The sequence below is a fragment of the Microbacterium trichothecenolyticum genome (assembly GCF_041938625.1).
GTDB classification, from domain to species: Bacteria; Actinomycetota; Actinomycetes; order Actinomycetales; family Microbacteriaceae; genus Microbacterium; species Microbacterium trichothecenolyticum_D.
In genome coordinates, this window is sequence record NZ_CP169427.1 from 1,199,549 (window position 1) to 1,312,955 (window position 113,407).

At 70.6% G+C, this 113,407-nt stretch carries 102 protein-coding genes and 1 riboswitch (2 of these 103 cut by a window edge); of the genes, 60 read left to right on the top strand and 42 right to left on the bottom strand.

What is annotated here, in order from left to right:
* On the top strand, positions 1-905 hold the 3' portion of the coding sequence (locus ACEYYH_RS05380) for an aspartate ammonia-lyase (protein ID WP_374977231.1). Its footprint begins 475 nt before the window's first position; the window shows 905 of its 1,380 coding nt (coding positions 476-1,380); the start codon falls outside the window, past its left edge; it ends in the stop codon at positions 903-905.
* A 31-nt stretch (positions 906-936) separates the two neighbouring features.
* Here ACEYYH_RS05380 and ACEYYH_RS05385 read toward each other — a convergent pair whose 3' ends face one another.
* Positions 937-1,380: an Lrp/AsnC family transcriptional regulator gene (locus tag ACEYYH_RS05385; RefSeq protein ID WP_374977232.1), complete on the bottom strand. Its 444-nt coding sequence runs from the start codon at positions 1,378-1,380 to the stop codon at positions 937-939.
* 123 nt (positions 1,381-1,503) lie between these two features.
* Between ACEYYH_RS05385 and ACEYYH_RS05390 the strand changes: the two genes are divergently transcribed.
* The 4 genes from ACEYYH_RS05390 to ACEYYH_RS05405 all read left to right on the top strand — a co-directional run bounded on the left by ACEYYH_RS05390 (position 1,504) and on the right by ACEYYH_RS05405 (position 5,685).
* Positions 1,504-2,769 carry a trans-sulfuration enzyme family protein gene (locus tag ACEYYH_RS05390; protein WP_374977233.1) on the top strand — a complete coding sequence of 422 codons (1,266 nt, stop codon included), beginning with the start codon at positions 1,504-1,506 and terminating at the stop codon, positions 2,767-2,769.
* Positions 2,769-3,665, top strand: a complete 897-nt coding sequence (gene mmuM, locus ACEYYH_RS05395) for a homocysteine S-methyltransferase (RefSeq protein WP_374977234.1) — start codon at positions 2,769-2,771, stop codon at positions 3,663-3,665. Before ACEYYH_RS05390 ends, mmuM begins: the two co-directional genes overlap by 1 nt.
* Positions 3,666-3,756: 91 nt before the next feature.
* On the top strand, positions 3,757-4,674 hold the full coding sequence (locus ACEYYH_RS05400; protein ID WP_374977235.1) for a DMT family transporter: 918 nt from the start codon (positions 3,757-3,759) through the stop codon (positions 4,672-4,674).
* Between the two features lie 117 nt (positions 4,675-4,791).
* The gene (locus ACEYYH_RS05405) at positions 4,792-5,685 is read left to right on the top strand and encodes an aldo/keto reductase (protein WP_374977236.1); all 894 of its coding nucleotides are present in this window, start codon (positions 4,792-4,794) and stop codon (positions 5,683-5,685) included.
* Position 5,686: 1 nt separating this feature from the next.
* Here ACEYYH_RS05405 and ACEYYH_RS05410 read toward each other — a convergent pair whose 3' ends face one another.
* From ACEYYH_RS05410 to ACEYYH_RS05420, 3 genes are all read right to left on the bottom strand, one after another.
* Positions 5,687-6,217, bottom strand: coding sequence for a DUF1697 domain-containing protein (locus ACEYYH_RS05410; RefSeq protein ID WP_374977237.1), 531 nt, complete (start codon positions 6,215-6,217; stop codon positions 5,687-5,689).
* 45 nt (positions 6,218-6,262) lie between these two features.
* Complete coding sequence (locus ACEYYH_RS05415) at positions 6,263-7,108, bottom strand: helix-turn-helix transcriptional regulator (RefSeq protein WP_374977238.1); 846 nt, start codon at positions 7,106-7,108, stop codon at positions 6,263-6,265.
* Between the two features lie 67 nt (positions 7,109-7,175).
* The gene (locus ACEYYH_RS05420) at positions 7,176-8,123 is read right to left on the bottom strand and encodes an SDR family oxidoreductase (RefSeq protein WP_374977239.1); all 948 of its coding nucleotides are present in this window, start codon (positions 8,121-8,123) and stop codon (positions 7,176-7,178) included.
* A 280-nt stretch (positions 8,124-8,403) separates the two neighbouring features.
* Between ACEYYH_RS05420 and ACEYYH_RS05425 the strand changes: the two genes are divergently transcribed.
* On the top strand, positions 8,404-8,727 hold the full coding sequence (locus ACEYYH_RS05425; protein WP_374977240.1) for a YdeI/OmpD-associated family protein: 324 nt from the start codon (positions 8,404-8,406) through the stop codon (positions 8,725-8,727).
* Between the two features lie 16 nt (positions 8,728-8,743).
* On the opposite strand, the gene ACEYYH_RS05430 is transcribed toward ACEYYH_RS05425, so the two are convergent.
* Both ACEYYH_RS05430 and ACEYYH_RS05435 read right to left on the bottom strand, forming a co-directional pair.
* Positions 8,744-9,235 carry a heme-degrading domain-containing protein gene (locus tag ACEYYH_RS05430; RefSeq protein ID WP_374977241.1) on the bottom strand — a complete coding sequence of 164 codons (492 nt, stop codon included), beginning with the start codon at positions 9,233-9,235 and terminating at the stop codon, positions 8,744-8,746.
* 157 nt (positions 9,236-9,392) lie between these two features.
* The gene (locus tag ACEYYH_RS05435; protein WP_374977242.1) at positions 9,393-10,415 is read right to left on the bottom strand and encodes a helix-turn-helix transcriptional regulator; all 1,023 of its coding nucleotides are present in this window, start codon (positions 10,413-10,415) and stop codon (positions 9,393-9,395) included.
* 61 nt (positions 10,416-10,476) lie between these two features.
* Between ACEYYH_RS05435 and ACEYYH_RS05440 the strand changes: the two genes are divergently transcribed.
* Both ACEYYH_RS05440 and ACEYYH_RS05445 read left to right on the top strand, forming a co-directional pair.
* Positions 10,477-11,538, top strand: a complete 1,062-nt coding sequence (locus ACEYYH_RS05440) for an ATP-binding cassette domain-containing protein (protein WP_374977243.1) — start codon at positions 10,477-10,479, stop codon at positions 11,536-11,538.
* Positions 11,535-12,329: an ABC transporter permease gene (locus ACEYYH_RS05445; protein WP_374977244.1), complete on the top strand. Its 795-nt coding sequence runs from the start codon at positions 11,535-11,537 to the stop codon at positions 12,327-12,329. The genes ACEYYH_RS05440 and ACEYYH_RS05445 overlap by 4 nt, the downstream gene beginning before the upstream one ends.
* 179 nt (positions 12,330-12,508) lie before the next feature.
* Here the strand turns inward: ACEYYH_RS05445 and ACEYYH_RS05450 are convergent, their stop codons facing one another.
* Entirely contained in the window at positions 12,509-13,852 is a 1,344-nt protein-coding gene (locus ACEYYH_RS05450) for a diguanylate cyclase (protein ID WP_374977245.1), read from the bottom strand.
* Positions 13,853-14,085: 233 nt separating this feature from the next.
* On the opposite strand from ACEYYH_RS05450, the gene ACEYYH_RS05455 reads away from it, so the two are divergent.
* On the top strand, positions 14,086-14,526 hold the full coding sequence (locus ACEYYH_RS05455; protein WP_374977246.1) for a MarR family winged helix-turn-helix transcriptional regulator: 441 nt from the start codon (positions 14,086-14,088) through the stop codon (positions 14,524-14,526).
* A 28-nt stretch (positions 14,527-14,554) separates the two neighbouring features.
* Here ACEYYH_RS05455 and ACEYYH_RS05460 read toward each other — a convergent pair whose 3' ends face one another.
* On the bottom strand, positions 14,555-14,899 hold the full coding sequence (locus tag ACEYYH_RS05460; RefSeq protein WP_374977247.1) for a hypothetical protein: 345 nt from the start codon (positions 14,897-14,899) through the stop codon (positions 14,555-14,557).
* Between the two features lie 158 nt (positions 14,900-15,057).
* Between ACEYYH_RS05460 and ACEYYH_RS05465 the strand changes: the two genes are divergently transcribed.
* The 3 genes from ACEYYH_RS05465 (at position 15,058) to ACEYYH_RS05475 (ending at position 19,473) form a co-directional block, all read left to right on the top strand.
* Positions 15,058-15,804 carry an EAL domain-containing protein gene (locus tag ACEYYH_RS05465; RefSeq protein WP_374977248.1) on the top strand — a complete coding sequence of 249 codons (747 nt, stop codon included), beginning with the start codon at positions 15,058-15,060 and terminating at the stop codon, positions 15,802-15,804.
* A 25-nt stretch (positions 15,805-15,829) separates the two neighbouring features.
* Positions 15,830-18,862: a hypothetical protein gene (locus ACEYYH_RS05470; RefSeq protein ID WP_374977249.1), complete on the top strand. Its 3,033-nt coding sequence runs from the start codon at positions 15,830-15,832 to the stop codon at positions 18,860-18,862.
* 92 nt (positions 18,863-18,954) lie between these two features.
* A complete protein-coding gene (locus tag ACEYYH_RS05475; protein WP_374977250.1) occupies positions 18,955-19,473 on the top strand; it encodes a hypothetical protein in 519 nt (172 codons plus the stop codon).
* 193 nt (positions 19,474-19,666) lie between these two features.
* On the opposite strand, the gene ACEYYH_RS05480 is transcribed toward ACEYYH_RS05475, so the two are convergent.
* A complete protein-coding gene (locus ACEYYH_RS05480; RefSeq protein ID WP_374977251.1) occupies positions 19,667-20,344 on the bottom strand; it encodes a GntR family transcriptional regulator in 678 nt (225 codons plus the stop codon).
* Between the two features lie 8 nt (positions 20,345-20,352).
* Complete coding sequence (locus tag ACEYYH_RS05485; RefSeq protein WP_374977252.1) at positions 20,353-20,742, bottom strand: YccF domain-containing protein; 390 nt, start codon at positions 20,740-20,742, stop codon at positions 20,353-20,355.
* Positions 20,743-20,832: 90 nt separating this feature from the next.
* Between ACEYYH_RS05485 and ACEYYH_RS05490 the strand changes: the two genes are divergently transcribed.
* Positions 20,833-21,714 (top strand): CHAD domain-containing protein, encoded by an 882-nt coding sequence (locus ACEYYH_RS05490; RefSeq protein ID WP_374977253.1) that lies wholly within the window; start codon positions 20,833-20,835, stop codon positions 21,712-21,714.
* A gap of 79 nt (positions 21,715-21,793) precedes the next feature.
* Positions 21,794-24,253 carry an ATP-dependent helicase gene (locus ACEYYH_RS05495; protein WP_374977254.1) on the top strand — a complete coding sequence of 820 codons (2,460 nt, stop codon included), beginning with the start codon at positions 21,794-21,796 and terminating at the stop codon, positions 24,251-24,253.
* 148 nt (positions 24,254-24,401) lie between these two features.
* Here the strand turns inward: ACEYYH_RS05495 and ACEYYH_RS05500 are convergent, their stop codons facing one another.
* Positions 24,402-25,010 (bottom strand): MerR family transcriptional regulator, encoded by a 609-nt coding sequence (locus ACEYYH_RS05500; RefSeq protein ID WP_374977255.1) that lies wholly within the window; start codon positions 25,008-25,010, stop codon positions 24,402-24,404.
* A gap of 76 nt (positions 25,011-25,086) precedes the next feature.
* Between ACEYYH_RS05500 and ACEYYH_RS05505 the strand changes: the two genes are divergently transcribed.
* Both ACEYYH_RS05505 and ACEYYH_RS05510 read left to right on the top strand, forming a co-directional pair.
* Positions 25,087-25,503 carry a hypothetical protein gene (locus tag ACEYYH_RS05505; RefSeq protein WP_374977256.1) on the top strand — a complete coding sequence of 139 codons (417 nt, stop codon included), beginning with the start codon at positions 25,087-25,089 and terminating at the stop codon, positions 25,501-25,503.
* A gap of 23 nt (positions 25,504-25,526) precedes the next feature.
* Complete coding sequence (locus ACEYYH_RS05510; RefSeq protein WP_374977257.1) at positions 25,527-26,723, top strand: SseB family protein; 1,197 nt, start codon at positions 25,527-25,529, stop codon at positions 26,721-26,723.
* 182 nt (positions 26,724-26,905) lie between these two features.
* Here the strand turns inward: ACEYYH_RS05510 and ACEYYH_RS05515 are convergent, their stop codons facing one another.
* From ACEYYH_RS05515 to ACEYYH_RS05525, 3 genes are read right to left on the bottom strand one after another with little or no spacing between them, the layout of a single operon-like run.
* A complete protein-coding gene (locus ACEYYH_RS05515; protein WP_374977258.1) occupies positions 26,906-27,394 on the bottom strand; it encodes an IS3 family transposase in 489 nt (162 codons plus the stop codon).
* On the bottom strand, positions 27,313-27,777 hold the full coding sequence (locus ACEYYH_RS05520; RefSeq protein ID WP_374977259.1) for an IS3 family transposase: 465 nt from the start codon (positions 27,775-27,777) through the stop codon (positions 27,313-27,315). The genes ACEYYH_RS05515 and ACEYYH_RS05520 overlap by 82 nt, the downstream gene beginning before the upstream one ends.
* Positions 27,774-28,109: a transposase gene (locus tag ACEYYH_RS05525; RefSeq protein WP_374978152.1), complete on the bottom strand. Its 336-nt coding sequence runs from the start codon at positions 28,107-28,109 to the stop codon at positions 27,774-27,776. The genes ACEYYH_RS05520 and ACEYYH_RS05525 overlap by 4 nt, the downstream gene beginning before the upstream one ends.
* A 177-nt stretch (positions 28,110-28,286) precedes the next feature.
* Here ACEYYH_RS05525 and ACEYYH_RS05530 point away from each other — a divergent pair, with 177 nt between their 5' ends.
* Genes ACEYYH_RS05530 through ligD form a run of 4 tightly spaced genes read left to right on the top strand, consistent with a single transcriptional unit; the run spans position 28,287 to position 30,817 of the window.
* Positions 28,287-28,661, top strand: coding sequence for an ArsR/SmtB family transcription factor (locus ACEYYH_RS05530; protein WP_374977260.1), 375 nt, complete (start codon positions 28,287-28,289; stop codon positions 28,659-28,661).
* Entirely contained in the window at positions 28,658-29,134 is a 477-nt protein-coding gene (locus tag ACEYYH_RS05535) for an SRPBCC family protein (protein WP_374977261.1), read from the top strand. The genes ACEYYH_RS05530 and ACEYYH_RS05535 overlap by 4 nt, the downstream gene beginning before the upstream one ends.
* Positions 29,135-29,164: 30 nt before the next feature.
* Entirely contained in the window at positions 29,165-29,734 is a 570-nt protein-coding gene (locus ACEYYH_RS05540) for a dihydrofolate reductase family protein (RefSeq protein WP_374978165.1), read from the top strand.
* A gap of 39 nt (positions 29,735-29,773) precedes the next feature.
* Entirely contained in the window at positions 29,774-30,817 is a 1,044-nt protein-coding gene (gene ligD, locus ACEYYH_RS05545; RefSeq protein WP_374977262.1) for a non-homologous end-joining DNA ligase, read from the top strand.
* Between the two features lie 42 nt (positions 30,818-30,859).
* On the opposite strand, the gene ACEYYH_RS05550 is transcribed toward ligD, so the two are convergent.
* From ACEYYH_RS05550 to ACEYYH_RS05580, 7 genes are all read right to left on the bottom strand, one after another.
* A complete protein-coding gene (locus ACEYYH_RS05550) occupies positions 30,860-32,032 on the bottom strand; it encodes a serine hydrolase domain-containing protein (RefSeq protein WP_374977263.1) in 1,173 nt (390 codons plus the stop codon).
* A gap of 120 nt (positions 32,033-32,152) precedes the next feature.
* Positions 32,153-33,199: an ATP-dependent DNA ligase gene (locus ACEYYH_RS05555; protein ID WP_374977264.1), complete on the bottom strand. Its 1,047-nt coding sequence runs from the start codon at positions 33,197-33,199 to the stop codon at positions 32,153-32,155.
* 53 nt (positions 33,200-33,252) lie between these two features.
* Entirely contained in the window at positions 33,253-36,192 is a 2,940-nt protein-coding gene (locus tag ACEYYH_RS05560) for an AAA family ATPase (protein WP_374977265.1), read from the bottom strand.
* A gap of 31 nt (positions 36,193-36,223) precedes the next feature.
* Positions 36,224-36,439, bottom strand: a complete 216-nt coding sequence (locus ACEYYH_RS05565) for a hypothetical protein (RefSeq protein ID WP_374977266.1) — start codon at positions 36,437-36,439, stop codon at positions 36,224-36,226.
* Positions 36,440-36,675: 236 nt separating this feature from the next.
* On the bottom strand, positions 36,676-36,870 hold the full coding sequence (locus ACEYYH_RS05570) for a hypothetical protein (RefSeq protein ID WP_374977267.1): 195 nt from the start codon (positions 36,868-36,870) through the stop codon (positions 36,676-36,678).
* A gap of 167 nt (positions 36,871-37,037) precedes the next feature.
* Positions 37,038-38,201, bottom strand: coding sequence for an AI-2E family transporter (locus tag ACEYYH_RS05575; protein ID WP_374977268.1), 1,164 nt, complete (start codon positions 38,199-38,201; stop codon positions 37,038-37,040).
* Between the two features lie 62 nt (positions 38,202-38,263).
* Positions 38,264-39,502, bottom strand: coding sequence for an acyl-CoA dehydrogenase family protein (locus ACEYYH_RS05580; protein WP_374977269.1), 1,239 nt, complete (start codon positions 39,500-39,502; stop codon positions 38,264-38,266).
* A 144-nt stretch (positions 39,503-39,646) separates the two neighbouring features.
* On the opposite strand from ACEYYH_RS05580, the gene ACEYYH_RS05585 reads away from it, so the two are divergent.
* Together ACEYYH_RS05585 and ACEYYH_RS05590 are read left to right on the top strand one after the other, a co-directional pair.
* Positions 39,647-40,591 carry a hypothetical protein gene (locus ACEYYH_RS05585; RefSeq protein WP_374977270.1) on the top strand — a complete coding sequence of 315 codons (945 nt, stop codon included), beginning with the start codon at positions 39,647-39,649 and terminating at the stop codon, positions 40,589-40,591.
* Positions 40,581-42,305, top strand: coding sequence for a Dyp-type peroxidase (locus ACEYYH_RS05590; protein ID WP_374977271.1), 1,725 nt, complete (start codon positions 40,581-40,583; stop codon positions 42,303-42,305). Before ACEYYH_RS05585 ends, ACEYYH_RS05590 begins: the two co-directional genes overlap by 11 nt.
* A 19-nt stretch (positions 42,306-42,324) precedes the next feature.
* Here ACEYYH_RS05590 and ACEYYH_RS05595 read toward each other — a convergent pair whose 3' ends face one another.
* Positions 42,325-42,666 carry a YciI family protein gene (locus tag ACEYYH_RS05595; protein WP_374977272.1) on the bottom strand — a complete coding sequence of 114 codons (342 nt, stop codon included), beginning with the start codon at positions 42,664-42,666 and terminating at the stop codon, positions 42,325-42,327.
* 76 nt (positions 42,667-42,742) lie between these two features.
* On the opposite strand from ACEYYH_RS05595, the gene ACEYYH_RS05600 reads away from it, so the two are divergent.
* Complete coding sequence (locus tag ACEYYH_RS05600; protein ID WP_374977273.1) at positions 42,743-43,165, top strand: DUF1801 domain-containing protein; 423 nt, start codon at positions 42,743-42,745, stop codon at positions 43,163-43,165.
* On the opposite strand, the gene ACEYYH_RS05605 is transcribed toward ACEYYH_RS05600, so the two are convergent.
* From ACEYYH_RS05605 to ACEYYH_RS05620, 4 genes are all read right to left on the bottom strand, one after another.
* The gene (locus ACEYYH_RS05605) at positions 43,162-43,551 is read right to left on the bottom strand and encodes an MmcQ/YjbR family DNA-binding protein (RefSeq protein ID WP_374977274.1); all 390 of its coding nucleotides are present in this window, start codon (positions 43,549-43,551) and stop codon (positions 43,162-43,164) included. The genes ACEYYH_RS05600 and ACEYYH_RS05605 overlap by 4 nt on opposite strands.
* Positions 43,552-43,602: 51 nt before the next feature.
* Positions 43,603-44,715, bottom strand: coding sequence for an alcohol dehydrogenase catalytic domain-containing protein (locus ACEYYH_RS05610; RefSeq protein ID WP_374977275.1), 1,113 nt, complete (start codon positions 44,713-44,715; stop codon positions 43,603-43,605).
* Positions 44,716-44,798: 83 nt separating this feature from the next.
* Complete coding sequence (locus ACEYYH_RS05615; RefSeq protein ID WP_374977276.1) at positions 44,799-47,519, bottom strand: cation-translocating P-type ATPase; 2,721 nt, start codon at positions 47,517-47,519, stop codon at positions 44,799-44,801.
* 63 nt (positions 47,520-47,582) lie between these two features.
* On the bottom strand, positions 47,583-48,272 hold the full coding sequence (locus tag ACEYYH_RS05620; RefSeq protein ID WP_374977277.1) for a TetR family transcriptional regulator: 690 nt from the start codon (positions 48,270-48,272) through the stop codon (positions 47,583-47,585).
* 122 nt (positions 48,273-48,394) lie between these two features.
* Between ACEYYH_RS05620 and ACEYYH_RS05625 the strand changes: the two genes are divergently transcribed.
* The 3 genes from ACEYYH_RS05625 to sucD all read left to right on the top strand — a co-directional run bounded on the left by ACEYYH_RS05625 (position 48,395) and on the right by sucD (position 52,253).
* On the top strand, positions 48,395-49,978 hold the full coding sequence (locus ACEYYH_RS05625) for an FAD-dependent oxidoreductase (protein ID WP_374977278.1): 1,584 nt from the start codon (positions 48,395-48,397) through the stop codon (positions 49,976-49,978).
* A gap of 174 nt (positions 49,979-50,152) precedes the next feature.
* Positions 50,153-51,316, top strand: a complete 1,164-nt coding sequence (gene sucC, locus ACEYYH_RS05630) for an ADP-forming succinate--CoA ligase subunit beta (protein WP_374977279.1) — start codon at positions 50,153-50,155, stop codon at positions 51,314-51,316.
* Positions 51,317-51,350: 34 nt separating this feature from the next.
* Positions 51,351-52,253: a succinate--CoA ligase subunit alpha gene (sucD, locus tag ACEYYH_RS05635; RefSeq protein WP_374977280.1), complete on the top strand. Its 903-nt coding sequence runs from the start codon at positions 51,351-51,353 to the stop codon at positions 52,251-52,253.
* A 60-nt stretch (positions 52,254-52,313) separates the two neighbouring features.
* Here sucD and ACEYYH_RS05640 read toward each other — a convergent pair whose 3' ends face one another.
* Positions 52,314-52,547, bottom strand: coding sequence for a 4-oxalocrotonate tautomerase family protein (locus tag ACEYYH_RS05640; protein WP_374977281.1), 234 nt, complete (start codon positions 52,545-52,547; stop codon positions 52,314-52,316).
* Between the two features lie 58 nt (positions 52,548-52,605).
* Between ACEYYH_RS05640 and ACEYYH_RS05645 the strand changes: the two genes are divergently transcribed.
* The 3 genes from ACEYYH_RS05645 to ACEYYH_RS05655 all read left to right on the top strand — a co-directional run bounded on the left by ACEYYH_RS05645 (position 52,606) and on the right by ACEYYH_RS05655 (position 55,217).
* Complete coding sequence (locus ACEYYH_RS05645) at positions 52,606-53,046, top strand: nitroreductase family deazaflavin-dependent oxidoreductase (RefSeq protein ID WP_374977282.1); 441 nt, start codon at positions 52,606-52,608, stop codon at positions 53,044-53,046.
* A gap of 75 nt (positions 53,047-53,121) precedes the next feature.
* Entirely contained in the window at positions 53,122-53,652 is a 531-nt protein-coding gene (locus ACEYYH_RS05650; protein ID WP_374977283.1) for a hypothetical protein, read from the top strand.
* Positions 53,649-55,217, top strand: coding sequence for a polysaccharide deacetylase family protein (locus tag ACEYYH_RS05655; protein ID WP_374977284.1), 1,569 nt, complete (start codon positions 53,649-53,651; stop codon positions 55,215-55,217). Before ACEYYH_RS05650 ends, ACEYYH_RS05655 begins: the two co-directional genes overlap by 4 nt.
* A 163-nt stretch (positions 55,218-55,380) precedes the next feature.
* Here ACEYYH_RS05655 and ACEYYH_RS05660 read toward each other — a convergent pair whose 3' ends face one another.
* Entirely contained in the window at positions 55,381-56,865 is a 1,485-nt protein-coding gene (locus ACEYYH_RS05660; RefSeq protein WP_374977285.1) for an NCS2 family permease, read from the bottom strand.
* A gap of 128 nt (positions 56,866-56,993) precedes the next feature.
* Between ACEYYH_RS05660 and ACEYYH_RS05665 the strand changes: the two genes are divergently transcribed.
* The 20 genes from ACEYYH_RS05665 (at position 56,994) to ACEYYH_RS05760 (ending at position 80,467) form a co-directional block, all read left to right on the top strand.
* On the top strand, positions 56,994-58,481 hold the full coding sequence (locus tag ACEYYH_RS05665) for a DUF6350 family protein (protein ID WP_374977286.1): 1,488 nt from the start codon (positions 56,994-56,996) through the stop codon (positions 58,479-58,481).
* Positions 58,482-58,586: 105 nt separating this feature from the next.
* Positions 58,587-59,189 carry a phosphoribosylglycinamide formyltransferase gene (gene purN, locus ACEYYH_RS05670; RefSeq protein ID WP_116194200.1) on the top strand — a complete coding sequence of 201 codons (603 nt, stop codon included), beginning with the start codon at positions 58,587-58,589 and terminating at the stop codon, positions 59,187-59,189.
* A gap of 27 nt (positions 59,190-59,216) precedes the next feature.
* On the top strand, positions 59,217-60,821 hold the full coding sequence (gene purH / locus ACEYYH_RS05675) for a bifunctional phosphoribosylaminoimidazolecarboxamide formyltransferase/IMP cyclohydrolase (RefSeq protein ID WP_374977287.1): 1,605 nt from the start codon (positions 59,217-59,219) through the stop codon (positions 60,819-60,821).
* A gap of 131 nt (positions 60,822-60,952) precedes the next feature.
* The gene (locus ACEYYH_RS05680; protein WP_374977288.1) at positions 60,953-62,302 is read left to right on the top strand and encodes an RDD family protein; all 1,350 of its coding nucleotides are present in this window, start codon (positions 60,953-60,955) and stop codon (positions 62,300-62,302) included.
* A 20-nt stretch (positions 62,303-62,322) separates the two neighbouring features.
* Positions 62,323-66,852 (top strand): FtsK/SpoIIIE domain-containing protein, encoded by a 4,530-nt coding sequence (locus tag ACEYYH_RS05685; RefSeq protein WP_374977289.1) that lies wholly within the window; start codon positions 62,323-62,325, stop codon positions 66,850-66,852.
* Between the two features lie 126 nt (positions 66,853-66,978).
* Positions 66,979-67,266, top strand: coding sequence for a WXG100 family type VII secretion target (locus tag ACEYYH_RS05690; protein WP_116194191.1), 288 nt, complete (start codon positions 66,979-66,981; stop codon positions 67,264-67,266).
* Positions 67,267-67,356: 90 nt separating this feature from the next.
* Positions 67,357-67,650 carry a hypothetical protein gene (locus ACEYYH_RS05695; RefSeq protein ID WP_374977290.1) on the top strand — a complete coding sequence of 98 codons (294 nt, stop codon included), beginning with the start codon at positions 67,357-67,359 and terminating at the stop codon, positions 67,648-67,650.
* Positions 67,651-67,657: 7 nt separating this feature from the next.
* The gene (locus ACEYYH_RS05700; protein WP_374977291.1) at positions 67,658-68,872 is read left to right on the top strand and encodes a hypothetical protein; all 1,215 of its coding nucleotides are present in this window, start codon (positions 67,658-67,660) and stop codon (positions 68,870-68,872) included.
* A gap of 60 nt (positions 68,873-68,932) precedes the next feature.
* Positions 68,933-69,550 (top strand): hypothetical protein, encoded by a 618-nt coding sequence (locus tag ACEYYH_RS05705; protein WP_374977292.1) that lies wholly within the window; start codon positions 68,933-68,935, stop codon positions 69,548-69,550.
* Between the two features lies 1 nt (position 69,551).
* The gene (locus tag ACEYYH_RS05710) at positions 69,552-70,169 is read left to right on the top strand and encodes a hypothetical protein (RefSeq protein WP_374977293.1); all 618 of its coding nucleotides are present in this window, start codon (positions 69,552-69,554) and stop codon (positions 70,167-70,169) included.
* Positions 70,166-70,942: a hypothetical protein gene (locus tag ACEYYH_RS05715; protein WP_374977294.1), complete on the top strand. Its 777-nt coding sequence runs from the start codon at positions 70,166-70,168 to the stop codon at positions 70,940-70,942. The genes ACEYYH_RS05710 and ACEYYH_RS05715 overlap by 4 nt, the downstream gene beginning before the upstream one ends.
* Before the next feature lie 158 nt (positions 70,943-71,100).
* Positions 71,101-71,388 (top strand): WXG100 family type VII secretion target, encoded by a 288-nt coding sequence (locus tag ACEYYH_RS05720; RefSeq protein ID WP_116194191.1) that lies wholly within the window; start codon positions 71,101-71,103, stop codon positions 71,386-71,388.
* Between the two features lie 84 nt (positions 71,389-71,472).
* A complete protein-coding gene (locus tag ACEYYH_RS05725) occupies positions 71,473-71,775 on the top strand; it encodes a hypothetical protein (RefSeq protein ID WP_374977295.1) in 303 nt (100 codons plus the stop codon).
* Positions 71,772-72,899: a hypothetical protein gene (locus tag ACEYYH_RS05730; protein WP_374977296.1), complete on the top strand. Its 1,128-nt coding sequence runs from the start codon at positions 71,772-71,774 to the stop codon at positions 72,897-72,899. Before ACEYYH_RS05725 ends, ACEYYH_RS05730 begins: the two co-directional genes overlap by 4 nt.
* 1 nt (position 72,900) lies before the next feature.
* Complete coding sequence (locus ACEYYH_RS05735; protein ID WP_374977297.1) at positions 72,901-73,542, top strand: hypothetical protein; 642 nt, start codon at positions 72,901-72,903, stop codon at positions 73,540-73,542.
* A gap of 4 nt (positions 73,543-73,546) precedes the next feature.
* Complete coding sequence (locus ACEYYH_RS05740; RefSeq protein WP_374977298.1) at positions 73,547-74,218, top strand: hypothetical protein; 672 nt, start codon at positions 73,547-73,549, stop codon at positions 74,216-74,218.
* 89 nt (positions 74,219-74,307) lie between these two features.
* Positions 74,308-75,888: a DNA-3-methyladenine glycosylase 2 family protein gene (locus ACEYYH_RS05745; protein ID WP_374977299.1), complete on the top strand. Its 1,581-nt coding sequence runs from the start codon at positions 74,308-74,310 to the stop codon at positions 75,886-75,888.
* The gene (locus ACEYYH_RS05750) at positions 75,885-76,394 is read left to right on the top strand and encodes a methylated-DNA--[protein]-cysteine S-methyltransferase (RefSeq protein ID WP_374977300.1); all 510 of its coding nucleotides are present in this window, start codon (positions 75,885-75,887) and stop codon (positions 76,392-76,394) included. The genes ACEYYH_RS05745 and ACEYYH_RS05750 overlap by 4 nt, the downstream gene beginning before the upstream one ends.
* Before the next feature lie 402 nt (positions 76,395-76,796).
* Entirely contained in the window at positions 76,797-78,656 is a 1,860-nt protein-coding gene (locus ACEYYH_RS05755) for an ABC transporter ATP-binding protein (RefSeq protein ID WP_374977301.1), read from the top strand.
* Positions 78,638-80,467, top strand: a complete 1,830-nt coding sequence (locus tag ACEYYH_RS05760; protein WP_374977302.1) for an ABC transporter ATP-binding protein — start codon at positions 78,638-78,640, stop codon at positions 80,465-80,467. Before ACEYYH_RS05755 ends, ACEYYH_RS05760 begins: the two co-directional genes overlap by 19 nt.
* 209 nt (positions 80,468-80,676) lie before the next feature.
* Here the strand turns inward: ACEYYH_RS05760 and ACEYYH_RS05765 are convergent, their stop codons facing one another.
* Genes ACEYYH_RS05765 through ACEYYH_RS05790 form a run of 6 tightly spaced genes read right to left on the bottom strand, consistent with a single transcriptional unit; the run spans position 80,677 to position 88,291 of the window.
* On the bottom strand, positions 80,677-81,591 hold the full coding sequence (locus tag ACEYYH_RS05765) for an N-acetylglucosamine kinase (protein WP_374977303.1): 915 nt from the start codon (positions 81,589-81,591) through the stop codon (positions 80,677-80,679).
* Entirely contained in the window at positions 81,588-82,514 is a 927-nt protein-coding gene (locus ACEYYH_RS05770; RefSeq protein WP_374978166.1) for a 1,4-beta-xylanase, read from the bottom strand. Before ACEYYH_RS05770 ends, ACEYYH_RS05765 begins: the two co-directional genes overlap by 4 nt.
* Before the next feature lie 41 nt (positions 82,515-82,555).
* Positions 82,556-85,069, bottom strand: coding sequence for a glycoside hydrolase family 2 protein (locus ACEYYH_RS05775; protein WP_374977304.1), 2,514 nt, complete (start codon positions 85,067-85,069; stop codon positions 82,556-82,558).
* On the bottom strand, positions 85,066-85,968 hold the full coding sequence (locus tag ACEYYH_RS05780; RefSeq protein WP_374977305.1) for a carbohydrate ABC transporter permease: 903 nt from the start codon (positions 85,966-85,968) through the stop codon (positions 85,066-85,068). Before ACEYYH_RS05780 ends, ACEYYH_RS05775 begins: the two co-directional genes overlap by 4 nt.
* Positions 85,965-86,957, bottom strand: a complete 993-nt coding sequence (locus tag ACEYYH_RS05785; protein WP_374977306.1) for a carbohydrate ABC transporter permease — start codon at positions 86,955-86,957, stop codon at positions 85,965-85,967. The genes ACEYYH_RS05780 and ACEYYH_RS05785 overlap by 4 nt, the downstream gene beginning before the upstream one ends.
* A gap of 20 nt (positions 86,958-86,977) precedes the next feature.
* Entirely contained in the window at positions 86,978-88,291 is a 1,314-nt protein-coding gene (locus ACEYYH_RS05790) for an ABC transporter substrate-binding protein (protein WP_374977307.1), read from the bottom strand.
* Positions 88,292-88,582: 291 nt separating this feature from the next.
* On the opposite strand from ACEYYH_RS05790, the gene ACEYYH_RS05795 reads away from it, so the two are divergent.
* Positions 88,583-89,605, top strand: a complete 1,023-nt coding sequence (locus ACEYYH_RS05795) for a LacI family DNA-binding transcriptional regulator (protein ID WP_374977308.1) — start codon at positions 88,583-88,585, stop codon at positions 89,603-89,605.
* The gene (locus ACEYYH_RS05800) at positions 89,602-91,737 is read left to right on the top strand and encodes an alpha-galactosidase (RefSeq protein WP_374977309.1); all 2,136 of its coding nucleotides are present in this window, start codon (positions 89,602-89,604) and stop codon (positions 91,735-91,737) included. Before ACEYYH_RS05795 ends, ACEYYH_RS05800 begins: the two co-directional genes overlap by 4 nt.
* Positions 91,738-91,750: 13 nt before the next feature.
* Here the strand turns inward: ACEYYH_RS05800 and ACEYYH_RS05805 are convergent, their stop codons facing one another.
* Positions 91,751-92,719: an acetylxylan esterase gene (locus ACEYYH_RS05805; RefSeq protein ID WP_374977310.1), complete on the bottom strand. Its 969-nt coding sequence runs from the start codon at positions 92,717-92,719 to the stop codon at positions 91,751-91,753.
* A 161-nt stretch (positions 92,720-92,880) separates the two neighbouring features.
* Positions 92,881-93,333 carry a GNAT family N-acetyltransferase gene (locus ACEYYH_RS05810; protein ID WP_116194175.1) on the bottom strand — a complete coding sequence of 151 codons (453 nt, stop codon included), beginning with the start codon at positions 93,331-93,333 and terminating at the stop codon, positions 92,881-92,883.
* A gap of 146 nt (positions 93,334-93,479) precedes the next feature.
* Here ACEYYH_RS05810 and ACEYYH_RS05815 point away from each other — a divergent pair, with 146 nt between their 5' ends.
* Entirely contained in the window at positions 93,480-95,708 is a 2,229-nt protein-coding gene (locus ACEYYH_RS05815; protein ID WP_374977311.1) for an NADP-dependent isocitrate dehydrogenase, read from the top strand.
* 143 nt (positions 95,709-95,851) lie between these two features.
* On the opposite strand, the gene ACEYYH_RS05820 is transcribed toward ACEYYH_RS05815, so the two are convergent.
* On the bottom strand, positions 95,852-97,789 hold the full coding sequence (locus ACEYYH_RS05820; protein ID WP_374977312.1) for a L,D-transpeptidase family protein: 1,938 nt from the start codon (positions 97,787-97,789) through the stop codon (positions 95,852-95,854).
* A 222-nt stretch (positions 97,790-98,011) separates the two neighbouring features.
* Here ACEYYH_RS05820 and ACEYYH_RS05825 point away from each other — a divergent pair, with 222 nt between their 5' ends.
* From ACEYYH_RS05825 to ACEYYH_RS05850, 6 genes are all read left to right on the top strand, one after another.
* Positions 98,012-99,211, top strand: coding sequence for an ROK family protein (locus tag ACEYYH_RS05825; protein ID WP_374977313.1), 1,200 nt, complete (start codon positions 98,012-98,014; stop codon positions 99,209-99,211).
* Between the two features lie 131 nt (positions 99,212-99,342).
* Complete coding sequence (locus tag ACEYYH_RS05830) at positions 99,343-100,617, top strand: extracellular solute-binding protein (RefSeq protein ID WP_374977314.1); 1,275 nt, start codon at positions 99,343-99,345, stop codon at positions 100,615-100,617.
* A gap of 87 nt (positions 100,618-100,704) precedes the next feature.
* Positions 100,705-101,670, top strand: coding sequence for a carbohydrate ABC transporter permease (locus ACEYYH_RS05835; protein ID WP_374977315.1), 966 nt, complete (start codon positions 100,705-100,707; stop codon positions 101,668-101,670).
* Positions 101,667-102,509 carry a carbohydrate ABC transporter permease gene (locus tag ACEYYH_RS05840; RefSeq protein WP_374977316.1) on the top strand — a complete coding sequence of 281 codons (843 nt, stop codon included), beginning with the start codon at positions 101,667-101,669 and terminating at the stop codon, positions 102,507-102,509. The genes ACEYYH_RS05835 and ACEYYH_RS05840 overlap by 4 nt, the downstream gene beginning before the upstream one ends.
* 43 nt (positions 102,510-102,552) lie before the next feature.
* Positions 102,553-103,506 carry an ROK family protein gene (locus ACEYYH_RS05845; RefSeq protein ID WP_374977317.1) on the top strand — a complete coding sequence of 318 codons (954 nt, stop codon included), beginning with the start codon at positions 102,553-102,555 and terminating at the stop codon, positions 103,504-103,506.
* 8 nt (positions 103,507-103,514) lie between these two features.
* Positions 103,515-104,294, top strand: a complete 780-nt coding sequence (locus tag ACEYYH_RS05850; protein WP_374977318.1) for a glucosamine-6-phosphate deaminase — start codon at positions 103,515-103,517, stop codon at positions 104,292-104,294.
* Positions 104,295-104,315: 21 nt separating this feature from the next.
* Here the strand turns inward: ACEYYH_RS05850 and ACEYYH_RS05855 are convergent, their stop codons facing one another.
* From ACEYYH_RS05855 to ACEYYH_RS05875, 5 genes are all read right to left on the bottom strand, one after another.
* The gene (locus tag ACEYYH_RS05855) at positions 104,316-105,707 is read right to left on the bottom strand and encodes an FAD-binding oxidoreductase (RefSeq protein ID WP_374977319.1); all 1,392 of its coding nucleotides are present in this window, start codon (positions 105,705-105,707) and stop codon (positions 104,316-104,318) included.
* Positions 105,704-106,165: a YrdB family protein gene (locus ACEYYH_RS05860; RefSeq protein ID WP_374977320.1), complete on the bottom strand. Its 462-nt coding sequence runs from the start codon at positions 106,163-106,165 to the stop codon at positions 105,704-105,706. The genes ACEYYH_RS05855 and ACEYYH_RS05860 overlap by 4 nt, the downstream gene beginning before the upstream one ends.
* A gap of 56 nt (positions 106,166-106,221) precedes the next feature.
* Complete coding sequence (locus tag ACEYYH_RS05865; protein ID WP_374977321.1) at positions 106,222-108,153, bottom strand: RNA polymerase sigma factor; 1,932 nt, start codon at positions 108,151-108,153, stop codon at positions 106,222-106,224.
* 253 nt (positions 108,154-108,406) lie between these two features.
* Positions 108,407-109,543, bottom strand: coding sequence for an N-acetylglucosamine-6-phosphate deacetylase (gene nagA / locus ACEYYH_RS05870; protein WP_374977322.1), 1,137 nt, complete (start codon positions 109,541-109,543; stop codon positions 108,407-108,409).
* Positions 109,544-109,570: 27 nt separating this feature from the next.
* A complete protein-coding gene (locus ACEYYH_RS05875) occupies positions 109,571-111,085 on the bottom strand; it encodes a beta-N-acetylhexosaminidase (protein WP_374978167.1) in 1,515 nt (504 codons plus the stop codon).
* A gap of 151 nt (positions 111,086-111,236) precedes the next feature.
* Positions 111,237-111,321, top strand: a riboswitch (ZMP/ZTP riboswitch).
* Positions 111,322-111,359: 38 nt separating this feature from the next.
* Here ACEYYH_RS05875 and glyA point away from each other — a divergent pair.
* A complete protein-coding gene (gene glyA, locus ACEYYH_RS05880) occupies positions 111,360-112,634 on the top strand; it encodes a serine hydroxymethyltransferase (protein ID WP_374977323.1) in 1,275 nt (424 codons plus the stop codon).
* A gap of 217 nt (positions 112,635-112,851) precedes the next feature.
* Positions 112,852-113,407: the 5' portion of a bifunctional methylenetetrahydrofolate dehydrogenase/methenyltetrahydrofolate cyclohydrolase gene (locus tag ACEYYH_RS05885; RefSeq protein WP_374977324.1), read on the top strand. Its footprint extends 326 nt past the window's final position; only the first 556 of its 882 coding nucleotides appear in the window; its start codon is at positions 112,852-112,854; the stop codon falls past the right edge of the window.

Here is a 113,407-nt window from a genome sequence, read left to right on the forward strand (position 1 = left end):
GGCTTCTGCGGCTCGTGCCGGCCCTGGAGGAGCTCGCCCGTGCGTTCGAGGAGCGAGGCGCCGCGTTCCGCTCCATCGTCAAGATCGGCCGGACCCAACTGCAGGACGCCGTGCCCATGACGCTCGGCGACGAGTTCGCCGCGTTCGCCGTCGCCATCCGCGAGGACGTGGTGCGCATCGGCGACACCGTGCCGCTGTTGCTGGAATGCAGCCTCGGTGGCACCGCCGTCGGCACCGGCGTGACCGCTCCGGCCGGATACCGGGATATCGCTCTGGAACGGCTCCGCGAGCGCTCCCGCCTTCCGATGACCCCGGCGGCGCACCTGTTCGAAGCCAACTGGGACGTCAGCGCCCTCCTGCAGTCCTCGGCCGTGCTCCGCCGCACCGCGATCAAACTCTCGAAGATCAGCAACGATCTCCGGCTGCTCGCCAGCGGTCCGCAGGCAGGTCTCGGCGAGATCCGCCTGCCGGCCCGCCAAGCCGGATCCTCGATCATGCCGGGCAAGGTGAACCCGGTCATCCCCGAAGTGATGAACCAGATCGCTTTCGCAGTCATGGGCGCCGACGTGACGATCGGCGTCGCGGCCGAGAGTGGTCAGCTGCAGCTGAACGCGTTCGAGCCGATCATGGCGCACTCGCTCCTGCAGTCGATCTCCTGGGTGACTAACGGTGTCTCGGCCTTGCGACGGTTCTGCGTCGAGGGCATCGAAGCCGACGACACCGTTCTCGCACGGTATGCGGCATCGTCCGTCGGCGCCGTGACGGCCCTCGTGCCGTCGATCGGCTACGAGGCGGCCGCCCATGCGGCCCAGTACGCTCTCCGGACCGGCATGCCCATCGCCGACGCGGTGGCGCAGCACACCGCGTTGTCTCGGGAAGAGGTCGCCGAGCTCTTGGCTCAGTAGGCGCTGCCGCCCGGACTCCCGTGCGGCAGCGTCACCGCCGGTCGATCGCCGTCGACAGCGAGACCGCGGTGACGGTGTCGGCCACGCCCGGCAGCGCGGCGATCTGCTCCCAGATCTGGCCGACGCGATCCATCGAGTCGGCTTCCAGCGTCACGAAGAGGTCGTACGCACCCGACAGCACGTCGCAGCGAGCGACCTCCGGGATGCCGCGCAACGCGGCGATCACCCGATCGTCTCGCATCCGGTCGACGCGGTAGACCATCACCAACGCGGTCACGCGCGGCCGCGACGCGGTGCCCCTGACGACCGTGTAGCCGGCGATGACGCCATCGCGCTCCATGCGCTCGATGCGCTGCCGCACCGCATTGCGTGACAGATGCACCTTGCTTGCCAGCGCGACCATCGGCAGCCTCGCGTCCGCGGTCAACGCTGCGAGCAGCTGCTGGTCGATGTCGTCCAGGTGCGATGCGGTCATCATGTCTCCGTGCATGATTGGCAATTGCAAGTGTTAATGACACACAGTACCTTAGGTTCGGGGCGCCGTTTCGCGGCCGACGCCGAACAGCAACCCGTCTTCTCACAGGAAAGTAGGAACGCGATGTCGCCACGACCGGACCGCCGCCGGGTCGAGACCCTGTCAGACCTCAGCCTCGCCGTGCACGGCGGCAATCGCCTCGACTCCACGAAGGCGCTCCGCACACCGCTGGTGATGGCGAACTCCTACGAGCTTCCCGACGACCCGAGCGACATCAGCTGGTCCGCCACCGCGCCGGGGCTGTACACGCGCAACACGGGCGTCAATCAGGCCGGCCTGCAGGACAAGCTCGCAGCGCTCGACGGAGGCGAAGACGCCGTCGCGCTCGCGTCCGGTGTCGCCGCCCTGCACGCCGTCTTCTTCACGCACGTCCGCGTCGGCGACCACGTGATCGTCAGCGACATCACCTATGAGGCGACCTGGCGGCTGTGGAACGAACTCCTGCCGCAGCGATACGGCATCGAGGCGACGTTCGTCGACGTGGGCGACCTCGACGCCCTGCGCGCCGCGTTCCGCCCTCACACCCGGCTCGTCTGCATCGAGGCCATCGCGAACCCCACCACGAAAGTGGCGGACGTCGCCGCGATCGCGGAGATCACCCATGCCGCCGGTGCGATCTTGATGGTGGACTCGACCTTCACGCCGCCGCCGTTCTACCGCCCCCTCGACGACGGCGCCGATCTCGTCGTCCACTCCCTGACGAAGTACATCAACGGCCACGGTGACGCCATGGGCGGGGCCGTCATCGGCTCGCGCGAACTCATCGAGCCGATCAAGGCTGACGCCATGGTCGACGTCGGCGGAGTGATCTCACCCTTCAACGCCTGGCAGATCCACCGCGGCTCGGTGACCCTCCCGCTGCGGCTCAGGCAGCACCTGGCCTCGGCGCAGGCCGTCGCCGAGTTCCTCGAGAACGACTCACGGGTGGAGTACGTCTACTACCCGGGCCTCCCTTCCCATCCGGAACACGAACTGGCCACGCGGCAATTCGGGGGTCGCGGCTACGGCGGCATGATCGCCTTCGCCGTCGCCGGCGATCCCGACACGCAGAACCGGTTCGTCGCCAACCTCCGGCTCATCACGTCGGGCTTCTCGCTCGGGCACGACGACTCGCTGATCGTGCACACCGGGACCGAGGGCGGTCGCGTGGCCACCTACCCGCTGCCCTTCCGCACGTTCGGCCACCTCCGCCTTTCGGTCGGCATCGAGGAGACCTCCGACCTCCTCGCAGATCTCGAAGCCGCCCTCGACGCGACCTTTCCGTCGTCGACGTATCTCGTCGAGTCTCGGGCCGCGGACCCGACCCGATCCGAGATGATGTCCCGGTGATGACCCCGACGACATCTCCCGTGGTCGTGCTCGACGGTGGCCTGTCGAACGCGCTCGCCGAACGCGGCCACGATCTCACCGACGAACTGTGGACCGCCCGCCTGTTGCGGGACGCGCCCGGTGAGGTTGCTGCGGTGCATCGTGCCTACTTCGACGCGGGCGCGCAGGTCGCCACGACCGCCGGCTACCAGGCGAGTGTCGCCGGGTTCGAACGCAACGGCCTGACTCGTGCCGAAGCGGAGGACCTCATCACGCGGAGCGTGACGATCGCCCGCGAGGTGCGCGACGAGGTCGTCGAGTCAGCCGGTGACGACGTGGTGCGTCTGGTGGCGGCATCCGTCGGTCCGTATGGAGCCGTGCTCGCCGACGGATCGGAGTACCGCGGCCGGTACGGGCTGAGCCGCGCTGCGCTGCGCGACTTCCACGCCCCACGGATGGAACTGCTCGCGAGCGCGGGGCCCGATCTGCTCGCGTTCGAGACGATCCCGGATCTCGACGAGGTCGCGGTGCTGGTGGACCTCGCCGACGAGTTCGCGGTTCCCGCCTGGCTGTCGTGCACGGTCTCAGGCGACCGGCTGCGCGACGGCGCCCCCGCCGTCGAGGCCTTCGCGCTCGCCGCCGGCCATGATTCCATCGTGGCCGTGGGTGTGAACTGCTGCGCGCCCGGCGATGTGCTGCCGGCGGTGCGGTCCGCGACGGCCGCAAGCGGCAAGCCTGGGATCGCGTACCCCAATTCGGGCGAGACGTGGGATGGCACTGCACGCCGGTGGGTCGGCGACCCGGAGTTCGACCTGGCGCTCACGACGGCATGGGCCGAGGCGGGCGCACATTTCATCGGTGGATGCTGTCGCGTCGGCCCGGCAGCCATTGCCGCGATCGCGCGGGCGCTCGGCTGAGGAGATCACTCGCGGGCATCGGCACAGTTGCGCGAACCCGTCCTCCTGCGCGGCCGCTGTAGCGTGAGCACCACCGCCGAGAGGGGGACGGATGCCATCGACGATCACGTCGTTCCCCCTGCTCGGCATCGTCCTGGCCGTCGCGTCGGCGGGCGCGCTGGCGCTCGGCAACATGATGCAGGCGCGCGGCGTGCGACGGGGCGTCGTCGAATCCTTCGGGGCGAAGCAGTTCTTCGCTCTGCTGCGCAACGGTCCCTGGGTGATCGGCGCGCTGCTGATCGGGGCGGCGGTTCTGCTCCAGCTGGCGAGCCTCACATTCGCACCGCTCATCGTGGTGCAACCCGTCGGGGTCGTGGCACTCGTCTTCGCGTCACTGCTCACGGCCCGCGCGACGCACCGAAGGCCGTCCGCGAAAGAGATGCGTGCCATCGCGACCAGCGTCGTCGGGGTGGCGGCGTTCGTCACGGTCGCCGCGATGGTGAGCACCCAGCGCACGATCCAGGACCGCCAGCTCGTCGCCATCCTGGTGGCACTGGTCGTCGTGCTCTGCGTCGCGATGGTCCTGGCCATCGTGGCACGCGGACGCCCCGTGCCCGCGGTGCTGATCGTGGTCGCCGCCGGCGTGTTCTCGGGTTTCGTTGCGACGCTCGGCAAGACGGTGATCCTGCGGGTTCAGACGGTGCTCATCCACCAGGACTACCGCTTCGACTCCTCGAATCTGCTGACCCTGGCCTGCCTCATCGGGATCGCGATCTCGGGCGGCCTGTCGATCTACCTGGTCCAGCGGGCGCACACCGTCAATTCCCCTGAAGTCGTCGTCGGCGGGCTCACGGTCATCGATCCCTTCGTGGCGGTGGTGCTCGGCATCACGATCCTGGGCGAGGCGATGGGTGCGCCGGTGTGGTCGCTGCTGGTGCTGGCGGCGGCCGGCGCTGTGGCGGTGTGGGGTGTGATCGATCTCGCCCGGGCGCAGCAGGCGAACGCGAGCGACGTCTCGCTCGAGAGCTGAAGGGATGGGATGCTGCGACCCCGCCTTCCGCTCTATCCGCCCGTGCTGTTCGGTGTCCAGTCCCTGCCTGGTGTCGCACGATCCTGGCAGGCTGGGGTGATGCGAGAAGGAGATGCGATGAAGCAGCGCACGCTGGCGGGGCGACAGGTTTCGGCGATCGGGCTCGGCGCCATGCCGCTGTCGATGAACAACGACAAGGTGTACCCGTCGTTCGAGGATGCGGTGGCCACTGTGCACGCCGCGCTCGACGCCGGCGTGACGCTCATCGACACCGCCGACATCTACGCGCCGGCGTGGGACGAGGTCGGGCACAACGAACGCATCGTCGCGGAAGCCGTGCGCACCTGGGACGGCGACGCGTCGAGCATCTTCGTCGCGACGAAGGGCGGCATCACCCGCAGCGAAGGAGAGGTCTGGGGTCGCGACGGCTCGGAGGCGTACCTGCGTTCGGCGGTCGAGAAGTCGCTCGACATCCTCGGCGTCGACCAGATCGAGCTGTACCAGTACCACCGCCCCGACCGCTGGCTCGTCTACGGCGACATCATCGCGGGGCTGAAGGCACTGCAGGACGACGGCCTCATCCGCGCCGTCGGCATCTCGAACGCGAGTGTCGAAGAGATCCAGATCGCGATCGACGTGCTCGGCGAGGGCAACCTCGCCAGCGTGCAGAACGAGTTCTCGCCGAAGCACCCGGGCAGCATCGACGAGCTGCGCTTCTGCGGGGAGCGCGACATCGCATTCCTGCCGTGGAGCCCGCTCGGTGGCACCGGCGGAGGAGCGCGCCGAGTCGGCGACCGGTTCTCGGCGTTCCGCGAGGTCGGCGAGGCGCACGGTGTCAGCCCGCAGCAGGCCGTGCTCGCGTGGGAGCTGGCGCTGGGCTCGCACGTCATCCCGATCCCGGGAGCGCGGCGCGCAGCATCCATCATCGACTCGGCTCAGGCGGCGAACCTCGAGCTCAGCGCGGACGAGGTCACGCGGCTGTCGGAGTCGGTGGGGATCTTCGACGACTGACTCACGCGGACGGGGAGCCGAAGCGCGCGACCAGGCGGAGGAGCGTCGGGAGCCCGCGGGAGGTCGCCCGATCGCCGGTGAGGCGCTCGAGCACGGGGGTGGCGTTGCCCTGACCGTCGACGTCGTTGCGAACGACGGCCCAGCCGGGACCGGCGTCGACGATCGAGCAGCCGGCGCGCGTCATGAGGCTGATTGCATCCGGCGTCTCGGCGTCGACCGTTCCGCCGCGGTGGAGGGTGAACTCGTGCCGGCGCGGGTCGGGTGTCTCGCCGTGTTCGTCGACGACGGCCACGAGGTCGGCGAGCGAGATCCAGAGGATGTCGCGCTCGTGGCCGGATCGAGCGGCGATCGCCTCGGCTGCGCTCGCGATGACCTCGGCGGGTTCGTCGGAGTCGAACAGGATCGTGCCGTTGCTCTGGAAGGTCTGAACCTCGTGGCATCCGGCATCGGCGAAGCCGGCCACGATGTCGGCGGTGGAGGGATGGCCGCGCTGACCCTGGTTGACGTTTCGCATGAAGGCGACGCAGCGCATACGCCGAGAGTAGAGGAGCGGCGCTCTGGGCGTGGGCGTGGGCGGTCAGCGGCCGGCGGCGATCTCCTGCGTGCCGATGACCGAGAGCAGCTGCAGCCGCTCGGAGCTCGGTGTGCCGGGCGTCGCGGTGAGCACGAGGAGGGTCTGGCCCTGCTCGGGGTCGATGAGGAACTGGCACTGCATGTCCATCACGCCGACCTCGGGGTGCTGCAGGCGCTTCTCGCGGGCGTGGGTCGAGCGCACCTCGTGCTCGGCCCACAGCTCGGCGAACTCCGGGCTCTCCTGCAGAAGCGCCGCGACCATCGCGCCGGCACGCGAATCCGCGCCGAACTTCGCGTAGGCGGTACGGATGTCGGCGGTGAACGCGCGCGAGAGGTCCGGATGGTCTTCGGCGGGGTACACGTTGCGGGCCGACGGGTCGACGAACCAGCGGTAGCCGACGCTGCGCATGAAGCCCTCGAAGCGCGTCTCGTCGCCGAACAGCGCGCGGGCTGCCGGTGTCTGGGCGAGCGTCTCGCCGAGTTCGGTCATGACCTGCGCGGGTGTGTCGGCGAGCCGGTCGAGGATGCGCATGAGGCCGGGCGAGACGTGCTCGCTGCGCAGGGCGCGGGCGGGCGCGGTGTGACCGGCGAGGCGGAACAGGTGGTCGCGCTCGTCGAGCGTGAGCCGGAGGCCGCGGGCGATCGCGGCGAGCATCTGCTCCGACGGCTGCGGACCGCGGGCCTGCTCGAGCCGGCTGTAGTAGTCGGTCGACATGTCGCAGAGCGCGGCGACCTCCTCGCGCCGAAGCCCGGCAGTGCGGCGCCGAGACCCGCGGCGCAATCCGACGTCCTCGGGCTGCAGCGCTTCGCGGCGGCGACGCAGGAAGTCGGCCAGCTGTGCTCTGTCCATCACCTGAGTCTGCGGCATCCGTCATTCCTCAACCAGGGCCCGGTGCGTTCCGACTCGCTTCGCCCGCTCACCGACCGAGAGGCGCGACCCGCACGCCGGTGAGCTGCTCGGAGAGCTCCCAGACGCGCCGGGCGTCGGTCTCGCTTTGCAGGCGTGAGTACATCGGCTGTTCGGCGGGGAGTCCGCTGAGGCGGCGGAAGCCCTTCGGGCCGTAGAGGTGGCCGCCGCGGGCGTCGGGGCTGGTCGCCGCGTAGACCGCCGAGAGCGCCGCCGACGCCGGAGTGCCGAATAGGAGGCCGCGCCGCGACATCGCCCGGATGAATGTGACCGCCGTGGTGTCGGTGGGCCGCCCCATGCCCGGCTGCGCGGCGAGCAGGTTCGTGGGCGTGACGCCCGGATGCGCGAGGGTGCTGCGGATGCCCCAGGACGCAGCATCCGATCTCCGCTGCAGCTGCATCGCGAACAGGCCGAACGCGATCTTCGACGAGCTGTACGCCTTCATCGGGTCGTAGCCGCGCTCCCAGTTGGGGTCGTCCCAGTTCACGGCGCCCTGATCGGCGGCGATGCTGACCTGGCTGGTGACGTGCGCCTTCGCCTCGACGAGCAGCGGGAGCAGCTGCGCGACGAGCGCGAAGTGACCGAGGTGGTTCGTCGCGAGCTGCAGCTCGAACCCGTCAGCGGAGAGTTGCCGGGTCGGCGGTGTCATCACGCCGGCGTTCGCGATGAGGAGGTCGATGGGGCGGCCCTCGTCGTTCAGTTGCGCGGTGAGGGTGGCGATCGACTCGAGCGAGGCGAGGTCGAGAGGGAGGACACGGATACTGCTCTCCGGCGTTCGCCGGCGGATCTCGGTTGCCGCCGCCTCGCCCTTCTGCGCGTTGCGGACGGGCATGAGGATGTCGGCGCCGGCGCGCGCGAGACGCGCGGCGATCTCGAGGCCGACGCCGTCGCTCGCGCCGGTGACGAGGGCGAGCTTGCCGGTGAGGTCGGGAACGGGGATGTCGAGAGGCTTGGGCATGAACGGCTCCTGGGTCGGTGGGTCTTCTGCTCATGCTGGGCGCGGGCGCGAAACTGATTCAGGGCGCGGTTATCCGGGGACTGAGGATCCGTGGCTGTGTGGCTTCTCGATCGCGGGTCTGCGTGCGAGGCTTCGGGCGTGAGCACTCAGCGACGTTTCCGCACGGTGGTCGCGGTCGACCGACGCGGACGCACCATCGTGCCCATCCCGTTCGATCCGGACGAGGCGTGGGGGCGTGAAATCGCGCCACCCGGTGCGCGGCACGGTCGCAGGGTGTTCGATGCGGGGCAATGTCGAAAAGCACGACGACGGGCCCGCCATTGCGCTCGGGCCGACGTGGACCCGGATACCGCTGAAGGACGGCTCCGAGGTGGAGGTCGTGCTCGAACCTGAAGGACCGCAGCGGAGCGACCTGGCCCCCGACGTCGCGGCGGCGCTCGACGCTGCGCCGGATGCCGGGGCGTTCTTCGACTCCCTCGCGCAGTTCTACCGCAACGCGTGGCTGAAGTGGATCGACTCGACCAGGCGCAGTCCCGAGCAGCGTCCGCTGCGGATTGCCGAAATGGTGCGGAGCCTGCAGGAGGGGCGCAAGATGCGGCCTTAGGCGTGCAGACTGGGCGTCAGGCGTCGGCGCGCGAGGTGTCGGCGAGCCAAGCCCGCAGGTGCTCGACCACGAACGCATGGTCCTCGGCCTGCGGGAGGCCCGAGACGCCGACGGTTCCGACGACGCCGACGCCCTCGATCGTGATCGGGAACACTCCACCGTGCGCCGCGTACTGGGTGGTGTCGAGGCGGCCGTCGGTGTCGAAGTCGCCGCCGGCCGCGCGGAACGCCAGGCCCACGCCGAACGACGAACGGCCGTACCGGCGCGCGACGCGGGTCTTGCGGTCGAGCCAGCCGTCGTTGTCGGCGCTCGAACCCGGGAGCGCCGTGTGGAACACCCGGGCTTCGCCGAGGGTGATGCCGATCACGATCGGCAATCCGAGAGCCGCCGCCTCCTCGCGCATGCGGGAGCCCAGAGCCCAGGCATCGGTCACATCGAAGCGGGGGAGCACCACTTCCGCCTCGTCGGCTTCGACGCGGGCGAGCAGGGCGGCGGTGTCGTCGGTCATGGGACGAACGTACTCGCTGGCCGACAAAGGCCGACCTCCCGGTCCCTTTCGGCGCCGCGGTTCCTCCCCACGCAGCGCCGGCTCCTCCTGAACGAACTCAGACGCGCCAGGACCGCATAGACACTCCTGCGGGCGCTGCCGCTCTTGACGAGCTGGGTCACGCCGGCAGCTGGCGCTCCCGCGCCGACGCCCGCTCGGGCGGCACGGGCGGGGCGGGGGCGTCGAGGGCACGCAGCATCCGTTCCAGCGTCTCGCGCAGCTCGTCCCGCGCCGGCGAGGCGAGGTCCGTCGTGTACTCGACGCCCGCGGGGATCCAGGTCAGGCCGTACATCGTCTCGCGGAAGTCCGAACCGCCCACCGGCCACCGCGTGTGCGTCGCATCCTCGGCCGTCGCGCCTTGGCCCCACTGGCCGAAGTACTCGCGCATCTCGTCGAACGGCAGCTCCATCACCGCGTCCGCCTCGACGGCCTGCCGCACCCACGACCGCGCGACGAAGATGAACTCCTCGACCTGCTCGGGGGTCAGCGGCCTTGGCTCGAAGAGCACACGCGTGTGCGCGACATCCGTCAATCTGTCCACCCGGAAGGTGCGCCAGTCGTCCCTCTCGAGGTCCCAGCAGAGCAGGTACCAGTGGCGGTCGGCGGGCGCGAGGGCGTGCGGCTCGACGCGGCGGTGCGTGACCTCGCCCGACGCCGCGGTGTACATGAAGCGCACGCGCTCGTGGTCGCGGGTCGCCAGCGCCAGCTCGCCGAGCACCTCGCCCGACACCGCGGCGCCCGCGTTGAGTCCCGCGGGCTGCACCGTCTCTGCCAGCGCGGCGACGCGGCGTCGCAGGGGAGCGGGCAGCACCTGCTCGAGCTTCGCGAGCGCGGTGAGGGTCGTCTCGGGACCACTCACGAGTCGCTGGGATGCTGCCACCCGCAGCCCGATCGCCATCGCCACCGCCTCTTCGTCGGTGAGCAGCAGCGGCGGCACGGCGCTGCCGGCCTCGAGACGGTAGCCGCCCGCCGCCCCGGGGATCGACTCGATCCGGTAGCCGAGGTCGCGCAGCCGCTCGACGTCGCGCCGCACCGTGCGCTCGGTGACGCCCAGCCGCTCGGCCAGCTCGGAACCCGGCCAATGACGGTGCGTCTGGAGCAGGTTGAGGAGCGAGAGGGCTCGGGTGGTGGTATCGGACATGCGACAAGAATCTCATGCATCGCGGACAGGATCTGTCCGCATCCACTCCTAGCTTGGGGGCATGGCGAACGAATCGATCATCCAAGCGCAGGGTTTGACCAAGCGCTTCACCGTGAAAGGCAAGACCGTCGAGGCCGTCACCGACCTCGCGTTCGAGGTGGCGCGCGGCGAGCTCGTCGCATTCCTCGGACCCAACGGCGCCGGCAAGTCGACCAGTCTGCGCATGCTCACCACCCTGATCCCGCCGACGTCGGGCACGGCGCGGGTCGTCGGGTTCGACATCCTGAAGCAGCCCGCCGAGGTGCGTGCCCGCATCGGGTACGTCGGACAGCTCACGAGCGGCAGCTTCTCGCAGCGCGCCCGCGACGAGCTGCTGAGCCAGGGCGCGTTCTACGGCATGTCGAAGGCGGCTGCCCGCGCCCGCGCCGACGAGCTGATCGAGTCGCTCGACCTCGCGGGTTTCGCGTCCCGGTCGGTGCAGCAGCTCTCGGGTGGGCAGAAGCGCCGGCTCGACGTCGCCCTCGGCCTCATGCACGCGCCGCCGCTCCTGTTCCTCGACGAGCCGTCGACCGGACTCGACCCGCAGAGCCGCGCCAACCTCTGGCAGCACATCATCGACCTGCGCGCGCAGTACGGCACGACGGTCTTCCTCACGACGCACTACCTCGAGGAGGCCGACCGCTACGCCGAACGGGTCATGGTGATGGACAGGGGGCGCGTGATCGCCGACGACACCGCGGCCCGGCTGAAGGCGGAGCTCGCGGGCGACGTGCTCACGTTCGGCTTCGCAGATGCGACGGATGCTGCCGCCGCCGTCGCCGTGGTTCAGCAGCTCACCGATCGCGAGGTGCGAAGGGAGGCGGCATCCGTCGTGCTCACGGTGCCGGAAGGCGACGCGCTGCTGCCCGCCGCGGTGCGCGCGCTCGACGCGGCCGGGCTCACGGTGCAAACCGCGACCGGTGTGCCGCCCACGCTCGACGACGTTTTCCTCGCACTCACCGGCCGCACGCTGCGCGAGGCCGGCGAAGGGGAGAGCGAACCCGAAGAGAACACGACGGACGCGGAGGGCGCAGCATCCGTCACCCCTGCACAGATGAGCGAGACGACAGGAGTCCAGCGATGAGCACTCAGATCGAGACCCGGCCCGACACCGCGGTGCGGGCGAACCCGGCGCGCGACACGTGGAACGTGCTGACCCGTGAGCTCAGGCCGGTGGTGCGCGATCCGTTCACGTTGATCTTCAGCCTCGTGCAGCCGCTGGTGTTCCTCGGGCTGTTCGCACCGCTGCTGGTCGGCTCGTCGGGTGCACCGGTGGGGGAGACGCTGCAGTGGTTCGTCCCCGGCGTGCTCGTGATGATCGTGCTGTTCGGCACCGGTGCGACGGGGTCGAACCTGCAGTACGAGATGATGACGGGCTCGCACGAGCGCACGCTGGTCGCGCCGCTGGCGCGCTCGTCGCTGCTGGTCGGACGCGCACTCAAGGAGATCGCGCCGATCGTCGTGCAGGCGCTCATCATCGTGCTCATCGCGTGGCCGTTCGGGTTCACGATCAACGTGCCGGGTCTCGTGATCGGGCTCGCGCTGCTTGCCGTGTTCGGCGTCGGCCTCGGGTCGCTGTCGTACACGCTGGCGCTCAAGACCAAAGACCGTGAGTGGCTCTTCTGGGGCGTGCAGCAGACGCTGATCTTCCCGCTGCTGATCCTCTCGGGGATGCTGCTGCCGTTGGATGAGGGGCCCGCGTGGATGCGCGCGGTGTCGACGGTGAACCCCGTGAACTGGGTCGTGCAGGCCGAGCGCGCGCTGTTCGCGGGCGACCTCGGTGCGGTCGAGGTGCTGTGGGGCTGGATCGCCGCGATCGTGCTTGCGGTGGTGGGGCTCGCGGTCGGGATTCGGGCGATGCGCAAGAGCAGCTGACGCTCCTCACTGCTCGATCGACTCGGCGTTTCGACTCGCAAGCTCGCTCAACGAGCGAGACTCAGGGGTCGGTCGTTGAGCGGAGGGCGCTCTGGCGCCCGCAGTCGAACCGCCTCGGGCTCGCGTTCTGCGCCGGGTCCGGGGCGTTTCGACTCGCAAGCTCGCTCAACGAGCGAGACTCAGGCTGCGGAGGCGGACACGTGATGGGCGACGGCGACGCGGTCGCCCCCGGCCATCTTCGCCTCGTACATTGCGTGGTCGGCGGCGCGGATGAGCTGGTCCATCACCGGGGCGCCGTCGTTGCCCACCGTGACCACGCCGACGCTCGCCGTGATGGTGAGCACGGGCGGCAGCTCGTCGTAGGGCTCCGCGATCGCGGCGCGGATGCGGTCGGCGAGCACCGCGGCGTCGCCGACGCTGTCCACCGCGGCGACCGCGATGAACTCGTCGCCGCCGAATCGTCCGAGCACGTCCGACTCGCGGATGACCCCGCGCAGCCGCTGCCCGATCTCATGGAGGAGCGCGTCTCCGGCGGCGTGACCGAGGAGATCGTTCACCGCCTTGAAGCCGTCGATATCGATGAAGATCACGGTCAGCGCAGAGTAATCCTGGAAAAGCGTTCGGGTGACGTCTTCTTCGATCAGTCGGCGGTTCGGGAGCCCGGTCACCTCATCGTGCATGGCCGCGCGCCGCAGCGTGTCTTCCAGACGGATCCGCGCGATCGCCTGGCCCGCCTGATTCGACAACGCCTCGGCGAGCGGAACGGCCTCTTCGTCGAACTCGCGTGGGTGATCGAAGAAGCACACCATCGAACCGACCGCGTCACCGTGGGAGCGCATCGGCGAGGCGATCGCCGCGTGAACTCCGCCTGCCCCGAAGATCTCGCGCATGTCGACCCCGGGCACGTAGGAGTTCGCGTCTTCGGGAGAGCGCACGATCAGCACCTTGCCGGCGAGCATGGTCACCGTTCCGGTGGGCCGCAGGCCCGCCGGCCAGTGTTCGGCGAGCGGGTTCACCCCGGCGATCTGGGTCAGTCCGTCGGGCCCGCTGATGTGCACGCTGACCGCGCTTGCGGCGAACGCCCGCTGCGCGACATCCACCAGGAGTTCGGCCGCGTCGACCTCGGTTCGGACGTTGCCGAAGCCGACTGCGGCATTGAGCAGGATCTGCAGGCGCTGCCGGCCGCGTTCGGTCTTGGCCTCGGCGCCCCGGAATCCCAGGTTGAACGCCGACCGCGCCGACACGTCGTAGACCACGATCCGGTCCACCCCCGACTCGTCTTCGCCGAGGGAGCCGACCACCACGGGGCGGACGACCCCTGAGACGCCGTGGAGAGTGGCATCGGTCGGGCGCTCGCCGTCGGCCTCCGCCAGTGGCATGCGCAGGGTGAGCAGGGCTTCGAGCGGCTTTCCGATGACGTCCACGCCGTCGGAGCCCAACCACTCCAGCACCTGCGCGTTCGCGTCGAGAATCGTCGACTGACGATCGACCGTGATGAGCCCGCAGCTTGCGAGACCTAGCATGGGAGCCTCATGGCACGCGCGGCCATCAGGATGCGGCATCCGATCAGGGCGATTTCGTGGGTCACGGTTGCCTCCTGGCCTTTGTATCGAGGCAGTGAGTGTGGGGCACGGCGGGTAGCGTCGTGTGTGCGGGTGAGTTGAGCCTAGTCGATGCTTCGCGGAATTAGGTAAATATCCTAAATTTTCGGGCACTGACTATTCTGTTATCGAAGCGATTGGGGGAGAATGGCGTCATGGCGGACGACACCCCGGCGCTGACCCTCGGAGTGGCGCTGCGCCGGTACCTCGACGCGCGCAACGCAGCGTTGGTGACGGCGCGCACCAGCCTCGGCATCACCGACACCGATGCGCGCGCCCTGTTGTTCGTCGTGGGCAATCCGGGAACCCGGCCGACGGCGCTCCGTGAATACCTCGGCATCACGTCGGCAGGCGTGACAACCCTGATCGATCGACTCGTCAGCCGCTCGCTCGTACGACGCGATGTCGACCCGTCCGACCGGCGGGTGAACCGCATCACCGCCACGATCGACATCGCCGAAGACCCGTGGTCGGCCCTCAACCGGTTCGACGACGACTTCGACGTCGCGGTCAACGCCGCCGATCCGGCCCTGGTCGAGAGCTCGACCGCGCTTCTCGAGGCCTTGACCGCGGCGACGGTGGGCGCACGGCGCTGACGCGCCGCCCCCGGCGACGAGCCGCCGGTCAGGCGATGTCGATGCCCTGATACGCCTGCGACTTCGCCTCGAGGAATGCGCACAGTTCGGAGACTGCGGCCAGCTCGGCAGACAGCTTCAGGCACCCGGCTGCGTCGAGCACGAGGTTCTCTTCGCGGGGCTCCATGGTCGCGACCCATCCGGTGGCGTCCTGCGTGACCGGTTGGATGAAGACGCCGGTCGGAGCATGGCCGAGCCGGAAGAACACCAGGCCGGTGTTCGCCCCGCCCTCGCCGTCCTGAACCATCACGCGTGCGGCGTCGGCCCCCGGCTTTCCTTGCGCACGATACTCGGCGAGCCAAGACTCCAACGTCTTCAGACTCCGAAACGCCATCGCGATCCTCCTGCTGCGTCTGCGACGAGAAAAGTATAGGGATCGGGGGATCCGTCCTTGAAGTGCGCACACGAGCGCGGCGAAGACGGACTGTACCCGATTGCGGCTCCTCGTGCGTCGGCTTGCGATGGGGGCCCTGCGCAAGGCTGACTGGAGAGATGCCCACCACTGGAGACCTCGCGGAGGATCTGGCCGCCGCTGTCGGCGATTCCGAGATCTTCGCCGTCTACCAGCCGCAGGTGTCGTTGGAGAGCGGATCGATCGTGGCCGCCGAGGCGCTGTGCCGATGGCGGCATCCGCGGTTCGGTGACATCGACCCCGCGACGATGATCGGCGTCGCCGAGCGCAGCGGCGTGATCCATGCGCTCGGGCGACGGATGCTCGACGAGTGCCTCGACACGCTCGACGACTGGCGTGGGACGGGCCGTGACTGGTCCGTCGCCGTCAACGTCTCGCCGCTGCAGTTCGAGGACGAATCGTTCGCCGAGCACGTCGAAGGCGAGTTCACTCGACGTGGGCTCGCGCGCGGTTCCCTCGTCTTCGAGCTTCCCCACGATCTGCGGCCGGTCCACGATGATGCGGTGCTGACGCAGCTGCACCTGCTTCGCGAGGTCGGGGTGGAGTTCTCGCTCGCGGGCTCCGGTGAGGCGTCTGCGTCGCCCGCCCTTCTCCGAAGCCTTCCGGTCGCCGAGGTGAAGCTGCCGGGCGAACTGGTGCGCGCCGCCGAGCGACCCGCGCCGGCGTCGTTGCGCGATCAGGTCGAGGTCGCGCACGCGCACGGTCTGCGCGTGGTCGCCGAGGGGATCGAGACCCTCACCCATCTCGACATCGCGGTGGAGCTGGGCTGCGATCGTGCGCAGGGCTTCCTCATCCGTCAGCCGCACCCAGAGATCGTCTTTCCGTAGGCCGCCGCGGACCTAGGATCAAGGGATGACGACGGCGCGACGGCGAGGCATCCTCGCTGTCGTCACCGCGATCATCCTGCTGGCGCTCGGCGCCGGGGTCGCGTTCGCCGTCGGTGACGCGCTCGGCATCCGCACCGAGCCGTCGACGCAGATGGAGCCCGAAGCCCCTGTCGTGCCGGCGGTCGCCGAGCCCGTCCTCCCGCCAACCTTCACGTTCGACGCACCCGGCACCGAGCGGGTGTCGGTCGCACTGGAGGAGTTGACGGATGCTGCGGCCGCAGCATCCGGAACCTCCGGCGAAGCCGTGCTCACGGTGCGGATCGACCCGACGCTCATCGCGACCGACGACGCGTACGCGCTCGAGGGGGACGCCACCGCGCTGCTCATCCGCGCCGGCAACGAAGACGGCGTCACGCGCGGCATCTACGACCTGGCGAACCAGATCCGAGCCGCCGCACCGATCACCGACCTCATCGGCGAGCACGAGGGGTCGCGCCTGCCGCTGCGCATGACCGACCTCGGCGCGGTCGGCGTGATCCCCGACCCGGCGGAGTGGGAGTCCGGCGACGACTATTCGCACGCGTCGAAGGCGTTCGCCGCGGTCATGCAGCCCGAGCCGCCGTACGTCGACGAGACCGCGCTCGCCGCCGCGTTCGAGGACTTCGACAGGTTCCTGCGACACTCGCTCGCCAACGGGTTCAACGCCGTCGCGTTCCCCGGGTTCGTCGAGTACGTCACGTTCGACGACGCGCCCGACGGGCCGGTGTACGCCGAGGGCGACGACCACCGCGACAAGGCGCTCGCCCTGCGCGACGCGTACGCGCCGTTCTGGGAGCGTGCCGACGAGCTCGGCATGAAGGTGTTCCTGCGCACCGACATGCTCGCCCTCACCGGCCCGCTCGAGCAGTACCTCACCGACGAGTTCGGGTCGCTCGACACCGAGAACCCCGAGCTCTGGAGCGTCTACACCGCCGGCCTCGATGAGCTCTACGACGCGGTGCCCGCGCTCGCCGGCGTGCTCATCCGCATCGGCGAGGCGGGGCCGGTCTACGACGTCGGCGGCTGGGACTACTACTCCGCGCTCGAGGTGACGTCGGTCGACGCGGTGCGCACGATGCTCGAGGCTTTCACGGGGCAGGCCGAGGCATCCGATCGCGAGGTGATCTTCCGCACGTGGTCGGTGGGCGTCGGCGCCGTCGGCGACATGCACACGAGCTCCGCGTCGTACGAGGCGGTGCTCGGCGGCATCGACTCGCCGGCTCTGATCGTGTCGACGAAGTACACGCTCGGCGACTTCTACACCTGGCTGCCTCTCAACGACACGCTCGAGCAGGGGTCGCAGCGGCGCATCGTCGAGTTCCAGAGCCGGCGCGAGTTCGAGAACTTCGGCGCGTTCCCCAACGACCTGGGCCCCCAGTACCAGTGGGCGCTGCAGCAGCTGCTCGCCGCGAACGATCAGGTCGAGGGGGTCTGGGTCTGGACCCAGGACGGCGGCCCGTGGCGTGCCGGGCCTATGAGCCTGTACCTGACGTCGGGGTTCTGGCAGCTCTACGAGCTCAACACGCAGCTCGCGGGGGCGCTGGCGCAGAACCCCGAGGCCGACATCGCCGATCTCACCGCGGCGTGGGCGCGCGAGTACTTCTCCGAGGACCCCGCCACGGTCGAGGCGATCGTCGAGGCGATGACGCACTCGCGCGATGCGATCGCCCAGGGCATGTATGTGCCGCAGTTCGCGGAGCAGCGGGTGTTCGCGATCGGGCTCGAGCCGCCACCCATGATGTGGATCTTCGAGTGGGACATTCTCACCGGCGACTCCGCCGTGCTCGACGTGCTGTACTCGATCGTCCGCGACAGCGCTGACGACGGCGTCGAGGCGGCCATCGCTTCCGGTGCCGACGCTGTGGAAGCGGTCGAGCAGATGCGCGATCTCGTTTCGGAGACGGATGCTGCCACCTGGCACTCCTCGGAGATCCGGGCCGCGTTCCTCGGCACGTTGGACTACGAGCTCGACACCCTCCGCCTGCTCGAGGCGTACCGCGCGATGATCCTGCACCAGGGACAGTGGCACGACACGCTCTCGGCCGAGGCGCACGCGCAATGGGATGCGGATCGCGTCGTGTACGAGGCGCGTGCCGGGGAGCACCTGGCGGCCTACGAGGGGAACATCGACTACCCCGCGTTCAACCTCACGGCCGCGCAGCTCGGCGTGGAGCGCGCGGAGCGCGACGAGTCCATGGCGTGGATCGCGCGCGTGCTGCTCGTGCTCGCGATCGCCTGGGTCGTGATCGGCATGCTCGCCGCACGCACGCGCCTGGTCGCCAAGCCCGGCGCCGCGGCGGCACGCGCCACGTGGATCGCGTCGACGCGTCCCTGGCGGGCGCGCGAGTCGACGCTCGGCATGCTCGAGCTCGACCGGTGGCTGCTGCTGATCGTGCCCGCAGGGCTGCTGATCGCGACGCGCGCGGTGCAGACGTCGCTCCTCTCGTGGACGCACCTCGCTGTCATCATCGGCGCCTGGGTGGTGTTCGCCCTCGTGCTGCGCCTCTTCGTCTGGGAGCGCTCGCCGTGGCCCGTCATCGCCGCGGTCGGCGGGGTCGTGATGCTGCGCTGCATCGTGACGCTCTTCGCCCTGTCGTTCACGGGGCCGGGCGGTTACTGGTTCGCGTTCTGGACCGACCCCGTGCTGCGCACGGTCTACATCACCGTCGCGTTCGCCCTGTTCGTGTGGGTGTTCGTCGCGGCCGGATGGGCACTGTCGGCGCAGGTGCGCGCGCGCCGCGCGACCGGGTACGTGCTCGCCGCGGTGGGTGCGGGACTGCTCGTGCCCGCGGTGGTCGTCGGGTTCGTCGGCCTCGAGACCGCGCTGACGGCCTGGAACGACGAGATGGGCCTGCTGCCGTGGGGCCTCGCGCGCATCCTCGGCATCACGACCTACCTCGAGATTCCCGCCGAGACTCCGTGGGCGGCCGCCGCGTTCGGTGGCGCGCTGCTCGTCGTCGGCCTGCTGCTGGCGGTGCCGTGGCGCAGGCGGCGGGGCGCAGCATCCGTCCCCTCCTGACGGAGGGTGTGCGCGGCTGAGCGTGGTCGGACCACACGAATCTGAGGGGTACGTTAGAAACATCCCCGAAACAATTCGAAGAGGTATTCACCATGCGCTCACGAAGCACAGCACTTCTGTCCATCGCCGCCGTTTCCGGCCTCCTGCTCGCCGGCTGCGCGTCGACCGCCGACTCCGAGCCCACGGCCACGTCGGCCGCCGACTCCGTCGTCGAGTCGTCGGTGACCGAGCCCGCCGCCGCCGGTGAGCGCGTCGGCGCCGACGGCAACGAGCTCGAGGTGTGGAGCAGCATCGTCCCCGACGAGAGCGCTGCCGCCACGCTCGACGAGCCCGCCGAGGGCACCCAGTGGGTCACCGTCAACGTCGCCCAGTGGGTGACCGACGAGGGCCAGTCCGACGTCGACGTCGCCCCCGTGCTGCGGTCGACCGACGACGAGTCCTTCTCGGCCGAGGCCGTCTCGCAGCGCGCCGTCGAGGTGCCGATGACGCCCGAGAAGTCCTACACGTTCGTGTGGAGCTTCCAGGTTCCCGAGGACCTCGTCGACGCCTCCACGCTCGTGCTGTGCGTCGGCGAGGGTGACGAGGGCTGCAGCAGCCTCGCCGCCGAGTGATCCCCGGCGTCGACCGCCCCACGGCCGGCGCCTGATCCACCGCGTTCGCGCCGTGTGCCTTCGGGCATGCGGCGCGTTCGCGTTGGTGGGCGGTGGGTTGCGAGACCGCGCGATAGCACCGCGGCTGTGACTGCGACGGTGCTGTTGTGAGGTCTCGTGTCCAACGGGACGAACGGCGTCGGTCGGGTGCGCTTCAGGCGCCGAACATGATCTCGTGGCAGAGGGCGCGGCTCGTGTCCACGTGGCGCTGCGCGACCTCCGCGGCCGCGTCGGCATCACGCTGCGCGAGGGCCTCGACCAGTTCCCAGTGCTCGGCGAGCAGGATCGCGGGGGAACGGTTCTGGCGGAGCACCCAGTGCAGCCGGCCCTCCAGCGGTTCGAGGGTCGAGGCCAGGATGCGGTTGTGCGCCATGCGCGGAAGGGTGTCGTGGAAGGCCTGATTGTGGTCGGCGACCGCCTCGAGGTCGCCCCGCGCGAGGGCGGCATCGGCCTCGTCGGCGATGCCCGCGAGCGCCTGGATCTCCGCATCCGTCGCCCGTGCGCTCGCGAGCCGCGCGCACTGCACGTCGAGGGCAACGCGCACGTCGAACAGGTCGTCGACGTCCTCCTTCGCCAGCACGGTGACGATGACCCCGCGACGCGGCACCTCCTGCACGAACCCCTCGCCCTTGAGGAGGGTGAGCGCTTCGCGCACGGGAACGCGCGAGACGCCCATCTCCTCGGCGAGCACGCGCTCCACGAGGCGGTCGCCGGGCACGAAGTCGCCGCGCACGATCCGATCGCGAAGAAGGTCGCGCACGCGCTCGCGCAGCGGCTGATGCGTCGCGCCGATCGTGGATGCGGCGGGGGTGGGACGCGGCTGTGCGGTCATGCGCGGGATCAGACCGGCTGCAGTGTGCGGCTGTCGACGATGACCTTGCCGAGGGGCATCAGGGAGATCGGGACGAGCTTGAAGCTCGCGATGCCGAGCGGGATGCCGATGATCGTGATGCACAGGGCGATGCCGGTGACGATGTGGCCGATCGCCAGCCACCAGCCGGCGAGGATCACCCAGACGACGTTCCCGAGGAACGATCCGACGCCCGATGTGGGCTTGTCGACGATCGTGCGGCCGAAGGGCCAGAGGGCGTACAGCCCGATGCGGAACGAGGCGATGCCCCACGGGATCGTGAGGATCAGAACGCAGAGCACCGCCCCCGCCAGCATGTAGCCGAGGAACATCCAGAAGCCCGACAGCACGAGCCAGATGATGTTGAGGAAGGTGCGCATGGGGTCCATCTTGCCGACTCCCGGCTGAAAGCTCTCCCCGGCCGGCCCCCGGATCTTCCCCGCCGGGCGGCGCCTCTCTAGGCTCGGGGGATGCGCAGGTCGCGGAAGGACTCCACCGTCGGGGAGGTGGTCGGCGAGATCGTGCGCCGTGCCGCTGTCGAGGTCGAAGACACCGCCGCTGCCGCCCTGGCGGACGAGCCCGACGGTGTGCATCAGCACCGCGTGCGGGTCCGGCGTCTGCGCAGCGTGCTCGGCGGCTTCCGCGGGGTGCTCGACACGCGGTCGGCCGAGCGCCTGCGGGTCGCGTACGCGGAGTGGGGGCGCGAACTCGGCGTCGTGCGTGACATCGAGGTGCGCGCCGACGTCGCGGAACAGCTGCTGGAACGCGCCGAGATCGATGACCCGGCGATCGTGCAGCGGCTCGTCGACAGCGAGCGGGAAGCGTATCCCACGGCGCACGAGCGGCTCCTGGAGCTCGCGCGCTCGCCGCGGGCTGAGGAGCGCGCGCGGCTGCTGCGGGAGTTCGTCGAAGCGGCGGGCGTCGTCGAGCCGGACCGGCCGGCAGCCGACGTGCTCGCGGCGGTGTTGGTGAAGCAGGCCCGCCGTGTGGAGAAGGCGGAGGGCCGCCTCGACGGCTCTGACGAGGCGCACCACGAGCTGCGCAAGGCCGCGCGCCGCACGCGGTACGTCGCCGAGGCGATCGCCGACGTCGCCCCGGAGCTGTACCCGAAGCAGGTCGAGGCCATCGCGGAGGCCGGCGACGACCTGCACGACGCGCTCGGCGCTCACCGCGACGCGATGCTCCTCGCGAACCGGGTGGCGCACGAGGGCGCGCTCGCGGGCCGGGCGGGCGAACTGTCCGATGCGTACGCGACGATCGCCGACCTGCTGCGCGACGAGGCGGAGGAGCGGCTCGAGGAGGTTCCTTCCGCGCTGCGGAGGCTGAAGGACGCCGCCTCGCGATTGCCGTGAGACGCAGCATCCGTCCGCTCTGGAAGGGCGGGAGACGGGCAGCGTCGGTGTCGGCGCGCGCGCCTAGACTTGACGGGCAATGACGGACGCCAGCACCCCCATCATCGTCGGCAGAGACATCGGCCCTCAGGCCCCCGGCGCACGCCCCGACGACGACCTGCTCGAAGGGCTCAACCCGCAGCAGCGGGAGGCCGTGACGTATCGCGGGCAGGCGTTGCTGATCGTGGCCGGCGCGGGCTCCGGCAAGACCAGCGTGCTGACGCGGCGCATCGCGTCGCTGTTGCGCAACCGGGAGGCGTGGCCGAGCCAGATCCTGGCGATCACGTTCACCAACAAGGCCGCCGGCGAGATGCGCGAGCGCGTCGAGCACCTCGTGGGCGACTCGTCGCGCGGCATGTGGATCTCGACGTTCCACTCGGCGTGCGTGCGCATCCTGAGGCGTGAGGCCGAGCAGTTCGGCTTCACCAAGTCCTTCACGATCTACGACTCGGGCGACTCGCGCGCCCTCATCAAGCGCCTCGTCAAAGAGCACGAGGCCGACGCCTTCGGGCTCACGCCGGCGGCGACGCAGTCGAAGATCTCGCGTTTGAAGAATGAGCTGGCGGATGCGGAGTCCTACGCCCGCTCCGCCAACATGTCGGACCCTGCCGAGCGCGTGTTCGTCGAGTTGTTCGGCGCCTACCAGCGGGAGCTGCAGAAGGCCAACGCGTTCGACTTCGACGACCTCATCGGGCAGACGGTGTTCCTGTTCCGCGCGTTCCCGCAGGTCGCCGATGTGTATCGCCGGCGGTTCCGGCACGTGCTGGTCGACGAATACCAGGACACCAACCACGCGCAGTACGCCCTGATCCACGAGCTGACGCGGCCGCCCGGATCGGATGCCGCGCCTCTCGCCGCGTCCGGCGGCATGATGATCTTCGAGCCCGAGCCGGCCGCCGAGGACGGCGCGTCGCTCACCGTCGTCGGCGACTCCGACCAGTCGATCTACGCGTTCCGCGGCGCCGACATCCGCAATATCAGCGAGTTCGAGAAGGACTACCCGGGCGCCAAGGTCGTGCTGCTCGAGCAGAACTATCGCTCGACGCAGAACATCCTGTCTGCCGCGAATGCGGTCATCAGCCACAACTTCGACCGCAAAGACAAGAAGCTGTGGACCGACGTCGGCGAGGGCGAGCAGATCGTCGGCTTCACCGGCTACTCGCAGCACGACGAGGCGCAATTCGTCGCCGACGAGATCGAGGCGCTGCGTCGCGGCGGCGTCGACTACTCGCAGATGGCCGTGTTCTACCGCACCAACTCGCAGTCGCGTGCGCTGGAAGAGATCTTCATCCGCTCCGCGCTGCCCTACAAGATCATGGGCGGCACGAAGTTCTACGAGCGCGCCGAGATCAAGGACGCCCTCGCGTACCTCGTCGCGGTCGCGAATCCGGCCGACGAGATGGCGATGCGCCGCATCATCAACCGCCCGCGGCGCGGCATCGGCGACGTGACGATCGAGACGATCTCGCGCTACGCAGCCGACCAGCAGATCACGTTCCGCGACGCGCTCGCCAACTCGTCGGCGCTGGGCGTCGGACCCAAGATCCAGGCGGCCATCGCGCATCTCGACGCGGTGTTGGCCGAGGCATCCGAGATCATGCTTCCCGCATCGGGCGAGCTCGCCCCGCCGACCGCGGTCGCCGAGGGCCTCACGCTGCTGCTGAACAAGAGCGGCTACTACGACGCACTGCGCGCCAGCAAGGACGCGCAGGACGAGGCCCGCATCGAGAACCTCGACGAGATGGTGGCCGTCGCCCGCGAGTTCGCGCGCAACAACCCCGAGGGCACGCTGCTGGACTTCCTCACCGAGGTCGCTCTCGTGTCGGATGCCGACGACCTCGAAGACGCCTCGGGCTCGGTGTCGCTCATGACCCTGCATACGGCGAAGGGCCTCGAGTACGACGCCGTGTTCGTCACGGGTGTCGAGGAGGACCTCATCCCGCACCGTATCTCGGCGGGGGAGCCCGGTGGGCCACAGGAGGAGCGGCGGCTGTTCTACGTCGGCATCACGCGTGCCCGCAAGCGGCTGTACCTGTCGCTCGCCATGACCCGCGCGCAGTTCGGCGAGGTGACGGTCGCGATGCCGAGCCGGTTCCTGCAGGAGATCCCGCACGAGCTGTTGCACTGGCGCCAGTCGCCGGGCGATGTGAACTCGCGCGGCGGCACGCAGTCCCGGGCGCTGAACGCGCGCCGGGGTTCGGGGTCGGGCTCCGGGTTCGGTGGTTCCGGCATCCGGCGCTACGGGGATGACCTGGTGCCGCTCGCGCGCCGCGAACCGTCGGGCAGTCTCGAGCGCTTCGCGAACAAGATCCCCGCGAAGGTGCGCGACAACGGCGACCTCGAGCTGGCGCCGGGCGACCGCATCCGCCACGACGACTTCGGCGAGGGCCGCGTCGACGCCGTCACCGGCGAGGGCGCCAAGCGCGTCGCCCACGTGCGGTTCGACTCGGCCGGCCCGAAGAAGCTGCTGATCAAGATCGCCCCGATCACGAAGCTCTGAATGCGGCGGGCCCGGCGTTCGTCCCCAGTTCGGGGCGTCTCGACTCGCAAGCTCGCTCAACGAGCGGATACCGGTCGTTGAGCGAAGGGCGCTCTGGCGCCCGAAGTCGAAACGCGATGGGTCGGCGAACGGGCCTGGGCCGGTCTGCTCAGCGGGCTTGGCCCTCGGCGAGCAGGTGGTGGTGCGCCAACCGGCGGAGAGCCAGCATCACCGGCTCGTACAGCGCGGTGCCGAGCACCGCATAGGACACCGCCTCGGCGCGTGACATGCCGGCCATCGGGGCCAGCTCTTCGGTCGCGACGCGGCGCATCGCGGTGCTGTAGCGGCCGAGCACGGTGGGGGAGGCATCCAATCCCGCCGCCTCCAGGGCCCGCAGCGCCTCGTCGAGCTGAGCGACCGCGGTGAAGTCGGCGTCGTACGTGAGACCCAACTCCGCGATGGCGGTCCGCGCCCGCGGATAGTCGTCGCGGTCGGTCTCGACATACGGCGGGAGGGCGCCCACGGCACGCCCCAGCGTCGCGATCGGGTCGTCGTCGGGGGTATCGATCAGCGCGAGGATGTCGCGCACACGCGACAGCGGAAGACCACGAACATCGGCCAGTGCGGCGATGAGCTTGAGGCGCGCCAGGTGCTCCTCGCCGTACTCCGCGCGCGTCGTGGAGACCACCTCACCGCGGGGGAGCATGCCCTTGCGGATGTAGAACTTCACGGTGGCGACGGGCACGCCGCTGCGCTCCGACAGCTCCGAGATCTTCATGCTGCCTCCTGAGTCTTGACATTGGATACTATAGCTATCCAATATTGGAGAGCGAAACTATCCAACGGAGGTCACGATGGACCCGATCCTCACGATCGTCGCGGGCGCGACGATCCTCACCGTCATCGGCATCATGTCGGGCGGCACCTTCCTGCTGCGGATAGCGACGCGTGGTCTGCCCTTCAACGGGCTGCAGAAGACCTTCTTCCGCGCCGGGCACGCCCACGCCGGCGTGCTTGTGACCCTCGGGCTCGTGAGCCTGCTCCTGGTGTCGACGGTCGGCGTGCCCGTGCCGTGGCAATGGGCGTCGGTCGGCGTGCTCGCGAGCGCGCTCCTGATTCCCGGGGGCTTCTTCCTGTCGGTGCTGGGGCGCGACCCGCAACGGCCCGGCCGGGCGATCGCGCTCCTGTGGGCCGGAGTCGTCGTGCTCGCAGCATCCCTTCTCGCCGTCGGCATCGGGCTGATCGTCGCCGGAGTCGCCGCGCTGGGGTGAAGCCGGCGGGTTAGGCTCGCACAATGGCATTGTTCTCGCGCCGTCCGAAGAAGCCCGCCGAGCAGCCGCCGACGTCCCCCGAGCCGTCAGCGGTCGATGAGGTCGCGGCCGACGCGGACGCCGCTCCCGCCGACGCTTCGCCGGCTGCCGACACGGTCGCCGCCGAGCGGTCCACGGGCGATGCACTCGCCCCGGAGACGGATGCTGCGACCGAGGCCGCGCAGGAGAGCCCCGCGCCCGACGCGCCCGTTGAAGCCGCGGACGCGGATGCTGCAGCATCCGTGTCCATCTCCGTCTCGTCGTTCGGCGGGCTCGGCGTGTCGCCGGCGACGTCCGCGTCGGCGGAGCTGCGCGAGCCGCGGTCGGGCGAGACCGTGCCGCCCGGGCCGAAGCCCCGCATGGGCGCCCGCGAGTGGATGCGCACGGCGCCCGAGCAGACCGAGACCGTGCCGGGACTGCGCGACAACGTGCTGCTGCGCGCCGCCCTCGGGCGGATCGGCGATGCCCCGGCATCGCAGGCGCTGCTCGACGTCACGCGACAGCTGCTGCAGGGGCACGTGTTCCTGCGGGTCAAGGGTGACGCGCGCACGCTCCTCGCCGAGGGGAAGGGGCTGCCGCTTGCGATCGCGAACTCGGGGGACCGCACCTTCGCACTCGTCTACTCGAGCGGCGCCGCCCTGCAGGCCAGCGTCAAGTCCGACGGTGACGCCGAGACGTCGGCGATGGGCCAGCCCGTGCTGACGGTGCTGCGGCACGTGTTCGCCAGCTCGTACGACGGGATCATCATCGACCCCGCGTCGTCGCCGTCGCGGGCGGTGCTGCCGAAGGAGCTGCTGCAGCGCGCCGTCGAGCAGGCCGATCCGCAGCTCACCGTGAAGACGCTCCTCGCGGCGGAGCGCACGCCGGACATCGACGCCAAGGTCGCCGAAGCGCTCACGCGCGTTCCGCTCTGGGTCGCCGTGGGCGTCTCCGACAGCGGCACGCCGGGGATCGCCGAGGGGCGCGACGCCGAGGGGCGCCGCTTCCTCGAGGTCTACTCGCACCCGCTCGAAGTCGCGGTCATGGGCCGCGGCGACAACGCGGGGCCGATCACTCCCGTCCAGCTGGCCAAGGCGCTCCGCACCGACGAGGGGCTCACGGGCGTCTTGGTCGACCCCGCGGGGCCGTGGATCCGGCTCAGCCGCGACGATCTCGCACCTCTCCTCGCCCTCGCGGACTGAGGTCGCCCCGGCTCGCCCCGGCTCGGCTTCGCTGCGCCCCGCCCGGCCCCGCCCGGCCCCTCCCAGCTCCGCCCGGCCCCTCCCAGCTCCGCCCCCCGTTCGACAGGTCAACCGCGCTTCCGCAGGACCGATCCGGCTAGGGCGCTCCGCGTGTCGTGGAGTCGGTCCCTGCTCCTTTCGTTTCAGGCTGCGATTGCAGCGGGTCGGGTTGTGAGTCGGGTCATGGTCTCGGCGGGGGTGGCGTAGCCGAGGGTCTGGTGCCGGCGTGTGGTGTTGAAGTGTTCGATGTAGTCCGCGATCTCTCGGGTCGCGTGGCGGCGGGTGGTCAGCTGCAGCCAGCGGAGTCGTTCGTTCTTGATCTTCGAGAAGAACGATTCCGCGACCGCGTTGTCCCAGCATTCGAAGTTCTCACCCATCGAGCGGCGGATGCCGTGACGGGTGCAGAAGCGGGCGAACCGTTTGGAGCGGTACTGGGTGCCGTGGTCGGAGTGGAAGATCGCACCGGGCTGGACGTGACCGGTCGCCTGGGCACGTTTCATGGCGGCGACGACCAGCTCCGCGGTCTGTCGTTTCCCGGTTGCCCAGCCGATCACCATGCGGGTGGCCAGGTCGATGACGGTCGCCAGATACAACCAGCCCTCCGCGGTGGCGACGTATGTGATGTCGCCCACCAGCACCGTCGGGGCCGGATCGTGTCGTTGAAGCGGCGCTGCACCAGGTCGGCGGGGTCCGGTGTGCGTCGGGCACGCGCGGCCGCCTTCCGATACGCGGCCCGGGCCGCGGGAGCCATCACGCCCAGATCCCGCATCACCGCGAGCACGGTCTTGTCGTTGACGCTGTAGCCGTCGGCGCGCAGTGTCGCGGCGATCTTGCGGTGCCCATCCGCGCGGCCGGACTGCACGAACGCACCCAGCACTCGCGAGGTCGTCTGCCACCGCCGCGATTCCCGCGCCGACAGCGGCCGGCTCTGACGGGCGTGATATCCGGACTCGGACACACCGAGCTTGCCGCACAGGTACTTGATCCCGAAGTCTGCCTTCAACCCATCGATCACTTCGAATTTCTCCGACGCAGTGAGATCGCCTGGGTGAAGGCCCGCGCTTTTTTCTCGAACTCGAGATCCTTCTCCAACTGCGCGACCTGGTTCTCCAGCGCCCGGATCCGCCGCTTCGCGGCATCCGTCATCGAGCCCTCCGGATCGATGTCCGCGTTGCGCGCCTGCACGACCCACTGGTTCAACGTCTTGTCATTGATGCCCAACTCCGCGGCGATCTCCAAGATCGTGCGCCCCTTCGACGACCGAACGATCCGCACCGCCTCGGCCCGCTCGGCCGGCGTGTACTGATGGCGCCCACCAGCCCGGGGATCCTTACTCCCTGAGTTCATCTCCTCCACAGGACCAGACTCCACCATCGCTGGGGCACCCCAGCGGGGTTCGCTCCTGTGGAAGCGCGGTTGACCTGTTGAAGGCCTGCGCGGCGTGGGGCGGCGCGAAGGGTTGACACCGATCCGAATGCGCGTGTTCTATTCAACATAAACGTTGATAAAGGGATGCGTTGAACAATGGACGATGACCGGCTCGATCGAGCGTTCGTGGCACTGGGCGACCCGGTGCGCCGCGCGATCGTCGCGCGCCTGAGCCGTGGGCCGGCGACGGTGGGCGAGCTCGCCGAACCGTTCCCGATCACGATGCAGGCGGTCTCGCGGCATATCAAGGTGCTCGAAGACGCCGGGCTCGTCACCCGGTCGCGCGAGGCGCAGCGGCGACCCGTCCACCTCGACGCCGCGGCGCTCGAACAGCTCACCGCGTGGATCGACCGCTACCGGCTCGACGCCGAGCGTGCGTACCGGCGGCTCGACGCAGTGCTTGCGGGCGCAGCATCCGTCCCTCCGATCACGACCCCTCGCAGGACCGACACGAAGGAGAAGGAATCATGAGCAACCCGCTCATCATCGAAGCCGTTCCGGGTACGTCGTATGCCGACATCACGCGGGAGTTCGAAGCTCCCGTCGAGGCGCTGTTCCGGGCGCATGCCGATCCGGAGCTGTTCCAGCAGTGGATCGGCCCCGGCGAGGAGCGCACCGAGATCACCCACTGGGACTTCCGCACCGGCGGCGGCTACCGCTTCGTGCAGCGCGACGCGAGCGGCGAGTATGCGTTCCGCGGCGTTTTCCACACGGTGCGCGAGAACGAGCTGATCATCCAGACGTTCGAGTTCGAGGGCTGGCCCGACGAGGTGAGCGTCGACTGCATCCGCTTCGAGGCGCTCGAGGGCGGCCGGTCGCGGATCGTCGACCACAGCGTGTTCTCGACCGTCGAGGTGCTTGCGAACATGCAGTCCGAGGGCATGGAGCGCGGCATGCGCGAAGGCTACGACAAGCTCGACGAGCTCCTCGCGGCGGAGAGCTGAGCCACGGGCAAGGTCGTGACGTCGGCGTCGATGTCGCTGGACGGCTTCGTCGCGCACGAGAACAACGACCCCGGGCGCCTCTTCGACTGGTACGAGGCCGGTGACGTCGAGGTCGTCACGGCGAGCGAGCCGGCGTCGTTCCACCTCACGCCGACCAGCGCGGACTACTGGCGCAGCTTCATCGGAGAACTCGGATGCCTCGTGGTCGGCCGCCTGCTGTTCGACATCACCGACGGCTGGAGCGGCGTGCACCCGCTGGGTGTGCCGTTCGTCGTGCTCACGCACCAGGCGCCGACCGACTGGGCCCATGCCCACACCGGGAACGCGCGCTTCGTGACGGACGGGATCGAAGCGGCCGTCGCGACGGCCCAGGAGCTGGCAGGCGACAGGACGGTCGCGGTGGCCGCCGGCACCGTCGCGGGTCAGGCGCTCGCCGCCGGGCTTGTCGACGAGGTCGCGATCGACCTCGTGCCCGTCGTGCTCGGCAGCGGCCACCGGTATTTCGCCGAGGTCGACCCCGCCGCGGTGCGGCTGGGCGATCCCACGGTGGTGATTCCGAGCAGACGCGTGACGCACATGGTGTTCCCGGTCGAGCGCTGAAGGGTGACGGATGTCGCGGCTCCCCGCTAGCGTCGGACCATGGCGTCCCCGCGCATCACCCTCACCATGGCCGGCCCTGACGGCGATCGCGAGGTGGGGATCTCGAACCCCGACCGGGTGATCTGGCCCGAGCTCGGCATCACCAAGCGGGAGCTCGCCGAGTACCTCATCGAGGTACAGGGGCCCTTCCTCGCCGCCAACGGAGACCGGCCCGTGTCGCTCGAGCGGTTTCCCGAGGGCGTCGACGGCGAGCGGTTCTACTCGAAGAACCCGCCGAAGGGGGCGCCGGCGTTCGTCGAGGCCCAGACGGTCACGTACAACAGCGGGCGGCGGCATCCGCAGATCATCCTCACCGAGATCGCCGCGGCGGTCTGGGCCGTGCAGATGAACACCATCGTCTTCCACCCGTGGGCGTCGCTCACGGCGAACACCGACAATCCCGTCGAACTGCGGATCGACCTCGACCCGCAGCCCGGGACGGATTTCGCGGATGCTGCCGCCATCGCCCCCGCGATGCGGGACGTTCTCGCCGAGGCAGGGCTGACCGCGTTTCTGAAGACGAGCGGCAACCGCGGCATCCACGTGTTCTGCCCGATCGAACCGGAGTGGGAGTTCCTCGACGTGCGGCATGCGGTCATCGCCGCCGGCCGCGAGCTCGAGCGGCGCCTGCCCGACAAGGTCACGATGAACTGGTGGAAGGAGGAGCGCGGCGAGCGCATCTTCATCGACTTCAATCAGGCAAACCGTGACCGCACGATGGCCGGTGCCTACAGCCCCCGCGCGCTGCCGACGGCGACGGTGTCGACGCCGCTCACATGGGACGAGCTGGCGGCCGGGGTCGACCCGGCGGAGTTCACGGTGCGGACTGTTCCGCAGCGCCTCGCCGACCTCGGCGACCCGTGGGCCGACCTGCTCGCGAAGCCCGGGCGTATCGACACGCTGCTGGAGTGGTGGCAGCGCGACCTCGACGACGGTCTCGGCGAACTGCCGTTCCCGCCCGACTTCCCGAAGATGCCCGGCGAGCCGCCGCGCGTGCAGCCGAGCCGCAAGAACGAGGCGAATTGGCCGAAGGACGAGGCCTGAGCGGGGCACACACCAGCTGCGGCGGGCGAGAACGCGCCGATCTCACCGGGAGTCTTCGGACAGGTCGGCGAGGAGCAAGGCGGCGAGCCCTACCGCCGTCGCACTCGCGAAGCCGTGGTTGCCGCGCGGATCGTCGATCGTGACCTCGGACGCGATCACGGCGACGGCATCCCTGACCGGATCGACGACCAGCGCCGTTCCGCCCTCGCCCTGGGCGTAGAACACCCCGCGCTGCGGATCGACCCACCAGTGGTAGCCGTAGGCGATCGTGCCGTATCCGACCGTGGCGACGACGGGGCTGGTCGCCTGGACCGCCCACGTCGCCGACACCACCTGCTCGTCGTCCCAGACGCCCTCGTCGAGCATGAGCTGGCCGATCCGCAGGAGGTCGGTCGCCCGCAGACGCAGGTGCGTGTAGCCGAGGTTCACCCCCTGAGGGTCGGCGGGCCAAGCCCCCTCGGCGTCCTGGTACTCCTGGAGAAGCACCTGCGGATCCCCGTCCGGCGTGAAGCGCTCCTCCCACAACGGCGCGGTGTCGATGTCGAGCGGGTCGAACAGCACCTCGTCCGCGAAGCGGAACGGAGACATCCCGGTCACCTCGGCGACGACGGCGGCGAGGACGTGCGTGCCCGGGTCGGAGAAGAGGAACCGGCCGTCGCCCGGCCCGCGGGCCGCCCGATCCGCGAGGATCGCGGCGACCCAGTCCGGCTGCGCGTACAGGTCGGCGGGGGTCCCCCGGATGTCGCGCTCCTCGGACATCGGCGCGAAGTTCGCCGTATGGGTGAGCACCGCCCTCAGCTCGATGGCCGCGGTCTCAGGGGTGAGGACGGCCGCGTAGTCCGGGAGCAGCTGGCCGAGGGTGGCATCGACCCCGGAGATGAGCCCACGATCGATGGCGATGCCGATGAGGGTCGAGGTCACCGCACGGGTGACGCCTCGCACATCCCACGTGTCTTCCGCGGTCGACTCCTGATACTGCTCGTACACGAGTTCGCCGTGCTGCTGTACGAGCACCGCCCGGACCGCATCCTCGCCGTACAGTGTGCCGAAGATCGTCTCGACGTCTTCGCGGATGGCTTCGGCCGGCTCCGGCTGCTCCGGAAGCGAGAGGGGCGACGAGCACCCGGAGATCAGCAGAGCCCCGATCACGGCGCACATCAGCGCGATCCGCGCGCCGGAACGACCGCGGGAATCCAGGTGGTCTCGGCGGGCCATGGATGCCTCCAACAGCTGCGACCCTGACCGCACGGTACACCCGCGCCGAGTCGGCGAACAGGCCACGGCTGCGGCATCCGCCCTCCGCCGCCGGCGCACGGCATCCGCCGGCCGCCGGAGTCAGACCAGCACGTCGGCCAAGTCGTACGCGGCGACCACCTCGAGCTGCTCGTACGTGCACGAGCGCGGGTCGCGGTCGGGGCGCCAGCGCTCGAACTGCACGGTGTGGCGGAAGCGCCACCCCTCGAGTTGGTCGTACCGCACCTCGAGGACGCGCTCGGGGCGCAGCCGCACGAACGACGAGTCGGCCCGGCCGGCCTGGAAGCGCGACTTCTCGCCCTCGCCGCGCAGCGCTTCGCCGTCGGCGTCGCGCTCGACGAGCGGGGCGAGCTCGTCGATGAGCTCGAGCCGGCGAGCGTTGCTCCACGCGGCGACGCCGCCGACGGGATAGAGGGTGCCATCGTCGGAGTACAGCCCGACGAGCAGCGAGCCCACGCCCTCGCCGGACTTGTGGATGCGGTAGCCCATCGCCACCACGTCGGCCGTGCGCGCGTGCTTGATCTTGAACATCGTGCGCTTGCCCGGGGCATACGGCTGGTCGAGCGGCTTCGCGACCACGCCGTCGAGTCCGGCGCCCTCGAACTCGGCGAGCCAGCGGCGCGCGAGCTCGGGGTCGTCGGTCGTGCGCGTGACGTGCACGGGATCGGGCACCTCGCGCAGCAGCTCGACGAGGGCCCGCCGCCGCGTCCCGAACGGTTCGTTCTGAAGGTCGCGATCGCCCACGGCGAGCAGGTCGAACGCGATGAACATCGCGGGCGTCGTCTCGGCGAGCATGTTCACACGGGACGCCGCGGGGTGGATCCGCTGAGACAGCGACTCCCAGTCGAGTCGTCGCCGGCCGTCGCGGTCGACCGGCACGACGATCTCGCCGTCGAGCAGGCACGGCTGGGGCAGCAGCCTGCTGAACGCCTCGACGAGCTCGGGGAAGTACCGCGTCAGTGGCTTCGCGCCGCGCGACCCGATCTCGACGTTCTCGCCGTCCCACGAGATCAGCGCGCGGAACCCGTCCCACTTCGGCTCGTAGCTGAGCCCGCTCGCCACCTTCGCCGGATCGGGAACGTCGGGCACGGACTTCGCGAGCATCGGCGCAGGGATCTCGTACGGCATGCGTCTCATCCTGCCGTTCCCCGCCGACACCCGACACCCCGGGTGTGCGCCCGTCAGACCGAGGTCGGTGCTGACGCCGAGGCCGCGTAGAGGGCGGCGGCCTCGGCGCGGTTGGCGGCGCCGATCTTCGCGAGGATCGCCGACACGTGCACCGACGCGGTCTTCGGGCTGATGAACAGGCGCTGGCCGATCTGCGGGTTGGTGAGGCCTTCGGCGATGAGCTCCCACACCTGCAGTTCGCGCGGCGTCAGGGTCGCGACGGCCCCGTGCGACGACTCGGCGTCCGAAGAACCCGGTGCGAGGCGGGCGCGCGCCGCAAGCTCCGCCGCCCACCGGCCGATGCGGGCGACACCCTCGCCGGGTGCCGTGGCGACGATGTCCGCGAGGAGCGTGGCCGCCGCATCGCGGTGGCCGCCGTCCAGCAGTGCGAGGGCGAGGCGGCAGCGGGCGACCTGCCGGTGCCAGACGGTCAGCAGCCCGCCGGCGGGCGCGTCGATCAGCGAGCGCCACACGTCGACCCGGTGTTCAGCAGACGCGCTCTCGGCGTCGGCGAGGAGCGCGCGGATGAACTCGGCATGGGCCAGCGCCGCTTCGTGATCGGGCCACGACTCGATCTTCCCGGTGAGTCGGTCTCGAAGCTCGGGGTCGACGGGCCGACCGGGGGTGAGGGTGAGGAGCGCTGCGGTGACGACGGCGTAGCGGCGCACGGCGGGGGTGCCGGTTTCGCCGTCCGCGATGTCGAACACGTCGGCCAGCACCGTGGCGAGCCCCTCGCCCGCGGTGCTCGCTCCGCGCAGCGTGAGCAGCGCCTCGGCGCGCTCGACCGCCCACCATCCGTGCTTGTCGGGGTAGCGCCGGCGCGAGTCCTCGATCGTCGCGCGTTCGGCCACGAGGAGCTCCTCGCGCTCGGCGTCGCGGTCGTCCCAGGTCAGGTGCGAAGCCAGCAGCCGCACGATGGACGCGCCATGCAGCGGATTCATCAGCCGTCGAGCGCGCTGGGCGTACCGTCGCGCGCTCTCGGGCCGCCCGGCCGCGAACAGCGCGAGCGCCAGTGCGTAGGACAGGCTCGGCCCTGATCCCCGTTCGATGCCCGCCCGGGTGATGTCTTCGTAGTGCTGGGTGCCGACGACGACGGCCTCGTCGAATCGCCCGACGCGCAGCAGCATGTCGGTGAGGGCGTTGCCCACGTAGGCCCGCATCGTCGGATCGAGCCGAAGCCCCACCGCTCGCTCGAGCGGGGCCAGTGCCCGGGGCTCGTCGCCCTCGTCGCCCGCGATGCGCCAGGCTTCCACCGTCAGCGCGACGGCGAGCGCGGCGTCGTCGCCGGCTTCGTCGGCGAGTGCGATCGCGCGCGCGGCGTGTGCCGCCGCCGCCTCGCCGTGTTCGTCGAGCGCGATGTTGGTGAGCACGCGTGACAGCAGGACACGCGCGCGAGGGTCGTCCACATCTTCGAGGAGCGCGACCGCCTCGTCCAGATCCTCGCCGCGACCACGGTGCTCGAGGTTGTACGTCTGCACGAAGCGCTGACGCAGGAGCGCGGCGCGCGTGACCGGGTCGTCGGGGCACACGCAGAGCCCCTCGGACGCGGAGCGGAGCGACCGCTCGGCATCACCCAGGTCATGCCAGGCCTGCGCGGCGTCGAGATGCAGTTCGGGAAGCGTCGTGCCGGCTCGGGTCGCGGCATCCGGAACCTGATCCCAGAGCTCCGTCAGCCGCTCGGCCAGCTTCGCCCGCGTCGCGGGTGAGAACCGGGACCGCGATCGGCGCAGCGCCGCGACGGTCGCGTCGAACGCCGCGGGGAGGTCGCGCGCGGCCAGCCAGTGCTCGGCGACCGCCGACGCGTCGTCCGGCGACTCGCCCCGATGCTCGCTCAGGTGCTCGGCATAGCGGCGGTGCACACGCACGCGTTCGCTCGGCAGCATCTCGCCTTCGACGGCCTCGCGGGTGAGGGCGTGGCGGAAGCGGTAGCCGTCGCCGTCGGCGAGGACGACGCGGCTGTCGACCGCCTCCCGCAGCGCGTGGTCGTGCGCGCGATCGTCGAGCGCGGTCACGGCCGCGAGCACGTCGTCGTCCACGTGCATGCCGCCGGCCGCCATCGTGCGCATCGTCTGCTGCGCATCGTCACCGAGGCGCGCGTAACGCGCGAGCACGAGCTCACGCAGGGTGTCGGGGAGGGCGCGGTCGCCGAGATCGACGAGCTCCTCGACGAGGAACGGGATGCCGCCGCTGCGCTCCGCGAGCGCCTCGACGACGCGCGGGTCGATGCCGCTCGCCAGCTGTGCGACCTGCTCGGCGACCTCGTCCGGCGTGAGCGGCGTCACCTCCACGCGCACGACGGAGCGCGTGCGGTCGAGCTCGGCGAGCACGGGGCGGAGGGGATGGAAGCGGTCGATGTCGTCGGAACGGTAGGTCGCGACGATCGTGAGCTTGCGACCCCTGAGCGTGCTGGCCAGGGTCTTGAGCAGGGCCATGGTGGCAGCATCCGCCCACTGCAGGTCTTCGAGCACGACGACCACGTGGCGGCGTTGCGACAGCCGCTCGAGCAGCACCTCGATCGCCTCGGCGAACTCGCCCGCCGGCTCCTCGGCTTCGGGCGTCTCGTCGGCGATACCCGGCACGAGGGCGGCGAGGCTCGTGATCGCCGCGGCGGAGCCTGCCGCCTCACGCAGAGCGTCGGTGCCGACGGCGGCATGCAGGTCGCGCAGCACCCGGCGCACCGGCCCGAACGGGGCGCCGATCGGCCCGAGGTCCACGCACTGTCCGAAGGCGATGACAGGCTCCTCGTTCAGGCTGGACCGGGCTCCGAGCGGGTCGGCGGTGACGAGCGCGAGGAACTCCTGCACCAGCCGCGTCTTGCCGACCCCCGCCTCGCCGCGCACGACGACGGTGCGCGGGACTCCTCCCACGCCGTCGTCGTACGCCTCCAGCAGGGCGGCGAGCTCGGTGTGCCGGCCGACCATGCGCGGGCTCGAGGGGAGAGCGGGCATGGTCATATCGTGGCACCTTCCCCAGGCCGGCGGAGCCTCATCGCGTGGCGACGAACGTCGTGCGCCGCGCCGAGCGGTGCGGCCACCAGAAGCGATGGTGGACGGATGCTGCCGCCGACGCGTGCCGTGCGGCCGGCGTGGAGTGCGACGCGGCGTCGCGTTCCGCGTGCTGCGCCAGCAGCGTCACCTCCCGACGCAGGTCTTCCGCGCGATGCGCGTCGAGCATCGAGGCGAGGTACGTCGTGTCGTTCATGTGCGTCTCCTGTCGGGCCGCCCGCCGAGGGCGGGCTCCTTCCTTACAGGCACGACTGTCCTCGCTAAGGGGTGGGGCGCTCATCGGGCGGATGCCCTATTCGCAGCATCCGACTCCTCAGATCCGGAATCCCCGCGCGACGGAGGAGGGCGAAGCCGGTGCCGGCTCCGCCCTCCGCGTGCGCACTCGCGTGGACGATTCGGGGTGTGCGGCCCCCCCGGTCTGCGAAAGCCGGGTCAGTGGCCGGCGATGGCCGCGGCGCCCCCGCCGTGGTGGAGGATTCCGCGGAACCATGCCGACAGCGGCCGACCGGCGGGGCGCGCGGGCGTCTGGCCGCGCTCGGCGTGAGAGCGCATGAACTCGAGCTCGCGGACGAGCTCGTCGACGCGCTGCTGGTGGATGATCTGGCCGGCGTACGTGACGTCGTACATGAGTGTCTCCTGTCTGCGGCGGAGCCTCGGATCGGTTCCGGTTCGTGCTGACAGTGATGACTTTCCTCGCTAAGGCGGGAGCCCCTCATCGGGCGATCGCCTTGTCTTGACGACCGCTGGTACCTTAGTGCGGCGCGTGGGGTGCCCTATTCCCGGCGGTCAGGTCCTCAGGCGCGTGCTCCGCCCGCCACCGGACGTTTCGGGCGCGCCCAGCGGGCGGGGAGGTCAGGACCGTCCCACACCTGCACCGCTCCCCAGGCCGCGGCGGCGATCGGCACGGCCAGCACGGCACCGACGATGCCGCCGAGCACCGTGCCCACGGTCAGTGCGACGAGGATCACGAACGCGTGCAGCTTCATCGAACGGCCCATGAGCACCGGCTGGAGGAAGTTGCCCTCGAGCTGGTTCACCAGGACCACGACGCCCACGACGAGAAGGGCGTTGACCCAGCCGTTGGCCACGAGCGCTACCAGCGCGGCGATGATGCCCGCGAGCGTGGCGCCGACGATCGGGATGAACGCCAGCAGGAAGGTCAGCACCGCGAGCGGGATCGCCAGCGGCACGTTCAGGATGAGCAGGCCGATGAGGATGCCGACGGCGTCGACGAGCGCGACCGTCGCGGTGCCCCGCATGTACGAGCCGAGCACGCCCACCGTCTTGTCGCCGATGCGCTCCGCCCGCAGGTAGTTCGCGCCGCGGAACGGGCGAAGCACGAACTCCCACATCTGCGGGCCGTCCTTCAGGAAGAAGAAGAGGATCGTGACCATCAGCACGAACCCCGTGACGAAGTTAACGACGGCGTTGACGCCGCGCAGAGCTCCGGACCCGAACTGGGCGCTGGTGACGAAGTCGATCACGGTCGCGAGCCAGTCGTCGAGCTGATCCTGCGACGGGGCGAAGGGCAGGGTCTGCACCCACGCGATCAGCTCCTGGCTGCCGTCGACCGCCTGCGCGTAGAGCTCATCCCACTGGTCCTGGACCGCCCACACGATCAGCCAGCCCACCCCCGCCAGCAGGACGGTGATGGCGAACAGTGCGATGACGGTGGCGAGCAGCGACGGCACGCCGCGCCGCCTCATCCATCCCATCACCGGCGCGAACGCGCACGCGAGGATCAGCGCGATCATCAGGGGGATGGTCACCAGCGTCAGGTACTGGATCGCGAAGACGATGCCCGTGAGCACCGTGACGACCACCAGGATCTGGACGCAGCGGATGCCGAGCCTGCCGAAGCCGTCGGCCCACAGGCTCCACGGCGCTCGTGTCGCGCGCGGCTCGACGTCGTGCGAGTCGAGGACGACGCGCTGAGGGTCGTTGCGGAACAGTCCCATGCGCCGAGGGTATGCGGGCAAGGGGCGCCGCCGGTGCGGGTTGCGCGCGAGTCGCGGGAGGACTAGGCGAAGGCGCTCATACCGGTGATGTCGCGACCGATGAGCAGCGCCTGCACGCTCTCGGTGCCCTCGTACGTGTGGATCGCCTCGATGTCGGCGAGGTGCTGCATCACGCCGTTCTCCAGCAGGATGCCGTTGCCGCCGAGCATGTCGCGCGCGGTCGACGCGATCCGGCGCGCGGCGCGGGTGTTGTGGTACTTCGCCAGAGACGCCTGGGTCGGGCGCAGCTCGCCGCGCTCCTCGAGGTCGGCCATCCACCGGCAGTACAGCTGCATCGCGGTGAGCTCCTCCAGCATGTTCGCCAGGCGCTCCTGCACCATCTGGAACTTCGCGAGGGGCTTGCCGAACTGGATCCGCTGCTGCGAGTACGCGAGCGCGGCCTCGTAGCACGCGGTCGCGTGTCCGAGGGCCGACCACGCGACACCCGAGCGGGTCGAGTACAGCACGGTCGAGGCATCCTTGAAGCTCTTCGTGCCCGGCAGCACGGCATCGGCCGGCACGCGCACGCCGTCGAGCACGATGTGGGCCTGATGGATGCCGCGCAGCGACGCCTTCCCCTGTATCACCGTGCCGGTGTAGCCCGGGGTGTCCTGCGTGACGAGGAAGCAGCGCACGGCACCGTGGAACTCGTCGTCGTCGGCTTCGACGCGCGCCCACACGAACGTGATGCCGCCCGAGGCGCCGTTGCCGATCCACTTCTTCGCGCCGTCGATCACCCATTCCCGGGTGGTGGCGTCCCAGTGGGCCACGGTCTCGAGGGAGACCGAGTCGGATCCGTGGTCGGGTTCGGTGAGGGCGAAGGATGCGGCGACCTCGCCGCGTGCGACCGGCACGAGCCAGCGGGCCTGCTGCTCGTCGCTGCCGAACAGCGCGAGGGTGCGCAGGGCCAGACCGCCCTGCACCGCGAGGACCGTGCCGAGCGAGCCGTCGCCGCGCGAGATCTCCATGTTCACGAGGCCGGCCGCCAGCGGCGAGAAGCGCGTCAGCGCCGGGTGCACGATGCCGTCGTTGAAGAGGTCGAGCTCGCCGCCGCGCATCGCGATGTCGAGTGGGTACTCGCCGGTGTCCCACGCGTCCTGCATGCGCGTGCCGACCTCGTCGACGTACGCCTGGGCCCGCTCCCACACCTGGCGGTCGGCCGCGGCGATGTCGGCGAACACGGCGTAGTAGTCGGTTCCGCGGCGGCGGGTGACGTCGTAGCCCTCGACGCGCTGGCCGGGGCGGGGCTGGAAGTCGGTCACGATCGGACTCCTGGCTCGAGGACGGGTGGTGCGGTCTCCGATTCTCGTGGAACTGAATCCCACAATCAATAGTACTCAGTGTCATGTGCCGCCGTCGGAATGTCCGGGCGCGGTCTGTGCGCAATCGCTGCTAGCTTCTCGACCATGGAACTGGCCCGGTTCTCGGCTCCCGCTCACCTCGACGACGTGGGACCCGGCTCGGCCTTCCCCGGGCATTGGCACGACCTGGTCAGCGGGCTCATCGCCGCGGCGACCGAGGTCAGCGGGGGCGGCAGGTACGTGAACCCGGTGCTGCGTCCCGGGCGACGTGATCGCGAGCGCGCGATCACGTGGACGGGGCTGTCGCGTCCGCTGCTGATGAAGCACCGTGACGACCGCCGGGTCGCGTACGCCGCGGCGGAATCGCGCGATGTGCAGATCGAGTATCTCGAGTGGCACGTCGAGAGGGTCGACGGCAAGATCGCGCGCGTCACTTTCACCACCGAGACCCCGGAGTATTGGATGCTGCTCGCCGCCGTGCACCCGGACGTCGTGCTGTCGCTCTACCGCCGACACGTCTCGCCCGACGTCGCCGAGGACGACCTCTTCCCGGGTGGTGGTGACTATGAGCCCCGGAACCGGTGGAACACGATGGACGGCATCGTGCACTACGTCATGCCCATCAACTCGATGGGCGATCTGCTCGGCGTCTCGCAGGAGATCGAGCCCTCGCAGCACGCCGTGGACGGATACGACGCGCTTCCGTACTCGCGGGCGACCGGCGCCGACGCCCGGATCAACTTCGACGTGTGGGCGCTGTCTCGTCAGGGGCTCTCCGTCGCCACGGCCGACCCGCCCGGGCTCTACATGATCGGCTGGGACGACTCCGGCTGGACGAAGCCCGACGGCACGCCGGTCGGCGACTACTGGACGATCGATCGCGGCGCCGCCGGTGCGGCTCTGCGGGTGACGTACGAGGTGCCGGCAGGGGAGGGGTTTGTGGTCGGCGACATCCGCATCGGCGGCAGGCCGATCGAGTTCGGCGGGCAGATCGCCGAGCACATCACGATGTCGGCGCACGTCGTGAGCGGGGGGTCGCATGAGCGATGAGGGAGCCCAGGCGCTCGCGGGGCTGATGGCCGCTGCCGTCCCGCGGCTCTCGGGCATCGAGCTGCCTGCGCCGGAACCGTCGACCGTGGCTCGCGCGCTCGACGGTGCTGGCTTTCCCGAGGGCGAGCCGCGCTTCGACGCCGCGACGACCGCCGACATCCAGGGCAACGTCCTTCCCGGGTTCAACAAGGATCACCAGCGGTTCCTCTTCCTGCGGATCGACGACGTCGAGGGCGCCCGGGACTGGCTGCGGTGGCTCGCGCCGCGGCTCAGCAGCATGCAGGAGGTGCTCGACTTCCGGCGCGAGTTCCGGCGGGAGCGACTGCGTACGGGGGCGACCGAACCCACCGCGAACGCGACGTGGGTCGCATTCGCGCTGTCGGCGCCGGCAGTCGCGAAGCTGCTCGGCGACGACGCGCTCGCCGAGATGAGCGACGAGGCGTTCCGGCAGGGGCTCGCCGCCCGCTCGACCTACCTCGGTGACCCCGCCGATCCCACGAGACCCGGGCATCGCGACCACTGGCGCGTCGGAGGCGAGGAGTCGGCGGCCGACTTCCTCGTGACGGTCGCGGCCGATGCCGCCGCGGATGCCGAGGCCGAGGCATCCGTGATCCTCGAAGCGGCAGCCCGGAGCGGCGTCTCGGTCGTCTTCGCCCAGGCGGGGGAGAACCTGCCCGGGAACCTCGGCGGCCACGAGCACTTCGGCTTCAAGGACGGCGTCTCGCAGCCCGGCGTACGCGGCGCGACCGCCGACGGCGAGCTGCTCGCCCCGCGCTACCTCGACCCGCGCAACCCGCACGCACGCATCTTCGGCAAGGCGGGGCAGCCGCTCGTCTGGCCCGGGCAGTTCGTGCTCGGGATGCCGCGGCAGGACCCCGCCGATCCGCTCGTCCCTGCGGCCGACGACGGCGCGTTCCCCGACTGGGCGCGCAACGGCTCGTACCTCGTGTGCCGGCGCCTGGCGCAGGATGTCCCCGCGTTCTGGGAGTTCGCCGCGGCGGCGGGCGCCGAGTACGGCACCGATCCCGTGCACGTCGCGTCGCTGATGGTCGGGCGCTGGCCCAGCGGCGCGCCCGTCTCGCGGACCCCGAGCCGCGACGACCTCGACCTCGCCGGCGACGAGTTCGCCCACAACCACTTCCAGTTCGACGACGACACCCGCGCCTGGACGCCGGCGCGGAGCCTCGTCGAGGGCGGCTACCGCGGCGACGACCACCCGAAGGCGCGCGCCGACGTGTTCGGCGACGTGTGCCCGATGGCCGGGCACATCCGCAAGGTCAACCCGCGCGACAGCGGCACCGACTTCGGCGCCCCGGCCGACACGATGATGCGGCTCATGCTGCGGCGCGGTATCCCGTATGGTCCGGTGCTGGCGGGCGTCACCGATCCGTCGCCCGAGCTCGTCGCCGCCGAGCGCGGTCTTGTTTTCGTCGCGCACATGGCCTCGATCGAGGACCAGTTCGAGTTCGTCACCCGGCGGTGGGCGAACTCCGCGCTGCAGCCCAACGCCGGCGGGCACGACCCTGTGATCGGCCAGGCCGACGTGTACGGGGCGCGCGAGCGGTCGTTCGAGGTGCGCACGCCATCCGGCGAGACGAAGAGGTTCGTCCTCGACCGCGAGTGGGTCACGGCGACGGGCGGCGGCTACTTCTTCGCCCCCGCGATCTCCGCGGTGGGCGGCCATCTGGCGGGGGAGGCGAGGAGCGCGGGCTGAGTCGCGGGTATCGGACGACTCAGCTTTCGGGGTCGTACTGGAACGCCCGCAGCTCCTGCGCGCACCGGCATGCGACGGCGATCTTCCGCGCCCACTCCACGGCCTCCTCACGGGACGGCAGCTCCAGCACGGTGTAGCCGCCCTCGAGCTGCGTCGTCTGCGGATACGTACCCTCCGTCACGGTTCCTTCGCCGTCGACCATGACCGGCGGGACGGTCTCGTCGATGCCGCCGCCGAACACCCAGACACCGGCATCCTTCGCCTCCTGCACGACCGCGTGCGAGGCGTCCGATACCGCCTGGAAATCCTCGGGGCTGAGGGCCATCGCTTCGCTCGGGAACGAGATCAGGTACTTCGTCATCGATTCGGCTCCTTTGTTCGCGGTGAGATCGACGCCCATCCTGGCCGACGCCATCGTCCGGCGCCATAATGGCGGCGTGAGCGAGATCAAGACCCAGGCGACGGATGCGGACGTGGCGGCATTCCTCGAGGCCGCGACACCGCAGCGGCGGCGCGAGGACGGCCTGGCCCTCGCCGACATCTTCCACGAGGTGACCGGGGTCGACCCCGTCATGTGGGGCCCATCGATGGTCGGGTACGGCAGCTATCGGTACGTGTCTCCGTCTGACCCCAAGCGGCACGGCGAGTGGCCGAAGACCGCGTTCTCGCCGCGCAAGGCGCAGCTCTCGCTCTACGGACTGAAAGACCTGCCCGCCGGGGCCGCGCTGCTGCCGGAACTCGGAAAGTACACAGAGGGCGCGGGCTGCGTGTACGTGAAGAAGCTCGACGACATCGACCTCGACGTGCTGCGCCGGCTGATCGCCATCGCGTGGGGTCGCGGCGACGACCCGCTGCCCTAACCCGCCTCGCCGTCGAACGCGCGGCGCAGGTACTTCGGTGCCTGTACGCGCCACGCCTCGGTGACCAGCTCGGCGAGGTGCTCGGCGTCGATGCCGGCCATGCGGAACGCGACCTTCGGTTCGCTCCACGGCGTCGTCGTTCGCAGGAACACGTCGGGCTCCATCTCGACGAGGGCAAGGGCGTCGATGGGGTCGGCGACCTTCACTCCGACCACGAGCTCGGACGCGATGATCGCCCGCATGTCGTCGGGGATGCTCGGCCATGGGTGGCACTCCCACGCGTAGAGCTTGCCGCGCACGAACCAGGCGGCGCCGCCCGTCGTCGCCCGCTCTTCGCTGCCCGGCAGCCCGGCCGCGGTGCCGCGCAGATCGTCGAGGGTGGCCACGCCCTGAGCCTACGGCGCCCCTCCGACGCGGCCGGGGCGGCCGTCGACCGGTCAGAAGGTGATCAGCTGGCGCAGCTCGCCGCCCGCGGCGAGCCGGTCCATGGCCGCGTCGAGGTCGTCGAGGCTGATGCGGGACGAGACGAGTCGCTCGAGCGGCAGGCGTCCCGCCCGCCACAGCCCGACGAACCGGGGGATGTCTCGGCTCGGCACCGCCGAGCCGAGGTAGCTGCCGACGACGGTGCGGGCTTCGGCCGTCAGCTGCAGCGGCGACACGCTCGCGCGCGCGTCGGGCGCGGGCAGCCCCACCGTGACGGTGGTGCCGCCGGGCGCGGTGAGAACGAGCGCGGTCTCGAACGCACGGGCGGCGCCGGCCGCCTCCACGACGACGGGGGAACGGATGCCGCGGTCCACCGCGTCCGCGGGAGTCAACACCTCACTCGCCCCGCAATCGCGGGCGGCGGCGAGCTTCGAGGGCAGCGTGTCGATACCGATCACCTCGTGGCCGAGCGCGACCGCGACGAGGAGTGCCGCCATGCCGACGCCGCCGAGGCCGACCACGATGACGCGGTCATCCGCTGCCGGGCGCCCGGCGTTGACGACGGCCCCGCCGCCGGTGAGCACCGCGCAGCCCAGCAGCGCCGCGATCTCGGGCGGCACGTCGGCGTCGACCGGCGCGACCGACGCCCGGCTCACCACGGCGTGCGTGGCGAACGCCGAGACGCCGAGGTGGTGGTGCACCTCCTGCGGCTCGCCTGCACGCTCACGATGGAGACGGATGCCGCCGCCGAGCAGCGTGCCCGCGCCATTGGCCGCCGAGCCCGGTGCGCACGGCAGACGCCCCTCGGTGAGGCATCCGTCGCACTCGCCGCAGCGGGGCAGGAACGTCATGACCACGCGATCGCCCACGGAGAGGTCGTCGACGCCGTCGCCGAGCCGCTCGACGATGCCCGCGGCCTCGTGCCCCAGCAGCATCGGGACCGGGCGCACGCGGTTGCCGTCGACGACGCTGAGGTCGGAGTGGCACACGCCCGCGGCCTCGATCCGCACGAGCACTTCCCCGATGCCGGGCGGGTCGAGCTCGAGCTCGCCCACCGTGAACGGGTGCGTCCTGGCGAACGGCGGTTGCGCGCCCGAGATTTCGAGCACGGCTCCGGTGATCTTCATGCGACCTCCTCGTCGTGCGACCGTACCTCGAACGAAGAACGCGCGCCCCCATTCGGGTGGCGCGCGTTCGTCGTGTGCGTGCGTCAGGCCTGCGCGGCGTGGCGGCGGAGTCGGGCGCGACGGATCCACTTCTCGAGCTCGACGACAACCGGCACGATGAGGGCGAGTCCGAGGGCGATGAGCCATTCCGTGCCCGACAGCCCGGTCGTGCCGATCAGTCGTTGCAGGAACCCGAGCTCGACGGCGGCCACCGTCAGCACCAGAGGGATCGACAGCCACTTGACCGCGATGAGGATCGGCGGCGTCAGCCCCGACTGCGGGTCCCGGCGCATCACAAGCCCGCCGAAGATCGACCCGAGCGCCGCGATCACGAAGGTCATCGTCACCGGCACGTTGGGCTCTGTCGAGCTCGCCTCGTCGGGCCAGATCAGCAGCGGCACGAGCGAGGTGATGAAGATGAGCCCGCCGTAGAAGAACCACATGATGACGGCGGCGCGGTTGGCGATCGTCTTCTTCGGGTCGCGCGGCGGCAGCTGCATGATGCCCTCGGGCGCCGGGTCGAGCATGATGACGATCACCGGGAAGATCGTGATGAAGAAGTTCAGGAAGAGGACCATGATGGGCGTGAGGGGCACGCCGTCGTTGATGTCGAAGACACTGGCCACGAGGAACAGCAGCACCAGCGAGAACAGCTGCGCCATCTGGTAGCGCACGTAGCTCACGATCTTCTCGTAGATCGAGCGGCCGAGCCGCACCGCTGTCACCAGGGTGCCGAAGTTGTCGTCGACGAGGATCATCTTCCCCGCCTGCTTCGTGACGTCGCTGCCCGAGCCCATCGCCACGCCGATGTCGGCCTGCTTGAGCGCGGCGGCGTCGTTCACGGCGTCGCCGGTCATCGCGACGACCGCGCCCTGCTCCTGCATGAGCCGTGCGAGGCGCAGCTTGTCTTCGGGGGTGACGCGGCCGAACATGTGCAGGCGCGGGAGCGCCGCCTTGAGCTCGTCGTCGCTCATCGCCTGGATCTCGGCGCCGCTCGCGGCGCCTTCGCCGAGCCCGAGCTTCGCACCGATCGCGGCGGCGGTGATCGCGTGGTCGCCGGTGATCATGCGGACCTCGATGCCGGCTTCGCGCGCGATGCGCACGGCCTCCTTCGAGGATGGGCGCAGCGGGTCGATGATGCCGACGAGACCGACGAACGTGAGATCGGACACCGCCGCCATAGGGTCATCGACCACGGGGGCGTCGGGCGCGAAGCGGCGGAACGCGAACGCGAGGACGCGCAGCCCCTGCTCGGAGAGCGAGCGGTTCGCTTCGAGGATCGCGTCGCGGCGGTCGGCGATGGGCACGACGCCTTCCATCGTCGCGACCGAGCTGCAGCGGTCGAGCACGACGTCGGGACCGCCCTTGACGTAACCGACGAGGGTCTCGACGCCCTCCACCGGGATCTCGTGGAACGTGCCCATGAACTTGTACGCCGAGTCGAACGGCACCTCGGCCACGCGCGGGAACTTCGAGCGCGTGAGCTCCGCGTCGACGCCGAGCTTGGCGGCGAGCACCACGAGCGCGGCCTCGGTGGGGTCGCCGATCACGGCGCCGTCGTCGGAGACCGTCGCGTCGCTGCAGAGGGTGAGTCCGAGGGCGAGCTGGTGGAACTGCGGCACCGGCAGGCCGGCGACGTGGCGCACCTCGCCGGTCTTCTCGTAGCCCGAGCCCGCGACGGTGAACCACTCGCCGCGGTAGTACAGCGACTCGACCGTCATCTCGTTCATCGTGAGCGTGCCGGTCTTGTCGGAGTTGATGGCGCTGGTCGCGCCCAGCGTCTCGACATCCGTGAGGTTCTTCACGACCGCCTTGTGCTCGGCGAGCTGGCGTGAGCCGTACGAGAGCATCGCCTGCACGAACGAGGGCATGCCGGTCGGGATCGCCGAGATCGCCATCGAGATGCCGAGGAGGATCACCGACGTGATCTCCTGGCCGCGCAGCAGGCCGGTGATGATGATGACCGCCACCGCGCCCCACGCGATCCAGCCGAGCACGCCGGTGAGCGAGTCGAGCTCGCGCTGCAAGGGGGACTTGGCCGGCTTGACCGCCGAGAGCATGGACGCGATCCGGCCCATCTGCGTCTGCATGCCGGTGTCGGTGATGACCACCGTCGCCGTGCCGCGGGTCACCTGGGTGTTCTGGAACACCATGTCGGTGCGATCGCCGAGAGTGGTCTGCGGGTCGGTGAGGGTGCCGGCATCCTTCGGGATGGGGGCGCTCTCGCCGGTGAGTGCCGCCTCCTGCGTCTCGAGCGTGGCCGAGCGCAGGATGCGCCCGTCGGCAGGAACGATGTCGCCCGCCTCGAGGGCGACGATGTCGCCGGGGACCAGCGTCGTGGCGTCGACCTGGGCGAGCGCCCCGTCGCGCACGACCTTGGCCTGAGGGATCTGCATCTTCGACAGCGCGTCGACGGATGCCTTCGCCTTCAGCTCCTGCCGGGTGCCGAGCACGATGTTCAGCACCACGAGGGCGCCGACGAGGATGCCGACGCTGATCTGATCAATGAGCAGGCTGATGATCGCGACGGCGACCAGCATGACGTTCATCGGATCCGCGAGCTGCTGCAGCGCCACCTGCCAAGTCGACGGCTGCTTCTCGGCGGCGATCGAGTTCGGTCCGTGCTCGGCGAGCCGCTGGGCGGCATCGGCGGCGGTCAGGCCGTGGTCGCGGTCGCTGCGCAGTGCGGCGACGACGGCGTCGGGGTCCTGCGTGTACCAGGGGGCTTTGCCCGCCGTGTCCGGCGGGGTGTCCACGGTGCTCATGGCACGAACATACCGCCGCGCCGAGAGCGTGCGACGACGAATTCCAGCGACGCGCCGCGGTGGTCAGTCGTCCAGTCGTTCGCGAAGCCGACGGGCCACCTCGGCGGTCGGCATCGACCGCGGGAACACGGCCACCACGACCTTTTCGGCCGCGGGATCCGCCTCGCTGTCGGGCAGCACGCCGAACCGCCGGCGGGCGTCGTCGAGGGCCGTGCGCAGCACCGAGACGGGCACCTTCTTCGGGCCCCGGATGAGCCGGCGCAGCACGTGGTTGTGGATCGCGGTGATGAGTGCCGAGAATCCCACCGCATCGAGCGGGTCGAGGCCGGGCAGCGACGCGCGCAGGTACTCGTCGAAGAGCCGCTCGTACCGGAACACCGTCACGATCTCGCGATCGCGCAATGCCGGGACGCCCCGCACGACCGCATAGCGTCGCCGGGCCAGCTCGGGGTCTGCGGCGAAATGCGCATACACGAACACGGATGCCTCGCACACGGCCGCCCACGGATCGCGATGCGGCTGCGCCAGGAACTCGCGCAGGCGCTCCAGCAGCAGCTCGTGGTCGGTGAAGACGACGTCGTCCTTGCCGCCGAACTGCCGGAAGAACGTCGAGCGCGACACGCCGGCCGCCTGCGCGATCTGCTCCACCGAGGTCTGGTCGAACCCCTGCTCGGCGAACAGCTCGAGCGCGGCGGCGACCACGGCCGCGCGGGAAGCGGCCTGGGAAGCGGAGGCGGCAGCGGTGTCGGACATCTCGGGGAGAGCCTAATGCGCGTGCCGCCGCTCGCGCCGCATGCCGGCGCGCGCCGCGCCCGCATCCGCGCTGCGCTGTCAACGGGGTCGACACACCGAAGACCGAGGTCTTCTATAGGTCCATGACGCCGATCTGGAAGAGAGAAGCCGAAAGCGTCGCGGGCACGCCGTTCCAGTCGGCTCGGCGCCGCGACGTGGTGGTCGTGGGCGCGGGGCTGACGGGGCTGTCGACGGCACTGCTGCTGACGCGCGAGGGCTTGGACGTCGCGGTCGTCGACGCCGCCGAGGTGGGCGCGCTGGCATCGGGAGGCAATACCGGCAAGCTGACGCTGCTGCAGGGATCCGTGCTCTCGGCCCTACGCCGCCACCACCCGGCGCGCCTCGTCCGTGCCTACGTCGAGTCCAACCGCGACGGCGCGGAGTGGCTCACGGGGATCGCCGACGAGCTCGGCGTGCCGTACTCCCGGCGCGCCGCGTATTCGTATGCACAGACGCCGCAGGGCGCCGACTGCATCGAGGCGGAGCTGCGCGCGGCCACCGAGGCAGGGCTGGAGGTGCGGCGGGTGGAGCCTGACCTGCTCGCGCAGTCCCCGTTCGACATGGTCGACGCGATCGCGCTCGACCGTCAGGTCGCGATCGACCCGCAGCGTCTCCTCGTGGCGCTCGCGCAGGCGCTGCTGCGGGAGGGCGGGACGCTGCACACCGGGGTGCGCGTCACGCGCGTACACGCCGTGCCGTGGTCCGGCGTCGAGACGACGAGAGGCTTCATCGCGGCGAACCACGTCGTGCTCGCGACCGCGACCCCGATCATCGACCGCGGGCTCTACTTCGCCAAGGTGCGAGGCCTGCGCTCGTCGTGCGTCGCCTTCGCGACCGACGGACCGCTCCCCGAGGGGCTGTACATCTCGGTCGACGGCGAGACGAAGTCGGTGCGGTCGATCACCCCCGAGGACGGCCCTGCCGACGCCGCCCAGCTCATCGTGGGCGGCAACGGCTTCGCCGTCGGGCGCGCGGCCTCCCCGCTCGCGGCCGTGAACGGGCTCGTGTCGTGGGCGCAGCACCACTTCCCCGGCGCCGAGCCGGTGGCCTCGTGGTCGGCCCAGGACTACGAGTCGCACGACCTCATCCCGTTCGTCGGCGCGATGCCGCGCGGGCTCGGCCGCATCCGGTTCGCCACCGGGTACGCGAAGTGGGGCCTCTCGAACGCACCCGCCGCGGCGCTGCGACTGACGGCGGAGATCCGCCGCGTGCCGCGCCGAGAGCGCCCCGACTGGATGAACGTCATCTCCGCACGGTTCACGGTGCCCGCGGATCTGGCCCGCGGCGGTGTGGAGAACCTGCGCGTCGGGTGGGAGGCGGCGTCGGGCTGGATCGGCGCCCAGACGGTGCCGACGCCGGTGCGCCGGCCGGCCGAGGGGGAGGGTGTGGTCGCCAGCCGCGCCGGGCAGCCCGTGGGCATCTCGACGGTCGACGGGCGCACCTGCGCGATCAGTGCGGTCTGCACCCATCTCGGCGGCGTGCTGCGGTGGAACGACGCCGACCTCACCTGGGACTGCCCGCTGCACGCGTCGCGCTTCACCGCCGACGGATGCCGCATCGAGGGGCCTGCGCTCCGAGACCTCGCGCGCCTGCCCCGCGTGCCGGGCGAAGAGCTCGACGACGAGCCGGCCGAGGTCCGGACGCCGGAGTCCACCACCTCGCGGTGACGGAGCGGGCGAGGCCGCAGCATCCGTTCCGCTCTTCGGAACCCGGCGGCGCGTCGCTGCGGTCAGAACCGGACGACGACCGGTAGTAGGCTGGGGGACTGGTCGATATCTCGACGTCGAGACGCTTTTGAGCGTCATCCCCACCCCCATTCGCCACCTGCGAAGGAAATCACTGTGGATCTGTACGAGTACCAGGCACGAGACCTTTTCGAGAAGTACGAGGTGCCGGTGCTCGCCGGCATCGTCGCGGACACGCCGGAGGAGGTGCGTGCCGCAGCCGAGAAGATCGGCGGTGTCGTCGTCGTCAAGGCCCAGGTCAAGACCGGCGGCCGCGGCAAGGCCGGCGGCGTGAAGGTCGCCAAGACCCCCGACGAGGCCTACGAGGCTGCGAAGGCCATCCTCGGTCTCGACATCAAGGGCCACGTCGTCAAGCGCGTCATGGTCGCCCAGGGCGCCCGCATCGACAAGGAGTACTACTTCTCGGTGCTGCTGGACCGCGCGAACCGCTCGTACCTGTCGCTCGCGTCGGTCGAGGGCGGCATGGAGATCGAGGAGCTCGCCGTCGAGCGCCCCGAGGCCCTCGCGCGCATCGACGTCAACCCCGGCACCGGCATCGACAAGGCCAAGGCCGTCGAGATCGCCGAGGCCGCCGGCTTCTCGGCCGACCTGGTCGACAAGGTGAGCGACGTCTTCGTCAAGCTCTACAACGTCTACAAGGGTGAGGACGCGACGCTCGTCGAGGTCAATCCGCTCGTGCTCACCGAGGAGGGCGAGATCATCGCCCTCGACGGCAAGGTCTCGCTGGACGAGAACGCCGACTTCCGTCACGCCGGGCACGCGCTGCTCGAAGACAAGGACGCCGCCGACCCGCTCGAGGCGAAGGCCAAGGCCAACGACCTCAACTACGTCAAGCTCGACGGCGAGGTCGGCGTGATCGGCAACGGCGCCGGCCTCGTGATGTCGACGCTGGACGTCGTCGCGTACGCCGGTGAGAACCACGGCGGCGTGAAGCCGGCCAACTTCCTCGACATCGGCGGCGGCGCGTCGGCCGAGGTCATGGCCGCGGGTCTGGACGTCATCCTCGGCGACGCGCAGGTCAAGAGCGTGTTCGTCAACGTGTTCGGTGGCATCACCGCGTGCGACGCGGTCGCCAAGGGCATCGTGGGCGCGCTCGCCGAGCTCGGCTCGTCGGCCTCGAAGCCGCTGGTCGTGCGCCTCGACGGCAACAAGGTCGAGGAGGGCCGTGCGATCCTGCGCGACGCCAACCACCCGCTCGTGACCCTGGCCGAGACGATGGACGAGGGCGCCGACAAGGCCGCCCAGCTCGCCAACGCCTGAGCCCGAAGCATCCGGAACTAGGAAAGAACCAGACATGTCGATCTTCCTCAACAAGGACTCCAAGGTCATCGTCCAGGGCATCACCGGTGGTGAGGGCACCAAGCACACCGCACTCATGCTCAAGGCCGGCACCCAGGTCGTCGGCGGCGTGAACGCCCGCAAGGCCGGCACCACCGTGCTGCACACCGACGCCGACGGCAATCCCGTCGAACTTCCCGTCTTCGCCTCGGTGCAGGAGGCCATCGACGCCACCGGCGCCGACGTCTCGATCGCGTTCGTGCCGCCCGCGTTCACCAAGAGCGCCATGGTCGAGGCCATCGACGCCGAGATCCCCCTGCTCGTCGTGATCACCGAGGGCGTGCCCGTCGGCGACACCGCCGAGGCATGGGCGTACGCGCAGTCGAAGGGGAACAAGACCCGCATCATCGGCCCGAACTGCCCCGGCATCATCACGCCCGGCGAGTCGCTGGTCGGCATCACGCCCGCCAACATCACCGGCAAGGGCCCGATCGGCCTCGTGTCGAAGTCGGGCACGCTGACGTACCAGATGATGTACGAGCTGCGCGAGATCGGCTTCTCGACGGCCATCGGCATCGGCGGCGACCCGATCATCGGCACCACGCACATCGACGCGCTCGCCGCGTTCGAGGCCGACCCCGAGACCAAGGCGATCGTCATGATCGGCGAGATCGGCGGCGACGCCGAGGAGCGCGCGGCCGACTTCATCAAGGCGAACGTGACCAAGCCGGTCGTCGGCTACGTCGCGGGCTTCACCGCCCCCGAGGGCAAGACCATGGGCCACGCGGGCGCGATCGTGTCGGGCTCCGCCGGCACTGCGCAGGCGAAGAAGGAGGCCCTCGAGGCCGCCGGCGTCAAAGTCGGCAAGACGCCGTCCGAGACCGCGTCGCTCATGCGCGAGATCATCGAGAGCCTCTAAGGCGTTCACACGAGGGATGGATGCTGCAGCCCCGGGCTGCAGCATCCATCCCTCGTCGTTTCAGTCGGAGGAGGAACCGCCGAACCGTGCGACCTGGCCGGCGCGGTCGGCGTCTTCGCTGGCGAGCCTGCCGCCGTTGGCGACGAAGTCGGCGGCGACCTCTTCGAACATGATGCGCACGTCCTGGCGGCGGGCGCCGAGCGCCTCGACGGCGGCATCGGTCACGAGTTCGGCGAAGCGGCGACGCTGGTCGACGGTGCGTCCGGGGAGGAGTTCGACTCTGAGGTTGGGCATGCCTCGACCATAGGCCCGCGCGACCCGACCCGTGTCGGTGCGGCTTTACGCTGGAGGCATGCCGCTGACCGGAGAGTACAAGCCGTCCACGTCGGACTGGGCGCGCAAGCAGGCCGAGGCGTTCGAGGCCTCGAACGGCGAGAAGGCGAACACGTTGCGCGGTGTTCCGATCATCGTGCTGACGACGGTCGGCGCCACGTCCGGGGCGCTCCGCAAGACGGCGCTCATGCGCGTCGAGCACGGCGGGCGCTACGCCGTCGTCGCGTCGAAGGGCGGAGCCCCCGACGAGCCCAAGTGGGCCGAGAACATGCGGCGGCAGCCGCACGTCGAGCTGCAGGACGCCGACGAGAAGCACGACTACACCGCGCGTGAGCTGTCGGGCGAGGAGCGCACCGAGTGGTGGGCGCGGGCCGCGGAGGTCTGGCCCGACTACGACAACTACCAGAAGCGCACCGATCGGCTGATCGCGATCTTCGTGCTCGAGCCGCACGCGGACTGATCTCGCGAAACTGAGGCGTTCCTGAGCGATCCGGGTGCGCCCCGCTCCTAGACTCGGCCCCGTCAGGGGGTGGCCGTGTCGGGGGACGCACGCTTCGGATCCACCGTGCGCCGGTGGGAGGTCGCGCTCGCCTGCGCGGCGGCAGCCCTCGTACTGGCGGCCATCGCCGCCGCCGCTCTCGTCGCCGTTCCGCCTACGATCGCGAACCTCGCGAGCGAGGTGTCGGACGGGCGCGCTCCGACCGACCTCGGGGACGCCGCGGTCGTCGTGCCTGCCGACTGGGTCGTCACACGCGACTCGGAGGATGCGATCACGGTGCGCACACCCGACGGCGCGCTGCGGGCGAGCCTGGAGTCGATCGACGAGAGTCCCGCTGACGCCGTCGCCGTCGCCGCCGGCGGCGGCGCCGTGCGCGCCGAGGTGCTCGCGTCGGGCCTGACAGCGGTCCACGTCGACCTCGACGACGGCGGAGTCGTCGCAGGGGTGGGGGAACCGGATGCTGCGCCCAGTGTGCGCGTCGTCGTGGAGGTCCGCCCAGCTGAAGGCGATGAACCGGCGGCATATCGCACAGCCATCGGGGACCTGCTGGAAGGCATCCGGCGATGAGGGCGCGTGCAGCGGTCGTCGTGCTCGCCATGGCGGCCCTGGTGCTGTCGGCCTGCGCGCCGGCGTCGCGCGGAGCATGGGAGCCCCCGGCGTGGGCGCCGGAGGTGGTGCACGCGACGGATCCGGTCACCGAGATCACCGCCGCCGCAGACGGGCCGCTCGGCGCGGGCATCGTGCCCCTGCGGGTGCGCAACGACGCGGTGGGCGTGCAGGCGCGTGTCGCCCTGCTCCCGGCCGGCTCCACCACCGACCCGTTCAACACCACGGTGGAGCAGTTCGTCCGCGGCGCGATCGCAGACCGCGTGGTCGCGTCGGGGACCGCGTTCGTCCCCACGCCGTCGGCGGTCGGCTCCGGCCTCGGGGATCGACGGTGCGCCGCCGACAGCACACGGCGCCCGGCGGCCGAGCTCCTGGCCGATCCCGCCTCCGGCCCGGCGGGTGGCACGGGCACGGCCGTGGTGTGCGGCATCGTCGCCGCAGGCGGAACCATCGTGGGGGAGCGCGTCCGGGTGGTCAGCGGAAACCCGGCCGGCGTCCACTCCGACACGACCACCACGCTGTACACCGACGTCGCGACGGGGGAGGTGGCCACGGCCGACGGGCTGTGGGCCGACGGTGCGGCCGCCGCGCTCGGCACGCACATCGTCGAGGCGCTCCGCCGCGACGCGGGCGCCCTCAGTCAGCGACCGGTCGTGGTCGGCGACGAAGCACAGCTCGCGGCGATCCAGGCCGCGCTGGCCACGACCGTCCCGTCCGACGAGGGTCTCGTCATCACTCTCGCGCCGGGCTTCACCGCACCGGATCTCGCCGGGCTCGGTGCACCGCCGACGACCGAGCCGCTCGACATCGCCGTTCCCGCCGAGGTCGCCGCCGGCCTCGTCTCGCCGCTCGGCGCGCGCGTGCTGGCCTCCGCCGGGCAGCCGTACACTGGACCCGCCGCCGCACCCGCCGGATCACGCGCCGTCGACTGCGCACTCGTGCCGTGCGTCGCGCTGACCTACGACGATGGTCCGTCCGCCTACACGGCCGGCATCCTGGACGACCTCGCGGCACGCGACGCCGCGGCGACGTTCTTCGCGATGGGGCAGAACGCGCAGGGCTACGCCGACACGCTCGCGCGCATGACCAGGGACGGCCACGAGGTCGAGGGCCACACGTGGAACCACCCGCATCTTCCGCAGCTCACGGACGCGCAGGTCACCGCCCAGATCGTCGACTCCACCCGGGCGCTCGAGGCCGCCTCCGGCCAGGACATCACCGCATTCCGCCCGCCGTACGGCGAGTTCACGCCACGAGTGCTCGCCCTGGCCGGCATGCCCGCGATCCTCTGGGACATCGACACCCTCGACTGGCAGGGGCCCGCCGACGACGTGCTCATCGCCCGGGCCGTCGAACAGCCGCGCGCGGGATCGATCGTCCTGCTGCACGACATCCATCCGGGTACGGCGCGCACCACGGGCGCCGTCCTGGACGGACTTCTCGACCGGGGGTTCCAGCTCGTCACCGTGCGGCAGCTCTTCGGTGGACAGCTGCCCGTCTCGGGCTCCTGGCGTCGCGCTCCCTGAGCGTTCGGACCCGCGGCCGTGTGGGATACCTCCGCGGTGACCGACGCCGAGCGTGCCGCCGACGACGGCCCGACCCCTCCGGGTTGGACCCCGCTGCGCTGACCCCGAAACGCCGAAGGGGACGGATGCCGCGGCCCGCAGCATCCGTCCCCCGAAGCGCTGCTCAGCCGAGCAGGGTCTCGAGCGGTCCGCGTGCGAAGTAGAGCACGAAGCCGGCGGCGACGATCCACAGCAGCGGGCTGATCTCGCGGGCCTTGCCCGAGAGCGACCGGACGACGACCCACGAGATGAAGCCCGCGCCGATGCCGTTCGCGATCGAGTAGGTGAGCGGCATGACGGTCACCGCGAGGAACACCGGGAGCAGGATCGAGAAGTCCGAGAAGTCGATGAAGCGGATCTGCGACATCATCAGCGCGCCGACGATGACCAGTGCGGATGCCGCGACCTCGGTGGGCACGATCGACACGAGCGGCGTGAAGAACATGGCGACGAGGAACAGGCCACCCGTCACGACGTTCGCGAAACCCGTGCGGGCGCCCTCGCCGATGCCCGCGCCCGATTCGATGAACACCGTGTTCGACGAACTCGACGTGAAACCACCCGCGACCGCGCCGACCCCCTCGACGATGAGCGCCGACTTGATGCGCGGGAAGTCGCCCTTCTCGTTCGCCAGACCGGCCTCCTTCGACAGGCCGGTCATCGTGCCCATGGCGTCGAAGAAGTTCGTGAACACGAGCGTGAAGACGAGCATCAGGGCGGCGAGCACGCCGATGCGCTCGAACGAGCCGAACGACACCTGGCCGACGAGCGACAGGTCGGGCACGCTCACGAGCGACGACGGCAGCTCCGGGACCGAGAGGCCCCAGCCGCCGGGGTTGACCTCGTCGCCGTCGAACTTGGGGCCGATGTTCCAGATCGCCTCGACGATCACCGCGACCACGGTGCCCGTGACGAGGCCGATCAGGATGCCGCCCTTGACCTTTCGAGCAACCAGGATGCCGGTGAGCAGCAGCGTGAAGACGAAGATGAGCGTCGGAACCGTCGCGACCGAGCCGTCGACGCCGAGCCCGACCGGGGGAGAGGACGCCCCGGTCGCGGTGACGAAGCCGGCGTCGACGAAGCCGATGAACGCGATGAAGAGGCCGATGCCCACCGTGATGGCGAGCTTCAGCTGGATCGGCACGGCGTCGAAGATCATGCGCCGGAGGCCGGTCGCGGCCAGCAGCACGATGATCAGACCGTTGATGACGACGAGGCCCATCGCCTCGGGCCAGGTGACCTGCCCGACGACCGACACCGCGAGGAACGAGTTGATGCCCAGGCCCGCGGCGAACGCGAAGGGCAGGCGGGTCACGAGACCGAACAGCAGCGTCATGACGCCGGCGGTCAGCGCCGTGGTCGCGGCGACCTGCGTGAACCCGAGCGTGTTCCCCGCGACATCCGTGCCGCTGGACAGGATGATCGGGTTCAGGATGACGATGTACGCCATCGTCACGAACGTGACGACACCGCCGCGGATCTCGGCGGGGATGGTCGATCCGCGCTGGGTGATCTCGAAGAACCTGTCGAAGCCGTTCTTCGGCTCCGGGGTCGGGGTGTCGTCGGTGTCGTCGGGGGCGTTGTGCGCCGTGGACTCGGCTGTGCTCATGTGGGGGGACCTCCGACGTGAAACGTTAGTCGCTCGTCGCTCAACCTGAGGATTCGCTGGACGGATGCCTCGGCCCCGCGCGCGGGCGCCCAGGCCGAGGCGGTGCGCCGAAGTAGGGTCGATGGCGCATGCATCGCCTCATCGTCGCCCTTCTCGCCTCCGTCGACGCCGTCATCGCGGCGGCCGTCGGCCTTGCCGTGACCCTCGCCCCGCTCACCCTGCTGTGGGTGTTCGGCTTCGGCGGCGGAGCGGACTGGGGTGTGCTGTGGCCGTCGGCGGTGTCGGTGTGGCAGCTCGGCAACCTGGTGCCGCTCGGCATCACCCTGCCGCCCGACTATCTCGCCGCGACGGGGATCGATGCGGGCGCAGCATCCTTCGTCCTCTCGCTCGCCCCGCTCGCGTTCGCCGGCTTCACGGTGATCTTCGCCGCCCGCTCGGGGGCCCGCGCCTCACATGCCGATGCGTGGCTCACCGGTGTGCTCTCGTCGAGTGCGGTGTTCGCGATCCTGACCGCCGGCGCCGCGCTGACCGGCGCCAACGACGTCGCGCGCGCCGAGCCGTGGCAGGCGATCCTCGTGCCGACGCTGCTGTTCGCCGTTCCCGCGTTCGCCGCTGCGGTCGTCACGGAGTGGTCCGAGGCCGGGTCGGGTTCGATCGCCCGGCTGCGCGACCGCATCGAGGCCGCGCCGCACGGCTGGGGCGATGTGCCCGCGCTCGTCGCGCGCGGCACCGCCGTCGTGGTGGTCGGACTGGTCGGCGTCGGCGCCGCCGTCGCGGCCGTCGCGCTGTTCTCGCGGGCGGGGCAGATCGTCGCCCTGTTCCAGGCCGGTGACGTCGACCCGCTCGGCGCCATCGTCATCACCCTCGCCCAGCTCGCGTACGTGCCGACCCTCGCGGTGTGGGGGATGAGCTTCGTCGCAGGGCCCGGCTTCGCCGTCGGCACCGGCACCTCGGTCTCGCCCGCCGGCACTCAGGTGGGGGTCGTGCCGGGGCTGCCGGCACTGGGCGCCGTTCCCGAGTCGACGACGTCGTGGCTGCTGCTGCTCGCGCTGCTCCCCGTCGCCCTGGGCGCGCTCGCTGGGTGGATCGCGCGCTCGCGGCTCCTGCACGCTCACCTCGACGACCATGTCCACGCCCCCGAGGATCCGATCGCGGCGCGCCTCGTCGTGACCGCGGCCATCGCGCTGCTCTCGGGCGGCGCGGCGGCGCTTCTCGCGTGGACGGCGTCGGGATCGCTCGGGCCAGGGCGGCTCGCCGAGTTCGGGCCGGAGGTCGGGCCTGTTGCGCTTGCGATCGGCCTCGAGGTGCTGCTCGGCGCCGCGATCCTGCTCCTGTCCCCGCGATCGGCGGGTCGGGGCCGGTCGACCGGGCACGGCTCCACCCCTGCGGCGGCCGTGGCCGAGGAGGCGCCGGCGGAAGACGGCCCGCATCCCGAACCCCCGGAGGCCGCCGCGTTCGCCGCGGTCGCGGCGTTCACCGCTCGGCGGGGCGGCGCCGTGCCGAAGGATGACGCGGGGAGGCAGCATCCGTCCCCGCCCGTCACATCGGAAGCGACGACCGAGCCCATCGACCTGCCGCGGTCAGCGCCGCCCGGCGCGAGGGATGGTTCCGATTAGCGCCGCCCGGCGCGAGGGATGGTTCCGATCAGCGCCGCCCGGCGCGAGGGATGGTTCCGAGTAGCGCCGCCCGGCGCGAGGGATGGTTCCGATTAGACTGACTTGGTGCTGACGGTCGCTGTTCTCATCTCGGGCACAGGGTCGAACCTGCGCGCTCTGCTCGACGCGGCGGCCGATCCAGAGTTCCCCGCCCGCGTCGTCGTCGTCGGCGCCGATCGCGAGGCCGACGGGTTCGCGCACGCGGAGGAGTACGGCATCCCCACGTTCATGGTGCCGTTCGCGCAGTTCGCGACCCGCGAGGAGTGGGGCGCCGAACTCGCCACCCAGCTCGAGGTGTGGCGGCCCGACCTCGTCGTGCTGAGCGGCCTCATGCGGCTGCTGCCGGCGGACCTCGTCGACGCGTGGTCGCCGCGGATCATCAACACCCACCCGGCCTACCTGCCGGAGTTCCCCGGTGCGCACGGCGTGCGCGACGCACTCGCCGCCGACGTGGCGCAGACCGGGGCCAGCGTCATCATCGTCGACAACGGGGTCGACTCGGGGCCGATCCTCGCGCAGGAGCGCGTGCCCGTGCTCCCCGGCGACGACGAGCACGCCCTGCACGAGCGCATCAAGCCCGTCGAGCGCCGCCTCCTGATCGACGTGGTGCGCCGCGTCGCGACCGGCGACCTCGACCTCGCGGCGGTGTCCGCGCGCGCCCAGCTCTGACCCCCACCCCCACCGAGGAGATCCGCCATGGCCGGACCGAGCCACGACCCCGCCCTGTACCGCCCCCGCGATGTCGTCCCGGTGCGCCGCGCACTCGTGTCGGTGAGCGACAAGACCGACCTGCTGGCACTCGGCGAGGCGCTGGCCGCCGCCGGCGTCGAGATCGTGTCGACGGGCGGCTCTGCGACGCTGCTTCGTGAGGCCGGCTACACCGTCACCGACGTGTCGAGCGTCACCGGGTTCCCCGAGTCCCTCGACGGGCGCGTCAAGACCCTCCACCCGAGCGTGCACGCGGGACTCCTCGCCGACCTCCGCCTCGAGGACCACGAGCGCCAGCTCGCCGAGCTCGAGATCGCGCCGTTCGAGCTCGTCGTGGTGAACCTGTATCCGTTCGTCGAGACCGTGCGCTCCGGCGCGCAGGGCGATGACGTCGTCGAGCAGATCGACATCGGCGGCCCGGCGATGGTGCGCGCGTCGGCGAAGAACTACGCCAACGTCGCGATCGTCGTCTCCCCGTCGTCGTACCCCGCGGTCATCGAGGCCGTCCGCGCCGGCGGCACGACTCTCGTGCAGCGCCGCGAGCTCGCCGCCCGCGCCTTCGCGCACACCGCCGAGTACGACCGCGCCGTCGCCACCTGGTTCACCGAGGGCACGCTCCTCGAAGAGGATCTGCCGGCGCACCTCACGATCAAGGCCGAGCGCCTCGCGACCCTCCGCTACGGCGAGAACTCGCACCAGCGTGCCGCGATCTACACCCGCAACGGCGGCCACGGCATCGCCCAGGCGATCCAGCTCCAGGGCAAGGAGATGTCGTACAACAACTACGTCGACGCCGACGCGGCCCTGCGCGCCGCGTTCGACATGGTCAAGCCCGCCGTCGCGATCATCAAGCACGCGAACCCCTGCGGCATCGCGGTGACAGCGCCGAACGCCCTCGACCCCATCGCGAGCGCGCACCTGCGCGCGCACGAGTGCGACCCGGTGTCGGCGTACGGCGGCGTGATCGCCGCCAACGGCACGGTGACCCTCAAGATGGCCGAGAACCTCAAGGACATCTTCACCGAGGTCATCGTCGCGCCCGCGTTCGAACCGGCGGCGCTCGAGGTCTTCAAAGCGAAGAAGAACCTGCGTCTGCTGCAGCTGCCCGCCGACTGGCAGCAGGAGCGCCTGGACGTGCGCCTCGTCTCGGGCGGCCTGCTGCTGCAGGACGCCGACCGCTTCCCCGACGACATCGAGTCGGTCGCGAAGGACTGGCAGCTGGTGTCGGGCGAGCGTCCCGCCGACGAGGAGATGACCAACCTCATCTTCGCCTGGAAGGCGTGCCGCGCGGTCAAGTCGAACGCCATCGTCCTCGCCAAGAACTCGGCGACCGTGGGCATCGGCATGGGCCAGGTCAACCGTGTCGACTCGTGCCGCCTCGCGGTCGAGCGGGCCGGTGACCGCGCCGCGGGGTCGGTCGCATCATCCGATGCCTTCTTCCCCTTCGCAGACGGCCCGCAGATCCTGCTCGACGCCGGCATCTCGGCCATCGTCCAGCCGGGCGGCTCGGTCCGCGACGACGAGGTCATCGCCGCGGCGAAGGCCGCGAATGTGACGATGTTCTTCACGAACGAGCGCCACTTCTTCCACTGACGCTCGTCACCCGGAGGCGCCGTCCGGCCGATCGACCAGGACATGGGGCTCTTTCCCCATGTCCTGGTTCTCGTCGGGAGGCGCACGATCGTCCGGATAGGGTCGATGCGGAGCGTTCGCCAGGAGGACCGGTGATTTGGGAGATCGACGACTCGACACGTGCCGTCGAGGGGCTCGATGGGCGCGGCCGGCCGATGCCGGAGTACGCCGCGACACTCGGGCTGCGCAGGGCGCCGTTCGGGCGGCGCGTGCTCTCCACGTCGATCGAGCTCGGCATCCTGCTGGTGCTGCAGCTCCCGGTCCTCCTCGTCACCCTTCCTGCGCTCGTGAGCACGACGGCGTCGCCGGATGCCGCGGCGACGCTCGCAGACGACGGCCGGCTCGGCCTGGTCATCGCCTGCGGGGCGGCATCGGCGGCGCTGACGACGGCTTTCGTCGTGGTGCAGCTCGTGCTGCACGGGCGCAAGGGCGTCACCGTCGGCAAGGCGGCGACCGGGATCCGATCGGTCAACGTCCGCACGCTCGAGCGCCCGGGCTTCTGGCGGGGCGCGGTGGTGCGCTATCTCGTGCTGTATGGCAGCTTCCTCGTGCCGCTGGTGGGTCCGGTGCTCGTCATCGCGTGCTCGCCGCTGTTCGATTCCGAGCGACGGGGCCGCGGCTGGGCAGACCTCGCCGGGGCGACGTGGTTCGTCGACGCGCGTGACGGGCTCAACCCTTACGACGTCAAGCGCATGCGCATCGCCCGCAAGACCGCCGCCACCGACCTCGCGGACGAGCGCAGCGAGCTGCGCTCCCTCGCCACCTCGGCGACGGCCCCCGGCACGGGCGCCTACATTCCGGTCACCCGCAGCAGCGGGGGAGTCGTGGGCGCGCCGCGTGCCGAGGCGTACGCGTCGACCGCGGACGCGAGCGGGACGGATGCCGCGTCCCCCGCGTCCGCTTCGGCACCCGCGCTCGCACCTGCCGCTGTGGCGCCGGCCGGTGCCACGCCGACGGCCATCGCGCCCACGGCACCCTACTCCGGCCCGGGGATCCCCTGGACGCCGCCCCGGCTGCTGCCCGACGCGAGCCCCGCACCCACGCCTGCCGTGGTCGACCCGCCGGCGGCGTCCCCGCCGCGTCGGTCGTCGTCGCCGGCCGACCCTGCGACGGCGGGCGTCGTCCTCGAGTTCGACAACGGGGCCCGCATCGCGCTCGACGGGTCCGGGATCCTGATCGGCCGCGATCCGGCGGCTGGGCCAGGGGACGCCGGTCTCGCGCTCATTCCCCTGGACGACCCGTCGAAGTCCATCTCGAAGACCCACCTGGCGCTCCTGCGCACGGGTGGCAGCATCATCGCGATCGACCGTGCGTCGACCAACGGGAGCGCGGTGATCCGCGACGGCGTCGAGCATGCGATTCCGCCCGGCCAGGGCATCGCGGTCCGCTCCGGAGACACCCTGCTGCTCGGCGAACGGCGCGCCCGCGTCCGTATCGGCTGAGGCAGCACAGCGAGGAACCCATGAGACTCAGACTCACCCTGCAGCGCCGGAACGCCCAGCACATCGACATCGTGGTCACCGCCGACACGACGGCGACCGTGCAGGACGTCGCGCGGCACATCGTCGAGACCGATCCGGCGCGCGAGACCATCGCGTCACCGGGTGACGTGCTGACGCTCAAGGTGGCGCCTCCGACGTCGTCGACGTTCACGATGCTCTCGCCCGAGACGCTCATCAGCGACGCTGCGGTGGGCTCGGGCTTCGTCGCGTCGATCGTCAATCTCGGCGAGGACTACGTCTCGACGCGGACCAACGGGGGCCCGCCTGCCGCCGTCCTCTCGATCGTCGCGGGTCCGCTCGTCGGCCGCGAGTTCCCGCTGCCGCGCGGTCACTTCACCATCGGCCGCGTCGCGGGCAACGACGTCGTCGTCGCGGATCCCACCATCTCCAAGTCGCACGCACGCATCGAGGTCGGTGCCTCGGTCGAACTCGTCGACCTGAACTCGGCCAACGGCATCGTCGTCGACGGCGGCCTCGTGCAGCGCCTTCGCGTCATCCCCGGCCAGCGGTTCTCACTCGGCGACACCGACGTCGTCGTCCGCATGGTGCAGGACTTCGCGCCCGTGGAACAGGACCCCGTCCTCGAGCGGGGCGGCTCGCTCCTGTTCAACCGCAGCCCGCGCGTGGAGCCGCGGTACGTGGGTGAGGAGCTGCCCGAGCCGCGGATGCCGAAGGACCCGGTCTCGCGGCTGTTCCCGTGGCCGATGCTGGTCGCGCCGCTCATCCTCGGCATGGCGCTGTTCGCGATGAACGGCAACCCCCGCTCGCTCCTGGTCGTGGTGATGTCGCCGCTCATGCTCCTCGGCAACTTCATCTCCCAGCGCACGCAGGTCGGCCAGCGCGCCCGCAAAGAGACCGAGATCTTCGAGCGCACATTCGAGGAGCTCGAAGAGAACCTCTATCGCGAGCGGCCGCGCGAGCGCGAGATCCGCAACGCCGAGGTGCCGCCGGTCGCCGTCGTCTTCGACGAGGCGATGCGACTCGGCCCGATGCTCTGGACCCGCCGGCCCGAGCACTGGAACTTCCTGTCGGTGCGACTGGGCACGGCCGAGGCGCCGTCGCGCACGACGGTGAAGCGGTCCGAATCGCCCGAGGCGCTGCAGGAGTTCGTCGACCGCGTCGACCGGCTGCGGGATCGCTACCGCACGATCGACGGCGTGCCGGTGCTCGAGTCGCTGCAGAGCGTCGGAGTGATCGGCGTCGCGGGAAGCGAGCAAGAAGCCGCCGACGCCCTGCGGGGCCTCTGCGTCCAGCTGTTCGGCCTCCACTCGCCCAACGAACTGGTCGCGGTCGCGCTCACCGAACCGCGATGGGCGACGCAGCTCGAGTGGCTCAAGTGGCTTCCGCACACCTCCAGCGAGCGCAGTCCCTTCCGCGAGATGCCGCTGTCGGATTCGGCGTCGACCGGTGCCGCGCTGCTGTCGGGCCTCGAGGAGCTCGTCATGCAGCGCTCCAAGGCCACCTCGTCGCCGCGCCTGCCGCTGGACGACGAGTGGGACCCGATGCGGTACGGCACCGACGTGCGGCGCGCCGCGGAGGAGGCCACGTTCCCCGGCCAGACGGCCGTGCTCGTCATCGTCACCGCCGACGCCCCGGTGGATCGTGCACGCCTCACGCAGGTGCTCGAGCGCGGCGCCGACGTCGGCGTCTACGGCCTGTTCGTGGCACCCGTCGTCGAGGCGCTCCCCGCCGTCTGCCGCAGCTTCGTCGACGTGTCCCAGGGTCTCGAGCACGCCCACGCGGGCACGGTCCGCAGCGGCGTGGACTACCCGGAGACGGCGGTCGAGGGCGTGTCGAACGAGCTCATGACCGTGCTGGCCAAGCGGCTCGCCCCCGTCGTGGACTCGAGCACGGTCGTCGAGGACTCGTCCGACATCCCGAACTCGGTCATGTTCCTCTCGCTCGTCGGCGGCGAGCTCGCCGTGGATCCCGCCTCGGCCGTGGAGCGCTGGCGCGAGAACAACACGATCATCGACCGCTCCGGTGCGGTCCTGCCACGCCTGAAGAAGGCGGGGACCCTCCGCGCGATCGTCGGCCAGGGGGCCACCGACGCGATGGTGCTCGATCTGCGGACGCAGGGACCGCACGCCCTCGTCGGCGGCACCACCGGCGCCGGCAAGTCCGAGTTCCTCCAGGCGTGGGTGCTCGGCATGGCCGCCGCCCACAGCCCCGACCGCGTCACGTTCCTGTTCGTGGACTACAAGGGCGGCTCCGCCTTCGCCGACTGCGTCGAACTCCCGCACACGGTCGGCCTCGTCACCGACCTGAGCCCGCACCTCGTCCGACGCGCGCTCACCAGCCTGCGCGCCGAGCTGCACCACCGCGAGCACCTCTTCAACCGCAAGAAGGCGAAGGACCTGCTCGAGCTGGAGAAGCGGCGCGACCCCGAGACGCCGCCCGCCCTCGTGCTCGTCATCGACGAGTTCGCGGCGCTCGCTGGGGAGGTGCCCGAGTTCGTGGACGGTGTCGTCGACATCGCGCAGCGCGGCCGCTCATTGGGGATCCACCTGATCATGGCCACACAGCGGCCGGCGGGCGTCATCAAAGACAACCTGCGCGCCAACACCAACCTCCGCGTCGCGCTGCGCATGGCCGACGAGTCGGACTCGAAGGACGTCGTCGACGATCCCGTGGCTGCACGCTTCGACCCGGGCATCCCCGGCCGTGGCATCGCCAAGACCGGCCCGGGCCGGCTCGTGCCGTTCCAGTCCGCCTACGCGGGGGGCTGGAGCACCGACGAGGCGCCTGCCGCCGACGTGGGCGTCGCGCAGCTGCGGTTCGGCTCGGTGCAGCGGTGGGAGCTGCCGGACTCGGGCGAATCCGACTCGCATGATGTCGATCCCGGGCCCAACGACCAGAAGCGCATCGTCGCGACCCTGGTCGCCGCCGCCGAGGCGGCGCGGATCCCCGCGCCCCGGCGCCCGTGGCTCGACGACCTCGAGACCACCGTCGACCTCCGCCGGCTGCGAGCAGGACGACCCGGCTTCATCCTGCTCGGCAAGCGCGACGTGCCCGAGCGGCAGCTTCAGGAGCCGGTGTACTTCGAGCCCGATCGCGACGGCTCGCTCCTCGTGTACGGCACCAGCGGTTCGGGCAAGTCCACCGTGCTGCGCACCGTCGCGATCGCTGCCGCGATGGGGCGCCGGCCTGAGAACATCGCGGTGTACGGTCTGGACTTCGGCGCCGGCGCACTCAAGAGCCTCGAGGTGCTGCCCCACGTCGGCTCGATCATCCCGGGCGACGACGCCGAGCGCGTGCAGCGCATCATGCGCTCCCTGGGCGGCATCCTCGACGACCGCGCCAAGCGTTTCAGCGCGGCCAACGCCTCGAGCATCGCGGAATACCGCGAGCTGACCGGTCGCGACGAGTCGCGCATCATCGTCCTCCTGGACGGCCTTCCGCAGTTCCGCGCCGAGTGGGAGTCGACGACCGCACGGATGCCGTTCTATCAGGCGTTCATGCGCATCCTCGGCGAGGGCCGCCCGCTCGGCGTGCACGTCGTGGCGACCGCCGACCGCTCCGGGTCGGTTCCCACCGCGATCAGCTCGAACGTGTCGCGGCGTGTGGTACTGCGACTGTCGGACGAGAACGCCTACGCACTGCTGAACGCCCCCAAGGACGTGCTCGACGAGCGGTCCGCGCCGGGCCGGGCCATCGTCGACGGCTTCGAGACCCAGATCGCGGTGCTCGGCGGTACGCCGAACGTGGCCGAGCAGACGAAGCTCCTGGGCCAGTGGGCCGAGGAGCTTCGCGCGATCGGCGCCCGCGAGGTGGACGAGATCGGCTCGCTGCCGACACGGCTCGCCTGGCAGGCGCTTCCCGATCGCATCGGCGAGTTCCCCGTGCTCGGCATCGCCGAAGACACGCTCGCGGCCCGTGAGTTCGACCCGGTGGGCACCTTCGTCGTCGCGGGGCCGCCGTCGGCGGGCAAGACCAACGCGATGAAGGCCCTCGTCACCTCGATGGTCCGCTTCGATCCGGCGGTGCGGCTGTTCCACTTCGGCGGACGACGCTCGCAGCTCAAGGAGTTCGCCCCGTGGATGCGCAGCGCCACGACGCCCGACGAGGCGAAGGACCTGGCGACCGAGCTCGCCGAGCTCGTCGCCGACGAGTCGATCGACGCGCGGCTGATGATCGTGATCGAAGACGTGCCGCAGTTCGCCGACTCACCCGCGGAGCGCCCGCTCAAGGCGCTGTTCCAGGCGGTCAACCGCAGCGAGCACGTGCTCATCGGCGACGCGGACGTCACGCAGGTCACCAGTGGCTTCGGCCTGGTGGGCGACTTCAAGGGCGGCCGGAAGGGCATCATCATCAAGCCCGACGCCTTCGACGGCGACGCGGTGTTCAAGGTGCCGTTCCCGAAGGTCAAGCGGTCCGACTTCCCCGATGGCCGCGGCATCTTCGTGCAGGCAGGGCGCCAGGTCACGGTCCAGCTGCCGCTGGTCGAGGCATCCGTCCTCCCCGTTCCGCAGGCGGCGCCGCAGCACTGACGCGGCCCGAGGCGCCGGACGCGAGGACATGGGGAATGGTCCCCATCGCGTGCCGTCTGCGCGCTCCGTTAGGTTGCTGAGTGTCCCGCCCGACGGGGGTCGGGAATCTGAGTGAGGGAGTTGACGATGGCCGATTTCGGTGCTTCGTATGCGGAGATGGAGCAGGTGGCGTCGTCGCTGTCGCAGGCTCGTGATGACATCCAGGGTCAGTTGGACGCGCTGAAGAGCCAGGTGGACACGCTGCTGGGTGAGGACTTCAAGACGCAGCACGCGTCGGGCAAGTTCGGTGAGGGGTACACCGAGCTGACGACGGGTCTGAAGGGTGCGGTGGACGGCATCAACGACATGTCGGAGTCGCTGCTGGGCATGATGCGTGCCATTCAGGATCTCGACCAGCAGCTCGCCGGCGGCTGAACCGCCTGAGCGCCGGGGCGGAGAGGTCGCCATGCGCCCTCCCGCCTTCGGCGTCGCTGATGACGGTGGACGACGCAGGGAGGAATGGACGTGGGAGTCAAGGTCAGCTACGACGAGCTGGGGGACCTGAGCACGCAGCTCAAGAACATCGTCGACGAGTTCGAGAACGCGGGCAGCCGCCGTCGCGACCTCGAGGACGCCGTCGACCGGCCGTACGACAAGAGCGAGCTGAAGGACGCCGCCCACGACTTCGAAGGTCGGTGGGACGACCGCCGCAAGCGCCTCATGGAGAACTGCAAGGGCGTCGCCGAGCACGTCGACAGCGTGATCGAGGGCTTCAAGGACTTCGACGTCAAGGCCGCCAGCAAGTCCGAGAGCGAGTGAGCGAGAGATGACCGTCACCCCCTACATGCCCTCGCACACCCCTGCCGGCGGCAACCTGATCGACAAGCTCCGCGGCGACGCCGACGACGTGACGCAGCGCGGACAGCAGATCGTCGACCTCGGCAACGACATGGCCGACGCATGGTCGCTCATCTCGCGCCTGGCGTCCAACGGCGCCGAGATGGAGGGGCAGTCCATCGACAAGCTCCGGGAGCTCTGCGAGAAGGTCAGCAGCGACCTCTCCGAAGCCTCCGAGCTCTACGCCGCCGTCGGCCCGCACATCCGCGCCTACGGCGGTGCGCTCGCGACGTCGCAGGCGCTCATCGACCCTCTCGTGTCGAAGCTGCAGGACCTGTGGGAGGAGTACTCCCAGCTCTCCCGCGACGCCGACACTGCCGAGGGTGCTGTGCCGCGCGAGCCGGACGAAGACGCCGACGCCGATGAGCAGTCGGCGTACGACACGTCTTCCGCGAACGCCGACGGCAAGCGAGGTCTTGCAACGGCTAAGAAGGGTGAGTGGGATGACGCCGCCGGCGACTACGACACCGCCTGGGACGACTGGTTCGATGCGTTCGACCTCGCAGCCAAGAACATCAAGGAGGGCGTCAGCGGCAAGATCGAGGACTCGTGGAAGGATGACCTGCGCGGCGCGCTGGACTTCCTCGCGAACGTCCTCGCCGTCGCGGGCATCGTCCTGGCCGTGCTCGCCATCGTCATCGGCGGACCGATCATCGCGGCGCTCGCCGCGATCGTCGCGATCGCGACCCTCGTCGTCGCCCTGACGCGCAAGATCGCCTTCGATGACGGCAGCTGGTGGGACGTGGCCTTCGGCGTCCTCGGCGTCATCCCGTTCCTCGGGCCGGCCGCGCGGACGATCCGCGGGCTCGGCACCACATCGGGCTGGCGCGCGCTGGGCACCTCGTTCGGCGACGACGCGGTGCGACTGCTCGGTCTGCGTGCGACCTCGATGGACGACTGGGCGTCAGGGTTGAACGCACTGCGCGGCACGACCTTCGCCGACAAGGCTGCCGACTTCTCGGCTGCCCTGTTCTCGGGCAAGAACCTCGACGACTGGGCACGGATGGGTTCCTCGACCCGCGACGCCCTCACCACCGTCAGCACGGTGTGGGTGGCCCAGTTCCAGATCGTGGGCCAGATCAAGGACATGGCCGGCGGTGCGCTGCCCGGGTCGTTCGATCCCGACCAGAACCCGTTCTCGTGACCGGGCCCGGGCCGGCGCCTTCGGCACAGGGCACCCTCGCCCCGATGGGAGACTGGTCGGGTGAGTGATCTGCGCAGCGAGCTGAGAGGCCGCGTGGCACCCGCGCTGCCGGGGTACCGGATGCTCCTTCCCCTCGGTTGGCAGGCGCACGACCTGAGCGACCAGACCGAGCGCGAGCTCGTCGGGGCGGCACGCAGCCGCCTGTCCGGCGCCGGGCGCGCAGACCTCGCGGCGGGACTGGCCGGTCAGGTGGGAGACGCATTCCGCAGTCTGCGCGGACAGGATGCCTTCGCCATCGCTTTCGCCGCGGAATCGGCGCCCAGCTGGGCCTTGGGTGCGGCGAGCCTCGTGGGCCTGCGTCGCTCGGCCACCCCGGAGTTCCCGCTGGACGCCATCGTCGAGGACGCGGTCCGCAACCGCGGCGGCGTCGCCGTCGGCGAGGGGCACCGCATCGTGCGGTGGACGGATCGACGGCCCGTCAGCATCGACGGGGTAACGGCGGTCTCGCTCCTGATCAACTATCTGATCCCGATCCCGGGCACCCGGCGAACGCAGGCGGTGCAGTGGACTGCGACGGTCGCCCACGCACCCGACCTCGCCGAGGACGAGCCCGTCCTCCTGGCGTGGGTGGCCCTCTTCGATCACCACATCGCCAGCTTCACGTGGAGCACTCGCTGACATGCAGATCACCCTCCGGCACGACCCCGAACGGACCATCGCCGTCCCGCACGCCCAGCGGTCGGCGGCTGAGCGCACCGCCTGGGCTCGCCAGGCCGGCTTCGCCTTCGCCGCGCGCAACGGCGTGGACGACGCGGTCGCCGACCGCATCTCGCTCGCCCTCGACGACATCGCGGGCGTCACGGGCGACGACCGGAGGAGCCTGCTCCTCATCGGCGCGGAGGGGCGGGTGCTGGCGCCGTTGACGGTGTTCGCCGCCGCCGAGCCCCTGCCCGAGACCGAGCAGGCCGCCTTCCTGTGGTCGCCGTCCGCGCTGCTGCCCGCGACGACCGAGGTCGTCGAGTCGGAGCAGTTCGGGCCCGGCTTCACGGCGACCCTGCTCGAGCGTCATGGCGATCACGATTTCGGCTTCCGCCGGTGGCTGTTCGTCGGCCGGAACGCGACAGTGGGCGCCGTCCTCGGTCCCGTCGCACCATACGGTCTGGCGTTCGTCGAAGAGATCGCGGCCGGAGTGCTGCGCGAGTCCGCACTCGAGGGGTTCGTGCCGACATCGGACCGGACGCGCGTCGAGCAGCTCGATTCGGCAGTGGTGCGAGTGGGGGAGGATTGGCAGCTATGACCTCACGCACGCTGAAGGCTCTCGTCGACGAGGCGCAGGAATGGGGTCCGCTCGAGTGGTGGCGGCTGGAGCTGCGCTCGTTCGTCGGCGCGCCGCGCGCGCAGCACACGCTCGTCGTGCTCGCCCCCAAGGAAGCGGTGCGCGGGGAGCACCCCGGCCTCTCGGTCGGGAGCGTCGTGCAGTCGCTGGCCTATCTGTTCCTGCTCATCGCACCGCTCATCGGCGCGGCGGCCATGCTGCGCTGGCTCGTCGCCGGAAGCGTGTACGACTTCCCGCTGGCGCTCGCGGGCATCCTGACGCTCATCTCGCTGCCGATCACGGGTTGGAGCGAGCTGCAGCGTCGGCGCCACCCGCGCGCGGCGGCGAAGTCGGCGGTGCGCTCGAACTCGCTCATGCACGTCCTGCCGGGCCTCGCATCCGTGATCATCGCCCTCACCGCCGGTCGTGACCTGCTCGCCGGCGGCGCCTGGGCGTGGATCGTCGTGATCCTCGCGGATGTCGTCATCTACGCCGCGATGTTCGTGCGCGGCAACACGATCAAGGACGGGCCGCAGAATCCCCACGACAACGTGGATCAGAGCGTGAAGGAGATCCCCGCCGATCAGCTCCGCGGGATCATCGCCGACCGCGATGCGGCCATCGACCTGCTCGTCGAGAGAGGACTGATCGGCGCCGCGACCGGCGACGACGCACGCGCCACGGCGCCCGGCCATCTCGCGCTGACGCTCGCCCCCGAGGCCGGATCCGCGTACTACCGCCCCGATCAGGTCTGAGCGGCGCAGCCGCCCCGGCGTCTGTGGGACCGCCCACTCTCGAACGAGCAGTCGATCCTCCACATGGGGAATGGTCCCCATGGGCTCCGCCTGGTGACCCGGTTAGCGTGGAGTCATCGGCCCGACGGGGGTCGGGAATCTGAGTGAGGGAGTTGACGATGGCCGATTTCGGTGCTTCGTATGCGGAGATGGAGCAGGTGGCGTCGTCGCTGTCGCAGGCTCGTGATGACATCCAGGGCCAGTTGGACGCGCTGAAGAGCCAGGTGGACACGCTGCTGGGTGAGGACTTCAAGACGCAGCACGCGTCGGGCAAGTTCGGTGAGGGGTACACCGAGCTGACGACGGGTCTGAAGGGTGCGGTGGACGGCATCAACGACATGTCGGAGTCGCTGCTGGGCATGATGCGTGCCATTCAGGATCTCGACCAGCAGCTCGCCGGCGGCTGAACCGCGCTCGTAGCGAAAAGCTCGACCGTCTGACCGGAGCGCCGCTCCCGCGGCCTCCGGTCAGCCGTCTCCGGAGGGACTGTCATGACCGATGTGCGGATCGACTACGACGCGATGAACGCGAGCCGGCGCGCGTACGCCAACATGCGGACGCTGCTGGACGACGCCACGGGCGCGCTCTCGAGCGTCTCGGGATCGGCGGTGCCGCAGGACGAACTCCGCCGGCGCCTCGAGGACCTGCACGGGTCATGGGGCGGCGGCATGGACAAGCTCGCCCGCTACGCGGAGGATGCCGGCACCGGCCTCCAGGGCATCCTGGAGGCGTTCCAGGGTCTCGACAGAGAACTCGGAGCGAGCATGGTGCCCGAGGAAGGCAGTGCCGCGTGACCGACTTCAGCGCGCTGGGGTTCGACCCTGCACCGGGCGACCTCGCGACGTTGGACGGTTACGTCGACGCGCTGTCGCGTGGCTGCGACGGCGTCGACGACGCGCTGTCGATGCTCGACGGCGGCGACGACGCCGACTGGGTGGGGCTCTCCGCCACCGCTTTCCGCGCCTCCATGAGCGAGGACTTCCGCCCGCAGCTCGCCGACACCGGCGAGGCGCTGCGCACCTCGCGGAATGCCCTGCGCACCTGGAGCACGCAGCTCGCCGCCTTCCAGCAGCGGGCGCGGGTGCTCGCCGAGGAGGCGGATGCCGCTGCCGCGCGGGTCGCCGCGTGCGAGACCGCGCACACGTCGGCGGTGAACCATAAGGACGACGACGACGCAGACCCCGATGCCGTGTCCGAGGCGGCCCTTGCGCTCGGGAGCGCCGGCGACGACCTCGAGCAGATCCGCGCCGCCGCCCGCAGCCTCAAGACCGAGGTCGACGACGAGGCGACGGTCGCCGCGCGCGCGCTCAACGACGCCGGCGGCATCCTCGACGACTACGCGGGCAACGCGTTCTCGAACTTCCTGGGCGATGCGGGCGAATGGCTCGCCGACGCCGGCACCTGGCTCATGGACAACGTGGTGCCGATCCTGGAGGACATCCTCCGGGCGGCGCTGCCGATCATCGCCATCCTGTCGCTGTTCATCCCGGTCCTCGGCACCGTGGCGCTCATCATGTCGATCGCCCTCGTCGCCATCGACGGTCTCCAGGCGCTCACCGGGCGGGGGGACTGGACGGACTTCGCGGTCGGCGCCCTGGGCCTGCTGGCCGGCGGTGCGCTCGGCATGGCGGCGAAGTCGCTCATCGGCCCCGGTGGTCAGGTGCTCATCCCGTCGATCCAGCAGATGACCCCGGCGCTCGCTGGCGGAGGCACTGCGGCGGGATCGCTTGCGGTGGCCCTGAACGTCAATCTCCCGAACCTGGTCTCGAACACGTACTGGACCATGTCGCAGGCGAAGGACGCGCACGACAACGGCGAGAGCTTCGTCGACAGCCTGAGCGGCCCGTGGCAGAACCTCGCCGAGCGCATCGACAACACCATCCAGGGCAACGGTCCTCGGACGGATGAGGAGCTCTGAAATGGCGGCACCGGGGACGAGCGGCGATCGCGTGTGGCAGCGGATGCCGCAAGGGTGGATCGAGTTCCGCTCGTTCGGCGACCGCACACCCCACGAGTGGCTGGACCGGTATCTGGCCGGCGGCGACGGCTGGCTCCCCGACGACGCGCGTGCGGCGATCGTGGCGGGCTTCCACGCCGGGGTCGCCGCCTTCGAGGGAACGGACTTCGACTCGGCGGGGGTGTCCCTCACGCTCGGCGAGCGTCCCGCCGTCAGCTTCCTCTGCACGAACGTGGTGAGGGTCGCTCCAGGGACGGATGCCCCGTCCCTGGAGTTCCACCGTCTCTTCCCGCTCGCGCGGTTCGGCGTGGATTCCGCGGCAGAGACCTTCGCCGCGCCCGACGGGCGTGTGGGAACGGTCGCATCGGGCACGCTGGAGCTGGGTGGCACGGCGGTCGTCACGACGGTCGGCGAGATCCGCCTGCCCGCCGGCGACGGGACGATCCTCGTGATGGGCATGTGCACCGACCCTGCTCAGCGCACCGAACTGGCCGTTCTCACCGCCTTCACGCTGTCGACCACGCAGGTGCTGCCCGACGGCGTCCAGCCGGCTCCCTGGGAAGCGTCGGCGAGCGGGAGCGAGCTGTCGCACGCCGTAGCCTGACGGTATGGCTTTCGCACTCATCCTTCCGGCTTCGCGCGCGTGGATCGACGTCCCGAGCGGTGAGGAGGCGGTGGCCCAGGCGGATCGTGTGGCGGTGCTGCTGCGTGCCGACTACGAACGCTGGTCGCGCTGGGCGCTCGGCCTCGTGTGCTTCGCGGGTTCGGCGCTGGGCGTGTTCGTCATCGGCGGGATGCTCGACGCGATCGTGGAGCTCGGTGGGACGGTCGCCGTGGTCGATGTCCTCGTCATCGCGATCGCCGCTGTCGTCGCCCTCGCCGGGGCCGTGGGGCTCGTGCGGCTGTGGCTGACCGGACGGACGCTGGCGAGCGCGGCGACCGAATGGCTACGCCTGCCCTACCGTCAGGGCGGTCGAGCCCGGCGCGGGGGTGGCTGGGTGCTCGCCCGCACGACGAACTTCGACCCGCCCCTCTTCGCCCGGCTCACGACGGCGACGCTCGCCTTCCTGCTCGCGATCGGGGGAGTGGCGCTCGCGCTGCGCGATGTGGCCGCCGGATCGTTCGTCGGCCTCTCCGCGGCGGCGGGCCTCGTCGGCACGATCGCCCTCATGTGTGCTCTGGGCCAGGCCGGCGGCGTCGTCCGGATCGTCTCGGGCGTGGGCGAGCGCGATCCGCTCTGGCACCGTCTGCGCTCGGGGTTCGTCCGCAGCGACGGGTAGGCGCCGGCGCGATCCCGCGTCCGCTGGGGACGCACAGCCGTGTCCGATTTCCGCGAGCCGATGTCGGGGGAGCGTGTCAGGCTAGGGGCATGAGCCTGGTCATGACGTTCGATGAGAGGTACCGCGCGATCGACTCGCGCGACGCCCGCTTCGACGGGCAGTTCGTCACGGCGGTGCGCTCGACCGGCATCTACTGCCGCCCGAGCTGCCCCGCGCGCACGCCGAAGCCCTCCAACGTCACCTTCTATCCGACCAGTGCCGCCGCGCACGAGGCCGGCTACCGCGCGTGCAAGCGGTGCCTGCCCGAGGCCGCGCCGGGGTCGCCGCAGTGGAACCTGCGGGGCGACACCGCCGGTCGTGCGATGCGGCTCATCGCCGACGGCGTCGTCGAGCGCGAAGGCGTGCCCGGGCTCGCTCGCCGGCTCGGCTATTCGCCGCGCCACCTCACGCGTCTCCTCACCGCCGAGCTCGGCGCCGGGCCTCTGGCCCTCAGCCGCGCGCACCGCGCGCAGACGGCGCGCATGCTGCTCGTCGGCACCGACCTTCCGGCGGCCGACGTCGCGTTCTCGAGCGGGTTCGCGAGCGTCCGCCAGTTCAACGACACCATCCGAGAGGTGTTCGGGATGCCGCCGCTCGAGCTGCGCGCGCGGCGCCGCGTCTCGCGGCACGAGGGGCCGGCCGCGACGGCACCCGGCGTCACGATCGATCTCGCGCTCCCGCACCGCGGCGCGCTGGATGCTCCGGGCCTGTTCGCGTGGATGGCGGCACGCGCCGTCTCGGGGGCCGAGGCGGCGACCGCGTCGACCTTCGCCCGCACGCTCCGCCTGCCACACGGCCCCGCATGGTTCGAGCTCCGCCTCGACGACCTGGGGCGGGTCCGGCTGCGGGCCGCCCTGACGAACCTCGCTGACCTGTCGACGCTCGTCACACGAGCGCGGCGCCTGTTCGACCTCGATGCCGACCCGGACGCGGTCGACGAGTCGCTGGCGCGGCATCCGAAGCTCGCTCCACTCGTCGCCGCATTGCCGGGCATCCGGGTGCCGGGCGCCGCCGATCCGCACGAGATGCTGATCCGGGCGATGGTCGGCCAGCAGATCACGGTGGTCGCGGCCCGCACCGCGCTCACCTCGCTCACCGCGGCGCTCGGCGAGGAGGTCGCCGCCTTCGCGGGCATGCCGTCGCCCGACGCCGACGCCGACGCCGACGAGGGTCTCGTCCGCCTGTTCCCGACCATGGCCGCGATCGCCGAGCGCGGCCCCGAGGTGCTCCGCGGTCCCGCGGCCCGCACCCGCGCGATCACCGGAGCCGCCGCGGCCCTCGCAGACGGCTCGCTCACCCTCACCGCCGGCGACGACGCCGCCGAGCAGCGCGCCGCTCTTCTGGCGATGCCCGGGATCGGCCCGTGGACCGCCGACTACGTGCGCATGCGCGTGCTCGCCGATCCCGATGTCTTCCTTCCGGGCGATGTCGCCGTGCGCGCGGGCGCCGCCGCGGCAGGCCTCCCCGGCGAGGCTCGCGCGCTCGACGCCTGGGCCACCCGCACCGCGCCCTGGCGCAGCTACCTCACCGCCCACCTGTGGCGCGCCGTCCCGCCGAAGCCCGCCGCACCGCGCCGGCGCGCAGCATCCGTCCCCATCCCGCCCCTCACGACCACCGGAGGCATGTCATGACCACCGCCACCATCCAGACGCTCGACACCCCCGACGGCCCCTTCACGCTCCTCGCCGACGACGACGGTCGTGTGCTCGCCTCCGGGTGGACCGCCGACGCCGGCGCGATCCTCGCGCGTCTCGCGGACCGCGTGCGCCCGTCATCCGTCCAGGACGGCGAGACGGATGCTGCGGCCGCCGTGGCCGCGTACTACGGCGGCGACCTCACGGCCATCGACACGGTCGAGGTCTCGCAGCACGGCACCGCGATGCAGCTCGCCGGGTGGGCGGCGCTGCGCCGCATCACGCCGGGCCGGCCGCTCACGTACAGCGAGTTCGCCGTCGAGCTCGGGTCTCCGAGCGCGGTGCGCGCCGCGGCGTCCATCTGCGCACGCAACGCGCCGGCGCTCTTCGTGCCGTGCCATCGAGTGCTGCGCACGGACGGCACGCTCGGCGGGTTCGCGTGGGGGCTGCCGGTCAAGCAGCGTCTGCTCGACCGGGAGGCGTCGGTGCCCGCGCTCGTCTGAGCCACCCGCTTCAACCGCCTTCCGGGGGGACCGGAAAGCGGTTGTTGCTTTCAGAGAATTCCCAGGTATATGCTGGAGGGCTGTCGCGTCGCTAAGACCTAGCGACGCGCACAGCCCTTTCCGCTGACCTCAAGGAGGAAGAAATGTATCAGGCCGCCGTCGCCGCGAAGACCGCTTTCGTCCTCCGTTCCGCGGGACCCCGCACCGCTCCCTGGCTGCCGCGTCCCCGCGTCCAGGGGTAATCCGCTCCTCGCATCTGCCGGCTCTGCCGGATTCGGCATACCGCCGTCCCCCGGAGCGTTCCTCCCCGAGGAGGCTCCTCTCTCATGACAGCGCTCCCACGCGGCGCTGTCGCCACGCGGCCCGACGACGGGTCACCGCATCACCACCCTCACAAGGATCATGACCACCACCGCCCTTCCTGAGCGATCAGAACAGCCGCAACGGTCCGAACTGTCCACCTTCCAAGCCCTCGCCCGGCTCCTTCCCTTCGCGAAGCCGGTGCTTCCGCGGCTGGTGATGGGCGCCGCCAGCGCGCTCGTCGCCAGCCTGCTCGCGCTGACCATCCCGCTCGTCCTCGAGCAGGTGGTCGGCGGCCCGATCGCGTCCGGCGACATCGTCATGATCGGGTGGGGAGCTGCCGCGATCCTCGCCCTGGGCCTCGCGGAGGCCCTCATGGTCTGGCTCCGTCGCTGGTTCGTGCTCGGACCCGCGACCATGGTCGAGTACGAGCTGCGCCAGACCTTCTACTCCCGTCTGCAGCGCCTGCCGGTCGCCTTCCACGATCGGTGGCAGTCGGGGCAGCTGCTCAGCCGCATGATGCAGGACATCAGCATGCTGCGCCGCTGGCTCGCCTTCGGCGTCGTGCTTCTCGTCGTCAACGTCATCACGATCGTCGTCGGAACGGCGCTGCTGTTCCGCTGGCACTGGCTGCTCGGCACGATCTTCCTCGTGACGTCCGCCCCGCTCTGGTACGCCGGGTACCGCTTCGAGAAGTCGTACGGCACGCTCGCGCGCCAGTCGCAGGACCAGGCGGGCGACCTCGCGACCTCGGTCGAGGAGAGCGTGCACGGCATCCGCGTGCTCAAGGCCTTCGGCCGGGGCAAGCACGCGCTGCAGAAGTTCACGCGCCAGGCCGAGACGCTGCGCGAGACCGAGCTGAGCAAGGCACGCGCCGTCGGCTGGATCTGGTTCTGGCTCGTGCTGCTGCCCGACATCGCCTTCGCGCTGTGCCTCGGCGCCGGCATCTACCTGACCGCGATCGGCCAGCTCCAGGGCGCTGAGCTCATCGCGTTCTTCGCGATGGCCACGGTGCTGCGCTGGCCGATGGAGTCGATCGGGTTCCTGTTCTCGTTCCTCCTCGACGCGCGCACGGCGACGGACCGCATCTTCGAGGTGTTCGACGAGCAGAACACGATCGTCGACCCCGAGGAGCCGAAGACCATCGCGAAACCCCGCGGCGAGCTCGCGTTCGAGGGCGTGCATTTCCGGTATCAGGATGCTGCGGACCGCGAGCGCGATCTTCTCAACGGCGTCGACCTCGTGCTGCGGCCCGGCGAGACGATGGCGCTGGTCGGTCTCACCGGCTCGGGCAAGACGACCCTCACGACACTGCCGACGCGCCTGTACGACGTGACCGGTGGCCGCGTGACGCTCGACGGCGTCGATGTGCGCGACCTGACGCTCGCCGAGCTGCGCCGGCACATCGGCATGGCGTTCGAGGACGCGACCCTCTTCTCGCAGTCGGTGCGCGACAACGTGCTGCTCGGCCGAGAGGACCTCGTTCCCGGCAGCGCCGAGGCCGAGCATGTGATGCGGGAGGCGCTCGACGTCGCGCAGGCGTCGTTCGTGCACGACCTGCCCGACGGCGTCGACACGATCATCGGCGAGGAGGGCCTGTCGCTCTCGGGCGGCCAGCGCCAGCGCCTCGCGCTCGCGCGCGCCGTGGCGGCACGGCCCGCCGTGCTCGTGCTCGACGACCCGCTGTCGGCGCTCGACGTCGACACCGAGGCGCTCGTCGAGGACGCGCTGCGCGAGGTGCTGCACGAGACGACGGCCCTCGTCGTCGCGCACCGTCCCTCGACGGTCACGCTCGCTGACCGCGTCGCGCTGCTCGAGGCGGGCCGCGTGACGGCAGTCGGCACCCACTCGGAGCTGCTGCGCACCAGCGAGCACTACCGCCACGTGATCTCGAGTCTCGAAGTCGAAGAAGCGCGCCTGAGAGCCAGACAGGAAGACCAGGAATGGGAGGTGACCCTGTGAGCACCACGGTGACCGGAACGAGCGGCGAAGACCGCTCCGACTACACGCGCGTCGAGAGCAAGGCGATCCGCAAGCGCTCACTGCGCCTGCTCGGCTCGCTCATCACCCCCGTGCGGGGTCAGCTGATCCTCGCCGGCGTCGTGCTCGTCGTCTCGACGGCACTCCGCGTTGCGGGCCCCTGGCTCATCGGTGTCGGCATCAACAACGCGCTGCCCGCCGCGGTGGAGCAGATGAACTGGATGCCGACGATCCTGGTCGTGCTCGTCTATCTCGTCACCGCGATCGGGGGCGCGGCGCTCATCGGGTGGTACGTCGTGGTGGCGGCGCGCCTCACGCAGGCGATCATGCTCGACCTCCGCAAGCGCATCTTCCTGCACACGCAGCGACTGAGCCTGGAGTTCCACGAGTCGTACACGTCGGGCCGGATCATCTCGCGCCAGACGAGCGACCTCGACACCATCCGGGAGCTCCTCGACGGCGGACTCAACGAGCTGGTCTCGGGCATCCTGTACGGCGCGTTCACGCTGGTCGCGCTGTTCATCGTGGACTGGCAGTCGGGCCTGATCCTCACGGTCATGGGCATCCCGCTCTTCCTCTTGATGCGCTGGTTCTACACGCGCTCGCAGCTCGTGTACCGCGAGTCGCGCGTCATCAGCGCGAAGGTGATCGTGAAGTTCGTCGAGACGATGACGGGCATCCGCGCCGTGAAGGCCTTCCGTAAGGAGGGGCGCAACGACGAAGAGTTCGGCGGGCTCGCGATGGACTACCGCGACGTCAACATGCGCTCGATCCGCCTGTTCGGGACGTTCGAGCCCGGCCTGATGGCCGTGGCGTCGTTCACCCTCGCGATCGTGATCGCGTGGGGCGGCATCCGGGTCGTCGACGGTGCGATGGAGATCGGCTTCCTGCTGTCCGCCGTGCTGTACGTGCGCAACTTCTTCTCGCCGCTGCAGGAGGTCGCGTTCTTCCTGAACTCGTACCAGTCCGCGACGGCGGCGCTCGAGAAGGTGTCGGGCGTGCTGGAGGAGGAGCCCACGGTTCCCGACCCCAAGACCCCGGTGGATCTCTGGGAGGCGAAGGGCCACATCCGATTCGACGACGTGCTGTTCGGGTACTCGCAGGATCGCGTCATCCTTCCGGATTTCTCGCTCGACATCCCGGCCGGTCAGACCATCGCTCTCGTCGGAACGACGGGCGCCGGCAAGTCGACGCTCGCCAAGCTCGTGTCGCGGTTCTACGACCCGACGCGCGGTGCGGTGACACTCGACGGCGTCGACCTGCGCAATCTGCACCCGAAGGATCTCCGCCGCGCGATCGTCATGGTCACGCAGGAGGCCTACCTGTTCAGCGGCACGGTCGCCGACAACATCGCGCTGGGCAAGCCCGACGCGACGATGGACGAGATCCAGGCCGCGGCGCGCGCCGTGGGCGCGGACGCCTTCATCCAGGCGCTTCCCGACGGGTACGGCACCGACGTCAACAAGCGCGGCGGCCGCGTGTCGGCGGGTCAGCGTCAGCTGATCTCGTTCGCGCGGGCGTTCCTCGCGAACCCGGCGGTGCTGATCCTCGACGAGGCGACGGCGTCGCTCGACATCCCGTCGGAGCGCCAGATCCAGGACGCCCTGCAGACGCTGCTGGCCGACCGCACCGCGATCATCATCGCGCACCGCCTCTCGACGGTCGCGATCGCCGACCGCGTGCTGGTCATGGAGCACGGCGAGATCATCGAGGACGACACCCCCGAGGAGCTCATCGGCGGCACCGGCAAGTTCGCCCAGCTCCACGCCGCGTGGCGGGAGTCGCTGGTCTAGCAGCCCCCGCGTCGAACCCGGATGCCCCGGCCCCCTGTCCACACTCAGGCCGGGGCATCCGTCGTCTTCCTGTTCACCTGTCACGAAATGCCCCATCACGCGACACTTCATGACAGGTGAGTGGATTCCGGGTCTGCTCACCTGTCACCTTGTGCCGCGAGTAGCGACGCTTCGTGACAGGTGAGCACATCGGCAGGGCGCTCGCGACCTCAGGCGTGGGCGATCGAGACGGCATGGGCGAGCGGATGCTGCGGCGCGAGGCCCGCGAGAGCGGCGGCGCCGTCGATGCCATGGCCGAGGGGCTCGACGAGCGTGACGTCGAACTCGCTCGCGGCGATGTGCGACGCGAACGCCTCGCGCAGCTGCGGCGAGCGGAAGACGCCGCCGATCGCGCACGCGGCGAAGTGCTCGCCCTCGTCGTCGGATCGTACGCGGCGCAGCGCCGTCTCGACGCTGTGGGCGAGCTCGCCGCCGGCGCGGACCGTGATGTTCTGCGACACCGCGTCGCCTTCGGAGGCGAGGCGGGCGACGTGGGCTGCGAAGGACGCGACGACGCTCACCCGCTCGGGATCGGACTGCAGATGGATGTACGCCTGGGTGAGGTCGGGCCACCGTTCCTCCGCGACGGCGCGGAGCGCCGTCGTCGGCCCGCGGCCGTCATACTCGCGCATCACGGCGTCGAGCGCCTCGCGGCCGATCCAGTAGCCGCTGCCCGCGTCGCCCATGAGGTATCCCCAGCCGTCCACCCGCGCCACGCGCTCGGCGCCGACCGCGAGCGTCACGACCCCGGTGCCCGCCGCGACGACGGCCCCACGAGTGTCGCCGAGCGCTCCGAGGAATGACGTCGTCGAGTCGTGCGCGAGGATCACCTCGTGCACGGCGGCATCGTCGATCCGCGCGAGGAGGGCGGCAGCATCCGACTCCCGTGTCGTGAGCCCCGACACACCCGCGCTCACGACCGAGACGTCAGCGCCGGTGCGCTCGATCGCGGCGTGCGTGACGGCCGCGAGCTGGGGGAGGAGCGGTTCGCCGGTGCGGATGCCGGGGAACACGATGTCGTGCTCGCGCACGCGCACCTTGATGCCCGTCTGGCCCGCATCGATCGCGAGCACCGCGGCGGTCATCGGGCGACCCCCGACGAGAGCGCCGTGTACTGCGCGCGCAGGTACTCGCCGGCGGGCTTGCCGTACGGGCAGTAGTCGTCGTTCGCCGTCGCCTCGTCAGCGGAGTACAGGCGCGCCGGCCAGTCCCACAACATGAATCCCCCCGCCCACGCGCGCGGGGCGCACGCCTCGAACATGACCCTGTAGTACCGCAGTTGCTCGCCGGGTGAAACCTCTCCGGGCAGCGACCAGTCGTTCGGCCGGTCGGGCGACCCCTCGCGCGAGGGGCAGCCGGCCTCCATGAAGAAGAACGGCTTGCCGGTGACGGCGACGGCCGCTTCGATGCGGTCGAGCTCCGCCTCCCATCGGTCGATGGGGTAGTACCCGCTCGACGACACGACGTCGACCGCGTCCCACCAGGCGACGCGGTCCTCCTGGTACTTGTCGCAGTTGTACGTCACGAGGCCCGAGTACTCGTCGCGCACGGCGGCGATCAGCGCGCGCCACTCGGCCTCGCGCGCGTCGGCGCGCACCATCTCGCAGCCGATGCAGAGCATCTCACAGCCCTCGGCCTCCGCGATTCGCGCGGCGTGCAGGATGAACTCCCGGTACGACGCGAACCACTCGCCCCAGGTCGGCTCACCCGGCACGTCCCGGTCGAAGAACCCGATGTGCGCGCGCCACGTGCCGTCGGCGACGTTGACGACGGGCTTCAGGCACACCTTCAACCCGAGTGACTTGGCTTCACGGATCGCCCACACGATCTCGTCGTCGGTCACCGTCGGCTCCTCGCGGAACCGCACCTCGGTCGACTGGGCGGTGTCCTGCAGGGCCGAGTAGGCGACGGCCGTCCAGTTCACGCCATGGTCGGCCATGAGCCGCATCGACGCGGACGCCTCGGCTGTCGCCCATGTTCCGCGCACGCCGGTCCATCCCCACGTCATTCCGGCCACGTACGGACCGAGCTCCCGGGCGGTCTCGGCCCTCACGAGGCGACCAGCTCGTTGGCGGTGCGCAGCACGCGCGGATCGGACACGACGGATGCTGCGAGCCCTGCGCCGTCGTGGCGCACGACGAGCGTCGTGCTCTCGCCGGGCAGCAGGGTCACGAGCCCATCGGACGCCACGGCGTCGGGGTCGACCTTGTCGACGAGGAGCGTGAGGTCGCGCACCAGCGTCGTCGCCGTGAGCGTGACCACCGTGCCGTCTGCGGCCGGCTCGGTGCGGACCTCGACCTCGGCCGCGCCGAGCACCGAATCGCGGGGCTCGGCGAAGAACCAGAAGCCTCGCACGTCGTCGACGCCCGCGACCACGAGCTCGGAGGCCGCGTCGGCGGCGACCGCGACGTCGGCGGGGAGCGCCACGGTCGCGGTCTCTCGCGGGGCGAGCGAGACCGAGACCGCCAATCGCGCGAGCTCGTCGCCCGCGAACCCGACGCGCCGCGCGACGAACTCCCCGGACCACGGCTCGGCGGTGTCGTTGACGAGCACCGCGGCCAGCCCGCCGCCGCGGGGCTGGATTGTCGCCAGGCGCGGCGCGAACGCGTTCTTGAGCCCGTAGTACAGCGGTTTCGGGCGCTCGTCGCCGTCGATCGCGGCCCACGAGGTGACCGGCCAGCAGTCGTTGAGCTGCCACACGATCGCGCCCTGCGTGTGGGGCGCCCACGAGCGGAAGTGCTCGAGCGCGGTGCGCACGGCGAGCGCCTGGTTGAGCTGCATCGCCCAGTGCCAGTCCTCCATCGCCTCCGGCATACGGAAGTGGGGGATGAGCCCGTTCGAGAGCTTCGTGTTCCCCTCTATCGCCTTCTGGTGCACGATCATGCCCGGCGACTCGGGGGTCAGTGGCGCGTCCGACACGGAGCGGACGAGCGTCGACCACGCCGGCGGCCCCTGCCAGCCGAACTCGGCGACGAACCGCGGCTTGTGCTCTCGGTAGGTGGGCCAGTCGCGACGGTTCCACTGCTCCCACAGGTGCATCGAGCCGTGCTGCTCGTCGTTGGGGTGCGGGCCCGTCTGCGTCGTGCCGTCCCAGCCCGTGCCGGGGCTGAACGGGCTCCCCGGCGCGTACGGCACGTGCGGTGCGAGCTCGGCGACGAGCGCGGGGAACAGCTCGTAGTAGTAGTGCGCGCCCCAGGTCTTGCCGTCGAGGCGCAGCTTCCAGCCCCAGTCCTCGTAGCCCCACAGGTTCTCGTTGTTGCCGGTGAGCAGCACGAGTGACGTGTGGTGGCCGAGGCGCACGATGTTCTCGCGCGCCTCCGCCTCGACCTCCGAGCGCAGCGGATCCTCCTCGGCGTAGGCCGCGCACGCGAACAGGAAGTCCTGCCAGACCAGCAGCCCCAGCTCGTCGGCGAGCTCGTAGAAGTCGTCGGACTCGTACAGCCCGCCACCCCACACCCGGATGAGGTTGAGGTTCGCGTCGAGTGCCTGCTCGAAGCGCCGCCGCACGCGGTCGCGCGTGACGCGCACGGTGAGCGCGTCGTCGGGGATCCAGTTGACGCCCTTGACGAACACCGGCTGGTCGTTGACGACGAGCGTGAACGGTGTGCCAGCCTCGTCGGGCGTCATGTCCCACCGCACGTCGCGGAAGCCCACGGCACGGTGGGTCGCATCCAGCACATCCGCACCCTCGCCGTGCAGCCGCACGTCCACGATGTACAGCGGCTGCTCGCCGTAGCCGGCGGGCCACCAGCGCTCGACGGCGTCGAGGTCGAGGCGCACACGCGCGCGGTCGCCCTCAACCGCCACGAACGCACCTGGCAGGGCGTCGTCGCCCAGTCCCGGGCCGTTCACCGCGATGCTGACAGTGAGGGGAACGGATGCTGCATCCCCCGCCCGCTCGAGCTCGACATCGACGGTGATCGACCCGCCGTCGCCCTCCGCCGTCGCGACCACGCGCGCCTGGGCAAGGCGTGCGACCGACCAGGACTCGAGCCCGACCGGCTTCACGATGCCGCTCGTGTACGTCGCGATGCCCCAGTCCCAGCCGAAGCTGCAGGCCGACTTGCGGATCGCGTCGTAGGGGAGCGGATACGGGCGCTGCCGCACGCCGAGCGCGACGCTCTGCTCGTTGGCATACTTCACGGGAGAGCGGAACCGCACCACGAGCTCGTTCTCGCCGTCGGCGAGCGCGTCGCGCACGTCGAACCGGTACGAGCGGTGCTGGTTCGCCGTCGCGCCGATCTCGCTTCCGTTGAGGAGGATCGTCGTCACGGTGTCGAGGCCTTCGAAGACGAGATCGGTGCGGTCCGCAGCATCCGGTGTCCAGGAGAACGTCGTCGCGTACGTCCAGTCGACGAGTCCGATCCACGCCAGAGCGGACTCGTTGTCGTCGACGAACGGGTCGGGGATGACACCCGCCGTCAGGAGGTCGGTGTGCACGCACCCCGGCACGGTCGCAGGGACGGCGGCGGCAGCATCCGTGAATCCATCCGGAACAGGACCCGACGCGGCTCGGAGCGTCCAGCCGGCGTCGATCGGACGGAACGAGAGGGAAGAGGTCACTTGACGGCTCCTGCGGTGAGGCCCTTGTAGATCCAGCGCTGAAGCAGCAGGAACGCGATGAGGGTGGGGATGATGACGAGGACGGTACCGGCGGAGATGACCTCCCACTGGGCGCCGAACGGTCCCTTGAACCGGAACAGCGAGGTGGAGATGAGACCCTCCGACGGGAGGTAGAGGAACGGGGCGTAGAACTCGTTGTACACCGCGATGCCCTTGATGATCACGACCGTCGCGATCGCGGGACGCAGGAGCGGCAGCACGATGCGCCAGTAGATCGTCCAGCGGTTGGCGCCGTCGATCATCGCCGCCTCGTCGAGTGAGACCGGGATCGACTGCATGAACTGGATGAACAGGTAGATCGCGATGATGTCGGTGCCCATGAAGAGCAGGATCAGCGCGGCCTTCGTGTCGTAGAGGCCGAGGCCGTTGATGAGCTGGAACGTCGCGACCTGGCTCGTGACGCTCGGGATGAGCGTCGCGACGAGGAACAGCCCGAAGACGAGCTTCTTGCCACGGAACGAGAACCGGTCCAGCGCGTACGCGGCCATCGTGCCGATGAAGATCGTGCCGGCGAGCGACACGACGAGCACGATCGTGGTGTTCACGAAGCCCTCGAGCATCTTGCCGCTCGTGAACGCGGTGACGAAGTTGTCGAAGTTGAGCCAGTTCTCCGGCGGGTCGAACGGTCCGGTCTGCGCGTACTCCGGGGCGGTCTTGAGGCTCGCGAACAGCAGCACCGAGAGTGGCAGCAGCGTCACGACCGCGGCGACGATGAGGCTGAGGTACTTCGCCGTCGTCGCGCTGACGCCGCGGAGACGTTCGAGCGGCGAGCGGCCGCGGGTGGGGCGCGGCGGGGTCGTGCGCTGCGGCATCGCACGGAGGTCTTCGGTGGTGGTCATGTCAGGTCGACCTTCTCGTCGGGGAACACCTTTCGCTGGATCCACGTGACGACCAGCACGATCGCCAGGAGGACCACGGCCATGGCCGACGCGAGGCCGACCTGCCGGAAGGTGAACGCGGTCTGCAGCGTCTGGATCACGAACGTCGCCGAGCCGTTGGCACCGCCGGTCATGATGAACGGGATCTCGAACACGCTGAGGCTGCCGGCGATCGCAAGGATGAACGACAAGCCGATCACGCGGCGGATGCCGGGGAAGATGATGGCCCAGAACTGCTGCCACCGGCTGGCGCCGTCGAGGTCGGCCGCCTCGTACAGCTCGTGCGGGATCGACTGGATCGCTCCGAGGAAGAGCACGAAGTTCATGCCGGTGTAGCGCCAGACGGAGGTGCCGGCGAGCGACCAGTTGACGACGTCCGGGTTGCCCAGCCACTGCGGCGGGTCGCTGACGCCGAACCAGCTGAGCACGGTGTCGAGCGTGCCGCCGGGCTGGAAGAGGTAGAGGAACACGAACCCGATCGCGACGCCGTTGACGAGGTACGGGAAGAACAGGATGCCGCGGAACAGGTTCGAGAAGCGCGTCGAGAAGCTGAGGATCGTCGCGAAGTACAGCGCGATCGCCATCTGTGCGAACGACGCGAAGAAGTAGTACAGGCTGACGCCGAACACCGAGAAGATGCGCGGGTCGGTGAACACCTGGATGTAGTTGTCGAGCCCCACGAAGTTCTTCTGGAGGTCGATGCCGTCCCAGTCGGTGACCGAGAAGTAGAACAGGTTCACCGCCGGCCAGTAGGTGAACAGCAGCAGGAGTCCCACCGCCGCCGACAGGAAGAACCACGGGGTCAGGCGCTGCAGGACGCTCCGTCCCGCGGAGCCGCCCCGGGGGCGGCCGGTCCGGCGAAGACCTCCGCCGAACCGGCGCGCCCGCACGGGCGCGGAGAGGACGGCAGGGGCATCCGCCGGTGCCGCACCGGGTGTCGCAATGGCCATGTCGCTGCCGTCCCCGTCGCTCAGCCTTCGAGCTTCTCGACCGAGGCGCCCCAGCGCTCGTTCAGCTCGGCGAAGTAGCTCTCCTTGTCGCCGTCGGCGGCACCGCGGGCGATGTCGACGAGCTTCTGACGGTAGATCGGGCCGTACAGGTCGATCTGCGCGTCGTCGGCCACGTTGTTGATGAGCCCCTCCTTGCCGGCGGGGGCGGGGTTGATCTCCATGAGCTCGACGCCCGCCTCCTCGAAGCCGGCCAGGTTGTCGGGGAGCGGCTTGTCGATGACGGGGGAGATCATGCCCTGCGCCTCGGTGTAGCCCGAGTCCTCGACGACCCACTGGATCCATGCCCACGCCGCGGCCTTGGCCTTGGAGTGCTTGCTCACGGCGAGGTTGTAGTCACCGCCGATCACGGCGAGCTGCGTGCCGTCGACGTTCGCGGGGAACGCCATGTAGCCGATGTCGTCGGCCGACGCGCCATTGTCCTCCGCGGCGGCCTGCATCTGCGAGATCGCCCACGAGCCGAGCGTCATCGCGGCGATCTTGCCGGTGCCCAGGTCGACCTTGGACTGCTCCCAGTTGGTGGTGAGCGGGTCGTCCTCGGTGAGGCCCGCGGCGACGCTGTCGTACAGCAGCGAGTCGATCGCGTAGGCGTCGGTGCCCTCGGTCCACGGGGCGGTGTCCTCGGCCATCGTGATCGGAGCATCCGCGTCGTCGGTGACGACGCCGAGGTTGCCGAAGCTCTGCGTCAGCGGCCAGCCGTCCTTGTAGTTCGTGTAGAGCGGGATGGCGTCGGTGTTGTCCTTGACCTTCTGCAGCGCCTCGAGCCACTCCTCCTCGTCCGTCGGCAGAGCGGAGACGCCCGCCTCTTCGAAGACCTTCTTGTTGTAGACGACGCCGTTCGCGTTGCCGCCCCACGCGATGCCGTACTGCGTGCCGTCGTAGCTCGCCGCGGGGAGGAACCGGTAGGTGTCCTCGAAGTCGGCGGTGTCGCCGAGCGGCTCGAGGAACTGCTCGTACTGTTCAGGCTTGATCGCGGGGATGCCGATGACATCGCCGTAGTTCGTGGTGCTCATGCGCGTGAGCATCTCGCCGGCGTAGTCGGTGATGCCCTCGAACGTGACGTTCACGTCGGGGTACTTCTTGTTGAACTCGTCCGCGTACTTCTCGAACGTGCCGTCCTCGACGAGATCGGTGCGCCACGTGACGACCTTGATGTCGCCCTTGACGTCGCCGTCGATGGTGTTGTCTGCGTCGCTCGCGCCGCCGCCCGCGCAGCCGCTGATCGCGACCGCGGCGGTCGCCAGCAGCGCGATGCCCGCGAATGCCTTCTTCGCCATGTGATTCTCCTTGTCAGGTTCGCCCTTGAACTGCCGGTGCGCGTCGCCGCACCGTTGCGTGGTTCGTCGCGCGGTCAGAATATGCACCTTCGAAACGGTTCCGCAAGCGCGGAATGTCAGCGCTGTCTTGCTGTGTCCGGCGGGCAGAATTCGAGGAGAGAGCGCTGCTGAACTGGGATTATTCTGTAGTCCAGAACGGATACTGCGCCTCAATGTCTCGGGAATGTCCTACGTGGACATCGACGTCCTCACGGTGCTAGCGTGAAGCGCGCCAGGCAAGGAGGCCCACCGATGACGGTTCAGCAGCGCGCGACCCTCGACGACGTCGCGCGGCTCGCGGGAGTGAGTTCGAAGACCGTCTCGCGCGTATTCACGCACCGCGAGCTCGTCGCCCCCGAGACTGTCGAGCGCGTGCTCACGGCGGCCAAGCGACTGCGGTTCCGTCCCAATCCGCTGGCGCGCAATCTGCGTCGCGGCGGCCCGACCAACACCATCGGGTTCATCATGGGCGAGCTGAACAACCCGTTCTATTACAAGCTCGCCGCCGGCATCGAACGCGAACTGTCGGCCCACGGGTTCTCGCTCGTGGTCGCGACCACCGACGACACCGCGGAGGGCGAGGAACGCGTCGCCGATGCGCTCCTTGGCCAGCGGCTGGGCGCGCTGCTGCTCATCCCGGTCGCCGACGACCAGTCGTACCTCGAGGGCGAGCGACACCTCGGCACCCCTGTGATCGCGATCGACCGGCCGGCTCGCAATCTCGTCGCCGACTCGATCGTGCTCGAGAACCACCGAGGGGTGTTCGACGCCACCACGCGCCTCCTCGAGCGCGGCCATCGCCGCATCGGCTACATCTGCAACCCGGCATCCGTCTACACGCAGGCCGAGCGCCTGCGCGGCTACCGCGACGCGCTCGCCGCCTACGGGATCATCGACTCGTCCCGGTGGGAGCGGCTCGCCGACGACCTCGCCGTCCCCGCTGACGGATTCATCGCCGACCTGCTCGACCAGGACGACGCCCCGACGGCCATCATCACCGGCAACAACCGCGTCACGATCGGCGCGCTGCGGGTGCTGCGCGATCGCGGCGACGACGGCACGGCGCTCGTCGGCTTCGATGACTTCGACACCGCCGACGTGCTCGGCGTGACCGTGGTCAGCTACGACCCGCTGGCGCTCGGCAAGGCGGCCGCGACGCTCGCCATCGAGCGCATGCAAGACCCGGCCGGCTTCACCAGACAGCTCGAGATGCCCACATGGATCGTCGAGCGCGGCACCGGCGAACGCATCCCCGCAGAGAGGAACACCGCATGACCCCCGGCTTCATCCGTCTCGAGAGCGAGGGTGTCGGCGTGCTCGTCGACGCGCGCGGGCCCGGCCTTCCGCACGTGCTGCACTGGGGTGCGCCGATCGGCGCGGTCACGGACGCCGATGCCGACGCCCTGGCGAAGGCGCTGAGCCGTCAGACCCCGCCGGGCACGGTCGACACCGCGTGGCAGGTCTCGCTGTCGCCGCAGGAAGGAGACGGGTGGACGGGACGCCCCGGCATGCAGCTGCGCCGCGACGGTGTCGTGCACCACCCGCGGTGGCACGTCAGTCGCATCGAGGCCGACGACCGGTCGTTCACCGTCGAGGCGCGGGACGCGGCATCCGCTCTGCGTCTGTCGATCAGGGTCGGCATCGAGGCCGGCGGTGTGGTGTGGGTGCAGCACGCGCTCACGCACGAAGGCGACGCGATGTCTGCGCCCGTCGATGTCGACTGGCTCGAGGCGACGCTGCCGGTGCCGTCGACGACCGACACGCTGCTGACCTTCGACGGCCGCTGGACGCGCGAGAAGCGGCCGGTCGTGACGCCCATGCCCGCCGGCGCCACCGTGCGGCAGACGCGGCGCGGCCGCCCGGGGCACGACAACCCCGTCGCGACCCTCGTCACGATCGGAGCTCCGCGTTGGCAGGGCGGCGCCCTGTGGGGCGTGCATCTCGCGTGGTCGAGCGACCTCACGACGCGGATGGACCGCATCACCGACGCGGTGACGCTCATCGGCGCGGGTGAACTGCTGCGCCCGGGCGAGATCCGGCTCGCGCCGGGCGACGAGTACCGGGCCCCGCGCGCGGCCTTCGTGCACACGACCGAGGGGCTCGACGGTTTCGCGTACCGGGTGCACATGTGGCTGCGGTCGAGGCCCCAGCATCCGTCTTCCGTGCGCCCTCTCGTGCTCAACACGTGGGAGGCCGTCTACTTCGACCACGACGCGGATCGGCTCGCCGCGCTCGCGGAGCGCGCCGCCGAGGTCGGCATCGAGCGGTTCGTGCTCGACGACGGGTGGTTCCTGGGGCGTCGCGACGACACGACGAGCCTCGGCGACTGGGTCGTCGACCGGTCGGTGTGGCCGGACGGTCTCGGTCCCCTCGCGGCGCGCGTGCACGAGCTGGGCATGCAGTTCGGGCTGTGGTTCGAGCCCGAGATGATCAGTCTCGACTCCGATGTCGCGCGCGCCCACCCCGACTGGCTGCTCCACGATGCCGGCCACCTCGACCACGACCCCGGGGTGTCATGGCGGGGCCAGTACGTGATGAACCTCGCGAACCCCGACGCGTACGCCCATGTGCTCGGGCAGATCGACGCGCTCGTGGGCGGGCTCGGCATCGATTTCATCAAGTGGGACCACAACCGCGACCTGGTAGAGAGCGTGCACGACGGGCGCCCGGGCGGCCACGCGCAGATGATCGCGGTCTACAGGCTCATCGCCGAGCTGAAGTCGCGGCATCCGTCCCTCGAGATCGAGTCGTGCTCGAGCGGCGGCGCCCGGACCGACCTCGGCATCCTCGAGGTCACCGACCGCGTATGGGCGAGCGACTCGAACGACCCCGTGGAACGCCAGGACATCCAGCGCTGGACCGGACTGCTCCTGCCGCCCGAGCTCGTCGGCGCGCACGTCGGCCCGACGACCTCGCACTCGTCGGGGCGCACGACGGCGCTGTCGTACCGGATGGCGACGAGCCTCATGGGCTCGGCCGGGTTCGAGTGGGACATCCTGTCGTGCGACGACGAGGAGACCGCCACGATCACGCGCTTCGCCGTCCTCTACAAAGAGCTCCGGCCCATCGTGCACGGCGGACGGATGCTGCACCCCGAGCTCCGCGATCCCGCCTGGCGCGCGACGGCGTTCGTCGCGGATGACGCGGCGGTCGTGGTCGTGGCGACCGTGGCGAGCCTCGAGGACGCCCGTGCCGAGCGCCTGCGCCTGCCCGGGCTCGATCCGGAGCGCCGTTACCGCGTGCGCGTGCGCCGCGAGATCGGCGCGGCCGAGTACGGGTGGATCGCGCCGGAGTGGTTCACCGCCGGCGAGATCGAGCTGCCCGGGTCACTGCTCGCCGAGGTCGGCCTGCAGCTGCCGACGCTCTGGCCCGTGCAGGCATTCGTGCTGCACCTCGAGGCGCTCTGAGCCCGCGCAGGGTTCAGACCAGGTCGGCGAGGAAGCGGGCCTGCTTCGAGAACTGGAACGCCTGGCCGCCCTCGTGGCCGTTGTGCGTGTAGACCTCGATCTGCGTCGTCGGGTTGGTGTGGCGGTTGAACGCGGCGTACACGGTCGACGGCGGGCAGATGGTGTCCATGAGGGCGACGGAGTAGAGGGCCGCAGCATCAGCTCGCTTTGCCATGTTCACGCCGTCGAAGTATGACAGCGTCTCGAACACGCGCTCGTCGCGACCGCGGTGCACCGCCAGGTAGCGCACGACCTCCTGGTACGGGTCGTCGCCGGTGAGGCCCACCGCGCGCTCGAAGTGGCAGAGGAACGGCACGTCGGGCATGACCGCGACGAGGCCGTCGGACAGACCGGCGGCCGCGATCGCGATGCCGCCGCCCTGGCTCGCGCCGCACACGGCGACGCGGGCGGCGTCGACCTGCGGCAGCGTGCGCACCGCGTCGACAGCGCGAACGGCGTCGGTGAACACCCGGCGGTAGTAGTACGTCTCAGGGTCCTCGATGCCGCGCGTCATGAAGCCCGACGACGAGGGTCCGGTGCCGTGCGGGTCGAGCGTGTCGCCGCCGGAGCCCCACATCGAGCCCTGGCCGCGCGTGTCCATGAAGAGGTGCGCGTAGCCGGCGGCGGCCCAGCCGAGGCGCTCGCCGGCGAGGCCCCGGCCACCGCCGTAGCCCTGGTACTCGACGACCGCGGGGAGCGGGCCCTCGGCACCGGCGGGAAGCGTCAGCCATGCCTTGACCGGGTCGCCGCCGAAGCCGGGGAACGTCACGTCGAAGATGTCGACCAATGCGTACGGCGTCTCGAGACGTACGAGCTCGGGAGAGGCATCCCACTGCCGCGACTGCGCGAGGGTCTCGGCCCAGAAGGCGTCGAAGTCGGCGGGTTCGCGAACCTCGGGGGCGTAGTCCGCGAGTTCCGCGGGAGACAGGTCGAATCTCGGCACGCGCTCACCCTAGCGCGTCGAACGGAAGCGTTTCGACGCAGGGAACCGAGAAGGCGACGGGGTCTCGATGGGGGAGGGGTATTCGAGGCCCCGCCGCCGGTCTCTGAGCGCCCTGCGGGCGCTGTGTGGGGAAGTCTTCGGGTGGATCGTGCGGCGCTGCGTCAGAGACGGATCTCTGCGATGACTTCACCGTACTCGGTCTCGCCGACCGGTGTGAAGCCCACGCGCTCGAAGAATGCCTGCGGGCCGCCTTCGCCCGCCTCGTAGATGACGTTGACGTGGTCCATTCCGCGGTTGCGGGCCTCTTCGAGGAGCCCGGCCACTGCGAAGCGGCCGACACCGCGGCCCTGGTCGTCGGCGTCGACGTTGATGCGCCACAGTACGGAGCGGAAGTGCTCCTGCGGATCGTCGGGGTCGAAGTTGCCGCTGACGAAGGCGACGACCTCTTCGCCGTCGAGGACCACGCGCTGCCAGGTCGTCTGCGGGTTCACGACCGTCGCCGCGATGCCGTAGCTGACCGGCGACAGGTACTCCTCCTGGCCGGGCTTGAGCGACATATTGTTGACCGCCACGATGGTCGCGGCGGACAGTTCGACGAGTCGCAGTTCACCCATGGACCACAGGCTAGCCCCCATGGCGGCATCCGGCATCGTCGGAGTCTCGGATTAACACGGTGTTCATACGGAGAAGTATCTTGACGTCGAGATATCTCGGCCGCTTGCGATAGGCTGAACGCCGACCCGCAAGAAGGACGTGACTGGTGACCGACTCGACCATCATCTACACCTACACCGACGAGGCACCGGCCCTCGCGACCGCATCGTTCCTGCCGATCGTGCAGGCCGTGACCCGCCAGGCGGGAGTGGACGTCGAGACCCGCGACATCTCGCTCGCGGGCCGTATCCTCGCGGCGTTCCCGCAGAACCTGACGCCCGAGCAGCAGGTCGGGGACGCGCTCGCCGAGCTCGGCGGCCTCGCGACCCTCCCCGAGGCCAACATCATCAAGCTGCCGAACATCTCGGCCTCGATCCCGCAGCTCAAGGCCGCCATCGCCGAGCTGCAGGCGCAGGGCTACGACATCCCGGACTATCCGGACGAAGCGCAGTCTCTCGAAGACAAGGACGTGCGCGCCCGCTACGACCGCATCAAGGGCTCGGCCGTCAACCCCGTGCTGCGCGAGGGCAACAGCGACCGCCGTGCGCCGCTGTCGGTGAAGAGCTACGCGCGCAAGCACCCGCACCGCAACAAGGCGTTCGATGAGGGCTCGAAGACGCGCGTCGCGACGCTGGGCCACGACGACTTCAAGTCGAACGAGAAGACCACGGTCATCCCCGCGGACGACGTGCTCTCGGTGCGCTTCACCGGCGCCGACGGCACCACCACCGAGCTGAAGACCGGCATCAAGGTGCTCCCCGGCGAGATCATCGACGGCACATTCCTGTCGGCGGCCGCGCTCGACGCCTTCCTCGCCGAGACGCTCGAGACCGCAAAGGCCGAAGACGTTCTTTACTCGGTCCACCTCAAGGCCACGATGATGAAGGTCAGCGACCCGATCATCTTCGGCCACGTCGTGAAGGCGTACTACGCCGACGTGTTCGACCGCTACGGCGACAAGATCGCCGAGGCCGGGCTCACCCCCAACGACGGCCTGGGCGCGATCCTCGCGGGCCTGGCGAACGTCGAGGGCGGCGACGAGATCGCCGCCGCGTTCGCCGCCGCGACCGACACCCCGCGCCTGTCGTACGTCAACTCCGACAAGGGCATCACGAACCTGCATGTGCCGTCCGACGTCATCGTCGACGCGTCGATGCCCGCGCTCGTCCGCAACGGCGGCAAGCTGTGGGGCGCCGACGGCGGCGAGGCCGACACGCTGGCCGTCATCCCCGACTCGTCGTACGCCGGCGTCTACCAGACCGTGATCGACGATGTCATCGCACACGGCCCGCTCGACCCCGCGACCATCGGCACCGTCCCGAACGTCGGTCTCATGGCGCAGGCTGCGGAGGAGTACGGCAGCCACGACAAGACGTTCGAGCTGGCCGCAGCCGGCACCGTCCAGGTGGTGAACCAGGCGGGCGACGTGCTCCTCGAGCACGCCGTGCAGCCGGGCGACATCTGGCGCGCGACGCAGACCAAGGACGTCGCCATCCGCGACTGGGTGAAGCTCGCCGTCTCGCGTGCCCGCGCCACCGGCGCTCCCGCCGTGTTCTGGCTCGACGAGAACCGCTCGCACGACGCGGCGCTCATCGCCAAGGTGAAGACCTACCTCGCCGACCACGACACCGAGGGCCTCACGATCGAGATCCTCGCGCCGGCCGCGGCGACCCAGTACTCGCTGGACCGCCTGCGCAAGGGCGAAGACACGATCTCGGTCACCGGAAACGTGCTGCGCGACTACCTCACCGACCTGTTCCCGATCCTCGAGGTCGGCACGAGCGCCAAGATGCTGTCGATCGTCCCGCTCCTCGCGGGCGGCGGCCTCTTCGAGACCGGCGCGGGCGGCTCCGCGCCCAAGCACGTGCAGCAGCTCCTCGCCGAGGACTATCTCCGCTGGGACTCGCTCGGCGAGTTCTTCGCGCTCGCCGCGTCGCTCGAGCACCTCGCTGATTTCACCGGCAACGGGAAGGCGCAGGTGCTGGCCGACACGCTCGACGCCGCGACCGGCACGTTCCTGGAGAACGACAAGTCGCCCGGGCGCGCGCTCGGAACCATCGACAACCGTGGCAGCCACTTCTACCTCGCGCTCTACTGGACGCAGGAGCTCGCGAAGCAGCAGGTCGACGCCGAGCTCGCGGCGGCCTTCGCCCCCGTGGCCGAGGCGCTCGCCGCCAACGAGCAGAAGATCGTCGACGAGCTCCTCGCGGTGCAGGGCTCGCCCGTCGAGATCGGCGGCTACTACCGCCCCGACGCCGAACTGGTCGCCGGTGTCATGCGCCCGTCGCAGACCTTCAACGAGGTCATCGACGCGCTGCTCGATCAGCGGAGCTGATCGAGCAGGAAGCCCGGTCGTTGAGCGTCCGACGCGTCAGCGGCGGACCTGTCGAAACGAACGACCGATGAGCGAGAGGGCGGATGCTGCAGCATCCGCCCTCTCGTCGGTCTCAGGGGAGCCGCGTCGAGAGGCGACCGCGGTCAGGCGTGGACCCAGACCTCGGTGCCGCGCGCGGTCCAGTCGTAGACGAACTTGGCGTCGTCGTTCCACATGTTCACGCAGCCGTGGCTCTGCGGAAAGCCCAGGCGGCTGCGGAAGTTCGAAGCGCCGTGGAAGGCGATGTCGGGTGCGAACCACGTGATCCAGGGCACGTCCTCCGTGCAGTAGCTGTTCACGGCGGCGGGGTTGTAGCAGAGGGCGCCCATGTCCTGCATGCGGGTGTACGCATTCACGGTGAAGTGCCCGGTGGGCGTCGGCGTTCCGGAGAGGCCCGACGAGATCGTGTACGAGGCGACCACGTTGCCGTTCTCGAAGAGGGTGGCCGTCTGGCTGGAGAGGTCGACCTCGACGGTGCGGGCGAACGTGGAGACCACGGGCGCGACCTCGGTCACGGGTGTCTCGAACACCGCGTTGCCGGCCGCCAGCTGCGTGGCGAAGTCGGAGGCGAAGTCCGTGGTGTCGCCGACCTCGCGCCCCGAGATTCCGGGCGCCTCCTCGCGGAGGACCTTGCCCGCCGAGTTGGTGATCACGGCGCCGTTCTCGGCCGGCCGGTTCACCGCGGCGGGAAGGCCGTCGACGGCGGACTGGATCGCGGCTTCGTCGGCCGTGATCTCGTACGCGCCGTTCTCGGGGTCGGGAGCGATGGTCAGCCACGCGGCCAGCGTCGCGCGATCGATCGGCACCGTGCGCTCTTCGCCCACATAGAAGCCGGCGGTGTCGAGCATGCCGTTCAGCTGCGCGACGGTCGCGTCCGCCGTCTCGGTGGAGATCGCGGCGGGCACCTCGGCCGGAACCGGATCGAGCTGTACGCGCTTCTCGCCGGCCTCGAAGGCCGCCTGGATCGCGTCCTGGACGGTGCCTACGTCGATCCCGGCACCGGCGACAGCGGGCGTCGAGACGTACGACGCGGTGGCCGCGTCGAACGCGAGCGTCGCGTCGGTGGCGTCGGTGTAGAGCTGCGGCGCGACCTCGCGCAGTGCTTCGGTCGCCGCCGCGGGGTCGAGTTCGATCTCGGCATCGGTCGCGGCGAACCACGCCGTCGGGTTCCACATCGGGTGCTGTGCGAACGCGGCGTCGGCGAGCGCCTGGGCATCGACCGCGGCGCCGAGCTCGGCACCGGTGACCTCAGCGTCCTCGCCCGCTCCCGTGAGAACGACGGTCGTCTCCGCCAGGCGCTGCTCGATGGCTTCGGCGGCCGCGCCGGGCGTCAGCCACCCCACCGGCACGCCGGCGACAGAGGTTCCGGGCGCGATGAGCACGAGCGACGATACGACGAGGCCGACCACGGCGACGCCGGCGGCCGCGCTGATCCAGATCGCGGTGTGCTTCTTCTTGGGCTTGGGTTCGGCCGGCGCCCACGCGAAGGTGGGGGAGGCGTCCGCCGGAGCGGTCGCGGTGGCGACCGCGGTCGCCGTCTCGGACGAGAGCTCGGCGGTCGGCGCGAGGGCTGTTGCGGCCGCCGGGGCGAGCACAGCCGTCGCGACGGCGACGGCCTCGTCGTCGGTGGTGCCGGAGGCCTCGGCGTCGGCGTCCTCGTCGACCTCGGGCGCGTCAGCGAGGGCTGCCTCGTCGGCGGGCTCGGGCTCAGCCTCGGGCTCTCCCTCGTCCGCGGGCTCGACCTCGTCCGCGGGCTCGACCTCGTCCGCGGGCTCAGGCTCGCCGTCCGCTTCCGGCTCGGCTTCATCGCCCTCGGCCGGCTCGGGCTCCGCGTCCTCAGCGGGGGAGTCGTCCTCGTCCGCAGGCGCGACGGCGTCGGCCGTCTCGGCATCCGCCGGGGCCTCAGCATCCGTCTCATCCACGGCATCCGCTGCCGTCGCGTCCGCCGATGCGGACTGCTCGTCCTCGACGGCCTGCTGGGCCTTCCCGGCGTCGTCCCCGGACGCCTTTCCGGCCTGCGACTCGGTCGCCAGATTCGTCACGCCACACCCCCGACTGTGATCCACGCTTCCCCCCCCATGGTAGGCGACCCGCCTGGGTGCTGAGGTCACGTCATGGTCACGCACGAACCGCCGGTCACGCAGGGAATCAGGCGTTCGCCACGGCAACGATCCGAACCCGGCGCATCACAGTTTTGTAAAGCATCCGCTCAAATAGGGTTCGAGGACTTGCGAAAACTTAGTTCGTAAGGTCTACTAACAAACATGCCCAACACGGAAGCGCGACGCGGCCCTTCCATTATCGACGCGCCGCAGAGCCCCACCACGAATGCCCGCGCATTCGCCCCTGGACGCACGCTCCGCCAGGGTGCGAAGGTCCTGCCCGAGCACGCTCGCGGTCACAACCGCTCGCTCGTGCTCCAGACGCTGTTCCACCAGGGTGCGATGAGCCGCGCCGACCTGTCCCGCGAGACGGGCCTCACCCGGGTCACGATCTCCGACCTCGTCGCCGAGCTCATCGCCGACGGGTTCGTCGCCGAGATGGGAGTGCGTGAGGCCTCGGGGCCGGGCAAGCCGGCGATCCTCGTCGACCTCGACCACGCCGGGCACCGCATCATCGGGCTCGACCTCTCGGGCAGCGACACCTTCATCGGCGCCGTCCTCACGCTCGACGGCGGCATCGTCGCGCGACGCGAGGTCGCCGTGCCGGACGCCGACGTCCTCGTCGACACCGTCGTGGAGCTCGCGCGAGCCCTCGTCGCAGACTCCCACGCGCCCGTGCTCGGCATCGGCGTCGGCACCCCCGGTGTCGTCGATGACCGCGGCGTCATCCTGACCGCCCCGAACTTCGGCTGGGCCGGGTTCGACCTCGAAAGCGCGCTGCGCGGTGCGCTCGGCGTTCCGGTGCTGGTGGCGAACGACGCCAACGCCGCCGTGCTCGCCGAATACACGTTCGGCGGCGCGCCCGACGACGTGCTGCTCGTCAAGGTCGGCCGAGGCGTCGGCTCCGGCCTGCTGCTGGCGGGCCAGCCCATGCGCGGCAGCCGCTTCGCCGCGGGTGAGATCGGTCACGTCACCGTCGGCACAGACGGCGGTCCCCAGTGCGCGTGCGGCAAGGTCGGATGCCTCGAAGCCTGGCTCTCGGTGCCCTCGCTGACGTCGCGGTTGAACGCCGCCGGCGATCGCGCCGCGCACGAGGGCATCCTCCGCGACGCGGGGGAGCGGCTCGGCATCGCACTGGCCCCCGTGGTCGGCGCCCTCGACGTGTCGGAGATCGTCCTCTCCGGCCCGCCTGAACTCCTCGGCGGCTCCCTCGCGGAGCAGACCGTCGAGACACTCCGCGCGCGCACGCTCGCGCCGTCCGTCGACGAAGGCGTGCGCGTGCGGATGACGGAGCAAGGCCAGGACATCGTCCTGCGCGGCGCGGCCGTCATGGTCCTGTCCGGACAACTCGGGGTGTCCTGACACAGCGCGATTCCCCGTCGGATCCCCCGGATCCTGAACAACACGGAGCGCTCCTCGCGAGCATCCACCCCCGGATGGGTCACCCGACCCAGCCGAAACACCAAGAGAAACCGAAAACGAAGGAAGACACGATGAAGAAGACGCTTGGAGCTGTGGCGCTCATCGGCGCCTCGGCACTGGTGCTCGCCGGCTGCGCCGGCGGCGGCGACAACGGCGGCGGCTCGGGGTCCGAGGAGGGCGCCGAGATCCGTGTGTGGCTGGTCGGCACCGACACCCCGCAGGACGCGCGCGACTACCTGAAGGAGACCTTCGAGGAAGAGAACCCCGGGTCGACGCTGGTCATCGAGGAGCAGCAGTGGACCGGCCTCGTCGACAAGCTCACCACGAGCCTGTCGTCGAACGACAGCCCCGACATCGTCGAGATGGGCAACACGCAGGCTCCCGCGTTCACCTCGAGCGGGGCCCTCCTGAGCCTCGCCGACATCGAGGGCGACCTCGGCGGCGACGACCTGCTCCCCGGCTTCGTCGAGGCCGGCAGCTGGGACGGCACCCTGTACGCGGCGCCGTACTACTCGGGCGCCCGCGTCGTCTTCTACAACACGGCGATGTACGAGCAGGCGGGCGTCGCGGTGCCCACCACGCTCGACGAGTACGTCTCGAACGGTGTGGCCCTCGCAGGCGCGCTGCCGGGCGTCTCGGGCGTCTACTTCCCGGGCAAGGACTGGTACAACGGCCTGCCCTTCATCTGGGAGAACGGCGGCGAGATCGCCGTGCAGGACGGCGACGAGTGGGACGCTCAGCTGTCGAGCGACGAGTCGCTCGCCGGCCTCGCGCAGGTCCAGGAGCTCATGACCAAGGCGTCGCTCGCGCCGAAGGACGGCGACGAGGCCGACGGATGGGTGCCCTTCCGCACCGAGCAGTCCGCCACGTACTCGGCTCCGAGCTGGGCCTACTGGTCGATCGTCGCCGACGAGGACAAGCAGCCGACGGCCGTCGCCGACATCACCGGCTACTACGCCCTCCCGGGCATGGACGGCGGCGCCGCCCAGGTCTTCGCGGGTGGTTCGAACGTCGGCATCGCCGCGAAGTCGAAGAACCCCGACCTCGCCAAGAGCGCGCTCGAGATCATGCTGAGCGACGAGTACCAGACGATCCTCGCCGAGAACGGCCTCGTTCCCGCGCTGGTGTCGCTCGGTGACAAGGTCGCCGCGGCCACGCCCGAGCTCGCGACCGTCATCGCCGAAGCCGCCGCCAACTCCAAGCTCACCCCGGCTTCGCCGAACTGGGCGGACGTCGAGGCGCAGGGCATCATGCAGGACCTGTTCGTCAACATCGCGAACGGCGGCGACATCAAGGAGCTCGCCACCGCAGCCGACGAGCAGATCGAATCGATCCTGAACGGCTGACATCACTGAACGGGGTGCTCCGTGCCGCGGGGCACCCCGTTCCATGCCCGCACTGGGCTCGACACAATTCTTGAGAGGAGGTTTGCCATGACGACGATCCCCGCAGAAGCGTCGGCGCCGCCCGTCCCGTCACCCGAGTCGCGGCCAGACCCCGAACAGCCGAGGAAGCGCAGCTTCCCGTGGGCTCCGCTCGCGTTGATGACGCCGGCCGTGATCATGCTCGTGGTCTTCATCGGCTGGCCGCTCGTCCAGCTGGCGATCATGTCGTTCCAGAAGTTCGGACGCGCGCAGATCTTCGGCGCCCCGCCGGAGTTCATCGGCATCCAGAACTACACGGACGTGCTCACGGATCCCGAGTTCTGGGCCGTGCTCGGACGCAGCATCGCCCTGTGCATCGTGAGCGTCGTCGCCACCATGCTCCTCGGCGTCGCCATCGCCGTCATGATGACCAAGCTCGGCAAGGTGATGCGCACAGCCGTGTCCGTCTCACTGCTGCTCGCCTGGGCCATGCCCGCACTGACCGCGACGATCGTCTGGGGCTGGATCTTCGACACCCAGTACGGCCTCGTGAACTGGCTGCTGACGCAGGTCACCGGCCAGAACTGGATCGGCCACAGCTGGCTCATCAACCCGGTGAGCTTCTTCAGCGTGGCCGCGATCATCATCACGTGGGGAGCGATCCCCTTCGTCGCCTTCAGCACGTACGCCGCGCTCACCCAGGTTCCCGACGAGGTGCTGGAAGCCGCCGCTCTCGACGGCGCCGGCGGCTTCGCGCGCTTCCGACTCATCGTCTTCCCCTACCTGCGCTCGATCCTTCTCGTGCTCCTCGTCCTTCAGGTCATCTGGGATCTGCGTGTGTTCGCCCAGATCTACGGCCTGCAGTCGATCGGCGGCGTCCGTGCCGAGACCAACACGATCGGCGTCTACATCTACAGCGTCTCGATGGCCTCGGGCGACCTCGGTGCCGGCGGCGCGATCTCGGTCATCCTGGTCGCGATCATGCTCGTCATCTCGGGCTACTGGATCCGCACGATGCTGAAAGAGGAATCATGACCGCCCGGCCGCGTCGCGCCGTCTCGCGCGTCTTCCTGAACACCGCCGCCATCGTCGTGATCGTGGCATCCCTGTTCCCCGTCTACTGGATGCTGAACACGTCGCTGTTGCCCGCCTCCGCCGTGCGCACGACGACACCGCACTGGTGGCCGGACGAGTTCACGCTCAGCAACTATCAGGAGGCGCTCGGCGACGAGAGCCTGATCACGGCGCTGCTCAACTCGCTCTCCGTCACGGGGATCACGCTGGTCGTCGCGCTCGCCTTCGCGTTCCTCGGCGCGATCGCCGTCTCGCGCTACCGGTTCCGCACGCGCACCGCGTTCATCATCGCGATCCTCGTGATCCAGATGATCCCGATCGAGGCGATGATCATCTCCCTGTTCCGCCTGCTCGACGGGTGGTACCTCCTCAACACGATCATCGGCCTGAGCATGGTGTACATCGCCGTCGTGCTTCCGTTCACGATCTGGACGCTGCGAGGCTTCGTCAACGGAGTTCCGGTGGACCTCGAGGAGGCGGCGATGATCGACGGGTGCAGCCGCAACGGCGCGTTCTGGCGCATCACCTTCCCGCTGCTGGCTCCCGGCCTCATCGCCACGGGCGTGTTCGCCTTCATCCAGGCGTGGAACGAGTTCCTGCTCGCGCTGGTCATCATGACGCGCCCGGAGTCCAAGACCCTTCCGATCTGGCTCCAGTCGTTCGTGCAGGCGACGAAGGCCACCGACTGGGCCGTGGTCATGGCCGCGTCCACGATCATGGCAGTCCCGGTCATCGTGTTCTTCCTGATCGTCCAGCACCGCATGACGAGCGGTCTTGTCTCGGGGGCGGTCAAGGGCTGATGCGCACGAAGGACCACGCCGCCTCCCACGGGGAGGTCGGCCGATGAAGGTCGGGCTGGACGTCGGCGGGACCAAGACCGACGCCGTCGCTGTCGACGCCGAGGGAGCGATCGCGGGTCGCCTCCGCATTCCCACCGGATGGGGCCCGGATGCTGTGGCCCAGACCGTCCTCGATGCGGTGCGTGCGCTCGGCACCGAGGCCGGCGTCGACCTCGCGGCGGTGCGGTCGGTGGGGGTCGGCATCCCGGGTCAGATCGAGCCGGGCACCGGCCGCGTCGTGCACGCGGTGAACCTCGGGGTCGACGAGCTCGACCTCGCCGCCGCCGTCGCGCCCGCGCTGGGCGTGCCCGTGCAGGTCGAGAACGACGTCAAGGCGGCCGCGCTCGGCGCGCACGCACTCCACACGCGCGGGGGCGCCCCGGCGCCGGGGTCGATGGCGTACCTGAACCTCGGCACCGGGATCGCGGCCGGCATCGTCTCGGACGGCGTGCTGTGGCGCGGCGCGCGCGGCACCGCCGGCGAAGTCGGTCACATCTCGGTCGACCCGAACGGCCCCCTCTGCCGGTGCGGTCAGCGCGGCTGCATCGAGGCCTTCGCAGGCGGCGGCGCGATCGCCGAGCGCTGGGCGAAACGGTCGGCCCTGCCCGTGCGCGACGTCTTCGACGCCGCCGACGCGGGCGATGCGTCGGCGCGGCAGCTGCGGGCCGGTCTCGCCCGGGGCGTCGCCGCCGCGATCCGGGTGCTGGTACTGACCGCCGACGTCGATATCGTGGTTCTCGGAGGGGGTGTGACGGCATTGGGAGACCGACTGATGACGGATGTCGCAGCCGAGCTCGCGGCCAGTGCCGAGGCATCCCCGTTCATGCGCTCGCTGCACCTTGCCGACCGGGTCGAGCTGCTGCCGCCGGGTTCCCCGGCCGCCGCGCTCGGAGCCGCGCTCGTGGGCGCGGAGGGCGACGCCACACACAACACCCAGGAGGCCCTGATTCATGGATGAGATGTTCCATGGCTGAGATCGTCATCGTCCGCGACAAGGCGGCAGCGGGGGCGCTCGTCGCCGACCACATCGCAGGGCTCATCCGCTCGAACCCCGAGACGGTCCTCGGCCTCGCGACCGGGTCCACTCCGCTGCCCGTGTACGAGGCGCTGCGCTCGCGCCTCGAAGGCGTCGACCTCTCGCACGTGCGCGGCTTCGCGCTCGACGAGTATGTGGGGATCGACCCCGCGCACCCCGAGAGCTACCGCTCGGTGATCACGCGCGAGGTCGTGGAGCCGCTCGGCCTCAACCCCGAGCTCATCCGCACGCCCGACGGCACACCGGAGGGCATCGAGCACCACGGTGAGGAGTACGACGGGGCCATCCGCGATGCGGGCGGCATCGACCTGCAGATCCTCGGCATCGGCACCGACGGGCACATCGGATTCAACGAGCCGGGGTCGTCGTTCTCGTCGATCACCCGCGTGAAGACCCTCACCGAGCAGACCCGCCGAGACAACGCGCGCTTCTTCGACTCGGTCGACGACGTGCCGATGCACTGCATCACGCAGGGCCTGGGCACGATCCTGCGCGCCCGGCACCTCGTGCTCCTCGCGTTCGGCGAAGGCAAGGCGGCGGCGGTCGCCGGCGCCGTCGAGGGTCCGCTGTCGGCGTCGCTCCCGGGCTCGGCGATCCAGCTCCACCCTCACGCCACCGTCGTCGTGGACGAGGCCGCCGCGTCGCAGCTGACCCGCTCCGACTACTACCGCTACGCCTACGACAACAAGCCCGCCTGGCAGGGCATCTGACGCGGGGACGGATGCTGCGGCTCAGCGCGCGAAGACCTTGCCGGGGTTGAGGATGCCCTGGGGGTCGAAAACTCGCGTGATCTGCCGCTGCAGCTCCCACTGGTCCTCGCCCAGTTCGTCGGCGAGCCAGCGGCGCTTGAGCACGCCCACGCCGTGCTCGCCGGTGAGGGTTCCGCCGAGGCGCAGCGCCGCGCGGAAGAGGTCGTCGGCGGCCGCCCAGATGTGGTCCGGCGCCTCGACGACACCGAACTCGTCCGGCTCGGCCTCGAAGATGAAGTTGGGGTGCAGGTTGCCGTCGCCCGCGTGAGCGACCGTCGGGATCACGACGCCGTGCTCGCGCTCGACGCGGGAGATCTCGTCGAACATCGCTGGCAGGGCGGAACGGGGCACCGAGACGTCTTCGATGAGCGCGGTGCCGAGCGACTCCATGGCGGGGTGCATCGACCGGCGGATCGCCAGCAGCCGCTCACCCTCTTCGCGGTCGTGCGAGACGGCGACGGTCCCACCGGCGCGACGGAGCACCTCGGCGATGGCCTCGGCTTCGGCGATCGCGGCCGGGCCGTCGGTCTGGATCGTGAGCTGAGCCGCGCCGGGGGTCGGGGCCTCGAGCTCCAGGAGCGCGTGGACGGCGGCGAGGGACGCAGCATCCATCAGTTCCATGATCGCGGGCTGCGCACCGGACGCGGTGACGGCGGCGGACGCCTCGGCCGCCGTGCGCACGTCCACGAAGGTGGCGGCGATCGTGCACACCTCGCCGGGCACCAGGCGGCGGAGCTTCAGCGTCGCTCCGACGACGACGCCGAGGGTGCCTTCCGACCCGACGACCAAGGACGTCAGGTCGAGGCCCGTCACGCCCTTGACGGTGCGGTGGCCGAGATGCAGCAGGCGGCCGTCGGCGAGGACGAGGTCTACGCCGAGCACCGCGTCGCGCACCACGCCGTACTTGGCGCACAGCAGCCCGCCGGCCCCGGTCGCGATGTTGCCGCCGACGGTCGAGATCGCGCGGCTCGCAGGGTCGGGCGCCCACCAGAGGCCGTACGGGGCGAGCGCGGCGTTGAGGTCGGCGTTGAGGATGCCCGGCTCGACGACCGCCAGGAGGTCGTCGGGGCGCACCTCGAGGATGCGGTCCATGCCGCGCACCGACAGCGCGATCTCGCCGTCGCCCGCGTTGGCGCCGCCGGCGAGGCCCGTGCCGGCGCCGCGGGTCGCCACGGGCGTGCCCGTGCTGCCCGCGATACGGAGGGTCTGCTGCACGTCGTCCACGCTGCGCGCGTGGACGACGGCGAGGGGAAGACCGGATGCCGCGTGCCCGGACTTGTCGGCGCGCGCGGCGTGGAGCGAGTCCGGCGAGGTGTCGACGCGATCGCCGAGCGCCGCGCGGAGGAGGGCGAGCGCGTCGGCGCCCGAGGTCACGACAGGCGCCGCCGGCCGGCGACGAGCCCGGCGGTCACGGCCACGACGCCGAACGCGAGGCCGATCCAGGCATTGCCCATCGACCACCAGGCGGCCGTCGCGGATACGTAGACGAGCAGCTCGACGACGGCGCGCACGAAGGGGTGCACCGCGAACACGGCGCGCGGCGACACGAAGAGCGCCCAGAGGAGGATCGCGATCACGGGGGCCCCGACACCCGCGACGATGTTCCACGGGAACGGCCACATCGTGAAGCCCCACAGCGCGAGCGTGCCGAACGCGAAGATCTCGCAGACGAACGCGATGATGTCGATCGCGGCCAGCGGCGAAGCCTTGCCATCGGCCAGCGGCGAAGCCTTGCCATCTGCCAGCGGTGAAGCCTTGCCATCGGCCAGCGTGCGCTTTCCGGGCGCCGGTGCGGCGGGGCGCGCGGGAGTGACGTTCGGCGTGTCGGACATGGCTTCCAGTCTACGGCGGCGTACGGTGCGCGTCCGCCGCGGCCCCTGTGCGCGGGTCAGTTGCCGGCGTCGGTCGGGACGGTCTCGGCCGGCACGCTCTCGACGGGGGCGGTGTCGGTGACCTCGGCATCCGCGGGCGCCTCGGCGCTGAGCGGCACCGCGTCCTCGCGGTCGACGACGCCGCGGCCGAGGCCGCGCGGAATGCTCACGCTGCGCTTCGTCGTGCCGGTGCCGGCGCCCGTCGTGCCGCCGTTGCCGTTGCCGGTCCCGTTCGTCGGGGTGCCGTTCCCGGTCGAGCCGCCGTTCCCGGTGATCCCGCCGTTGCCGCTGCCGGCCCCGTTCGCCGGGGTGCCGCTGCCCGCGTTGCCGGCCTTCCCGTTGCCGTTCCCGTTGTTGCCGGACTCGTTGCCGTTGTTGCCCGAGTGATCGTCGTCGTCGTCCTGCGCGTTGCCGTTGTTGCTCGTCGCGTTGCCGTTGTTGCCCGACGTGCTGCCCTTGCCGCCCTGCGCGTTGCCGTTGCCGCCCTGGGCGGTGCCGTTCTCGCCCTGCGCCGTGCCGCTGCCGGTCTGGCCCGTGGCCTTGCCGCCGCCCGACTCCGCCGTGTCCTCGCCCTGCGAGCTCCCGTCGACGGCCGCTGCGTCGGGCACGACGGGGAGGTCCGCCGGGCCGGGGCCCGGCTCTGCCGGAAGCTGGAGCGGCGAGTCGCCGGTGTCGTCCTGAATCAGCGCCGGCGCGTTCACGTTCTCGGCCGCGACCTCGGTCGTCGGCGCGGGAGTCGGTGCCGGCTCCGGGCCGGCCGCGGCCGGCAGCATCACCGCCGCGGCGACCACGCCGCTGACGACGACGAGGCCCGCGGCGGCGAGCCCGGAGGCCGCGCCGATGCCGGCGACCGCCGACGTGCCGAAGACCGCCGCCGACGAAGCGACGGCGGTCGCCGCCCCTGCAGCGCCGACCGCCCCCGCCGATCCGACACCGGCCGACGTGACCGCCGCACCGGCACCTGCGCCCGCGCCGGCACCCGCACTCGCGCCTGCCCCCACGACTCCGCCCGGCGCGATGGCGACGCTGCCGTGCACCACGCTCGAGGGCATCGAGGCCAGCGTCACGAGCGACGCGCCGCCGCCCTGCACCATCGCGAGGTAGCCCGCGGTGCCGACCGCGCCGAGCGCGATCGGCAGCAGCACGAGCGCGAGACGGCTCGACACCTCTTTGGCCTCGCTCGCGACGATCGAGCACCGTACGCAGCCGGTGAGATGCCGCTCGAGCTTCGCGTGGTCGCGGCGACCGAGATTGAGGCGCGAGTACGCGCCGAGGTGCTCGATGGTCCATTGGCAGTCCGAACCGTCGAGCACCGACCGCAGGTGCGCCTGGATCCAGGCCTCGCGGAGTCCTTCCCGCGCGCGGAACGTCAGCTGCGCGACCGCCGTCGGCTTCATGCCCAACAGCGGCGCGATCTCGGCGGGCTTCATGCGCTCGATCTCGGAGTACCAGAGCACCTCCTGCCACCGGGTCGGAAGACTGCGGAAGGCCTGATGCGTGAGCCCGCGGTCGAGCGCGGCCTCGCTCTCGTGCTCGACTCCGGAGGGATCCTCGATGCCGTCGAGCTCTTCGTACGCGGTCTCGCGGCGCGCGCGCCCCCATGCGGCGGCGGTGTTCCGGACGCTGGTGAACAGGTAGGCGCGGAACGACCCGGTCGGCCCGCCGCCCTGGACGATGGAGTGATAGATGCGCGTGTACGCCTCCTGCACGAGGTCATCGGCATCGAGGCTCGAGGTCATGTTGCGGGCGACGGTGACGCCCGCGCGGTAGTGGCGCCGCCACAGCTCCCCGAACGCGCTGGCATCGCCCGATCTCGTCCGCAGGACGAGGTCGGCGTCGGAGTGACCGGGGACGTCGGTCTCGTGCCCCTGCACGTCGTCGTGGTCCATGGATCCCCCAGTTCCGCGGCGCACATCGACGACGTCGATCCCGGGTGCGGACCGCGGCATGTCCCATTGTCGTCGCCGCCTCCGGATTTGACCAGGGCCGGACTCGAAGCCGCAGCATCCGTCCGAGCGAATTTTCAGAACTCGCGTAATAGATGGGGAGTCGCGCGGTCTCTTTCGTCAGAGTGGCCGGCCGCCCTTGTGTGGGGCACGACGGCGGCCGCCCCCCCGCGGGACTCCCGCGGACAAGGCGGGGCTCGGAGGTATCTCGGGGGAGGGACCTTCGGCCCCGCCTTTCACGGGCGCGCGAGCGTGCTCAGGCGTCGCGCCCGTCGACCCAGACGCGGCGCACCGCGAGGGCGTCGTCGAGGAGCACCGCGTCGGCGCGGGCGCCGACCTCGAGGGTGCCGAGGTCGTCGCGGTGGATCGCGGACGCGGGCTGCCGGCTGAGGGCGTGCGACGCGGCGTCGAGCGGCACGCCCGCGCCCACGACGCGGCGCAGCGCTGCGTCCTGCGTGAGGGTGGAGCCGGCGATCGCGCCGCCCTCTTCGAGCCGTGCCACGCCGTCGGTCACCCGCACCGCCAGCCCGCCCAGCTCGTACCGGCCGTCCTGCGAGCCGGCCGCGGCCATCGCGTCAGTGATGAGCGCGATCCGGTCGCCGGCGATCGCGAACAGCGTCGCGATGAGCTCCAGGTCGACGTGCACGCCGTCGGCGATGATCTCGAGCGTCACGCGCTCGTCGCGCAGCCCCGCGACGACCGGACCCGGAGCGCGGTGGTGGATGCCCGGCATCGCGTTGAACGCGTGCGTGATGAGTGTCGCGCCGGCGTCGAAGGCGCGCCGCGTCGTGTCGGCGTCGGCGTTCGTGTGGCCGACCGCGACCGCGACCCCGGCGTCGACGAAGCGGCGGATGGCGTCGAAGGCGCCGTGGCGCTCCGGGGCGAGCGTGACCTGGCGGATCGTCCCGCGTCCTGCCTCGAGGAGACGGTCGACGGATGCCGCGTCCGGCGCCCGCAGCAGCGACTCGGTGTGCGCGCCCTTGTGGCCGGGGTCGAGGAACGGGCCCTCGAGGTGCGAACCGAGGACAGTGGGATCGGCGTCGCAGAGGTCTGCGACCATGGCGACGCGGGCGGCGAGGTCGTCGATCGGTGCGGTGATGAGCGAGAGCACCGCGCGCGTCGTCCCGTGGGCGCGGTGGGCGGCGCGGGCCGTCGCAACGGCCTCGGGGCCGTCGTCGAAGCTCGCGCCGGCGCCGCCGTGCACGTGGATGTCGATGAAGCCGGGGACGAGGCATCCGTTCCCGCCGTCCACGACCTCGTCCGCAGCCGGGAGCTCGACTCCTGCGCCGGCCGCCGCGACGCGGCCGTCGTCGAACAGCGCCCACGCGTCGGTGCGGTCGCTGTCGACCGCGGCGCAGCCCAGCAGGCGGACGGAGTGGACGAGGGTGCTCATGCGGTGCTCCGGATCACTCGGCGAGGGTCACTCGGTGACCCACGGGATCTCATCGGACGGGTGGAAGCCGATTCCCATGCTCGTCCACAGCGGGCCCAGCGCGCCGACGCGCGCGCGGAACGACGCCCACGTGCGCAGCGCGCTCGCGCCCGTCGCGGGAGACCAGGCGGCCTCGGCGGCTGCGGCGGCGCGCGGGAAGGCCATGGTGTCGATGTCGGCGGCGGTGCGGATCGTCTCGGTCCACAGCGGCGCCTCGACGCCGAGGATGCCGGCGTCGTCGACGCCGGGCACCACGTCCGACGGCTCCCACGAATAGGCGCGCTCGACGCTCGTCGGGCCGTTCGCCCACGTGAGGCCGAGCTCAGGGCCGTTCGGGTACTTCATGTCGAGGTAGATCGCGTCGGCGGGAGAGAGGATCAGCTGGGCGCCGTTGTCGACGAAGGCGGTCGCCTTCTCAGCGGCGCCCTCCTGCGGCGTGAGGAACCCCCAGTACTGGCCGACCGCGGTGTCGGCGATGCCGGTCGCCGCGCCCGCCTCGTGCCATGCCACCGGCGTCTTGCCGAGGTCGGCGATGATCTCGCTCGCGCGCGCCACGAACTCCGCGAAGTCCTCGTCCGTCGTCGAGAGCGACTCGTCGCCGCCGAAGTGCAGGTACGGCCCCGGCGTCATCGCGGCGAGCTCGCCGAACACGTCGGCGACGAAGTCGTACGTCGCCTCGTCGTGGATCTTCAGCGACGAGAACCCGACGGCCATGCCGTCGTACGGCGCGCCCACGCGCGGCTCCTCGCCGCCGTAGTCGCGGATGATCTCGCGCATGTGGTCGCTGATGCTCGGGTCCTCCGCGAGCTCGGGATACGCGAGGCCGACCGCGTGGGTGTGGCCGGGCATGTCGATCTCGGGCACCACGATCATGTGACGGGAGGCCGCGTACTCGACGATCCCGCGGTAGTCGGCCTTCGTGTAGAAGCCGCCCGGGTCTGCGCCCACCGACGTGCCGGACGCCGTCTCGGTGAGCTCGGGCCGCGCGTCGAGCTGGATGCGCCAGCCCTGGTCGTCGGTGAGGTGCAGGTGCAGCGCGTTGAACTTGAGCGACGCCGCGTGGTCGATGTACGCCGTGACGGTCTCGACGGCGTGGAAGTGGCGGGCCACGTCGAGCATGACGCCGCGGTACGCGAAGCGCGGAGCATCCTCGATCGTCACGGCGGGGATCGTCCATCCGTCGCGGTCGCGGGCGATGAGCTGGCCCAGTGTCTGCACGCCGTAGAAGAGGCCGGCCGCGTCGGCGCCGGTGACGACGACGGATGCCTCGTCCGCGACGATCCGGTACGACTCGGGTGCGCCCGAGCCCGCGTCGACCCGCAGGTCGATGCCCGCGCCGTCGCCGGTCGCGAGGGTCAGCCCCGTGCGAGCCTCGACGATCGCGGCCAGGGCGGCGGCAGCATCCGTGTCGCCCTTCACCGCCGTGGCGGACGTGAGCCGCAAGGGCGCGCCGGAGCCGGCCTCGATCGAGACGGGGGCGGGGACGACGGCGGGTAGCGACACGGTGTCTCCATTCTGTGCGACCGGGGTGCAGCCGGCCAGCAGCGCAGCGACGAAGACCGAGGCCGCGACAGCCCGTCCTCGTCGACGTTTCATGTAAAGAGTCCTAACAAAAGGGATCGGACTCAGCCTAGCCGGTCGAGTTCCGTTATGCTCGGTGTGTCGCGACTGGCGTTGAGGTGGGCCACCACCGGGGAGCGACCGACTACGGCATTCGACCGCACGCCTGGGCCGATGTGGGACACCCCTATCCGAAAGCCGTGAGTCTGGAGATCGCATGACCGATCAGTTCTTCAACGCCCCGCTCGCCGAGGTCGATCCCGAGATCGCCCAGGTGCTCGACCGCGAGCTCGACCGCCAGCGCGGTTACCTCGAGATGATCGCCTCCGAGAACTTCGTGCCCGTGTCGGTGCTGCAGTCGCAGGGCTCGGTGCTGACCAACAAGTACGCCGAGGGCTACCCGGGCCGCCGCTACTACGGCGGCTGCGAAGAGGTCGACGTCGCCGAGGAGCTCGCGATCCACCGCGCCAAGGCCCTGTTCGGCGCCGAGTTCGCGAACGTCCAGCCGCACTCGGGCGCCACCGCGAACGCCGCCGTGCTGCACGCCATCGCGCGCCCCGGCGACACGCTGGTCGGCCTGTCGCTCGACCAGGGCGGCCACCTCACGCATGGCATGAAGATCAACTTCTCGGGCCGGCTCTACAACATCGTCGCGTACGGCGTCGACCCCGAGACCTCGACGATCGACATGGACGAAGTGCGCCGCCTCGCCATCGAGCACCAGCCCAAGGTGATCATTGCGGGCTGGTCGGCGTACCCGCGTCAGCTCGACTTCGCCGCCTTCCGTGCGATCGCCGACGAGGTCGGCGCCACGCTGTGGGTCGACATGGCGCACTTCGCCGGTCTCGTCGCGGCGGGTCTGCACCCGAACCCGGTGCCGCACGCGCACGTCGTGTCGTCGACCGTGCACAAGACGATCGGCGGCCCCCGCTCGGGCTTCATCCTCACCAACGACGCCGACATCGCGAAGAAGATCAACACCGCCGTCTTCCCGGGTCAGCAGGGCGGCCCGCTCATGCACGTGATCGCGGCCAAGGCGACCGCGTTCAAGCTCGCGGCGACCCCCGAGTTCAAGGAACGCCAGGAGCGCGTGCTGCGCGGCGCGCACATCATCGCGGATCGCCTGTCGCAACAGGATGTGAAGGACGCCGGCATCGCGGTCCGCTCGGGTGGCACCGACGTGCACCTCGTGCTCGTCGACCTCCGGAACGCTCAGATCGACGGCAAGCAGGCCGAGGACCTCCTGCACGAGATCCACATCACGGTGAACCGCAACGCCGTCCCGAACGACCCGCGCCCGCCGATGGTCACGTCGGGTCTGCGCATCGGCACGCCGGCGCTCGCGACCCGCGGCTTCGGCGACGCCGAGTTCACGGAGGTCGCCGACATCATCGCGCTCGCGCTGCAGCCCGGCGCCGACGTCGAGGAACTGCGCCTGCGCGTCTCGGCCCTGACCGCCGCCTTCCCGCTGTACCCCGACTTCCGCCACTGAGCGGGAACGCCGCCGCACCGCGGCGGCATCGTCTGATACGACTGTCGCACCGCGACCCGAGGGTCGCGGCATCCATCCCGCCGCTCCTCGACCACGATCTGCGAGAGTACAGCGGGTCGCCGAGGTGGTGGGTGGTTCCCTACCTTTCGTCCACCAGCTGCACTCTCGCGGCTGGGGGACCTGGCAAAGAGCGCACGACCATACGAGGAGACGAACGATGACCGCACAGAAGCTCGATGGGCGCGCGGCCGCCGCCCAGATCAAGGACGAGCTGCGCGAGCGCGTCGCGGCGCTCAAGGAGCGGGGCATCACGCCCGGCATCGCCACGGTGCTCGTCGGCGCCGATCCGGCCTCGCAGCTGTACGTGGGGATGAAGCACCGCGAGTCCGAGGCGATCGGGATGAACTCGATCCAGAAGGAGCTGCCGGCCGACGCCACGCAGGCGGAGGTCGAGGCGCTGATCGACGAGCTCAACGCGGACCCCGAGTGCCACGGGTACATCGTGCAGCTCCCGCTGCCGAAGCACCTCGACACCGACGCGATCCTCGAGCGCATCGATCCCGCGAAGGACGCCGACGGCCTGCACCCGACGAACCTCGGCCGGCTCGTGCTCAACGTCAACTCGCCGATCACCACGCCGCTGCCGTGCACGCCGCGCGGCGTGATCGAGCTGCTGCTGCGCAACGACTACGACCTCAAGGGCAAGGACGTGGTCGTCGTCGGCCGCGGTGTGACCATCGGCCGCTCGATCGGCCTGTTGCTCACGCGCCGCG

Bases quoted from the DNA above. Each gene is read 5' to 3' on its own strand.
- ACEYYH_RS05390 (WP_374977233.1), top strand. From the start codon at position 1,504: ATGTCGCCACGACCGGACCGCCGCCGGGTCGAGACCCTGTCAGACCTC.
- ACEYYH_RS05615 (WP_374977276.1), bottom strand. From the start codon at position 47,519: ATGAGCACCGTGGACACCCCGCCGGACACGGCGGGCAAAGCCCCCTGG.
- ACEYYH_RS05640 (WP_374977281.1), bottom strand. From the start codon at position 52,547: ATGCCCAACCTCAGAGTCGAACTCCTCCCCGGACGCACCGTCGACCAG.
- ACEYYH_RS05745 (WP_374977299.1), top strand. From the start codon at position 74,308: ATGAGCCTGGTCATGACGTTCGATGAGAGGTACCGCGCGATCGACTCG.
- ACEYYH_RS05835 (WP_374977315.1), top strand. From the start codon at position 100,705: ATGACGACGATCCCCGCAGAAGCGTCGGCGCCGCCCGTCCCGTCACCC.
- ACEYYH_RS05610 (WP_374977275.1), bottom strand. From the start codon at position 44,715: ATGAAGATCACCGGAGCCGTGCTCGAAATCTCGGGCGCGCAACCGCCG.
- ligD (WP_374977262.1), top strand. From the start codon at position 29,774: ATGGCGTCCCCGCGCATCACCCTCACCATGGCCGGCCCTGACGGCGAT.
- ACEYYH_RS05790 (WP_374977307.1), bottom strand. From the start codon at position 88,291: ATGGCGAAGAAGGCATTCGCGGGCATCGCGCTGCTGGCGACCGCCGCG.
- ACEYYH_RS05765 (WP_374977303.1), bottom strand. From the start codon at position 81,591: ATGACCGCCGCGGTGCTCGCGATCGATGCGGGCCAGACGGGCATCAAG.
- sucD (WP_374977280.1), top strand. From the start codon at position 51,351: ATGTCGATCTTCCTCAACAAGGACTCCAAGGTCATCGTCCAGGGCATC.
- ACEYYH_RS05405 (WP_374977236.1), top strand. From the start codon at position 4,792: ATGAAGCAGCGCACGCTGGCGGGGCGACAGGTTTCGGCGATCGGGCTC.
- mmuM (WP_374977234.1), top strand. From the start codon at position 2,769: ATGACCCCGACGACATCTCCCGTGGTCGTGCTCGACGGTGGCCTGTCG.
- ACEYYH_RS05460 (WP_374977247.1), bottom strand. From the start codon at position 14,899: ATGGCGTTTCGGAGTCTGAAGACGTTGGAGTCTTGGCTCGCCGAGTAT.
- ACEYYH_RS05550 (WP_374977263.1), bottom strand. From the start codon at position 32,032: ATGGCCCGCCGAGACCACCTGGATTCCCGCGGTCGTTCCGGCGCGCGG.
- ACEYYH_RS05485 (WP_374977252.1), bottom strand. From the start codon at position 20,742: ATGCGCACCTTCCTCAACATCATCTGGCTCGTGCTGTCGGGCTTCTGG.
- ACEYYH_RS05525 (WP_374978152.1), bottom strand. From the start codon at position 28,109: ATGAACTCAGGGAGTAAGGATCCCCGGGCTGGTGGGCGCCATCAGTAC.
- ACEYYH_RS05590 (WP_374977271.1), top strand. From the start codon at position 40,581: ATGAGCGATGAGGGAGCCCAGGCGCTCGCGGGGCTGATGGCCGCTGCC.
- ACEYYH_RS05440 (WP_374977243.1), top strand. From the start codon at position 10,477: ATGGCGAACGAATCGATCATCCAAGCGCAGGGTTTGACCAAGCGCTTC.
- ACEYYH_RS05830 (WP_374977314.1), top strand. From the start codon at position 99,343: ATGAAGAAGACGCTTGGAGCTGTGGCGCTCATCGGCGCCTCGGCACTG.
- ACEYYH_RS05445 (WP_374977244.1), top strand. From the start codon at position 11,535: ATGAGCACTCAGATCGAGACCCGGCCCGACACCGCGGTGCGGGCGAAC.
- ACEYYH_RS05505 (WP_374977256.1), top strand. From the start codon at position 25,087: ATGGACCCGATCCTCACGATCGTCGCGGGCGCGACGATCCTCACCGTC.
- ACEYYH_RS05400 (WP_374977235.1), top strand. From the start codon at position 3,757: ATGCCATCGACGATCACGTCGTTCCCCCTGCTCGGCATCGTCCTGGCC.
- ACEYYH_RS05430 (WP_374977241.1), bottom strand. From the start codon at position 9,235: ATGACCGACGACACCGCCGCCCTGCTCGCCCGCGTCGAAGCCGACGAG.
- ACEYYH_RS05465 (WP_374977248.1), top strand. From the start codon at position 15,058: ATGCCCACCACTGGAGACCTCGCGGAGGATCTGGCCGCCGCTGTCGGC.
- ACEYYH_RS05575 (WP_374977268.1), bottom strand. From the start codon at position 38,201: ATGGGACTGTTCCGCAACGACCCTCAGCGCGTCGTCCTCGACTCGCAC.
- ACEYYH_RS05685 (WP_374977289.1), top strand. From the start codon at position 62,323: ATGAGACTCAGACTCACCCTGCAGCGCCGGAACGCCCAGCACATCGAC.
- ACEYYH_RS05845 (WP_374977317.1), top strand. From the start codon at position 102,553: ATGAAGGTCGGGCTGGACGTCGGCGGGACCAAGACCGACGCCGTCGCT.
- ACEYYH_RS05455 (WP_374977246.1), top strand. From the start codon at position 14,086: ATGGCGGACGACACCCCGGCGCTGACCCTCGGAGTGGCGCTGCGCCGG.
- ACEYYH_RS05755 (WP_374977301.1), top strand. From the start codon at position 76,797: ATGACCACCACCGCCCTTCCTGAGCGATCAGAACAGCCGCAACGGTCC.
- ACEYYH_RS05415 (WP_374977238.1), bottom strand. From the start codon at position 7,108: ATGGACAGAGCACAGCTGGCCGACTTCCTGCGTCGCCGCCGCGAAGCG.
- ACEYYH_RS05540 (WP_374978165.1), top strand. From the start codon at position 29,165: ATGTCGCTGGACGGCTTCGTCGCGCACGAGAACAACGACCCCGGGCGC.
- ACEYYH_RS05740 (WP_374977298.1), top strand. From the start codon at position 73,547: ATGGCTTTCGCACTCATCCTTCCGGCTTCGCGCGCGTGGATCGACGTC.
- ACEYYH_RS05690 (WP_116194191.1), top strand. From the start codon at position 66,979: ATGGCCGATTTCGGTGCTTCGTATGCGGAGATGGAGCAGGTGGCGTCG.
- ACEYYH_RS05585 (WP_374977270.1), top strand. From the start codon at position 39,647: ATGGAACTGGCCCGGTTCTCGGCTCCCGCTCACCTCGACGACGTGGGA.
- ACEYYH_RS05810 (WP_116194175.1), bottom strand. From the start codon at position 93,333: ATGGGTGAACTGCGACTCGTCGAACTGTCCGCCGCGACCATCGTGGCG.
- ACEYYH_RS05865 (WP_374977321.1), bottom strand. From the start codon at position 108,153: ATGCCGCGGTCCGCACCCGGGATCGACGTCGTCGATGTGCGCCGCGGA.
- ACEYYH_RS05410 (WP_374977237.1), bottom strand. From the start codon at position 6,217: ATGCGCTGCGTCGCCTTCATGCGAAACGTCAACCAGGGTCAGCGCGGC.
- ACEYYH_RS05735 (WP_374977297.1), top strand. From the start codon at position 72,901: ATGGCGGCACCGGGGACGAGCGGCGATCGCGTGTGGCAGCGGATGCCG.
- ACEYYH_RS05625 (WP_374977278.1), top strand. From the start codon at position 48,395: ATGACGCCGATCTGGAAGAGAGAAGCCGAAAGCGTCGCGGGCACGCCG.
- ACEYYH_RS05475 (WP_374977250.1), top strand. From the start codon at position 18,955: ATGCGCTCACGAAGCACAGCACTTCTGTCCATCGCCGCCGTTTCCGGC.
- ACEYYH_RS05700 (WP_374977291.1), top strand. From the start codon at position 67,658: ATGACCGTCACCCCCTACATGCCCTCGCACACCCCTGCCGGCGGCAAC.
- ACEYYH_RS05710 (WP_374977293.1), top strand. From the start codon at position 69,552: ATGCAGATCACCCTCCGGCACGACCCCGAACGGACCATCGCCGTCCCG.
- ACEYYH_RS05785 (WP_374977306.1), bottom strand. From the start codon at position 86,957: ATGGCCATTGCGACACCCGGTGCGGCACCGGCGGATGCCCCTGCCGTC.
- purH (WP_374977287.1), top strand. From the start codon at position 59,217: ATGGCCGGACCGAGCCACGACCCCGCCCTGTACCGCCCCCGCGATGTC.
- ACEYYH_RS05530 (WP_374977260.1), top strand. From the start codon at position 28,287: ATGGACGATGACCGGCTCGATCGAGCGTTCGTGGCACTGGGCGACCCG.
- ACEYYH_RS05760 (WP_374977302.1), top strand. From the start codon at position 78,638: ATGGGAGGTGACCCTGTGAGCACCACGGTGACCGGAACGAGCGGCGAA.
- ACEYYH_RS05565 (WP_374977266.1), bottom strand. From the start codon at position 36,439: ATGAACGACACGACGTACCTCGCCTCGATGCTCGACGCGCATCGCGCG.
- ACEYYH_RS05450 (WP_374977245.1), bottom strand. From the start codon at position 13,852: ATGCTAGGTCTCGCAAGCTGCGGGCTCATCACGGTCGATCGTCAGTCG.
- ACEYYH_RS05535 (WP_374977261.1), top strand. From the start codon at position 28,658: ATGAGCAACCCGCTCATCATCGAAGCCGTTCCGGGTACGTCGTATGCC.
- ACEYYH_RS05795 (WP_374977308.1), top strand. From the start codon at position 88,583: ATGACGGTTCAGCAGCGCGCGACCCTCGACGACGTCGCGCGGCTCGCG.
- glyA (WP_374977323.1), top strand. From the start codon at position 111,360: ATGACCGATCAGTTCTTCAACGCCCCGCTCGCCGAGGTCGATCCCGAG.
- ACEYYH_RS05850 (WP_374977318.1), top strand. From the start codon at position 103,515: ATGGCTGAGATCGTCATCGTCCGCGACAAGGCGGCAGCGGGGGCGCTC.
- ACEYYH_RS05510 (WP_374977257.1), top strand. From the start codon at position 25,527: ATGGCATTGTTCTCGCGCCGTCCGAAGAAGCCCGCCGAGCAGCCGCCG.
- ACEYYH_RS05420 (WP_374977239.1), bottom strand. From the start codon at position 8,123: ATGCCCAAGCCTCTCGACATCCCCGTTCCCGACCTCACCGGCAAGCTC.
- ACEYYH_RS05435 (WP_374977242.1), bottom strand. From the start codon at position 10,415: ATGTCCGATACCACCACCCGAGCCCTCTCGCTCCTCAACCTGCTCCAG.
- ACEYYH_RS05725 (WP_374977295.1), top strand. From the start codon at position 71,473: ATGACCGATGTGCGGATCGACTACGACGCGATGAACGCGAGCCGGCGC.
- nagA (WP_374977322.1), bottom strand. From the start codon at position 109,543: ATGAGCACCCTCGTCCACTCCGTCCGCCTGCTGGGCTGCGCCGCGGTC.
- ACEYYH_RS05665 (WP_374977286.1), top strand. From the start codon at position 56,994: ATGCATCGCCTCATCGTCGCCCTTCTCGCCTCCGTCGACGCCGTCATC.
- ACEYYH_RS05715 (WP_374977294.1), top strand. From the start codon at position 70,166: ATGACCTCACGCACGCTGAAGGCTCTCGTCGACGAGGCGCAGGAATGG.
- ACEYYH_RS05495 (WP_374977254.1), top strand. From the start codon at position 21,794: ATGACGGACGCCAGCACCCCCATCATCGTCGGCAGAGACATCGGCCCT.
- ACEYYH_RS05800 (WP_374977309.1), top strand. From the start codon at position 89,602: ATGACCCCCGGCTTCATCCGTCTCGAGAGCGAGGGTGTCGGCGTGCTC.
- ACEYYH_RS05660 (WP_374977285.1), bottom strand. From the start codon at position 56,865: ATGAGCACAGCCGAGTCCACGGCGCACAACGCCCCCGACGACACCGAC.
- ACEYYH_RS05500 (WP_374977255.1), bottom strand. From the start codon at position 25,010: ATGAAGATCTCGGAGCTGTCGGAGCGCAGCGGCGTGCCCGTCGCCACC.
- ACEYYH_RS05780 (WP_374977305.1), bottom strand. From the start codon at position 85,968: ATGACCACCACCGAAGACCTCCGTGCGATGCCGCAGCGCACGACCCCG.
- ACEYYH_RS05825 (WP_374977313.1), top strand. From the start codon at position 98,012: ATGCCCAACACGGAAGCGCGACGCGGCCCTTCCATTATCGACGCGCCG.
- ACEYYH_RS05385 (WP_374977232.1), bottom strand. From the start codon at position 1,380: ATGACCGCATCGCACCTGGACGACATCGACCAGCAGCTGCTCGCAGCG.
- ACEYYH_RS05560 (WP_374977265.1), bottom strand. From the start codon at position 36,192: ATGACCATGCCCGCTCTCCCCTCGAGCCCGCGCATGGTCGGCCGGCAC.
- ACEYYH_RS05425 (WP_374977240.1), top strand. From the start codon at position 8,404: ATGCGGGGCAATGTCGAAAAGCACGACGACGGGCCCGCCATTGCGCTC.
- ACEYYH_RS05720 (WP_116194191.1), top strand. From the start codon at position 71,101: ATGGCCGATTTCGGTGCTTCGTATGCGGAGATGGAGCAGGTGGCGTCG.
- ACEYYH_RS05595 (WP_374977272.1), bottom strand. From the start codon at position 42,666: ATGACGAAGTACCTGATCTCGTTCCCGAGCGAAGCGATGGCCCTCAGC.
- ACEYYH_RS05490 (WP_374977253.1), top strand. From the start codon at position 20,833: ATGCGCAGGTCGCGGAAGGACTCCACCGTCGGGGAGGTGGTCGGCGAG.
- ACEYYH_RS05555 (WP_374977264.1), bottom strand. From the start codon at position 33,199: ATGCCGTACGAGATCCCTGCGCCGATGCTCGCGAAGTCCGTGCCCGAC.
- ACEYYH_RS05620 (WP_374977277.1), bottom strand. From the start codon at position 48,272: ATGTCCGACACCGCTGCCGCCTCCGCTTCCCAGGCCGCTTCCCGCGCG.
- ACEYYH_RS05570 (WP_374977267.1), bottom strand. From the start codon at position 36,870: ATGTACGACGTCACGTACGCCGGCCAGATCATCCACCAGCAGCGCGTC.
- ACEYYH_RS05655 (WP_374977284.1), top strand. From the start codon at position 53,649: ATGAGGGCGCGTGCAGCGGTCGTCGTGCTCGCCATGGCGGCCCTGGTG.
- ACEYYH_RS05860 (WP_374977320.1), bottom strand. From the start codon at position 106,165: ATGTCCGACACGCCGAACGTCACTCCCGCGCGCCCCGCCGCACCGGCG.
- ACEYYH_RS05645 (WP_374977282.1), top strand. From the start codon at position 52,606: ATGCCGCTGACCGGAGAGTACAAGCCGTCCACGTCGGACTGGGCGCGC.
- ACEYYH_RS05480 (WP_374977251.1), bottom strand. From the start codon at position 20,344: ATGACCGCACAGCCGCGTCCCACCCCCGCCGCATCCACGATCGGCGCG.
- ACEYYH_RS05750 (WP_374977300.1), top strand. From the start codon at position 75,885: ATGACCACCGCCACCATCCAGACGCTCGACACCCCCGACGGCCCCTTC.
- ACEYYH_RS05470 (WP_374977249.1), top strand. From the start codon at position 15,830: ATGACGACGGCGCGACGGCGAGGCATCCTCGCTGTCGTCACCGCGATC.
- ACEYYH_RS05770 (WP_374978166.1), bottom strand. From the start codon at position 82,514: ATGACGTGGGGATGGACCGGCGTGCGCGGAACATGGGCGACAGCCGAG.
- ACEYYH_RS05840 (WP_374977316.1), top strand. From the start codon at position 101,667: ATGACCGCCCGGCCGCGTCGCGCCGTCTCGCGCGTCTTCCTGAACACC.